At 48.1% G+C, this 94763-nt stretch carries 93 protein-coding genes and 1 other RNA gene; 50 read left to right on the top strand and 44 right to left on the bottom strand.

Annotated features, from left to right (window positions below):
- Positions 1 to 245: 245 nt before the first annotated feature.
- From HAL07_RS03875 to HAL07_RS03810, 14 genes are read right to left on the bottom strand one after another with little or no spacing between them, the layout of a single operon-like run.
- A complete protein-coding gene (locus HAL07_RS03875; protein WP_053945177.1) occupies positions 246 to 2594 on the bottom strand; it encodes a tetratricopeptide repeat protein in 2349 nt (782 codons plus the stop codon).
- Positions 2594 to 4048, bottom strand: a complete 1455-nt coding sequence (locus tag HAL07_RS03870; protein ID WP_053945176.1) for an NADH-quinone oxidoreductase subunit N — start codon at positions 4046 to 4048, stop codon at positions 2594 to 2596. Before HAL07_RS03870 ends, HAL07_RS03875 begins: the two co-directional genes overlap by 1 nt.
- A gap of 9 nt (positions 4049 to 4057) precedes the next feature.
- The gene (locus tag HAL07_RS03865) at positions 4058 to 5560 is read right to left on the bottom strand and encodes a complex I subunit 4 family protein (protein WP_053945175.1); all 1503 of its coding nucleotides are present in this window, start codon (positions 5558 to 5560) and stop codon (positions 4058 to 4060) included.
- Between the two features lie 10 nt (positions 5561 to 5570).
- Positions 5571 to 7415: an NADH-quinone oxidoreductase subunit L gene (nuoL, locus tag HAL07_RS03860; protein WP_053945292.1), complete on the bottom strand. Its 1845-nt coding sequence runs from the start codon at positions 7413 to 7415 to the stop codon at positions 5571 to 5573.
- A 13-nt stretch (positions 7416 to 7428) separates the two neighbouring features.
- On the bottom strand, positions 7429 to 7731 hold the full coding sequence (nuoK, locus tag HAL07_RS03855) for an NADH-quinone oxidoreductase subunit NuoK (protein WP_053945174.1): 303 nt from the start codon (positions 7729 to 7731) through the stop codon (positions 7429 to 7431).
- On the bottom strand, positions 7731 to 8255 hold the full coding sequence (locus HAL07_RS03850; RefSeq protein WP_053940621.1) for an NADH-quinone oxidoreductase subunit J: 525 nt from the start codon (positions 8253 to 8255) through the stop codon (positions 7731 to 7733). The genes nuoK and HAL07_RS03850 overlap by 1 nt, the downstream gene beginning before the upstream one ends.
- Positions 8248 to 8889 carry an NADH-quinone oxidoreductase subunit NuoI gene (gene nuoI / locus HAL07_RS03845; RefSeq protein WP_053940620.1) on the bottom strand — a complete coding sequence of 214 codons (642 nt, stop codon included), beginning with the start codon at positions 8887 to 8889 and terminating at the stop codon, positions 8248 to 8250. The genes HAL07_RS03850 and nuoI overlap by 8 nt, the downstream gene beginning before the upstream one ends.
- A gap of 8 nt (positions 8890 to 8897) precedes the next feature.
- Positions 8898 to 9887, bottom strand: a complete 990-nt coding sequence (nuoH, locus tag HAL07_RS03840) for an NADH-quinone oxidoreductase subunit NuoH (RefSeq protein WP_053945173.1) — start codon at positions 9885 to 9887, stop codon at positions 8898 to 8900.
- Entirely contained in the window at positions 9884 to 12310 is a 2427-nt protein-coding gene (locus tag HAL07_RS03835) for an NADH-quinone oxidoreductase subunit G (RefSeq protein ID WP_053945172.1), read from the bottom strand. Before HAL07_RS03835 ends, nuoH begins: the two co-directional genes overlap by 4 nt.
- Positions 12298 to 12552 (bottom strand): NADH-ubiquinone oxidoreductase subunit E family protein, encoded by a 255-nt coding sequence (locus HAL07_RS03830; protein ID WP_053940618.1) that lies wholly within the window; start codon positions 12550 to 12552, stop codon positions 12298 to 12300. The genes HAL07_RS03835 and HAL07_RS03830 overlap by 13 nt, the downstream gene beginning before the upstream one ends.
- A complete protein-coding gene (nuoD, locus tag HAL07_RS03825) occupies positions 12549 to 13778 on the bottom strand; it encodes an NADH dehydrogenase (quinone) subunit D (RefSeq protein WP_053945171.1) in 1230 nt (409 codons plus the stop codon). The genes HAL07_RS03830 and nuoD overlap by 4 nt, the downstream gene beginning before the upstream one ends.
- Positions 13778 to 14575, bottom strand: a complete 798-nt coding sequence (locus HAL07_RS03820) for an NADH-quinone oxidoreductase subunit C (protein ID WP_053945170.1) — start codon at positions 14573 to 14575, stop codon at positions 13778 to 13780. Before HAL07_RS03820 ends, nuoD begins: the two co-directional genes overlap by 1 nt.
- Positions 14576 to 14584: 9 nt before the next feature.
- The gene (locus HAL07_RS03815; RefSeq protein ID WP_053940615.1) at positions 14585 to 15094 is read right to left on the bottom strand and encodes a NuoB/complex I 20 kDa subunit family protein; all 510 of its coding nucleotides are present in this window, start codon (positions 15092 to 15094) and stop codon (positions 14585 to 14587) included.
- Positions 15076 to 15480, bottom strand: a complete 405-nt coding sequence (locus HAL07_RS03810) for an NAD(P)H-quinone oxidoreductase subunit 3 (RefSeq protein ID WP_053940636.1) — start codon at positions 15478 to 15480, stop codon at positions 15076 to 15078. The genes HAL07_RS03815 and HAL07_RS03810 overlap by 19 nt, the downstream gene beginning before the upstream one ends.
- A gap of 147 nt (positions 15481 to 15627) precedes the next feature.
- Between HAL07_RS03810 and HAL07_RS03805 the strand changes: the two genes are divergently transcribed.
- From HAL07_RS03805 to HAL07_RS03780, 6 genes are all read left to right on the top strand, one after another.
- A complete protein-coding gene (locus HAL07_RS03805) occupies positions 15628 to 16395 on the top strand; it encodes a PP-loop family protein (RefSeq protein ID WP_053940614.1) in 768 nt (255 codons plus the stop codon).
- On the top strand, positions 16396 to 17526 hold the full coding sequence (locus HAL07_RS03800; protein ID WP_053945169.1) for a TerC/Alx family metal homeostasis membrane protein: 1131 nt from the start codon (positions 16396 to 16398) through the stop codon (positions 17524 to 17526).
- Positions 17527 to 17628: 102 nt separating this feature from the next.
- Positions 17629 to 18372, top strand: coding sequence for an outer membrane protein (locus HAL07_RS03795; protein ID WP_053945168.1), 744 nt, complete (start codon positions 17629 to 17631; stop codon positions 18370 to 18372).
- Between the two features lie 11 nt (positions 18373 to 18383).
- A complete protein-coding gene (locus HAL07_RS03790; protein WP_053945167.1) occupies positions 18384 to 19343 on the top strand; it encodes a catalase in 960 nt (319 codons plus the stop codon).
- Entirely contained in the window at positions 19343 to 19735 is a 393-nt protein-coding gene (locus HAL07_RS03785; protein WP_238374482.1) for a hypothetical protein, read from the top strand. Before HAL07_RS03790 ends, HAL07_RS03785 begins: the two co-directional genes overlap by 1 nt.
- Complete coding sequence (locus HAL07_RS03780; protein ID WP_053945290.1) at positions 19735 to 20409, top strand: 16S rRNA (uracil(1498)-N(3))-methyltransferase; 675 nt, start codon at positions 19735 to 19737, stop codon at positions 20407 to 20409. Before HAL07_RS03785 ends, HAL07_RS03780 begins: the two co-directional genes overlap by 1 nt.
- Here the strand turns inward: HAL07_RS03780 and HAL07_RS03775 are convergent.
- The 3 genes from HAL07_RS03775 to HAL07_RS03765 form a co-directional block, all read right to left on the bottom strand.
- On the bottom strand, positions 20406 to 21797 hold the full coding sequence (locus HAL07_RS03775) for a COG3014 family protein (RefSeq protein WP_082355822.1): 1392 nt from the start codon (positions 21795 to 21797) through the stop codon (positions 20406 to 20408). The two genes, HAL07_RS03780 and HAL07_RS03775, sit on opposite strands and share 4 nt — an antisense overlap.
- A gap of 114 nt (positions 21798 to 21911) precedes the next feature.
- Positions 21912 to 23273 carry an MFS transporter gene (locus HAL07_RS03770; protein WP_053945166.1) on the bottom strand — a complete coding sequence of 454 codons (1362 nt, stop codon included), beginning with the start codon at positions 23271 to 23273 and terminating at the stop codon, positions 21912 to 21914.
- A 3-nt stretch (positions 23274 to 23276) separates the two neighbouring features.
- On the bottom strand, positions 23277 to 23504 hold the full coding sequence (locus HAL07_RS03765) for a hypothetical protein (protein WP_053940608.1): 228 nt from the start codon (positions 23502 to 23504) through the stop codon (positions 23277 to 23279).
- A 72-nt stretch (positions 23505 to 23576) separates the two neighbouring features.
- Between HAL07_RS03765 and sppA the strand changes: the two genes are divergently transcribed.
- From sppA to HAL07_RS03740, 5 genes are all read left to right on the top strand, one after another.
- Entirely contained in the window at positions 23577 to 24449 is an 873-nt protein-coding gene (gene sppA / locus HAL07_RS03760) for a signal peptide peptidase SppA (protein WP_104741858.1), read from the top strand.
- Between the two features lie 49 nt (positions 24450 to 24498).
- Positions 24499 to 24936, top strand: coding sequence for a CopD family copper resistance protein (locus HAL07_RS03755; RefSeq protein ID WP_053945165.1), 438 nt, complete (start codon positions 24499 to 24501; stop codon positions 24934 to 24936).
- Positions 24937 to 25056: 120 nt separating this feature from the next.
- On the top strand, positions 25057 to 26469 hold the full coding sequence (locus HAL07_RS03750) for an amino acid permease (protein WP_053945164.1): 1413 nt from the start codon (positions 25057 to 25059) through the stop codon (positions 26467 to 26469).
- 49 nt (positions 26470 to 26518) lie between these two features.
- Complete coding sequence (locus HAL07_RS03745; RefSeq protein WP_053945163.1) at positions 26519 to 27946, top strand: Do family serine endopeptidase; 1428 nt, start codon at positions 26519 to 26521, stop codon at positions 27944 to 27946.
- Positions 27947 to 27978: 32 nt separating this feature from the next.
- Positions 27979 to 29823, top strand: a complete 1845-nt coding sequence (locus HAL07_RS03740) for a motility associated factor glycosyltransferase family protein (RefSeq protein ID WP_082355821.1) — start codon at positions 27979 to 27981, stop codon at positions 29821 to 29823.
- A 17-nt stretch (positions 29824 to 29840) separates the two neighbouring features.
- Here HAL07_RS03740 and HAL07_RS03735 read toward each other — a convergent pair whose 3' ends face one another.
- From HAL07_RS03735 to rnpB, 3 genes are all read right to left on the bottom strand, one after another.
- Positions 29841 to 30164: a hypothetical protein gene (locus HAL07_RS03735; protein WP_053940603.1), complete on the bottom strand. Its 324-nt coding sequence runs from the start codon at positions 30162 to 30164 to the stop codon at positions 29841 to 29843.
- Positions 30143 to 31015, bottom strand: coding sequence for a 16S rRNA (cytosine(1402)-N(4))-methyltransferase RsmH (rsmH, locus tag HAL07_RS03730; RefSeq protein WP_053945161.1), 873 nt, complete (start codon positions 31013 to 31015; stop codon positions 30143 to 30145). Before rsmH ends, HAL07_RS03735 begins: the two co-directional genes overlap by 22 nt.
- A 15-nt stretch (positions 31016 to 31030) precedes the next feature.
- Positions 31031 to 31350, bottom strand: an RNA gene (gene rnpB, locus HAL07_RS03725) — RNase P RNA component class A.
- Positions 31351 to 31687: 337 nt separating this feature from the next.
- Here rnpB and HAL07_RS03720 point away from each other — a divergent pair.
- From HAL07_RS03720 to HAL07_RS03710, 3 genes are read left to right on the top strand one after another with little or no spacing between them, the layout of a single operon-like run.
- Complete coding sequence (locus tag HAL07_RS03720; RefSeq protein ID WP_053940601.1) at positions 31688 to 32794, top strand: DUF262 domain-containing protein; 1107 nt, start codon at positions 31688 to 31690, stop codon at positions 32792 to 32794.
- Entirely contained in the window at positions 32787 to 33776 is a 990-nt protein-coding gene (locus HAL07_RS03715) for an AAA family ATPase (RefSeq protein ID WP_082355820.1), read from the top strand. Before HAL07_RS03720 ends, HAL07_RS03715 begins: the two co-directional genes overlap by 8 nt.
- An 11-nt stretch (positions 33777 to 33787) precedes the next feature.
- Positions 33788 to 34501: a hypothetical protein gene (locus HAL07_RS03710; protein ID WP_156295935.1), complete on the top strand. Its 714-nt coding sequence runs from the start codon at positions 33788 to 33790 to the stop codon at positions 34499 to 34501.
- 1267 nt (positions 34502 to 35768) lie between these two features.
- Here the strand turns inward: HAL07_RS03710 and HAL07_RS03695 are convergent.
- From HAL07_RS03695 to ndk, 5 genes are read right to left on the bottom strand one after another with little or no spacing between them, the layout of a single operon-like run.
- Complete coding sequence (locus tag HAL07_RS03695; RefSeq protein ID WP_199767022.1) at positions 35769 to 36764, bottom strand: beta-ketoacyl-ACP synthase III; 996 nt, start codon at positions 36762 to 36764, stop codon at positions 35769 to 35771.
- Positions 36765 to 36773: 9 nt separating this feature from the next.
- A complete protein-coding gene (gene plsX / locus HAL07_RS03690) occupies positions 36774 to 37808 on the bottom strand; it encodes a phosphate acyltransferase PlsX (protein ID WP_053940596.1) in 1035 nt (344 codons plus the stop codon).
- 6 nt (positions 37809 to 37814) lie between these two features.
- Positions 37815 to 37964 (bottom strand): 50S ribosomal protein L32, encoded by a 150-nt coding sequence (rpmF, locus tag HAL07_RS03685; RefSeq protein WP_015106300.1) that lies wholly within the window; start codon positions 37962 to 37964, stop codon positions 37815 to 37817.
- 13 nt (positions 37965 to 37977) lie between these two features.
- Entirely contained in the window at positions 37978 to 38343 is a 366-nt protein-coding gene (locus HAL07_RS03680; RefSeq protein ID WP_053940595.1) for a DUF177 domain-containing protein, read from the bottom strand.
- Positions 38343 to 38741 (bottom strand): nucleoside-diphosphate kinase, encoded by a 399-nt coding sequence (gene ndk, locus HAL07_RS03675; RefSeq protein ID WP_053945158.1) that lies wholly within the window; start codon positions 38739 to 38741, stop codon positions 38343 to 38345. The genes HAL07_RS03680 and ndk overlap by 1 nt, the downstream gene beginning before the upstream one ends.
- Positions 38742 to 38867: 126 nt before the next feature.
- On the opposite strand from ndk, the gene HAL07_RS03670 reads away from it, so the two are divergent.
- From HAL07_RS03670 to HAL07_RS03630, 9 genes are read left to right on the top strand one after another with little or no spacing between them, the layout of a single operon-like run.
- Complete coding sequence (locus HAL07_RS03670) at positions 38868 to 39899, top strand: type II asparaginase (RefSeq protein WP_053945157.1); 1032 nt, start codon at positions 38868 to 38870, stop codon at positions 39897 to 39899.
- A gap of 36 nt (positions 39900 to 39935) precedes the next feature.
- Positions 39936 to 40991 (top strand): GMP reductase, encoded by a 1056-nt coding sequence (locus tag HAL07_RS03665; RefSeq protein ID WP_053940853.1) that lies wholly within the window; start codon positions 39936 to 39938, stop codon positions 40989 to 40991.
- Complete coding sequence (locus HAL07_RS03660) at positions 40981 to 41583, top strand: molecular chaperone TorD family protein (protein ID WP_053940854.1); 603 nt, start codon at positions 40981 to 40983, stop codon at positions 41581 to 41583. The genes HAL07_RS03665 and HAL07_RS03660 overlap by 11 nt, the downstream gene beginning before the upstream one ends.
- A gap of 8 nt (positions 41584 to 41591) precedes the next feature.
- Positions 41592 to 41819: a hypothetical protein gene (locus HAL07_RS03655; protein ID WP_053945156.1), complete on the top strand. Its 228-nt coding sequence runs from the start codon at positions 41592 to 41594 to the stop codon at positions 41817 to 41819.
- 9 nt (positions 41820 to 41828) lie between these two features.
- The gene (locus HAL07_RS03650; protein WP_082355819.1) at positions 41829 to 44636 is read left to right on the top strand and encodes a formate dehydrogenase subunit alpha; all 2808 of its coding nucleotides are present in this window, start codon (positions 41829 to 41831) and stop codon (positions 44634 to 44636) included.
- 1 nt (position 44637) lies between these two features.
- Positions 44638 to 45276, top strand: a complete 639-nt coding sequence (gene fdh3B, locus HAL07_RS03645) for a formate dehydrogenase FDH3 subunit beta (protein WP_053945154.1) — start codon at positions 44638 to 44640, stop codon at positions 45274 to 45276.
- A gap of 10 nt (positions 45277 to 45286) precedes the next feature.
- Positions 45287 to 46156, top strand: coding sequence for a formate dehydrogenase subunit gamma (locus tag HAL07_RS03640; RefSeq protein WP_053945153.1), 870 nt, complete (start codon positions 45287 to 45289; stop codon positions 46154 to 46156).
- Between the two features lie 52 nt (positions 46157 to 46208).
- Positions 46209 to 46487: a glycosyltransferase gene (locus tag HAL07_RS03635; RefSeq protein ID WP_053945152.1), complete on the top strand. Its 279-nt coding sequence runs from the start codon at positions 46209 to 46211 to the stop codon at positions 46485 to 46487.
- Position 46488: 1 nt separating this feature from the next.
- The gene (locus HAL07_RS03630) at positions 46489 to 47346 is read left to right on the top strand and encodes a glycosyltransferase family 8 protein (protein ID WP_082355818.1); all 858 of its coding nucleotides are present in this window, start codon (positions 46489 to 46491) and stop codon (positions 47344 to 47346) included.
- On the opposite strand, the gene pdxA is transcribed toward HAL07_RS03630, so the two are convergent.
- Genes pdxA through HAL07_RS03615 form a run of 3 tightly spaced genes read right to left on the bottom strand, consistent with a single transcriptional unit; the run spans position 47343 to position 50000 of the window.
- Positions 47343 to 48266, bottom strand: coding sequence for a 4-hydroxythreonine-4-phosphate dehydrogenase (gene pdxA / locus HAL07_RS03625; RefSeq protein WP_053945150.1), 924 nt, complete (start codon positions 48264 to 48266; stop codon positions 47343 to 47345). The two genes, HAL07_RS03630 and pdxA, sit on opposite strands and share 4 nt — an antisense overlap.
- Positions 48256 to 49032 carry a pyridoxine 5'-phosphate synthase gene (locus HAL07_RS03620; RefSeq protein ID WP_053945149.1) on the bottom strand — a complete coding sequence of 259 codons (777 nt, stop codon included), beginning with the start codon at positions 49030 to 49032 and terminating at the stop codon, positions 48256 to 48258. The genes pdxA and HAL07_RS03620 overlap by 11 nt, the downstream gene beginning before the upstream one ends.
- Positions 49023 to 50000 carry a glycosyltransferase family 4 protein gene (locus tag HAL07_RS03615; protein WP_082355817.1) on the bottom strand — a complete coding sequence of 326 codons (978 nt, stop codon included), beginning with the start codon at positions 49998 to 50000 and terminating at the stop codon, positions 49023 to 49025. The genes HAL07_RS03620 and HAL07_RS03615 overlap by 10 nt, the downstream gene beginning before the upstream one ends.
- A gap of 32 nt (positions 50001 to 50032) precedes the next feature.
- On the opposite strand from HAL07_RS03615, the gene HAL07_RS03610 reads away from it, so the two are divergent.
- Positions 50033 to 50626, top strand: coding sequence for a phosphatase PAP2 family protein (locus tag HAL07_RS03610; RefSeq protein WP_197271562.1), 594 nt, complete (start codon positions 50033 to 50035; stop codon positions 50624 to 50626).
- Between the two features lie 125 nt (positions 50627 to 50751).
- The gene (locus tag HAL07_RS03605) at positions 50752 to 52431 is read left to right on the top strand and encodes a methyl-accepting chemotaxis protein (protein WP_053945148.1); all 1680 of its coding nucleotides are present in this window, start codon (positions 50752 to 50754) and stop codon (positions 52429 to 52431) included.
- Here HAL07_RS03605 and selA read toward each other — a convergent pair.
- Positions 52428 to 53711, bottom strand: a complete 1284-nt coding sequence (gene selA / locus HAL07_RS03600; RefSeq protein WP_082355816.1) for an L-seryl-tRNA(Sec) selenium transferase — start codon at positions 53709 to 53711, stop codon at positions 52428 to 52430. The two genes, HAL07_RS03605 and selA, sit on opposite strands and share 4 nt — an antisense overlap.
- Positions 53712 to 53780: 69 nt before the next feature.
- On the opposite strand from selA, the gene speA reads away from it, so the two are divergent.
- The 5 genes from speA to HAL07_RS03575 are packed head-to-tail and all read left to right on the top strand — an operon-like array spanning position 53781 to position 59654.
- Positions 53781 to 55643 carry an arginine decarboxylase gene (speA, locus tag HAL07_RS03595; RefSeq protein ID WP_053945147.1) on the top strand — a complete coding sequence of 621 codons (1863 nt, stop codon included), beginning with the start codon at positions 53781 to 53783 and terminating at the stop codon, positions 55641 to 55643.
- A 39-nt stretch (positions 55644 to 55682) separates the two neighbouring features.
- Positions 55683 to 56597 carry a carbon-nitrogen hydrolase gene (locus HAL07_RS03590; RefSeq protein WP_053945146.1) on the top strand — a complete coding sequence of 305 codons (915 nt, stop codon included), beginning with the start codon at positions 55683 to 55685 and terminating at the stop codon, positions 56595 to 56597.
- A gap of 1 nt (position 56598) precedes the next feature.
- Positions 56599 to 56988, top strand: coding sequence for a hypothetical protein (locus HAL07_RS03585; RefSeq protein ID WP_053940867.1), 390 nt, complete (start codon positions 56599 to 56601; stop codon positions 56986 to 56988).
- A 39-nt stretch (positions 56989 to 57027) separates the two neighbouring features.
- Complete coding sequence (locus tag HAL07_RS03580) at positions 57028 to 58323, top strand: Na+/H+ antiporter family protein (RefSeq protein ID WP_053945145.1); 1296 nt, start codon at positions 57028 to 57030, stop codon at positions 58321 to 58323.
- 56 nt (positions 58324 to 58379) lie between these two features.
- The gene (locus HAL07_RS03575; RefSeq protein WP_238374481.1) at positions 58380 to 59654 is read left to right on the top strand and encodes an MATE family efflux transporter; all 1275 of its coding nucleotides are present in this window, start codon (positions 58380 to 58382) and stop codon (positions 59652 to 59654) included.
- Here HAL07_RS03575 and gmd read toward each other — a convergent pair.
- Both gmd and HAL07_RS03565 read right to left on the bottom strand, forming a co-directional pair.
- On the bottom strand, positions 59647 to 60750 hold the full coding sequence (gene gmd, locus HAL07_RS03570) for a GDP-mannose 4,6-dehydratase (protein ID WP_053945143.1): 1104 nt from the start codon (positions 60748 to 60750) through the stop codon (positions 59647 to 59649). The two genes, HAL07_RS03575 and gmd, sit on opposite strands and share 8 nt — an antisense overlap.
- A 9-nt stretch (positions 60751 to 60759) precedes the next feature.
- Positions 60760 to 62148, bottom strand: a complete 1389-nt coding sequence (locus HAL07_RS03565) for a mannose-1-phosphate guanylyltransferase/mannose-6-phosphate isomerase (protein ID WP_053945142.1) — start codon at positions 62146 to 62148, stop codon at positions 60760 to 60762.
- A 221-nt stretch (positions 62149 to 62369) separates the two neighbouring features.
- Between HAL07_RS03565 and HAL07_RS03560 the strand changes: the two genes are divergently transcribed.
- Positions 62370 to 63689, top strand: a complete 1320-nt coding sequence (locus tag HAL07_RS03560) for a hypothetical protein (RefSeq protein WP_053945141.1) — start codon at positions 62370 to 62372, stop codon at positions 63687 to 63689.
- Here HAL07_RS03560 and gltX (HAL07_RS03555) read toward each other — a convergent pair.
- Positions 63651 to 65066 carry a glutamate--tRNA ligase gene (gene gltX, locus HAL07_RS03555; RefSeq protein ID WP_053945140.1) on the bottom strand — a complete coding sequence of 472 codons (1416 nt, stop codon included), beginning with the start codon at positions 65064 to 65066 and terminating at the stop codon, positions 63651 to 63653. The genes HAL07_RS03560 and gltX (HAL07_RS03555) overlap by 39 nt on opposite strands.
- Before the next feature lie 15 nt (positions 65067 to 65081).
- Positions 65082 to 65864, bottom strand: a complete 783-nt coding sequence (gene dapF / locus HAL07_RS03550) for a diaminopimelate epimerase (protein WP_053945139.1) — start codon at positions 65862 to 65864, stop codon at positions 65082 to 65084.
- Between the two features lie 43 nt (positions 65865 to 65907).
- Here dapF and HAL07_RS03545 point away from each other — a divergent pair, with 43 nt between their 5' ends.
- Complete coding sequence (locus tag HAL07_RS03545; RefSeq protein ID WP_053945138.1) at positions 65908 to 66963, top strand: AI-2E family transporter; 1056 nt, start codon at positions 65908 to 65910, stop codon at positions 66961 to 66963.
- Here HAL07_RS03545 and HAL07_RS03540 read toward each other — a convergent pair.
- From HAL07_RS03540 to HAL07_RS03520, 5 genes are all read right to left on the bottom strand, one after another.
- A complete protein-coding gene (locus HAL07_RS03540; protein ID WP_053940876.1) occupies positions 66960 to 68615 on the bottom strand; it encodes an L-lactate permease in 1656 nt (551 codons plus the stop codon). The genes HAL07_RS03545 and HAL07_RS03540 overlap by 4 nt on opposite strands.
- An 84-nt stretch (positions 68616 to 68699) precedes the next feature.
- On the bottom strand, positions 68700 to 69056 hold the full coding sequence (locus HAL07_RS08395; RefSeq protein ID WP_370695957.1) for an outer membrane beta-barrel protein: 357 nt from the start codon (positions 69054 to 69056) through the stop codon (positions 68700 to 68702).
- Entirely contained in the window at positions 68960 to 70186 is a 1227-nt protein-coding gene (locus tag HAL07_RS08390) for an outer membrane beta-barrel protein (protein ID WP_082355814.1), read from the bottom strand. The genes HAL07_RS08395 and HAL07_RS08390 overlap by 97 nt, the downstream gene beginning before the upstream one ends.
- An 18-nt stretch (positions 70187 to 70204) precedes the next feature.
- Positions 70205 to 70438, bottom strand: a complete 234-nt coding sequence (locus HAL07_RS03525) for a hypothetical protein (protein ID WP_053945137.1) — start codon at positions 70436 to 70438, stop codon at positions 70205 to 70207.
- 98 nt (positions 70439 to 70536) lie between these two features.
- A complete protein-coding gene (locus HAL07_RS03520; protein WP_082355842.1) occupies positions 70537 to 71112 on the bottom strand; it encodes a thiamine phosphate synthase in 576 nt (191 codons plus the stop codon).
- Positions 71113 to 71307: 195 nt separating this feature from the next.
- Between HAL07_RS03520 and HAL07_RS03515 the strand changes: the two genes are divergently transcribed.
- Both HAL07_RS03515 and yedE read left to right on the top strand, forming a co-directional pair.
- Entirely contained in the window at positions 71308 to 71856 is a 549-nt protein-coding gene (locus tag HAL07_RS03515) for a YtfJ family protein (protein WP_082346322.1), read from the top strand.
- A gap of 151 nt (positions 71857 to 72007) precedes the next feature.
- On the top strand, positions 72008 to 73147 hold the full coding sequence (gene yedE / locus HAL07_RS03510) for a selenium metabolism membrane protein YedE/FdhT (protein WP_306315102.1): 1140 nt from the start codon (positions 72008 to 72010) through the stop codon (positions 73145 to 73147).
- Here the strand turns inward: yedE and HAL07_RS03505 are convergent.
- Positions 73134 to 73754 carry a DUF2470 domain-containing protein gene (locus HAL07_RS03505; RefSeq protein WP_053945134.1) on the bottom strand — a complete coding sequence of 207 codons (621 nt, stop codon included), beginning with the start codon at positions 73752 to 73754 and terminating at the stop codon, positions 73134 to 73136. The two genes, yedE and HAL07_RS03505, sit on opposite strands and share 14 nt — an antisense overlap.
- A gap of 264 nt (positions 73755 to 74018) precedes the next feature.
- Here HAL07_RS03505 and gltX (HAL07_RS03500) point away from each other — a divergent pair, with 264 nt between their 5' ends.
- Genes gltX (HAL07_RS03500) through murA form a run of 6 tightly spaced genes read left to right on the top strand, consistent with a single transcriptional unit; the run spans position 74019 to position 79794 of the window.
- Positions 74019 to 75356 carry a glutamate--tRNA ligase gene (gene gltX / locus HAL07_RS03500; RefSeq protein ID WP_053945133.1) on the top strand — a complete coding sequence of 446 codons (1338 nt, stop codon included), beginning with the start codon at positions 74019 to 74021 and terminating at the stop codon, positions 75354 to 75356.
- The gene (locus tag HAL07_RS03495; RefSeq protein WP_053945132.1) at positions 75346 to 75639 is read left to right on the top strand and encodes a YggT family protein; all 294 of its coding nucleotides are present in this window, start codon (positions 75346 to 75348) and stop codon (positions 75637 to 75639) included. The genes gltX (HAL07_RS03500) and HAL07_RS03495 overlap by 11 nt, the downstream gene beginning before the upstream one ends.
- 17 nt (positions 75640 to 75656) lie before the next feature.
- The gene (locus HAL07_RS03490; protein WP_233702724.1) at positions 75657 to 77294 is read left to right on the top strand and encodes a lytic transglycosylase domain-containing protein; all 1638 of its coding nucleotides are present in this window, start codon (positions 75657 to 75659) and stop codon (positions 77292 to 77294) included.
- Positions 77284 to 78105: a UTP--glucose-1-phosphate uridylyltransferase GalU gene (gene galU, locus HAL07_RS03485; protein WP_053941941.1), complete on the top strand. Its 822-nt coding sequence runs from the start codon at positions 77284 to 77286 to the stop codon at positions 78103 to 78105. The genes HAL07_RS03490 and galU overlap by 11 nt, the downstream gene beginning before the upstream one ends.
- A gap of 2 nt (positions 78106 to 78107) precedes the next feature.
- Complete coding sequence (locus tag HAL07_RS03480) at positions 78108 to 78506, top strand: hypothetical protein (protein ID WP_053945130.1); 399 nt, start codon at positions 78108 to 78110, stop codon at positions 78504 to 78506.
- Position 78507: 1 nt separating this feature from the next.
- Positions 78508 to 79794, top strand: coding sequence for a UDP-N-acetylglucosamine 1-carboxyvinyltransferase (gene murA, locus HAL07_RS03475; RefSeq protein ID WP_053945129.1), 1287 nt, complete (start codon positions 78508 to 78510; stop codon positions 79792 to 79794).
- Here murA and rny read toward each other — a convergent pair.
- Complete coding sequence (gene rny, locus HAL07_RS03470; protein ID WP_053945128.1) at positions 79791 to 81356, bottom strand: ribonuclease Y; 1566 nt, start codon at positions 81354 to 81356, stop codon at positions 79791 to 79793. The two genes, murA and rny, sit on opposite strands and share 4 nt — an antisense overlap.
- The gene (locus HAL07_RS03465; RefSeq protein ID WP_053945127.1) at positions 81289 to 81831 is read right to left on the bottom strand and encodes a 5-formyltetrahydrofolate cyclo-ligase; all 543 of its coding nucleotides are present in this window, start codon (positions 81829 to 81831) and stop codon (positions 81289 to 81291) included. Before HAL07_RS03465 ends, rny begins: the two co-directional genes overlap by 68 nt.
- A 285-nt stretch (positions 81832 to 82116) precedes the next feature.
- On the opposite strand from HAL07_RS03465, the gene greA reads away from it, so the two are divergent.
- From greA to gmhA, 10 genes are read left to right on the top strand one after another with little or no spacing between them, the layout of a single operon-like run.
- Positions 82117 to 82608 (top strand): transcription elongation factor GreA, encoded by a 492-nt coding sequence (gene greA, locus HAL07_RS03460; RefSeq protein ID WP_053940746.1) that lies wholly within the window; start codon positions 82117 to 82119, stop codon positions 82606 to 82608.
- Positions 82595 to 83026 (top strand): dUTP diphosphatase, encoded by a 432-nt coding sequence (gene dut, locus HAL07_RS03455; RefSeq protein WP_053945126.1) that lies wholly within the window; start codon positions 82595 to 82597, stop codon positions 83024 to 83026. Before greA ends, dut begins: the two co-directional genes overlap by 14 nt.
- A complete protein-coding gene (locus HAL07_RS03450) occupies positions 83026 to 83637 on the top strand; it encodes a hypothetical protein (protein ID WP_053940748.1) in 612 nt (203 codons plus the stop codon). Before dut ends, HAL07_RS03450 begins: the two co-directional genes overlap by 1 nt.
- Complete coding sequence (locus tag HAL07_RS03445; protein WP_053945125.1) at positions 83634 to 84839, top strand: PQQ-binding-like beta-propeller repeat protein; 1206 nt, start codon at positions 83634 to 83636, stop codon at positions 84837 to 84839. The genes HAL07_RS03450 and HAL07_RS03445 overlap by 4 nt, the downstream gene beginning before the upstream one ends.
- Positions 84836 to 85450, top strand: a complete 615-nt coding sequence (locus tag HAL07_RS03440) for a type III pantothenate kinase (RefSeq protein WP_053945124.1) — start codon at positions 84836 to 84838, stop codon at positions 85448 to 85450. The genes HAL07_RS03445 and HAL07_RS03440 overlap by 4 nt, the downstream gene beginning before the upstream one ends.
- Complete coding sequence (locus tag HAL07_RS03435) at positions 85450 to 86136, top strand: sulfite exporter TauE/SafE family protein (protein ID WP_053945123.1); 687 nt, start codon at positions 85450 to 85452, stop codon at positions 86134 to 86136. Before HAL07_RS03440 ends, HAL07_RS03435 begins: the two co-directional genes overlap by 1 nt.
- A complete protein-coding gene (locus HAL07_RS03430) occupies positions 86133 to 86699 on the top strand; it encodes a D-glycero-alpha-D-manno-heptose-1,7-bisphosphate 7-phosphatase (protein WP_053945122.1) in 567 nt (188 codons plus the stop codon). Before HAL07_RS03435 ends, HAL07_RS03430 begins: the two co-directional genes overlap by 4 nt.
- On the top strand, positions 86671 to 87642 hold the full coding sequence (rfaD, locus tag HAL07_RS03425; RefSeq protein WP_053940753.1) for an ADP-glyceromanno-heptose 6-epimerase: 972 nt from the start codon (positions 86671 to 86673) through the stop codon (positions 87640 to 87642). The genes HAL07_RS03430 and rfaD overlap by 29 nt, the downstream gene beginning before the upstream one ends.
- Positions 87636 to 89069 carry a D-glycero-beta-D-manno-heptose-7-phosphate kinase gene (rfaE1, locus tag HAL07_RS03420; RefSeq protein ID WP_053945121.1) on the top strand — a complete coding sequence of 478 codons (1434 nt, stop codon included), beginning with the start codon at positions 87636 to 87638 and terminating at the stop codon, positions 89067 to 89069. The genes rfaD and rfaE1 overlap by 7 nt, the downstream gene beginning before the upstream one ends.
- Before the next feature lie 11 nt (positions 89070 to 89080).
- Positions 89081 to 89647, top strand: a complete 567-nt coding sequence (gmhA, locus tag HAL07_RS03415; RefSeq protein ID WP_053940801.1) for a D-sedoheptulose 7-phosphate isomerase — start codon at positions 89081 to 89083, stop codon at positions 89645 to 89647.
- On the opposite strand, the gene HAL07_RS03410 is transcribed toward gmhA, so the two are convergent.
- The 3 genes from HAL07_RS03410 to HAL07_RS08185 all read right to left on the bottom strand — a co-directional run bounded on the left by HAL07_RS03410 (position 89644) and on the right by HAL07_RS08185 (position 94716).
- Positions 89644 to 89865 carry a hypothetical protein gene (locus HAL07_RS03410; protein WP_053940800.1) on the bottom strand — a complete coding sequence of 74 codons (222 nt, stop codon included), beginning with the start codon at positions 89863 to 89865 and terminating at the stop codon, positions 89644 to 89646. The genes gmhA and HAL07_RS03410 overlap by 4 nt on opposite strands.
- Before the next feature lie 5 nt (positions 89866 to 89870).
- Entirely contained in the window at positions 89871 to 90551 is a 681-nt protein-coding gene (locus tag HAL07_RS03405; RefSeq protein ID WP_053945120.1) for a F0F1 ATP synthase subunit A, read from the bottom strand.
- 193 nt (positions 90552 to 90744) lie between these two features.
- Complete coding sequence (locus HAL07_RS08185; RefSeq protein WP_238374480.1) at positions 90745 to 94716, bottom strand: outer membrane protein; 3972 nt, start codon at positions 94714 to 94716, stop codon at positions 90745 to 90747.
- Positions 94717 to 94763 lie beyond the last annotated feature (47 nt).

Below are 94763 nucleotides of genomic sequence, written 5' to 3'. Positions count from 1 at the left end.
AGCGATGTTGGTCCCAAAGAAGAGATCGGGGGCGTTATTCAGGGTGTGATCACTCAGACCCACGAGCACACCGGAGAAAGCCTCAGAGAGTTGCGCCATCGCGCTTAAGCGCACGGCTAAAGAAGCGGTTGATCCCCACTTTAGCCACCACTAAGGGCGGGTGATCTAAGCCAATTTGTCTAGAATCTAAGGAAAATTGCACGTGTGGCTCTCTGTTTTAATAAAAACCCGCAGATTGTAGCGTACTAGGGTTTAAATAAATCTAGAGCCTGTTGGCATAAATCTCTCCAAGCTGAGGGGTGTTTGATGGCTATACAAGCTTGAAAAGCCTTTTTAGCTCCCTCTTTATCATCCCTTTGGCGCAACAAAGTTGCCTTGTTGTAAAGGGCATGTTGGCGCTCTTTGGGCTCAAGTTTTAGGGCCAGCAGCGCATTGCTTTGTTTTAAGGCTTCCTCAATTTTACCCTCCCGACTTAGGGCACTGATGAGCTGGTTTTGGGCGTAGGGGGTGTAGCTGTCGTTTTCATAGCGTTTTTGCAAGGCCATGAGGCTTTTGGCATAGACTTCTAAGGTTGTGGGGTTGTTCTTGCCCCGCTGTTCGCTCTGTAAAAGCAAGGCATAGACCTCGATCATGCGCTCATCGTCTTTAAACTTTTCTTGCAACTTTTGGTAAATTTTAAAGGCTTCCTCGGGGTTGTTGGTTTTCATATAATCTAAAAACACGGTGAAAGCGATGTCGTCATATTTGGGTTGTTTGGCAAGATTTGCTAAGGCCATCGCGTCTTTAGATGCGAGCAAAGAGTTAGAAAAATCGTTTAAAGCGTAGAGGTTGCGCCCCTGTCTGTAAAGCCATGCGAGTCTATCGATAGGCTTGCCCTTTAAAGCACTGCTAGAAAAAATGCCCGCCTTGTCATAGAGGGCACTTTCATACAAACAATCAAAGGCTTGGATTTGCTCCTCATTGTCAAAGGCATGGGGATCGACTTTTTGCATGCGCACTAAGTAGGTGTTAAAGCTTTTGCAGTCGGCTTCTCTTAAGGCTTTGCGGCCTTGTTGGACTAGGGCTTCTTGCATGGCAGGCGAGTCTTTAGGAAGATCTAGATCGAGCACCTGCGAATAATAGCGGCGCTCTACAAACAATTCGGCTTTATATTCTAGGGCTTTTTGGTACTCTTTGGAGGTTTTAGGATAGTCTTTTAAAATTTGGTTGTAGCGGTTTAGCTTTTCTTGATAATCCCCGTGCATGGCAAACAAGACTTGTTCGTCTCTGGCCTTGACTAAGGTGATATGAACCATGTTTGTGTAGTTGTCTAGGTATTCTAAATTTGCAAAGTGGGCTTCGTTGGGCTGGTTGTTCTTAGCATAAAGCAACCCCAGCTCAAAAGCGGATTTTTCTTGGATATTGGTGTCGCTATTTTGATGGGAAAGCAAAGTGGCGATTTTAATGGCCGTGTCGAATATGGCGTGGGTTTTTAAGGCGATGAGCAAATCATAGGATTTGATGGGGTTTTTCATCAAATACTCGGGGTTGCCATAGATGATTTTATTTAAAATCAAAGCGGCGTTTTTGCCCCCATTGGCTAAATCAAAAACCCCCCAGTTAAAGGCGATTTGGCTCGCACTTTCCATGTCTTTGGCTGTGCTGTAAGCCTTTTGAAAGAGGGTGAGCGCGCCGGAGCGATCCCCGCCATTGGCGGCTTGCTCGGCTAGGTGCATGCGGGCTAGGGGAGCGTAGCGGTTGTCGGGGTATTCGTTGATGATGCGATCATAGACCTCTGTGGCTTGGGCGGTGTAGTCGATTTGGCTATAAGTGTCGCCCAGCATGTAGAGCACATAGGGGACTTGGGAGTCTGAGGGGTAGAGCTTGAGCCATTGTGTGGCGACTTGGATTGTTAATTCTTGCTTTTTTTTGAGCTTGTTTAAGGCGACAATCTCATAAAAGTATAAATCTTTATTAAAAATGCTCTTGGGGTGGAGTCTAAAAATACGGCTGATCGCATCTAGGGCTTCTATGTAGTTGCCGCTTTTCATGAGCTGTTTTAAGGCCAAATACTCTTCTAGGTCTTGGCCTTTAGAATAGGTCAGGGGCTTGTTATCCACACCCAGCTCTTGGATATAGGGGGTTTGCGCTCCCTTGATGAGAATGGGAAAGTTTAAGCCTATGTTGCTAGGGGCGGCGGGGTCTTTGGGTGTTAGAAAGGGGATTTTGTCGCGAAAGCCCACCACCTGCCACACTTTAGAGGCTTTAAGTTGGAGTTTTTGAATCGGGATGCTCTGCTTGTAATCAAAGGGGAGTGCAAACAACGCTTCTTGGAATTTGGGTTTGATGTGTAAATAGAAAATAAAATTTTTCATTGTATAGGACACTTCAAAAAACTCTGTCTTAAAGGGCATGAAGCCGACTTTGGGGGTGGAGTTGATGGTGCAGATGACCTCTTCTTGGGGGTATTTCATGAAATCACAAGCAAAGGGTTTGTCATTGGTGAGCGTCAGGGTTGCAAAATTGGTGTTTTTTTCCCTCCCATTAGTCACGCTCAAATCTAGGGCGCTTAAAAAGGGAAAAAAGGCCAACAGCAGACTAAAAAGGCGCAGCATCAAGCTTGGTTAGAGTTTAAATAAAACTGCAACACAAAGACAGAAAAGGCGCATAAAAACGCCATCGCTGTACTGACAGCATAGAGGGCTGGAGTGGCATTGGCAGCTATGGGGGGGTTGGCACTTGGGGCTTTAAAGAACATCGCCACAAGCAAGCGCAAGTAATAAACCGCGCTCACCGCGCTGTTTAAGACCATCACAATGGGTAAAAACACTTGATGCTGGCCAATCACTTGCTCTAAGACCAAAACCTTGCCCCAAAACATCGAAAAAGGGGGGATGCCCGCCAGCGAGCAAAGAAAAATGGCGCTCAAGATGGCTAAAAGGGGTTTGGTTTGGATCAGCCCATTGAATCGTTCATAAGGGTAGGCGTAGCCATCTTGGCGGGCATCTTCTTGATTGGTGATGATCCACAAAATCGCAAACGCCCCAATGTTGGTGATTAAAAATAAAAGCCAGTAGCTAAACAACGCCCCGGCCCCTTGAAGTACACACGCCAAAGCAAAGCCCGTGTGCGAGATCGAGCTGTAAGCCATCATGCGCTTGACATCTTTTTGCAAGAGTGCCATGGCATTGGGGATCGTAATGGTGAGCGCAATTAAAGCGGTGTAAAGGTTTTCAATGGCAAAAGACTCGGTGTTCATAAAGGCATAAAGCACCCTTAAGATCACCACCAACCCCGCCATTTTAGGCACAATGGAGATAAAACCTGCAAAAACGGGGCTGTTGCCCTCGTAAATGTCTGGCATCCAAGTGTGGAAGGGCACTAAAGACACTTTAAAGCCCAAAGCCCCCAGCATACACGCCAGGGCGATAAAAAAGAGAGGTAAAACCTTGGGCTCGTGGTGGAAAAACACACTTCTTAAGCCATCGCCCACCGCGCTTAAGTCCAAATGCCCCGTGAGCAAATAGAGCAAAGCCACCCCCAGCACAAAAAACACCCCCGCTAAAACGCTCATGGTGAAGTATTTGATCGCCGCCTCTATCCCCGTGCTTTTATGGTTGATTGCCATGAGAACACACATGGCCAAAGACGCGCTCTCTAGCCCTAGTAAAATCAATAGCAGATGGTCGGTAGAAACCATGAGGAGGAAACCTGCCATCATAAAGAGGTAAAGAGGGTAGAACTCGGGGGTCTCAAACTCGCTAAACTTCTCTTTGCTTAAAGCTAGGAGCAATAAGAGTAAGCTTGCTAAAGCGATGAAAAGTTGCCCGCTTAAGGATGCTCCGTCTGTGAGAAAGTCGCCTATGCTGTCTGTGGGGGGGTTGTAAAAGGCAATCCACAGAACACTAAAGGCAAGGATTAACCCGGCGATCGCCACGCTTAAAGACTTAGAAAAGCCCCGCCCCACATTTAAAAGCAATAAGAAAATCCCGCCCCCCACGCTCATAAATAGGGGCATTAAAGTTTGTAAGTCCAGCTCGGGCATAAGAGAAGAGATCAGCGGATTCATTTTTGTTCCTTAGGCATTGATGCGCCCTTGTAGGTTTTCTAATAGGATTTGCACGCTTTGCTCAATGGGCGATAAAAGCGGTTTGGGGTAAATCCCCAAAAACAACACCGCCGCGACCAAAAGGGCCAAAACACTTTTTTCACTACAAGTTAAAGGGCTTAGGGCTTTGGCTTTTTTAAGCGTAAGCGCGCCTTGTGGTTGCGCCCCAAAGAAGACTTTCTTGTACATGACTAACATGTAAATGGCGGATAAAATGATGGTCGTGCCGGCTAAAAATGCCATGGTTGGGGAGCTTTGAAAAAAGCCTAATAAACTTAAAAACTCGCCCACAAAGCCGCTTGTTAAGGGCATGCCCACATTGGCTAGCAGCAGCACCATGAAAAACGCCGCATAAGTGGGCATCGAGTGCGCCACACCCCTAAAGGCGACAATCTTGCTAGAATTGCACCGATCAAAGAGCATCCCTACGAGCATAAACAGCCCCGCGCTCACCAGCCCGTGCGAAAACATGGTAAAGATGGCCCCTCCCACCCCCTCGACATTGAAGGCATACAACCCCAACACCGCCACGCCCATGTGTGACATCGAGCTATAAGCGATGAGGCGTTTCATCTCTTTTTGTGCGCAGGCTAGAAGCGCACCATAAAGCACCATTAAAAGGGCCAGCACGCTTAAGGGCAAGAAGTAGTGCAAGATGACATTAGGAAAAAGGGGGAGCAAGAAGCGCACCATCGCGTAAGTCCCCATTTTTAAAAGCAGGGCGGAGAGCACCGCCGAGCCGATGATGGGAGCATTGCCATAGGCGTGGGGCAACCAGTTGTGAAAAGGAAAAATGGGGATTTTAACGGCGATGCCGACAAAGAAGGCAATGAACACCCAAAGGCGTTCTTTAGGGAGCAACACTACACTGTTAAAGGTTTCTAAATCGAAGTTAAAGGGTGTGTTTAGGGCTAGGCTGCACGCATGGGCATAATAAAGGATCGCTAGGAGCATAAAAAGCGAAGCCAAGAAAGTGTAAAGGAAAAATTTTAGCCCGGAGTAGATCCTAGGACCCACGCCATAACGCCCAATCATATAGAGCACGGGCAAGAGCGAGGCCTCCCAAAAAACATAAAAGAAAATGAGATTTAAGGAAGTGAAAACCCCCATTAAAATCCCCTCCAAGAGCAAAATACAAATCAACATGTCCTTGATGTGCTTGCTGACATATAAAGCGAGTAAAAAGAGGATAAAAGCAGTCAGCACCAATAAAATAAGAGAGATCCCATCTACACCCACATGGTAGTTGATGCCCGCTTGTTTGACAATGTCGGCAAACTCTTCAAATTGCATCAACCCCGTGTCCTTGTCAAAGAACACCCAAAGCCCAACCACAAGGGCGAGCTCAAGGGCCGTTACCAAGACCCCATAGGGCTTTGCGTGCTTTTCGCTTAAGCCAAAAAGGGGCAAGCATGCCAAAATAGGCAAGAAGATCAACACACTTAAAAAGTGGTGCGGCAAAAGTGCATCCATATTAACTCCATCAACTCCAAAAACTTAACATTGTTACAAGAATAACCGCCACCACCCCAAAAGCCATCCATCTTAGCGCGCTGCTCAAATTCCCACTTTGCATGGGGGTTAGCATCTGCCCGAGTAGAGCGGGGATTTTCGCGATGGCATCTATGAAGGCATCGAGTGTACGCACCTCAATTTTACGCCATATCCAAAAGGCAAGGCATAAGAAAACCCGACTGATTTTGGCATAAAGAGCGGGGATGTAATATTGATTTAAAAGCAGGCGGTAGAAAAACCCGCCCTCTGTGTTGCCAAAGCCCTTTTTGTATTTTTGCACGCCGTAAGCAATAGAGAACAAAACCCCGATCGTGGTGAGGGCTAACAAGAGCATTTTAGGCACGGGGTAATCGGCAAAAGAGGGCACACTGATCGCCTTTGAGACAAAATGAAAAAAGCTGTGCTCAAAGAACCCGGCAACCACGGCTAAAATCGCTAGGGGCAACATCGCCCAAAGCATGAAACTTGGGGCTTCGTGGGGGTGCTCGATGTTGTGCGCTTTGGGGGCAAAGAACACCAACATTAAGAGCCTAAAGCTATAAAACGCCGTAAAGAGCGCGCCAATGAGTAGAGCCAAAAATAACCCATGGTGCCCGGTAGCAAAGGCGACTTCTAGGATTTTGTCCTTAGAGAAAAAGCCGGCAAAGGGATAGAGCCCGCAGAGGGCAAGCGAGGCTAGCCCCATTAAAATCGCCGTGGTTTTCATAGGTTTATACAAGTTACCCATTTTGGTGATGTTGAGCTCATCGTGCATGGCGTGCATGACATTGCCCGCGCCCAAGAACAACAGGGCTTTAAAAAAGGCGTGGGTGAAAAGGTGGAAAAGCGCGATCCAGTAAGCCCCAAGCCCCGCGCCCACAAACATATAGCCCAGTTGTGAGAGGGTGGAGTAAGCCACGATGCGTTTTAAATCTTGATTGACCAATGCCATGCTTGCCCCAAACAACGCCACAAACGCCCCCAAGCAGGCGATGGCATAACCTAACTCAGGCAGTGCGCTGTATAAGGGGTGCGCTCTAATCACTAGATACACCCCAGCGGTAACCATAGTCGCGGCGTGGATGAGCGCGGATACAGGTGTGGGACCCTCCATCGCGTTGGCTAGCCAAGTGTGCAAAGGGAATTGCGCACTCTTGCCCACCGCCCCCACAAAGAGCAAGAGCCCGATGTAAAATAAAACATGTGGATTTGTGGTGGCAATGTTGGCAAAGACGACCGAGTATTGCACCGAGCCAAAGGTCCAATACACCAGCAAAATCCCCATGAGCATCCCCAAATCGGCGATGCGATTCATCACAAAGGCTTCAATGGAGGCGTTATTCGCACTCTCCTTTTGATACCAAAACCCAATGAGTAAATAGGAGCACAGCCCCACACCCTCCCAGCCCACAAACAGCCCCAAGAAATTATCACTCAGCACCAAGACAAGCATAGAAAAGACAAAGCCAGAGAGGTAGCTAAAATAGCGGTTATAGCCCTTATCCTCGTGCATGTAACCGATCGAATAAACATGCACCAAGAAAGACACGAGCGTAACGACCACAATCATCACCGCGCTGATGGGATCGACCCCAAAAGAAAAGCCCACACTAAAGCCCCCCAAGACCATCCAATCAAAGAGGGTGGCTTGCACGCTTTGGTGGTGTAGGCTCAAATTTAAGAGATACAAGGCGCAAAGAAAAGCAAGCCCTAAGAGACTCGAATTGAGCACGCCTACATGCAAACTCTTTGAGCTTGCTCCCCAAAAGCCCGCATAGATAGCCCCAATTAAGGGCAAAAACAAGACCGCTTCTAGCGCCAAAGGCGCACACATGCCTGCTTGCATATTAACCTCTCATGCGCGCTAGGGTGTCGATGTCTAGGCTTTTGTGTTTGCGTTGCCACAAGATCACAAGCCCTAAGCCCACCGCCACTTCAGAGGCCGCCACCCCGATCATAAAGAGCGCAAAAATCTGCCCATCAATGTTTTTTAAAGAGTGGGCGATCGCCACAAAGGCGACATTAATGGCGTTGAGCATGATCTCTGTGGAGAAAAAGAGCATTAAAATATTCTTGCGCCTGAGCATGCCAAACAAACCGATGCTAAAGAGCAAGCAAGCAAAGACCAAATAATGCGCGAGGCTAACCATCAACTCTCCTTTGTGGGGGTTTTTTTAAGCGCGCTGGCAATCGCCCCCACTAAAGCGACTAAAAGCATGAACGCCCCCACCTCAAAGGCAAAAAGGTATTTAGTGAAAAGCACATACCCAATCAACTTGGTGTTAGAGGTGTTGAAATCGGGGTTTAAGCTCTCTTGCAAATTATGGGCGTAATGAGAGATAAAGGGCGCGCCTAAAAACACCACTAAAGCCACCGCCAAAAGAAGGGCTAAAGCCACCGCTATTTGGGGGGTGTGGGCGCGCTCGATCACCTCTGCTGAGGCGTTAAAAAACATCATCCCAAAGGCATACATCACCACCACCGCGCCTACATAGACCAAAATTTGCACCACGCCCAGAAACTGCGCGTCCAAGAGAAAGAAAAAGGCGGACACAAAGACCATCGTCGCGGCTAGAGAAGTCATGGCGTATAAAACATTGGTGGTCGTAACCACCACCAACGCCATGCCAAGAGTGAGCACGGCAAAGAAATAAAAGGCAATGGTTTCAAACATTGTCTTTCTCCTTTTGTGCTTCCTTAACTTCTTCTTGCTTCTCGTCTTGGAGTGCGTAATCTAGGGGCGTTTGTTGCAGGCGATCGCTGGCGTTGTCGCTGGGCGCGCCAAAGCCGGCAAACTCGACATGGCTATGATCCTTTGCGCTTTGTATGTCGGTTAGAAACTCGGCCTTGCCTCCAAATTGGGAGCGTTGCACGCTGCTATTTTCAAAGCGTTGCCCCATCACGATGGCAAGCTCGGGGCACACCTCCGCGCACAGCCCGCAATAAATGCAACGCCCTAAATTGATGGTGTAGCTGTCTATGTATTTGCGCTCATCCTCGCCCTTATGCGTGATGATTCGAATACAATTACTCGTGCAAATCTTTTCGCACAGCCCGCACCCAATGCAACGCTCCGATCCGGATTCTAAAAGTCTTTGGAGGTGATGCACGGCGCGATAGCGCGGGCTTAGAGGCAAGACCTCCATAGGGTAGTGGATGGTAACCTCTTTGCTAAAAAACTCTTTAATGGTGAGCCCCAAACCCTTAAACAACTCTAATCCAAAGCTGGTTTTGAGCGTGTCTAAGAATTTGCTAGCCCCACTGCTAGGCTCGCTTGGGTCTAACCATTTGTAATTTTGTTTTCCCATTGTGCCTCCTAAAGTAAAATGATAAGCCCAGTAACTAGGATATTAAGCAGGGCTAAGGGCAGCATGATCTTCCAGCACATGCGCATGAGCTGATCGGGGCGCACATGGGGGAAGGTCGCGCGCGCCCACATGGACAAGAACACAAAGAAACAGACCTTAATTAAAATGGCAATCCCTCCCGGGATAAAGCCCCACGCATTGTAACCCCCAAAGAAAATTAAAGAGATCACAAAACAGAAGGCAAACAAGTGGGCGTATTCGGCTAAGAAAAACATCCCCCATCTAAGCCCGCTATACTCCGTGCAAAACCCGGCGACAATCTCGGCTTCATGCTCTAAGAGGTCAAAGGGCGTGCGGTTAAGCTCGGCATAACTAGAGATCAAGAATAAAAAGAAAGCTAGGGGCTGTTTAAACACGAGCCAGTGCAACATCCCGCCCTCTTGGTAGTGGTTGATCTCCACTAAGGACAGAGAGCCTACAACCATGATCGGGGCTAAGATCGTTAAGGTGCTCACCACTTCAAAGCTTAAAAGCTGTATAGTCGCGCGCGCCGCCCCAATGAGTGAATACTTGCTATTAGAGGCTAACCCGGCTAAAAGGGGGGCGTAAATGCTAGCTGAGCCCACCGCCAAAAAGAACAATAACCCGACATTGATGTCTGAGATGATGGGTTTGATCGTGTGCCCAAAGATTTGAAAATCGCCAAAGAAAGGAATGGGTGCCATGCTCACAAACGCGCTCACCATAGCGATCACCGGGGCGATGGAGAAAATCAAGCGGTTGGCGTGCTGTGGGATGATGTCTTCTTTAGTGAAAAGCTTGATCGCATCGGCGATCACTTGCAAGAGCCCAAAAGGACCAACATAGGTCGGACCTAATCGGCGCTGGAAGTAGGCTAATACCTTGCGCTCTAAATAAGTCCCAAACGCCCCCAAACCAGCAAAAACTAAAACCACCACTAAGATTTTAATTAAGGTTTCTATGATCTCAGCACTCATGCGCGCTCCCACTCTAAGCTTTCAAAGGGGCTGGTAAAGACTTGCGCTTGATCGAGGCTAGGGCTTACCATAAACACGCCCTTTTTTAGGCTGTGATCGATGTAAATTCTGCCCGTGAGCGTGCGCCCCTCTTTACTTAGGCTAATTGTCGCCCCCTCTTCTAGCCCCAAACTCTCTAAATGTTCTTTAGAGGTGTAAATGCCCTCTTTGAGTTGCAGGTTTTGGCTCTTGAGCGTGTGGGTGTTAAATTGCGTTTCGGCAAATTGCAAATAGGCGTTAAACTCGCTGACACTCTCTAGGGGGCTGATGGGTTGGCTAGCCTCGGTGCTTTGGCTTGGGGTGCTTTTGAGTTTATAACCCCTGTGGTTGCTCTTGTCATTGGCATAAAAATTTGTCAAATCATCATAAGCCACGCCCAAAAAGCCCTTTTCTTGGGGCAGTAGATGGGTGTATTCAATGAGGCTCTCCCCATACAATCCAAAGTGTTGAGCGACATCGGCTAAGTCCAACCCCTCATAAGCAAGGGCGGGGCGCAAAGGCAAGAGCCGCCCCTCTAGGTTTGTCATAGTCGCCTCTACTTGATTAAAGCTGGGTAAAATAAAATCCACCGCATTTTGCGCCTGCCCGCTCTCATCCACACAATCGCTATCTAGCACAAAATCCCCTTTAGCGCGCACGCCCACACTAGGGCTAGCCTTGTTGTCTTTTTCTAGCTGACAAATGGAGACAATGCCTAAAGCATTCGCACTTGGGGGGATTAAAAAGATTTTTAATTTCTCTAGACTGCTTGCCTCTTGCAACATTAAAGCGATATTTTTAGCTTTGGGGTGGGTGTAAATCTCTGGACCGATTAGAAGAGCCACACTCGGGGCTTTTTCTATTAAACCCTTGATTTTCTCGTAAGTGGGGCTGTCTAATTTGGCGTTTTCAAGCATTGCATACACGGGGGGTTTTGATTCGGGCTTGGTTTCAGCCTCCTCTATGCCACAGGCATGCTCTTGATCTTCGTTGACGGGGGCTGGTTTTGTGCTTGTTTGGGGGGCTTCTTGGGTAGGCTTAGGCTCGGGCTCTTGAGTGATTTGGCTATCTTTTAAACTCTGCAAACTCGGGCTATCAACCCCCAAAGCCATTAAAAATGCCCCTAAGATGATCTCCTCCGCTCCTACTGCGTGGCACACAGGCACTACGCTACGGCAGATTTTCTCCAGCGCGCTATCTTCTAGCGGGTGGGCGTAAATCAAACTTGTGCCCTTATTCACTTTGAGCGCATTGGCTAGAGCGTATTTGAGTAAGGGGTTTTCATTTTTAAGACGCGATCCTAGACTTAGCACACAGCTAGATTTTTTTAAATCAGCTAAATCGTGCCATTTAGGGTTAAAGACACCTAAAAACTCTTGGAAGGCGTGGAGTTTGCTGTTATGGAGTTTGAAGCCGCAAATGCTACGCATTTGTTCTAACAAATAAGCCTCTTCATTGGTTAAATCCCCCCCGACATACACCGCCTTTGCCTCTTTGAGCTTTTGCACCGCTTGCTCTATATTTGTGCTCCCCCTCCTAGAGGCGTGCAGATCAAAGGCAAAACGCCCCGCTCCACAGATGGGGTTGTGGTAAAAGTCATTGCCGACTCTAAAAATGCGTTGCTCTTCGCCCAAAGTGTCAAAGTGGCGCACCTGATAATCTAATAAGCACCCCGCCGCACAATGCGTGCAAGTCGAGTCAATGTGTTTGAGCTCCCATGCGTTTGCCTTGTAGCTAAAGTCCTTATAGACAATCGCGCCCACAGGGCAAACAGCGATGCACTCCCCGCAATCAAAACAAGGCGTTTCGCCCACAAAGGCGATCATGCCCTTTTGTTTGCGACTCCACACGCTAAAGGGGTCTTTAGGCATGCTCTCTTTGAATTTGTCAGGGGCGTGTAAAGCCGCCTTGCTTGCCTTTAAATTGCTATCCCCGATGTTGTCGCTGCAAGTCGTGACACAGCGCTCGCACATGATGCATAAATTCGGATCATAGGAGGCCTGGGCCCAAAAGGCAAAGGGCTTTAAATTGTCGCGCACGCTAAAGGGTTGGCGATCGACTAAGGTCCTATGGGTCATGTCCTGCAATTCACACTCCCCGCTTTTATCGCACACCCCACACTCTAAGGGGTGATTGACATCGTAGGTTTGCATGATCATCTGCCGTTCTGCAATGAGCGCAGGGGTCATTGTGGCGACTTTGGTATTGGCTTTGGGTTTGGTGTTGCAGGCATAAACCCTTTTGCCCTCCACCTCAACCATACACATTTTACAAGCCACCGTGGGCGCACACCCGCTCAAATAGCAAATGGCAGGGATATATACGCCAGCGCTACGCGCTGCTTCTAAAATGGTCTGCCCCTCGCTAAACTCCACTTGTTGCCCGTCAATTTCTATGCTTGGCATGCATTAGCCCTTTTCACCACTAAAGTCCAATCCACCCGATTAAAACGCAAAGAGTTCATCAAAACATCCCCCCTCTCTTTGATCGCCTCTGCGCTCTGTTCCACAATGTCAAAATCCACCACCTCAAACATGAAGATCACCACCTCCCCGGGGCGCACACTCTCATCTAAAATCGCCCCCATGCGCTCTAACACTACACTATTTGGCTCGTCTCTTAAATGCCGCAAATCAAAACGCTTCATCGATCCACCTCCCCAAAAACCGCGTTGCTCGAACCGATGATGGTTACAGCGTCTGCCAAATACTGCCCCACTAAAATATCCTGCATAGAACCTATATGAAAAAAGCTAGGGGCACGGATTTTTAAGCGATAAGGGTAGGGCTCGCCCTCTGAGTGGATAAAAAAGCCCAGCTCGCCCTTAGGCGACTCGGTGGGAGCATAAACCTCGCCTTGTGGGGGGCGCATGCCTTGAGTCACCAACACAAAATGTTGCATTAAAGCGTAGTTTTGGGTCATAATATCTTCTTTGGGCGCGCTAAAATACTGCGGAGCGTGTGCCATAATGCTAGGGTCTGTGGGAGCGTGCATGGGCATTAACTGCTCTAAAATACGTAAAGACTCTAAGATTTCTAGCATATAGAGCTGGTAGCGATCGTAGCTATCCCCGTGATTGCCCACAGGAATATCAAAATCTAGCTCAGGGTAAAGCTCATAAGGCTCTTCTTTGCGCACATCATAGGCGATGCCCGTGCCCCTTAGCATGATCCCACTTGCCCCCCACGATTTGGCCTGCTCCTTTGTGATCGTGCCCACATTCTCTAAGCGGGCTTTCCAAATGCGATTGCTATCAAGCAACCCGCTGATGAGTTTATGCATCTCTCTTACTTCTTTAATGAAGGCTTTTAGCCCCTCTAGCCAATTAGGGGGCAAATCTAAAGGCACGCCCCCGATTCTAATGGCGTTGTGGGTGAGCCGCGCCCCGCAATAATCCTCCATCAAGTCCAGCCCATACTCGCGGGTTTTAAAGCAATACAAAAACACCGACATCGCGCCCACATCCAGCGCATGCACGCTCAAGAAAAAGACATGGGAGATCACGCGGTTTAATTCCAACAAAAGCGTGCGGATCACCTGCGCGCGTCTAGGGATTGTAACACCTAGCAAGGTCTCCACCGCGTGGGCGAAAGCGTAATTATTGCTCGTGGAGGAGGTGTAATCCAGCCTATCAGTGGTGGGCATGTATTCATTATAGGTCATGTTCTCGCCCAGCTTTTCACAACCCCGATGCAAGTAGCCAATCTCTGGCGTGGCTTTGGTGATCTTCTCCCCCTCTAGCTCTAAAATCAGACGCAGTTGCCCGTGTGAAGAGGGGTGTTGGGGGCCAAAGTTAATCACCATTTGTTTATCATCGCGCTCAAAGAGGACATTTTCAAATTGCGGTTTGAGTTTGGTAAAAATCTGTGCCATTAGGGGCGATCCTTTAGCTCTGTGGGCTCTTGGCTGTGTAAATCCTTGACAAAGAGGGATTTTTCAAAGCTGTATTTGCCCGCCTTGTCCTCTAAGGGCAAGCCCTTAGCCTGCTCATGCCCGACCTTAGAGAAGTTAAAGGTGTCTTTGTCATCCACCCTTGCGCTATCCCTTTGCTCTGGCCCTATGATTTCTCGATACTCTTTGCCAAAAATCTTATCCACTTCATACCACGCGGCATGCTCATCGCCTTTGAGCGGATAGGATTTTAATAGCGGGTGGCCTACCCAGTCATCGGGCATTAAAATGCGTTTTAAGTGGGTGTGCCCCTCAAAGACGATCCCAAACATGTCGTAAGCCTCTCTCTCACTCCACAGAGCCGAGCGGTATAAATGGCTTAAGGTGGGGGGGTTTTCTGCTTGTTTAAGCACGGCTTTTAAGCGCACGCGCCGTTTATTGGCATACCCGGGCAAGTAGGATAAAAATTGATAAAACAGCTCAAACTCCCCTCTTTTTTCTAAAAAGTCGATCGCGCTCATTTCGCTCAAAGTTTCATAGCCCAAATTCTTTAGCCTTTCGGCCACTTGTGCCACCTCGCTAACCTCAATGACAAACACCGCGCTGCCTAGCTCAATGAAGCTTTCTAACACCTTGTGGTAATAGCTGATGTGGTTGAAAATCACCTCATAGGGCGAGCCCACAATGGGGGCTTTGGGCGTGGCGGGCACGACATAAAAGCGATCGGAGTAATGGACTTGCTTTTGGACATTGGCATTAGGGCGTTGTTTTCTAACCATGTTAAGCCTTTAGATCAAGCGTTTTTGGTTGTTTTCGGGCAGGGCTTTTTGGCGGCGGATTTTATCTTGTAACACCATTAAGGCGTATTGCAAGGTTTCAGGGCGGGGCGCGCACCCGGGCAAGTAAATATCCACAGGGATCACCCGATCGACCCCCTGCACAGTGGCGTAAGTGTTAAACATCCCCCCCGTGTTTGCACAAGAGCCCATCGAGATCACCCATTTAGGTTCGGGCATTTGATCGTAAAGGCGGCGCGTGAATTCGGCGTGCTTTTTGGTAAGAGTGCCCGCGATGATCATCACATCTGATTGTCTAGGCGATGCCCTAAAAATCGTGCCAAACCTGTCAAAGTCAAAGCGCGAGCCCCCCGTTGCCATCATTTCAATCGCACAGCACGCCAGCCCATAAGTGAGAGGCCAAAGCGAATTGCTACGCCCCCAATTTAGCAAGCGATCTAAAGTTGTTAAGGCAATGGGTAACCCCCCATTTTTTAAATAACTCACTGCATGCTGTGCCATTCTAACGCTCCTTTCTTTAGGGCATACACAAAGCCCACCACAAGCAAGCCAATAAAACTTAGCATTTCAAAAAAGCCAAAAAAGCCCAATTCTTTAAAATCCAAAGCCCAGGGGAACATAAAAACAATCTCCACATCAAAGAGAATAAAAAGCACTGCCATGACATAGAATTGGTGGCTCACGCGGTTTTGTTGCTTTAGGGCGAGTGGTCCGCACTCATAGGCGGCAAGTTTGAGTTTTTCATTTTGCTTGCGCGCGAGCTTTCGGCTAATGAATCGCTGTATCCGCAAGGTCCAATTAAACACCAAAAAGCTAAAAACCAATAAAACAAACACCCCAAAGTAAGGATGTTCAGCGACACTCTCTACGCCCACTGCTAGCTCCATTACAAAGATAAACAAAGTATTAAAGCATAATTTCATTAATCTTAACTTTTGGCAAGGCTGTAAAGATGGGTAAGTGTGTCGTTTTGTGCTATAATGCCCCTTTCTTGCCCCATATTTTTGCGGTGCAAACCATTGCTAGGGACAAACATGTATGAAATCAGTAAAAAAATCTTAAATGTCGTGGGGCGTACAAACGCCGCTTATAACCTCATTGGTGAGGGCGATAAAGTTCTAGTCGGGCTTAGTGGGGGCAAGGATTCGATCCTGCTCTCGTGCATTTTGGCGCGCATGCAAGCGCACGCCCCTTTTAAATTTAGCTTCAAGGCCGCCACCGTGCATTATGGGCTAAACGAAGATTTGGCGTGGCTCACTAAGCTGTGCGCAGAGCAAAACATCCCCTATGAGATTTTACACACCAACATTGCCAAAACCATCAGGGAAAAGAGACGGGAGCAAAGCTCATATTGCAGTTTCTGCTCGCGCATGCGCCGTGGCGTGCTTTACAACCACGCTTTAGAAAATGGCTTTAATAAGCTCGCCATCGCCCACCACTTAGACGATGCCGTAGAAAGCTTTTTTATGAACTTCACTTATAATGGGAGCCTACGCAGCATGCCCCCCATTTACAAGGCAGAAAATGGGCTGTTTGTGATCCGCCCGCTCATCCATATCAGAGAGCGCCAAACCATCGACTTTGTCAAATCCCAAAACATCCCCACCGCCCCTGATTGTAACTGCCCGGCTAAACAGCCCGACTCGGACAAGCCCCCCATCGCCAGGCTAGCCACCAAGAATTTTTTAAAGGAAATGGAGCGCACGAATCCCACACTATTTACTTCGCTCAAAAACGCCTTTTGCAATTTGCACGCCAACAGCTTTAGCGACCACGCCTTTTTGGATGCGCAGGGGGCGTAAATGGGCTTGGATTTAATCGTCTTTTTGCTCTTTATGGCCCTAGCTCTTTTCATCGACTTTAAGGCGCACAGCCACGATTCTGTGATGGGGCTAAAAAGTGCCATAGGTTGGTCGCTCTTTTGGGTGGGTACGGCTTTGCTCTTTGCGGGCTACCTCTACTGGCATGACGGCGCAACGAGCATGTCGCTTTTTTTAACGGGCTATGTGCTCGAAAAAGCTTTGTCTGTGGATAATCTCTTTGTGATGATGGCGATTTTTGCGTGGTTTAAAGTGCCTGAGATTTACCGCCATCGGGTGCTCTATTATGGCATCATCGGGGCGATTGTCTTTAGGCTCATCTTTGTGCTGGTGGGCAGTGGCCTTTTGCACTTGTCGGGTTATGTGGAAATCGTCTTTGGCTTGTTGGTGGGTTATAGCTGTGTGGTGATGGTGAAAAACCAAGAAAAAGAAGAAGGCGAGGATGAAGAGGACTACTCCAAACATTTAGCCTACCGCTTGGTGTATAAGTTTTTCCCCGTCTACCCTAAATTAGTCGGGCATGATTTTTTTATCAAAAAAGAGCAACTAAGCGGTTTGGAGCGCAATTTAAAGGGGCAAGAGGCGAGCGAGTTGCACCACCAAAGCGCCTTTGCTAAGGCAAGGCTGGTTGCCACGCCTTTATTTTTGTGTTTGGCGGTGATTGAGTTAAGCGATGTCATGTTTGCCTTTGATAGCGTGCCGGCCGTGATTGCGGTGAGTAAAGAGCCCTTGATCATTTACAGCGCGATGATGTTTGCCATTTTAGGGCTTAGGAGTTTGTATTTTGTGCTTGAGGTGCTAAAGGGGCATTTGGTTTATCTAGAAAAAAGCGTGATTGTGGTGTTGGCGTTCATCAGCTTAAAGCTCATTTTGGGCGCGACCAAGCACCTTTTTGGTTTTGGACTAGACATAGGCCCGACTTTGAGCCTTTATATTGTGCTAGGCGTGTTGGGTGGGGGCGTGTGCTTGAGTTTATTTAAGGGCAAAGAAGACACGCCAAGCGCGCCTAAAGAGCCTGTTACAACCCCCGCAGACGCAAGACTAGAGGCGTGCGAGCATAAACTCCAAGATTTGGAAAAGAGAATTGTTAAGCTTGAGGGAGATTGTAAATAGGTTGCGCCTTTAAGGGCAGAGCGCTTTAAGTTGGGCAAACCTAGAGCCGATAGGGCTAAATTTTGCTAAAATGCCCTTTTATCTTACAAGAAAGGGGTTTGCTTGCTTAAGAGAGTAGTTTGTCAAATAGTGGGTTTGGGGGCTTTGGTGGGTTGCTTACCCTTAGAGGCGGCTAAGGATGGTTGGTATGTGCAAGCGGGGGTGGATTACGCCCACGCAGCGGGGTCTCGGGCGACTCGCACCCCTAATTGGACTTCGACAAGTCCCTTTTCTGCCAACATGGGCGGGGTGGATTTTGTGGGGGGCTATAAACAATTCTTTGGCAAAAAAAGACACTGGGGCGTGCGCTACTATGGGCTCATCAGTTTGCAGGGTGGGGGCTTTTCTCAAAAAACAGGGTACAGATACCCCACACAAGGGCCCGTGGGTAACTTTTTTTATGGTGTGGGCATCGATGCGCTCTGGACCTTCTTTTACAACAAGGGAGTCGAGATCGGGGCCTTTATGGGCATGGCCGTAGGGGGGGCTAGCTGGGCTTTGGGGGCGGGCAAGGCCAATGGCGTGTGCCAAACAATGGTGAAAGACGGCGATTGTGTGAGTCTTAATCATTTTTATTTAAAAGATTCGATTGGCATGTCTAACATCAATTACTCCCCCACTTTTGTGCAGTGGATGTTTAACTTTGGGGTGCGGGCAAATTTCGGGGCGCATAATGGCGTAGAAGTGGGCTTTAGAGTCCCTGCCATCAACACGCCTTTTTATACAAACAGCTCAACGAGCCAAACTGACACCTACTCTTTTAGGCGGGTGATCGATTTATATGCCAACTATGTCTATAATTTTTAGGAAGGGGTGTGATGCCTAAATTTGCCTGCTCGTTGTTGTTGCCTTTGGTTTTGCTCTCTTTGACCCACGCTAAAGAGGTCTATGATGCGCAAAAGATCGCCGACTTGTTTTATCAGCTAAATGGCGATGCAAAAGACCCGCATAAGAAAATCAACCACGCTAAGGGCTTTTGTGCGGCGGGGGTGTTTGTGCCCGATGCGAAAGTTACAGCACAGCTAGACATCCCGCTTTTAGATAAACAAAGCATCCCCGCAGAGGTGCGCTATTCACTAGGCGGGGGCAACTTGCATGCCAGTGACAAATCTAAATCAAGGGGCATGGCACTAAGGTTTGGCAGGGACGCTTGGGTGATGGTGATGACAAACGCCCCCATTAACTTTGCCAAAAACGCAGAAGAGTTTGGGCGGTTTTTAGAGATTCGAATCCCTAAAAACGGGCATGTGGATCGAGAAAAAATTAAGAGGGTCACGCAAGAAGTACAGAGTTTTAGAAACTTCGCCCACTACATGCAAAGTGTCGGTGTTACCAAAAGCGTGGCCAACACCCGCTACTACTCCACGCACACTTTTTATTTCAAAGACAAAAAGACTCAACGCTTTTTGCCCGCCCGCTTTAGCTTCATCCCTGTGGAAGGGGTGCATAACCTCACCAATGCCCAGCTCAAGCGCATGGGCGATGAGTTTTTGGAAAAAGACTTTCAAGAAAAGGTCGCTAAAGCCCCCATTGTCTATGACATGGTCTTAGAGTTGGCACATAAAAACGACCCCATAAACGACACGACCAAGTTATGGCATGGCAAACACGAGGAGATCAAGGTCGGGCAACTTAAAGTAGAAAGTTACAGCGGGCATGGGTGCGATGGCGAAGTCTTTATGCCTGCCATGTTGCCTAGCGGGGTAGAAGCGCCCAAAGACCCGCTCTTTAAGTTGCGAAACGAGGTGTATTCCATCACCTTTGCTAAACGGCAATGATGGAGTTGGCGTGGCAGAGTGCGCTTAAGTTTCATGTTTTTTTAATGGCTCTGGGTCCCGTGCTCTTTTGTGTGAATTTAGCTTTTTTGTGGCTGGTAAAAAACCACGCCTCTTTAAATAAAAAACTCTATTTGATGATGCCCATGGTGTTCATGTGGGGGGCGATGGCCTTTTTTAGCGGGGTGTTTTTGTGGGCGATGCAACACTTTAACTTCTCTTGGAAAGTGGGGTTGATGGGGCTTGTGCTGGGTATGGTGTGTGGGGGCGAAGTGTGGCGGGTGCGTAAGCTCAAAATTGCTCGCACCAAAGAGTCTTTGATGCTTGCCTACATTACATGGTGTAAGGGCTTGTATGGACTAAACTTGCTCTTGTGCCTTGCTTTGTTTCTTTAATGCGTTTTGTTTATCACCCCCAAGCCGGCGCACCCATTTTAAGCCTAGAGGATAAGACCTACACACACGTTTATTTAAGCCGCCGCACAAAGGCCACAGAGCAACTCGCCTTACGCAATTTAAAAGACAGCAATTTATATTTTTACAAACCTCTAAGCGTGCAAAAACACAGCGCAAAATTAGAGCTGGTGCGCGTGCAGGCAAAGCCTGTCAGCCCCACACAAACCACGCACTTAATTTGGGCGGTGATCCACACCAAGAATATAGAAAAAGTCCTGCCCTATTTAAACCAAATGGGGGTGGCAAAAATTAGCTTTTTTATGGCGCAGTTTAGCCAAAGAAACGAGCAGTTGGACACAAGCAAACTAGAAAGATTAGAGCGGATCATCATCGCCTCTTGCGAGCAGAGCGGGCGCAGCGATTTAATGCACTTAGAGGTGCTTAAAGATTTAACAAGCGCGCTAGAGCTTTACCCCCAAGCTGGGGTTTTAGACTTGGGCGGGCACGCGCAGGGCCTAGAGCCTCAAAAGGGGGTCATCATCGGGCCTGAAGGGGGCTTTAGCCAAAGCGAAAGAAAGCTTTTTAAAGACAGAGAGGTTTTTAGCCCCTCTAATTTAGTCTTAACAAGCGAGGGGGCGGCGTTGTTTGCCGCTGCCTTAAACTTTAAGGCCTAGAGAGAAAGGGGTTTCACATTCAAATCAGAGGGGAAACTGCGGACAAAGATAATGTTGTTTGTGTCGCTGCAAACTTGCCCGGAGGCGGGGGCTTTGCCATTACAGGGCACAAAGCTAAAGTCTCTATGCAAGTTGTCAATCTGGATACTGAATTTGTGGCTTTTGTTATCCACGCGCCCTAAATAGACCATGCTAGGGAAGATGTTAGAGCTTCGAGTGTCGGCGGCAGTGCTGGCTTTATTTGCTGCATGCATAAACCAACTACCCACTTGCATCGCCGCTCCTGTAGCCCCGCCCACAGCAGCCCCGCCTTGATTAAGAGCCACTTCTGTGCCTGTTTTTAAGATCGCCGAAGCGATGGCTCTGTTTTTAATGGCGGGGAGGGTGGCTTGGTATTCCTTTTGGAAGATGATGGCAAAGTTAGACAACACGCCCATGTTTTCACTCTTGCCATTTTCTACGATTTTAAAGCTGTTGTGGAAAGATCGCCCGTCTTGGATGGTGGGGAGGGCAAAGTTGAGTGAGGGGATTTTATATTCTTTTAAAGTGGGTTGCATGCCATCTTCCACAATCACCCATGTGTATTTTTCACGGCTGTGGTGCATGAGGTTTTTCAAATCCTCGCCCACGATTTTGTTATGGCTCACCCCATAGACCTCTTTTAATTCGTCAATGGCCTTGCTATTGTCCCCATTGTTGGCAAAGAACAGACCACCCACATAATTGACAAGCGGATTGATAAAACCGTTATAAGCACTAAAGCGCTCTAAATTCGAAAAACGGCTTTTAAGCTCTCCATCCAAACTTGACATGCCAGCAACCATTTTGTCTGCCATAGAGGCGTTTTTTTGTTTGGCTTTTTGAAACTCTGCCTCGGCTTTCGCCAACTCTTTATTGTAGGCATCCTTAATGCGGCGCTCTCTGTCGATGGTGCGGTTAAACTCCACCCTTGCGTCTTGTTTATTGCCTAAGAACGCATAATCCAGAGCCATGTAGTAGTTGGTTAAGGTCCATTCATACATGTGGCCTTCATAGGGGACATTCATCGCCGAACCATAAGTGGCTGCCCCGACTTTATCAATGCCCTTTTCCATAGCTTTAAAGTTCGTGTCAAAGGTCTTGTTCGCCTTGTCTAGAGTGTCTAGAGACGCTCTATACTGATCCATCATGAAAGCATTTACCCCACTTTCTAAATTCCACAAGGGCGTGTCTTTTTGTTTCTTGTCTTCAGCCAAAGCACTCTTAGACACTTGGTCGGCTTGCTGGTGGTTTTTGGCGTAATAGGCTTGTTGGAACTGGCTTAACTCCCCACGGCTCGCCGTGTGCGCACACCCCACTAAGATCAAACCTGCCACAGCCACACTGCAATAACTCAACAATCTAAACATACATTCCCTTTTCTCAAAAATAAAAGTCGATTTTACTTTAGGGAAACTTGATAAAACTTAAATATTCCCCCCCCCCCCCCCCCACAAAAAAAAAATCCCCCCCCCCCCCCCCAGTCAATAAATGCCGCTCTGCGCGCCTTTTCTAAACGCTACAGAAAGCTCTATGATCTGCTCTTGGCTGATGTGCAAAACATCGTACTTAACGATGATGGTGTTTTGGCTCTCGTTGATGTACCACTCAATGATGCCCGCTTGCTCTTCAATGGCTTTAAATTTCTCTCGATCGAAGGCATCTAGGGGGAAATAGACATTTTTTTGCTGGCCAGGATTACTCAGCAGGCTTACAAGCCCCAACCACAGCACACACACCACGACCACAAGGATCGCCACCTTCTCCACGCCTAAATAAGTGTAACCCATCCCACCCAACATTCCCCCCACAAACGACCCTACATAGCCATACGAAACAAACATGCCAAGCACTAGCCCTCTTTGGTGTGCCTTAGCAAATTTACTCGCCAAAGATTGCATGATGGGCTCAAGCGTGCCAAAGCCCGCAAAAAAGCACATGATCCCAAAGATAAAAAGCCAAGTCGTGGGCGAGCCTAAATGCCGATCGGCGTAGGCTAAACAAGCATAAGCGATCAAGAATAAAAACACGCCCCCAAGCAGCACTCCCTTAGCCTTGTGGAATTTCTCGGCAATGATGGCCGCAGGGGCCATGCTCACCATGCCAAGCAAAGCCCCGGCTGTGTAGATTTTCCAAAGCACCCCCTTATCCATTTTAAACTCATGCACAAGGGCTAGGGGGATCAAAACAAAAATCAAGGTCATCAAGCACTTTTCAAAAAAAGAGCAACTATTGATGATAAAAATATCCTTGTCTTTTAAGGCATCCAGCAAGCGGGGTTTTTCTTTGAGGGTATAGACAATCTTAGGCGGTTCGGGGACTTTTAGGGCCATTAAAAGCATGGACGATAGGCTTAAAAGGGTGGTGAGCATGAAGAGCCATTGCACCCCAAAGTGCATCCCAATGCTAGGGCCAATCACCATCGCCACTGTGAAGCTAAAGAAAATCCCCGCCCCCATCATCGCCATGGCGTGCGTGCGTTTCTCTTCTTCCACAAGGTCGGCGATCATCGCGCTTAAAACCCCCCCCATCGCCCCCATGCCCTGAATCAAGCGCCCCAAAACAAGGGTTTGGATATTGTGGGCAAGAAAGCAAAGCAAAGAGCCCACACTAAACACCCCCAAGCACCACAACACGACCTTTTTACGGCTGTACTGGTCGCTTAAAATGCCTATGGGGGTTTGGCATAAAATTTGCGTGAGATACGCCCCGCCCACAGCCAAGCCCATCATCATCGCCGAAGCTTTAAAGCCCACAGCGTATAAAGAGATCACGGGCAAGACAATAAACAACCCCAAAAAGCGCAAGGAAGACACAAACACAAGCGGGAGAATTTTTTGCAACATGAACTACCTTTGCGGTGCGCTAGAGCCCGGCCTAAAAACTTCTTGACATGCCTTTTTGTCGTGGTTGAGCACGCAAGACTCTTGCAATTTCTTAAAATCTTGCGCCCGCTTTTCTTGCGCCTGTTGGACCTGACGCATTTGATAGCTATAAACCCCATAAAAAGCTACCCCCGCCACGACAATAAACAACAAATCACCCCGCCTAATTTTAGGGCAAAACTTGCACGCCATCGCATTTCTTTTTTGTCAAGTTTATAACACACTTTCATTTAAGGTAGTATAATAAGGGGATTTATCCCCTTTATGGAGTTTGTCATGCTCGCCAAGTTGGCAAAGGTTTTCACCACCCCCCTAGACTTCATCACCCGTTATTTTAAAGCGGTTGTATTGATTTTAATTGTGCTGTTTGTGTTTGTGAGCAAAGAGAGCACACAAACCCCCTCGCCCAATCTGGCTAAAATTTACCTCTATGGGCCCATTTTTGAAAGCGAGAGTTTAAGGGCACAGGTGCAACAAGTTTTAGCAAACCCCAGCGTTAAGGGCGTGCTTTTACTCATCGACTCGCCGGGAGGGAGCATTAGTGCCAGTGTGGAGTTAAACGACTTGCTCACGGAACTTAGAAAAAAAATACCCATCGTGGCTTACGCCCAGGGCGTGATGGCAAGCGGGAGCTATTACGCAGGGATGGCGGCCAACACGATTTACGCCAATAGGGGCGCGCTTGTGGGCTCTATTGGTGTGATCTTTAGCGGGGTGAATATACAAGCTCTCATGGACAAAGTCGGCATCAAATCACAGGGGCTGGCTAAGGGGGCCTATAAAGAAGTGGGCACTTTTACGCGGGCTTGGACGGATAAAGAAAAGCAATACTTGGATCGCCTGCTCGATCAAGAGTATCAAATGTTTGTGGGCGATGTGGCTAAGGCGCGTAAGCTAGATGTCAAAAACGCCCCTGATTTTGCTGAGGGCAAGATTTTTAACGCCAAAGAAGCCCTAGATTTGCACCTCATCGACCATGTAGGCACTTACAACCAGGCCATTAAAGCCTTGCAGTCTTTAAGCCATGTCAAAACCCCCATTTGGCTGCAAAAAGATCGCTTTGAGCGACTCATGGACAAATTCTTGCAATCCAGCACGCAAGTTTTGGGGCGGTATTTGGGGGTTGGACTTCATTAGCCAAGTTAGGCTACAATGGGGGGTTTGATTTAATCTTAAAAGGTCGCCTATGGCTGCAATTTATCCTTATGTCTTGGTGATTCATTTATCCTGTGCCGTGATCTTTATTGGCTATCTTTTCTTTGATGTGCTGATTTTGCCTAATGTCAAAAAGCTTTACGGGGATGAGATCGCCAGCAAGGCGGCGCAGGGGATCGGCCAGCGGGCGGTGAAAATCATGCCCATTTGCGTGCTCTTGCTATTGATCACGGGGGGGATGATGGTGAGCCAATATATCGGGGGCGATAAGGGCTACTTTGAAACCCCCTTTCAAAAGGTTTTGATGTTAAAAATTTGCTTTGCATGTGGGATTTTTGTGATGGTGGGGATCGCTTTAACTTGCAAATTCTTAAACAAAAAGAACCCCCTTGAGAAAATCATACACCCGAGCGTCCTCATTTTAGGGGGGCTCATCATCGTGTGCGCCAAGCTGATGTGGTACGCCTAATGTGCTCCCTTTACACTTCTTTACCCCCCCATTATTTAGACTTGAGCGTGTGGCACTCCTTTTTGAGGCGGCTTTAAAACGGCGCGGGCGGCGTTTTAAAGAGGGGATGAAAGGAAGTCTGTGGAAAACGAACATTTAGGTCGGGGCATTAAAGTACGCCAATTGTTGATGATCGCGCTTGGCGGGACGATTGGCACGGGGTTATTTGTGGGCACGGGGGGCAACATCGCCAACGCCGGGCCTTTAGGGACATTGATTGCCTACATGGTGGGTGGGGTGATTGTGTATGCGATCATTTTGTCTTTGGGAGAGCTGGCAAGTGTGTATCCCACCACGGGCAGCTTTGGCGATTATGCGGGCCGTTTTATCGGGCCGGCGACAGGCTATATGGTCTTTTGGATGTATTGGGTGGGCTGGGTCATCACGGTGGCGGTGGAGTACATCGCTGTGGGCTTGCTCATGCAAAGATGGTTTCCTCATGTGCCCGTGTATTACTTTGTCATGGGCTGTATTGTGTTGATCTTTTTACTCAACGCCTTTTCGGTGAAAATCTTTGCTGAGGGGGAGTTTTTTTTAGCGTCCATTAAGGTTTTGGCGGTCTTTATTTTCATCGTCTTGGGCGTTGTGGGGATTGTTTATCAAATCCACTTGCACGGCTTTAGCTCGGTGTGGGCAAATTTTTACATGGCGCAGGCTAACCCAAAATTAGGGCTAGAGGCAGGGTTTTTCCCCAAGGGGGCAATGGGGGTCTTTGGGGTGATTTTGGCCGTGATCTTTGCCTACACAGGTACCGAGATTGTAGGCGTGGCAGCAGGGGAGGCAAAAAACCCGAGCGTGGCGATGCCTAAGGCCATTAAGGCGACTTTGTGGCGGATTGTGTTTTTCTTTTTAGGGTCGGTGGTGGTGATCTCTGTCTTTTTGCCCATGACAGACTCGAGCATCGCTAAAAGCCCCTTTGTGAGCACCTTAGAGCGTATCCCCCTGCCCTTGATTGGTACAGGGGTTCCTTATGCTGCCGATGTGATGAATTTTGTCATCATCACAGCGATTTTATCCACGGCAAACTCTGGGGTTTATGCCTCTAGCCGTATGGTCTATGGCTTGGCGCAAAAAAAGATGTTTCCCCCCATTTTTGCCAAACTCAACAAACAGGGCACGCCCATTTATGCGATGTATTTATCCATGGGTTTTACCTTGCTTGGCATGTTCACCCAAGCCTACGCGCCTGAAAAGATCATCGAATCGCTCATCAACATCATCAGTTTTAGCGTGATCATCGTGTGGATCAGCGTGAGCGTGGCGCAGTATAACTTTCGAAAACAATTTGTGGCTTCGGGCAAATCCTTAGACGACTTGCCTTATCGCGCGCCTTTTTTACCCTTAATCCAGCTGGTGGGCATCAGCGGATCGATTGTGGGGATTGTAGGGGCGTATATGGACCCAGAGCAACGCATCGGGGCGTATTTAACGATTGGCTACACCCTTTTATGCTATTTGGGCTACTACCTCACTAAGGACAAATGGGGGGCTTAAACAAAGTTTGGCTATACTGGGCAAAAATACTTAAATTTAAAGGACAGCGATGAGGTTTATAGCGTTAAGCGTGGCTTTGGCCATGGGACTAGGGGCAGGGTCGATCAATATCCAAACCATGCCCGAGGTGAAAAACCGCGTGGGAGCGGATCACAACGGGAACAACACGATTTATTCTTACCACAACTCCGTAAAAGAGGCGAAAAAGGCCGTGGTGAATATCTCCACACAAAAGAAGATTAAAAGCAATTTTATGAGCGGGGGGATCTTTAATGACCCCTTTTTTCAACAATTCTTTGGCGATTTGTATAACTCTGTGCCAAAAGACCGGGTCGAAAGGGCACTGGGCAGTGGTGTCATCATCTCCAAAGATGGCTACATCGTCACCAATAACCATGTCATCGATGGGGCGGATAAAATTTCTGTCACGATTCCAGGGAGCAGTAAAGAGTATGTAGCCACCTTAGTGGGTAAGGACGCGGACAGCGATCTGGCGGTGATCAAAATCAATAAAGACGACTTACCAACCATACAATTTGCTGACAGCAATGACTTATTGGTGGGAGATTTGGTTTTTGCGATCGGCAACCCCTTTGGCGTGGGCGAAACCGTAACACAGGGCATCGTCTCAGCACTCAATAAAACGAGCATTGGGATCAACAATTACGAAAATTTTATCCAAACCGATGCCGCCATTAACCCGGGCAACTCGGGGGGGGCGCTCATTGACAGTCGTGGCGGCCTTGTGGGGATCAACACGGCGATTTTATCGCGCACGGGGGGCAACCACGGCGTGGGCTTTGCGATTCCCTCAAACACAGTTAAACACATCGCCATCCAGCTGATTAAAACGGGCACGATCCATAGGGGTTATTTGGGCGTGGGCATCCAAGATGTCAGCTCCGAGTTGCAATCTAGCTACAATGGGCAAGAGGGTGCAATTGTCATTAATATTGAAAAAGATTCCCCTGCCAAAAAAGCGGGCCTGATGATTTGGGACTTGATCATGCAAGTTAATGGCAAAAAGGTGAAAAACTCCGCCGAGTTGCGTAATTTGATCGGCTCTATGGCACCCAACCAACGCGTCACGATCAAATACATGCGCAACAAGAAGGAATACACCACAAGCCTAGTCCTCACCGAGCGCAAAAACCCCAATAAGAAAGAAACCAGCACCGCCCACGAGGGCGCGCACGGGCAACTTAGCGGGCTAAAAGTCGAGACTCTAACGCCTAGACTGCGCAAAGAAGCCCGTATCCCTGAAAACATCCACGGCGTGTTGGTGCAAGAGGTCAAAGAAAATTCTAAGGCTCAAGATTTAGGCTTTAGACAGGGCGATGTCATCATGCAAATTGAAAATGTCAGCATCACGAGCATTGAGGACTTTAACCGCGCTTTGAGTCGCTATAAAAATGTCCCTAAACGCTTTTTAGTCTTTGACATCAACCGGGGCTATAAACAAATCGTGGCGAAATAACCCAAGTGGAGGGGTTGATTGCAGAGGGGAGGATGCAGGCTTGCTTTGAAAACAATTTAAAGTTTTTTCAAGCTCGCTTGCCTAAGCTTTATGCCAAACTTCTAACCCCTCCCACGCTTTATAATTTGCTCAGCAACGAAGGCGGGGTCAATGTTTTAAACCTAACCGATCACAGTTTGCTTTTCCCCTGCATTGAGGGGCAACACCAAATGCTCAATTTGGCTAAAGAGTGGGCGCAAAGCCCGCTAAATAACCCCAAATGGCGGCTTGATGACAACGACATCACCCCTTTAAACCCGCTTGAATCTTTGCCCTTAACCAACGAAGGCTGCCAAGCCCTGTTAAATTTAAGCCCCACTGAAAGCGGCACTATATGCCGCTTGGGGGCAAACTTCTACCCGCCCACGATTTTTTATGGTTTAGCGGGGGGGCTGTGCTTGGCACTGCTCTTAGAGCAAGGGGCGTTTTTCCACGCTCTTTATTTGTGCGAGGAGCACCCCGACTTGTGGCGCATCAGCTGTTATTTTGTTGATTACGCCCGCTTGTTTGAGGCAACGCCCCCGAGTGCGTGTGTACTGATTCTGGGGCAAATTCCCCCCGCCTTGTTGCAAAACATCTTTGTCACTAAAAAGATCACGCATAGTTTTTTGCACCTAGAATTTGACCCCTACAAAAACGAAAATACACAAGAGCAAGCCCAAAGCTTCCATCAAGCCAAGAAAAGCGCGCTCAGAGGGTGGGGCAGCTTTGAAGATGAAATGCTGGGCTTAAACAACACCCTAGAAAATCTTAAAACAAACCCTCCCATTTTTCAACCTAAACACCTCAAATCCATAGACCTTCCCATTTGCGTGGTTGGCAATGGCCCTAGCTTAGATTCTCTCTTGCCCTTTTTAAAAGAAAACGCGCCTAAAATGGTGGTTTTTAGCTGCGGAACGGCTTTAAAGGTGCTAAAGAGGGCTGGCATAGCCATAGATTTTCAAATTGAAATCGAGCGCATCGGGTATTTAAAAGAAGTTTTGTTGGACGCACCCTTAGGCGACACGCCTTTAATCTGTGGCAATATGCTAAACCCAGAGGCTTTAAGTTGCGCTAAAGAAGCGTATGTGTTCATGCGAGGGGGGAGTGGCAGTGGATATTTGGCCCCGAATTTAAGTGTAGAGTTTAGCGCACCCTTTGTGGGCAATGCGGGGGTGGCAATCGCAAGCTTGTTGAGCCACACTTTAATTTTGTGCGGACTGGATTGTGGCTACATTGAGGGGCAGACAAAGCACGCTAAAGGCTCTTACTATGGCCAAGAGGACTTACAAATCCCCCCAAACACCCTAGAAGTACGCGCGAATTTTGGTAAAACAAGAGTCTTTAGCGATGGCTTATTTTTGCTCTCGGCTAAACAAATGGGACAACTATTTGCGCACAGACAAAACAAGGTCTATAACCTTTCTAGCGGGGCGTTTATTGAAAACACCACACCCATAAGGGCGCAAGATTTAAAGCTTGCAGAGAGAAACAAAGCCAAAGCCATTAGGCGCATTAAAAACGCCTTTAAGCCCCTTAAATTGAGGCCACCCAAAGAGGATTTTAGCGCCTTTCAAACGGCTTTAACAAAGCTCTTAAACACCCCCATTAACACTAAGAAAGACCTTTACGCTTTAGTAGATGACATCAACGCCTCGAGCATCGACACCACTAGAAAGCAACCTTTAGTGGGGCTTTTGTTTGAGGGCTCGCTCTCTCATCTGTGTTTGCATTTGCTCGCGGCTTGTTTGCCTTTAAAACAAGCTGAGTTGCCCGAATTTTACACCAAAGCCAAAGACATTATCTTAAGCACCCTAGATAAAATGCACGCCACCTATCAAGCAAGTTTAAAAGAATAGCTCGATGCGAATCTGATTTATGGCATGTCCTCAATGTTGTATTTGTAGCGTTGTTTTTCTAGCTCTAATTGCAGACGGTGTTTTTCCTCTTGCAGCAATTCGGCTTGGCTTTGGAGTTTTTGGATGGCGCGGCTCATGTAGTAAATGTTGTTGCTAAGATAGATTTTAGGCATAAAAAGGAGCAAAACCACAAAAAAGATGGAAAAAATAGCGACTAAAGAAAGCAAGGAGAATCCTTGCTGCTCTTGTGTGCTGTTGGCAAATAGGGCTTCGCGCTCTTTGTCTGTGGCGCGCAACCGCCTTTCTTGCCCTTCAGGTTCTAGGGGTTTGGAGGACACCATAAAGCCTTAAAGTGAAAAGCCCGCATTTTAGCGCTACGCGCACGCGGATTATGGCGCACTTCCTGCGGACTTGGGGTAATGGGCTTTTTAGTGAGCATTTCGCCATAGGTTTTGGCGTATTCTCTAAAGGCGTGCTTAACCTGTCTGTCTTCTAAAGAGTGGAAGGCAATGACACATAAAAGCGTGTCTTGCAAGGTTTTAGAATACTCTAACAAAGTTTGTAGGTTTTGCATTTCAGCATTCACCTCCATGCGAATCGCTTGAAAGACTAAGGTTGCGGGGTGCAACTTGCCCCTATGGGTGTGCTTGGCTAAAAAGTTGGCCAAATCTTGCGCCGTGTTAAAGGGCTGTTTGTGGCGTTGCCGCACGATGAGAGAAGCGATTTTTTTATATTCACGCACTTCGCCCGCCTGCAACACCCGCTCCAATTCATAAAGACTGTAATGATTCACTACTTTAAAAGCATCCAAAGATTGCTCCATATCCATACGCATGTCCAGATTCAAAGAGTGAAACCCAAAGCCCCGATGGGGGCTATCTAGCTGTAAAGAACTCACGCCCAAATCGGCTAAAATACCATCAATGGGTGCGGGTAAAGTCGGCAAAATTGTGGCAAAATTGCCCGCACAATAGTTAAAGCGGTCCGTATAGGCGGCTAATCTTTCTGAGGCTAGAGTGCTGGCTTGGCGATCCCGATCGATGCCTATGACACGCAGGCGCGGGTAAGCTTCTAGCAAGGCTAGAGCGTGTCCGCCAAGCCCCAAAGTGCAATCCACTAAAACAGGTTGTGGCTTTTGGGATAGAGGCTCAAAAAAAGCGACAACCTCTTCTAACAAAACGCTCTGGTGCAGGTGTAATCCTTTGGCAAGTTAGCATGGGCATAAGCCGAGTTCTGTCGAGGGTGGTTATTTATCTTGGATGGGTTTTACAACCCACCTCTTGCGAAGTGCCTCATCAAAGACTTTACCATACACTTCTTGCTACAGATTGGGTTTACCTAGCCAACCCCAATTGCTTGGGGCGCGGTGGGCTCTTACCCCACCTTTTCACCCTTACTCTAAAAGAGCGGTTATTTTCTGTGGCACTTTCCCTTAGCTTGCGCTAGCCATCCGTTAAATGGAATCTTGTCTTTCGTAGCTCGGACTTTCCTCTTTGGTTTGACCCAAAGCAACCACCGCCCATGCAAGCCTTGATTCTAGCTAAATTTAGCTTAATCTTTATGGAATGCAACTCTTGTTGTTTGGTTAGGAGAATCAGCAATGCATCGCAAAAGGGGTGATTTTCATTGTTGCCACTCGTTAAGAAAATGGCGGATTTTGTGCTTTCCACTCTTAGATATTGGCCAATTTATAGCCAAGTTTGAAGTGGTTATCATTTCTCATAGCACAAAAAATAGCAACGATTTTCTGGACCCCATGCTGTAAATCATTTTATTGCAACTCAAGACATCTATTCTATGTTGTATAATTTTCTAGCTTTGAGTTGGTTATTTATAATGATATAGAATTTAGAGGACGGCTTAGATGTCTCAAAAATTAGAAGGCGAAGAAACATTAGAGATTAGAACAAGCAAGGATAACTACCCTATCAAAGAACTCAGGCTAGCTAAAGATAGAGTTAGTGTCTTTGACATGAAAAGAAGACTAGATGATCCCAAACGATGGAGGATCAATCTCCAACCAGATTTTCAGAGAAACCCAAGAGTTTGGAAAACTAAGCAGAGATCAGAGCTCATCGAATCGATTCTCATAGGGATTCCTCTGCCCGTCATTTACATGATTGAATCTGAAAAGCTGGGTTCTCAAGAACCCACTCGTCAAGTGATCGATGGTCTGCAAAGGCTAACCTGTATCCAAGATTTTCTTAATGAAAAGTTTGCCCTGCGTTCTTTGAAGATCTTGCCAAACATTAATGAGAAGAAATTCTTAGCCTTAGAGCCATTTATGCAAAATAGGATTGAGGATTACCAACTGGAGGTATATACGATCCTGCCTCCCGTGCCCGATCGGGTCAAGTTTGATGTCTTTGATCGACTCAACAGAGGGGGAACACAGCTAAATAATCAGGAAATGCGCAATGCGATTTATTGCGGCCGCTCTACAACTTTCATTAATTCCATGTGCCAATTGGAGAGCTTTAAGCAACTGATGGGAGAGAAACTTAGCTCGAGAATGAAAGATCGCTACCTTGTCTTGCGCTTTGTAGCGTTTTATTTGCTAAGAACAGAGCGTTTAGGCGATCTTAAATACACAAACATGGATGATTTTTTGGCGGAAGTGATGAAGCGGATCAATCAATCTAAGGAAGAGACTTATGAAGATGTGCTTGGAGACTTTGATCAAGCCATGAAAGATATATTAGCGCAAAGCGATGATTCTATTTTTAGATTTAAGAGCAAGGAAAGAAAGAGTCAAAAAAGACCGATTAATATAGCCCTTTTTGAGTGTTTTGTATATCTATTTGTGCGTGCCCACCAAGAACGCAAGAAAATTGCGATCGAGGCACTTGAACAATTAAAAGACGAATTTGAGGATTCAGGCACATTTGCCTCTGGCGTTGAAAGTCCAAGCAACATTGAATTTAGATTCGCGCAAGTAGAAGAGATGTTAAGGAGGGCTTCACATGATTAACTTTATTCAGATTGAAAACTTTAAGAGTATCCAAAAAGAAGTCTTTGAGTTAAGGCCCCTAACTTGTTTTACGGGCACAAACTCGGTAGGCAAGTCTAGTGTGTTGCAGACCATTCTATTAGCCTCTTATTACAACCATAACAATATATGGCTTAGGGGTGCTATTGACTTTATCATGGACTATGCTAGTATTAAAAATAACGAAATCAAAGCCAAAGAAAGTCGGCTTCTGTTGCGTAAAGACCAACAACAAGCAGAATTGGTGTGTAGTCGCGATCAGCTTTGGCATTTTGAGGGAACGCCTTTAGATTTAGTGTTTGAAGAAAATCTTTTCTATCTTTGGTCAAACAGAATAGGGCAACAATCCCAAGCAAAATCCCAAAAAGATGTGAAGTTTGGCATAGATGGAGAATACGCTTTTGCCTATTACCATGACAATAGGCAGACTCTCGATCAAGACCTGTATCACGATATGCAGGAAATTTTAGAAACTAATCTAGAATTGTTTACAGAAAAGATTGGGGATTATGTCCGTGTTGCTTTTAGAAAGTCCGGGACAGCAAGTCCTTTTTCACCTTTTAATGTGGGAGCGGGGGTGAGCTATGTTGCTAAGATTTTAATCATGGCTCTTTCGCTCAAAGAAAACGATATTTTTCTCATTGAAAATCCAGAAATCCATTTGCACCCTAAAGCCATTGCCAATTTGGCAAGCTTTTTTGCTAAACTCGTTGCGCGTAAAAAAATCCAATTGATTATTGAGACACATTCGGCTTATTTTTTACACAAACTCCGCCATGAGGTCTATAAGAAAAATCTATCCAGCGATGCTGTGCGCTTTTTTTATAAAGATCAGCCCAATAAAAGTTTTGAGGTCATTGATATTGGTGCAGGGGGACGATTGGTCGATCCAAACAAGGAGCCCATTAACTTCCCCACGGGTTTTTTAGATGTCGGCTTGGACGAACTATTGGAGATCATGTGATGGGCTTTTCCATGTGCTGCGAAGACGATTTATACGAAGCGTTTTTAAAATTCAAGAAGGGAAAGCCCATAGAAATAGAAGATAAATCTCTTGTGGAGCGCATGTTGCATTACTATAAACCTGAGATTTTGCCCACTAAAGAACAACTAAAAATCTTAGAAATTTGGGACCCAGAGTTGCGTGCCAACATCATAAAAAGCGGGCATGTTTATCCCCAAAAGGAAGCTCTAGCCCACACGAAATACAAGATCGTTTTATCTAGCCATAAAAATGATTTCCCCTTCGTTAATGTAAATAGCGATGTGATTGAAAACAATTTCAGCGCTACTTTTTTTCATAGAGAAAAAAGAGATAAAGCCAAACAACACATTAAGGCCCTGCTGGAACATTGCAAATATTGTGTCATCCACGATAACTATATACTAGATCACCAAAGTACCTTTAAGGCATTTGCTAGAGAATTGCTCCCAAAGAGAAGATTGAAGATAATCTTAAGTTGTGATAAAAACTCCAGGGGGCAATCTCTAATTACAGACCTAAAACAGATTTGTGGAGATTGGACCATCACAAAGAACACCACCCAATACCAAAGAACCCATGATCGTTACATTTTAGTTGAAGACACAATAGAAATCATTCTGACAAGTGGCATTGACTATTTGTATGATGAAAGTAAAGATTTTAGCTACTTAGTGAGAGAAAAGCCCAAAGATTTACGACTTTAAACGAACCTTTTTTGCTGTGATTGTTGCTATGCTCACGAAATGCGCTGCACTCTAATCAAATAAAGCGGCCCATTTCTTAAAATGAAAAAATCAACAACATAAGGGATTGCAAAGACAATCCCCACAATCCCGAGCAATAAAGACACTGAGAAAACATTTGTCCCATGCCTCCTTTAGAATCCAAATAAAAATGTTTTACTGGGTTATTCACGCAACACTATACGCAACCTCACTTCCTTTGAGCTTTTAGCGTTTTAAAAATCAGTTGTAAATGTGCTTTCTTTAGGGTGCGCAAACGCTCATTAAAATGTTTTTAAAGAGTTTCATACAATCCCCATTTAGATTTTAAATGGTAATTTGAGCGCAACATGTGTTGATCTCACCAAGTGCAAACCCATATTCAAAAACTCTAAGTTCTAGTTGCTTGGCTAACGCGTCTAGACTCTCTTTCAAGGCGGCGTATCAAGTTTTATAATGCTCGTCTTTGGCTTTAGTAAGTGGGTTTAACTTGCCCTTGCCATCTCTAGCGCTAACAAACTCTTTAATGTCATAAAAACTGGCGTTGGGATGAAAAAGCATAAACACCAAACAATCGCCTAAAAGCTCTCTATCCTCTTGCCAAGAGTCGCTATAGGGTTGGTAAAATTGGTCGCGGTTATTGATTCAAGCGGGCTTTACGCTGTGGCGGATGGAGAAATGTACCGTCCCAATTAAAAGACTTTGGGCGTTTAATACAAAAAATTGCTGTGTAGCTTCTTTTGTTCGTTGGTCACACAAATAAGATTGTTATTTTGCATATCTAGCGGGGTTTGGATATAGCCCCAAATTTCTTGGGCTTTGTTATTATCATACCAATACACCCAAGCGTTTAAGTTTTCTACATCATCTAACGCCTAAATTCTTTCATGTCCAAAACTCTCCATTAGAGTCGTGGATGTCTAGTTTAACTGGGGTAGTCTTTGACGCGCGCTTAAAACCCACACAAAAAGCCAATTAGGAAAGCTGCCCCTGACATTGTCAAAAGTGTTCTCCCGGACACATAAAGCCACCCAAAAAGCGCGCATTAAAGTGCGTGCGGAAAGTTTTAAAATTGCTAGAATTGAGGCATTTAAGTTTAGAGAAACTTGCCAAAATAGGGCCATTAGGCTTTAAGAAGAGGTTTAGACCACACAAAACCCTTTTGTGGGGGTAGGCCATGCTTAAAGGAAAGCTTTTCAAAGGCAAGCTATGCTTAGGGAGCTTAGGGAAAAGCTACACTAAGAAAAAGCTACGCTTTTTCTCCACCAAAATACACCAAAGCCGAGCCCCAAGTTAAGCCCCCGCCAAAGGCATCTAAAAGCATTAAATCACCCGTTTTGAGTTTGCCCTGTTCGTAAATGTCGTTCATCGCCATAGGGATGCTGGCCGCCGAGGTGTTGCCGTATTTTTGCACGGTTAAAACCACTTGTTCCTCCTTAAAGGCGAGTTGGTTTTGCACCGCTTGGATGATGCGTAAATTCGCTTGGTGGGGGATAAAGTAGGTGATTTGCTCGGGGGTGATGGCGTTGGCTTGAAGGATTTCCTCCACATCTTTTAGCAAGGTTTTAATGGCGAGTTTAAAAACCTCATTGCCTTTCATGTGCAGGGCTTGGCTGTCCTCATACCCGGGGCAAAAAGCACTGCCTTTGATGTTTCTTGGGGTGTAAAGGTAGTCGCCAAAATTCCCATTGGCGGCGATTTTCACATCTAAAATGCTTTTTTTAATGTCCTTGGTGGGCGAGATCACACACGCGCCCGCTCCATCTCCAAAGAGAACACAAGTGGAGCGATCGCTAAAATCCAACACGCTGCTGCACTTCTCTGCCCCCACAATCAACACATTTTGATACGCCCCGCTTTCCACAAACGCCTTAGCAGTGGCGAGCAAGTAGATAAACCCACTACAAGCGGCAATGAGATCCATGCTGGGCGTGTTTTCTAAGCCCAATTTGGCACTTAAACCACAGGCCGTAGAGGGCATGGCAACATAATCCGGGCTTAAAGTCCCCACTAAAACCAAATCGATGTCTTCTTTGCGCAAGCCGGCACGCTCAATGGCAAGCTTGGCCGCCTGCACGCCCAAATCACTGCTCTTTTCCTCGGGGCTGGCAAAATAGCGGGTCTTGATCCCCGTGCGCTTTTGTATCCACTCATCGCTGGTGTCTAAAAGCGTCTCAAAGGCACTGTTAGGGACACAATTTGTAGGTACATACGAAGCCACTGAGCGCAACATTGCATAGGGCATAAAAATCCTTTAATTCGAAGCCGTAGGCTCTGTGGGGGTTTTGTGGCTAAAGGCTCGCGCCATTTTTTCTGCTACGCCACTTTCCTTAGTCTTAATCGCCTGATAAATGGCGCACTCAATCGCCCGCGCGTTGCTTTTGCCATGGCTGATGATGACAGCTTTATTCACCCCTAAAAGAGGAGCCCCGCCATACTCGGCGTAATCCGTTTTTTGCTTAAGCATGCCAAAGGCTTCTTTTAAAAGAAACGCCCCAATTTTGGCACTAAAATGCTCTTTAATCGTGGTTTTAAAAATGTTGCCAATCGCGCTGGCAACCCCCTCGGTGGTTTTAAGCACAATATTGCCCACAAAACCATCGCACACCACGACATCCACACTATTGACAAAAATGTCATTGCCCTCCACATTGCCTTTAAAAATAGGCGTGCCCTCTTTAGGGGGAGCAAAAAGGGGGTATTGGTTGATGAGTTTAAACGCCTCTTTGGTCAAGCTATCGCCCTTGCTGTCCTCCTCACCATTGGCTAAAAGCCCCACAGTGGGGCTGTCATAGCCCAAAACGCTTTTGGCATACTCATAACCCAAAATGGCAAAATCGAGCAAATACTCCGCCTTGCAATCGGTGTTCGCGCCCACATCTAAACACAAACTCGCCCTCTTACCCACAGAGGGCATCAAAGTGCATAGAGCGGGGCGACTCACCCCCCTAATGCGCCCGAGTTTGAGCGTGGCAAGCCCCATTGTCGCCCCGCTGTGCCCGGCAGACACTAAGGCATCTGCCCCGTTTTTTAAAATATCCATCCCCACAAAAATCGAAGACTCTTTGCGCTTAAGCGCGTCCGTGGCCTGCTCATCCATGCGGATAAAATCGGGGCAGTCGATGACCTCCACCTTAGAAGCCAAATCCTTAGAGATAAAGGCCTTAGCTTGTTTGGCATCGCCCACCAAAACGGGCTCAAACGCCTTGTTTGCTAAAGCCTTAGAAACACCCTCAATAATGGGTAAGACCCCAAGGTCAGCCCCCATCATATCGACAACGATTTTCATCGCTGGCTATTTGTAATTGCCTGTGAATCGATTGACAAAATGGGGCAACTTCCAGCTTCCATCCTTGCCTTTAACGGGCATGGCTAATTTAGCTGTGTAGTGGGTGCGGCGTTTTCTCGCCCTTGTTTTACTCACGCGTCTATCAGGTACGGCCATTGTTCATCCTTTATTATGGTTGGTCTAAATAGTGGTAATCGGCTTGGATACTCTGCACTTCAGAGCGCAAAACATCTGCTAAATCAATGATGCCATTAAAACACTCGATGGCATCTAAGGCATCCACGCCCAAGCCCTCTAGACTCTGTTTGGGATCAAACACCCCATCAGAGAGTAGAAGTTTTAAATCTTGAGACAAGGTTTTGTTAAAGACTTCGGCGCTGCGCGCGCACACAACCTGCACCTCTCCGCGCAAATGCCCCTCAAATATAAACAGCTTAGGGGCGACTCGGCGCACCTGCCCGTCCAAGCGCACGCCCTCAAAGGCGCACGCCACAGACTTAGCCAAATGCCCGATTTTTTGCATTTCTAGGCGCACTATTTGCTAAAGAAAAAAGCGATTTCTCTTTGGGCGTTTTCTTCGCTATCGCTGCCATGCACGACATTGGCATCGATGTTTTCGGCAAAATCCGCCCGAATTGTGCCGGGTTTGGCGGCTTTAGGATCAGTCGCGCCCATCAGCTCGCGGTTTTTCTCCACAGCATTCGCCCCCTCTAGCACCATCACCACCACCTCGCCGCTGGTCATAAACGCGATCAAATCGTTGAAAAAAGGGCGGTCTTGGTGGATGGCGTAAAACTCCTCAGCCTGCGCTTGGTTTAGATGCAGGCGTTTGATTTTCACCACCTCCAGCCCCGCCTCTTCAAAACGGGTGATGATTTTGCCGATGATGCGCTTTTTCACACCATCGGGTTTGATGATAGACAAGGTTTGCATACGCGTCCTTACTTGAAATCTAAACCGCCCATTCTAGCAAACGAAGCTAGGGTTTTAGCTTAAGCTATTTGCCAAGCGTGTAGAAAAATGCGCTAGAGTCCTTGTATCTAGTTGCAAGGGGATTTCATGCGGGCTTTTTTGTCTTTGTTGTTGGTGGGGGTGTGTTGGGCCAAGCCCTTGGTCTATGTGCTGGCCACTGGCGGGACCATTGCGGGCAGCTCTGCTAGCCAGTTAAGCAGCGCTTACAAGGCGGGAACTGTTGGCGTGGGGACGCTATTAAGGGCAGTGCCACAGCTTAAAAACCTTGCTGCCATCCAAACAGAGCAAATCAGCAACATCGGTTCGCAAGAGATGGACAACGCCACTTTGTTAAAACTTGCCAGACGCACGCAGGCCTTGCTCGATCGGCCCGAAGTGCATGGCGTGGTGATCACGCACGGGACAGACACGATGGAGGAGAGCGCGTATTTTTTAGACCTTGTGGTGCATAGCAAAAAGCCCATTGTGTTTGTGGGGGCAATGCGCAACGCCAGCTCTCTTAGCGCCGATGGACCTTTAAACCTCTACAACGCCATAGCCGTAGCAGCGGACAAACAAGCGCAGGGCAAGGGGGTTTTGGTGGTGATGGATGGGTGCATCCACGCGGCCAGAGAAGTGAGCAAGACCAACACCACACACACGGACGCTTTTAAGTCCTTAAACACCGGTCCGCTAGGCTCTGTGCTCTATGGCCAAGTGCATTTTTACATGCAACCCACCCGCAAACACACCTTTAACAGCGTGTTTAACATCGCCAGCATTAAAAGCCTGCCACGCGTGGATATTCTCTATGCGCACGAAAACGACAACCCCGACTTTATACAAGCGGCTTTGGCTAAGGGGGCTCTTGGCATCATCAGCGCCGGGATGGGCAATGGCAACCTTTACCCCTCAGTGCTTCAAAGCCTAGCGGGTGCAGTGGCGAGGGGAGTTGTGGTGGTGCGCTCTAGCCGCGTGGGTAGTGGGGAGATCACCCAGCCGGGCGAGATCAACGATGCCAAATACAACTTTTTAACCAGCGACAACTTAAACCCATCCAAAGCGCGGATTTTGCTCATGGTGGCGCTCACAAAGACCCAAGATTTAAAAACCCTACAGCAGTACTTTTTGGAGTATTAGGTTAAAATTGGGGTTTATTCCACATAAAGGCTTGCCATGCACATGGATGCACATGAATATTTGGATTTTGAAGATGTCTTGATCAAACCTAGACGCAGCCCCATTAATTCCCGCCAAGAGGTCGATTTAACCCGCTCATTTAAAACCAAAAGCGGGTTTGTGTTAAACGGGGTGGGGGTGATGGCGGCAAATATGGACAGCGTGGGCACTTTTAGCATGGCTAAGGCCCTCGCACAAGAAAAAATGTTCACAGCTCTACACAAGTTTTACACTTTGGAGCAGTGGGTGGCGTTTGCCAAAGAAAACCCGCAAGTCCTGCCCTATGTCTTTGCCACGATTGGCTCAAGCCAAGCAGAATTAGAAAAATTGGAGCGTATTTTAGAGGCCATCCCCGTTTTGACGAATATTTGTATCGACATCGCCAATGGTTACAGCGCGCATTTTTTGCCCCACATCGCTAAAGTGCGCGAGAAGTTTCCTAATAAAGTCCTGATGGCGGGCAATGTCGTGGGGGCAGAGATGAGCGAGGCACTCGTGCAAGCGGGGGCGGACATTGTCAAGGTGGGCATTGGCCCGGGCAGTGTTTGCACCACGCGCAAAATGACGGGAGTGGGCGTGCCGCAATTTTCGGCCATTGTGGAGTGCGCGCAGGCAGCGCACGCTTTGGGCGGGCTGGTGTGTGGGGATGGGGGCTGTGCTTGTGTGGGCGACATCGCTAAAGCCCTAGCGGGGGGGGCAGATTTTGTGATGCTGGGCGGGATGCTGGCCGGACACGCTGAATCCGAGGCTAAAATCGTAGAAAAAGAAGGTAAAGCTTACGCTCTTTTTTATGGCATGAGCTCTTTTACTGCCATGCAAGAGCACCACGGGGGGGTGCGCTCTTATCGGGCCAGCGAGGGCAAGGAAGTGTATTTGCCCTTTAGGGGAGCGGTTGCGTCCAGTTTGCAAGAGATTTTAGGCGGACTGCGCTCCACTTGCGCCTATGTGGGGGCTATCAACTTAGAGGAATTGCCTAAGCGGGCCATTTTTATTCGGGTGCGCCGGCAAATCAACCCCATTTACAACCATTTAGAAGCCCCGCATGGAAGCTGACTTGATCCACGCCCGGGCGTTGTTTTACCGCCTGTGGCACTATATGGTGATTTTTGTGCAAAGAGAGTCTATTTTTGAGGAGCTAAAGGCCTTAGTGGGGCATTTAAAAAACCACCCCTTTGATTCAAAAACGGCGCAGGCGTGGAAAGAGTTTGACGGCTTTTTAGCGCAGGGCTTAGAGGTTTTTAGGGCAGAGCAAGACGCGCTCTTGTTCGCGCCCGGGGAGCAATTTGTCCCCTTAAGCGCGTCTTATTATTTGGAGGGGCAAGACAATGGCAAGAAACGCCTAGAGGCGATCGACATTTTAAAGCAATCGGGTTTGCAACTCGCAAGCTACACGATCACAAGCCCCGTGGCTGAGGACGATCTGGCGTTTTTAACCTTGATGATGAACGCCTTTTTAAAAGAAATGCTGGGCGATCCGAAATTTTTTGCGTTGCATGAAAAACTTTTTAAGGATTTCTTCCATCTGTTTGGCGATGCTTTTATAGAGGCGATCGCCACACACCAAAAAAGCGTGTGTTACAAAAGTTGTGCTATAATTTTGGGCGCATTTATCCAACACGAAAGGTTATTCTTTAACCTAGCTTAGGAGGTTTGATGGACGAGAACGACAAAGCCCAAACAAGACGCGGGGCTTTAAAGAAACTGGGCGTTTTGGGGGTGGGGGCCCTCTCTAGCCAAAGTTTGCTAGCGACCATGCCTGAAAGGCGTTTTCCCGACACGGATGCGGGCAGCAGCGGCGTGGTGGTGGGCAAGAGCAATAAAAAAGAGATACTTTATCACAAGACCCCCGCTTGGGAGATTTTTTATAAAAGTGTATGGTAAGGAGAACATATGGGTAATTTAAGCCGGCGCTCTTTTTTAAAGATGGGCGCGCTGGGGGCTGGGGCTGGGGCAAGTCTTGCCTTTGCTAACACCAAAGCCACCAAGAAGGAAAGCACGATCGATCCTAACGAAGGGGTCAAACGGGTTAAAACGATTTGCAGCATTTGTTCAGCCGGCTGTGGAATCATCGCCGAGGTCAAGGACGGGGTGTGGATTCGCCAAGATGTTGCTCAAGATCACCCCATCAGCGCGGGTAGCCACTGCTGTAAGGGCGTGGATCAAATCGACCTCGTTAAGTCTAAAATGCGCCTCAAATACCCGCTCAAACGCGAGGGCGGACAGTGGAAGCGCATCAGCTACGAGCAGGCCATTGATGAGATCAGCAAGAAGATGATCGCCATGCGCGAAAAGTATGGCCCTGATAGCATGATGTTTCTAGGCAGTGCGAAAATGAATTCGCAACAAGCCTACTACTGGCGTAAGTTTGCCGCCTTTTATGGGACAAACAACATAGACCACGTCGCCCGCATTTGACACAGCACCACAGTCGCCGGTGTGGCGAATACATGGGGGTATGGTGCGATGACAAACCACTTTGGGGACATTGTCGGGCATTCTAAAGCGATTTTAATGATCGGACTAAACACGGCTGTGAGCAATCCGATCGGCTTTAAGCACTTTTTACAAGCAAAAGATCGCAACAACGCAAAGCTCATTGTGATCGATCCGGTCTTTACCAAGAGTGCGGCTAAGGCGGACATTTATGTGCGGATTCGCTCGGGCACGGACATTGCCTTTGTTTATGGCATGTTGCACTTGATCTTTAAGCACGGTTGGGAGGATAAAGAGGTCATTAAAAACCAAGCCTATGGGATCGATGCGATCAAAAAAGAGGCACTCAAATACACGCCCGAAGTGGTCGAGGACATCACGGGCGTGCCTAAAGACCTACTCATCCAAACCACTAGGGTGTTTGCCACTGCCAAGCCTGCCACGCTGGCGTGGGCTTTAGGGATCACACAGCACACAGTGGGCAGTGGCAACACGCGCATTCTGTCTATTTTGCAATTAGTGCTCGGCAACATGGGCAAAAAAGGCGGGGGCTGTAACATTGTGCGCGGGCATGACAATGTGCAAGGCTCTACGGACATGTGCTGTGTGGCCGACAACTTGCCCGGCTATTATGGCCTCAGTGAGGCCAGCTGGAAGCACTATGCTAAGTGCTGGGGTGTGAGCTTTGAGAGCTTGCAAAAACGCTTTTTTGCCCCCGAGTGGATGCATAAAAAGGGCTTTAGCTTGTCACTTTGGTACGAGGGCGTACTGCAAGAGTCTAAAACCCACTCAAGCGCGCCCATTAAAGGCTTGTGGGTGCAGGGCAATGGGGTGAGCTCTTTAGCGCACAACACCAAAATGGCGCGGGCGATTGAGAAATTAGACCTCATGGTGATTGCCGAACCTTTCTTAAACGAGGCGGCGATTTTGACGGATAGACCCGATGGGGTGTATGTTTTGCCCGTGGCAACCCAATTTGAATGTGAGGGGATCGTGGTCGCCACCAACCGCGCCGCCCAGTGGCGCAGCCAAGTGGTTAAGCCCCTCTATGAAGCCAAGCAAGATCACGAGCTGATGTTTGAAATGGCAAAGAAATTTGGCTTTTATGAAGAATACACCAAAGCCCTGCTCTGTGATTTTGATAAAAACGGGGAATTGGTGCAGGTGCGCCAAACCTTCCAGTGGCCAGAAGACGCGACTAGAGAAATGGCGCGCTCTATCAAAGTGATTGGTCTTGGGGGCTGGACACCCGAGCGGCTCAAAGCCCAACAAGAAAATTGGCACATGTTTGATTACATCAGCCAAGAGGGCTATGGCCCGATGAAGGGGCAATATTACGGCTTGCCTTGGCCAGCTTGGACACCACAACACCCCGGCACGCCTATACTTTATGACATCAGCACCCCCACCAAAGAGGGGGGCATGGGCTTTCGGGCGCGCTTTGGCGAGGAGCACAACGGGCAAAGCCTCTTGGCTGACAAGAGCGTGACCATCAAGGGCTCGGCGATCAAGGGCGGTTACCCTGAAATCACTAAAGCCAACATTGAAAAGGTGCTGGGAATCAAACTCACAGATCACGAAAAGGCGATCATGGGGGATAATTGGAAAGTCGATACCAGCGGGCTCATCCAAAAGAAATGCGATGAAAAGGGCGTTTGTGTCTATGGGAATGCGCGCGCACGCGCCATTGTGTGGAACTTCATCGATCAAATCCCCTTGCACCGCGAACCCTTGCACTCCCCGCGTCCGGATTTAGTGCAAAAATACCCCGCCATTAAAGACCAAGCGAATAACTTTAGGGTGGATGTGCGCTACGCCAGCGAACAAAACAAACAAGAGTGGGCTAAAGAATTTCCCATTGTGATCGCTTCTATGCGCTTGGTGAATTTGAGCGGAGCGGGCATGCTAGAGCGCACCAGCAAGTATCTATCCCACATCACGCCCGAGATGTTTTGCCACATCCACCCCGATTTGGCGCTCAATCACGGGATTAAAGACGGCGAGATGATGTGGGTGCATTCGCCCGAGGGGACTAAGATTAAAGTTAAGGCGATCTTTAGCCACTCCGTAACCCCCGATCGCATTTGCATGCCCTATAGCTTTGCGGGGGTGTTGCAGGGCGTGGATTTGAGTCATCGCTACCCCGAGGGCACCAAGCCCTACACCACCGGCGAGAGCTCGAACACAATCACCAATTACGGCTTTGATCCGGTCACCCAAATCCCTGAGTTTAACGCCGGCTTGTGCCGCATTGAAAAGGCTTAACATGGCAAACTTAGAACCTGCTAAACAAATCCCCAATGCCAATCGCATGAAGTTTTATTGCGATGACAACCGCTGCATCAGCTGTTTCGCTTGCTCTGTGGCGTGTTCGCACTCTAATGAGCTAGAAGTGGGGCTTAATCGGCGCAAGGTCATTACCCTTTATGAGGGTGTGGAGGGCAAGGAAAAGTCTATCTCGATCGCCTGTCAACATTGCACAGACGCGCCCTGCGCGCAGGTTTGCCCCGTGGATTGCTTTTACATCCGTGAGGATGGGATCGTGCTCCACAACAAAGAAACCTGCATTGGGTGCGGTTACTGCCTTTACGCCTGCCCCTTTGGCGCGCCCCAATTTCCCAGAGATGGGGCTTTTGGCGTGCGCGGCGTGATGGATAAATGCACCATGTGCGCGGGTGGGCCTGCGCCCACCCACTCTAAAAAAGAAATGGAGCTTTATGGGGTCAATCGCATCGCCAGCGGGCAAGTGCCCATGTGTGCAGCGACTTGCTCAACTAACGCGCTCTTAGTGGGCGATGCCCTGAGTATTGCTGACATTTACAGAAGAAGGGTCATGGCAAAATACGCCAACGCCCAAGATTTTAAGACCAAAGCTGCGCACCAACTAGAGGGTGCCACACCTTAAGGGAGAGCCCATGAAAAAATTGCTGCTTTTTATGGGGCTTTTGGCGGGCTTAAGGGCGCAAACAACCCCCCTAGATCAAGAGCGCATTTTAGGCATTCTGCCCTACGGGCAGGCCCACACGGGCAAGCTCGGCCAGATTTGGACACTTTGGCAGGGGCATTATTTTTTATGGCTCTTTTTAGCCGTGGTGCTAGGAGTCGCCTTTGCTTTTCTCTTGCACTATCTTGTCATTGGCCCTAAGCAGTTCGCGCATAGCGGCCAGAAAATCCCCTTTTTTAGCCTGTTTAACCGCATCATCCACTGGATAGCAGGGGTCAGCTTTATTTTGCTTGTGCCCACCGGACTGATCATGGTCTTTGGGGATTTCTTTGGGGGAGGGGCGTTTGTGCGCTTTTGTCGAATCACGCACAGCGTGGGCTGTGTGATCTTTATGGTGGCGGTTTTGCCCATGCTCTTTATGTGGTTTAAAGACATGATTTTAAGTCTAGCGGATTTTAAATGGCTCATCATCATGGGGGGCTATCTTTCCAAAGAGAAAAAGCCTGTGCCCGCCTATAAATTCAACGCGGGGCAAAAAACTTGGTTTTGGATCGCCACTTTAGGCGGGTTTGTGATGATCGCCAGCGGAGGGATTTTATACTTCAACACCGCCGATTTGAGCCAAATTGCTAACTTTTTTGGGCTCTATCAAATCTCACTTTTGCGTTTAAGCGCGCTGGTGCATAACTTCTTTGGGCTGGTGCTCGTGGGTTTTTTTATCGTGCATTTGTACATGTCCTTGTTTGCCATTAAAGGCTCTTTGCACTCCATGATCGATGGCAATAAGGAGCTGGAGGAGGTCAAAGTTTTGCACAGCTTGTATTTAAAAGAGGGGCATTAAAAGCTTTCATTAAGCTAAGGGGGGTTAGCATGGAAGCTTTTAAAGGCTTTGTATGTCCGACCCCCTAACTATTCCCGTTGTTGTGGCATTTAATCAGAGCTATTGCCTACCCGCTGGTGTGGCCTTGCATTCCATGCTTACCCACGCTGCCCACACATACGAAAATATCCCCCTGTTTTATAAAATTCATTGTCTAGTGCAGGGCGTGGATGCCACCCATAAGCTTAAGTTAGAGCAGAGTCTAGCCTCTTTTAGAGATTTTTCTAGTGTGGAATTCATAGATATAGAATTAGCCACAAGCCACAAGCCACAGCGTAGCCGAAAAATTTAATATTCTCTTTAAATCTTTAAGCCCTTTCGCCCAAAAACGCTTTTCGCCCTTGATTCTCACCCGCTTTATCTTGCCCTCTTTATTTCCCCAATACGACAAACTCATCATGTGCGATGTGGATGTGGTTTTTACACAAGACATGAGCGCGAGCTACTTTGCCCTAGATGCCGAAAGTCCCTATTACCTAGCTGCGGCCAAAGAGTTTAGACGTGATGCCAGTGTAGCAGACTTGATCGAAACACGTCAAATATGGGCAATCACCGCAGGGATGCCCATCTCTAGGCATTTTTTATCTCAAGAACAATGGCAAATCATCTATAAAAACCCCTTCAATACGGGGTTTGTTGTCTTCAACCTAAAAGCTTGGCGCGCACACAATCTAGAGGAACAATGTGTGGCGTTTTTCTCTCAAAAAGGGCATGGACTCTTTTGCCCAGAACAAGACACCTTGACGCTTTTGTGCCATCAAAATATCCTAGAATTGCCATCCACCTACAACACCAACCCCTGCGATTTTGGTGTAAAAGAGCACTCCAGGCATCAAGGCATTAAGGACCCTAAAGAAGTCATCATGTGGCATTTTTATAGTGCCGATTCAGACAAGCCATGGAAGCCAGAAAACTTCCATACAGCCCAAATTTGGATCAACGCTTTATTGCACACCCCCTTTGCCCCCATTTACTTTGAAAATTATTACAACTGGCTCAAGGATAATGACTTGCGGGCTCATTTTGTGCGCTTTGAATCCCTACTGACGAAACGATTTCTGATAGGCTATATCCTGTATAAAATCCAAAGGATTGCCAAACGCTCATGGATTAAATTTTGCCTTTGGCGGAAATTAAAAAGGCTTTCTTAAAGCCCCACCAGCCACCTAATGGCATTTTCATAGCTTTTGGGGCTTGCCTTGTTTTGGTAGGCGATGTCAAAGGCGCAGCCGTGATCGACTGAGGCCCTTTTGATGGGTAAATTTAAAGACACATTGATGCTCTCTTCAAAATAAAGAGCCTTAAGGGGGGCTAACCCTATATCGTGATAAAGGGCCACAAAATGGCGGTGTTTTGCCCTAAAGTGGGGACTAAAGGCGCTATCAGCCGGCACGGGCCCTAAGAATTTGGACGTGTTTAAAAGGGCGTTGGCTTGCTCGATCGCCTCTTGTACCTCTTTATCTTGTACGCCAATCGCCCCATTGTCTCCACAATGCGGATCGATTCCCAAAACCACAATGGGCTCTGGGGTGTCTAAGACTTGTGCCAAAGTGTGTAAAAACTCTTTTAAAGGCTCTAGGCACACCTTTGTGCTCACCGCGCTTAAGGGGATGTGCTCGCTAAAGAGCGCGACCCACAGCTTAGGGCAACCAAGCATCATGATCGCCTCTTGTCGGTAGCGTTGCCTTAAAAAGGCGGTGTGCCCGGGGGTGGCAATGCCCGCCAGCTGCCAAGCGTGCTTGTGGATGGGCAAAGTGCAAACCCCGCTCACCACCCCGTCATCGGCCAAATCCAAAGCGCGTAAAAAGCTCGCATGGCTGTAAAACCCGCTCTCTTTGTCTATGCTAGCGGGCTTGATGGTGGGTTGTGCGGCTTTAGGGGCGGCACACTGCATGTTTTCTAGGGCTTTGGTGTAGGCGTGGCTTAAGCGGGCGTTGGCTTGCGCTAAAAGCTCACTATGCACGCAATAGATGGGCTGGCAACTTTGGCTGATGCTAAAGTGTGCCTTTAGGGCAATCTCTGGCCCCACGCCTTGAATGTCCCCAATAGAAATGGCGATTTTAGCGCGCATGCATCGCCTCTTGCATGGATTTAATCGCCTGCTCTAGCCCAACGATCACCGCCCGCGCGATGATGGCATGCCCGATGTTGAGCTCACTAAGGCCCTCAAGGCGCGCGACTAACCCAACGCTGGCATAATTCAAGCCATGCCCGGCGCACACTTCAAGCCCCATTTTTTGCCCCGCTAGCGTGCTTTGCACTAGCTCCTCTAAACTCTCCTCGAGCATATTTTTTAAAGTGGCGCTGTCCTTTGGTAAATCTAGGCGGTTTTTATGGTGTTTAAAGCCCGTGTAAAGGGTGTTAAACACATTGCTAAACTTGCCCGTGTGTAGTTCCACAACCTTAACGCCTAGCGCGCACGCCAATTCTAAATTTTGCACACTCGGGTCAATGAAAAGGGCAACTTCGATCCCACAATCGGCGTAAGCCTTGATCGTGTCTTTTAATTGGGGATGTTTTAAATTTAGTCCCCCCTCTGTGGTGATCTCCGCCCGCCTTTCAGGCACTAAAGTTGCTTTAAAGGGGCGCAAATGGCATAAAATTTTGGTGATTTCAGGGTCAATGGCACACTCGGCGTTGATGGGCAGGGGGGCGTGCTTGAGGATGCTTTTCACATCGTCCTCGTGGATGTGGCGGCGGTCTTCTCTTAAATGTAAAGTGATTAAATCCACGCCCGCATTTTTGGCGATAAAGATCGCTTCTAAGGGGTCTGGCTCGTGGATTTTTCTTGCCTCTCTTAGCGTGGCGATGTGATCGATGTTTAGCCCTAAGCGCATGTTGTCCCTTTTTTGAGTTTAGAATACAGCTTGAGATACACCCACACAAAAAGAGCGATGAGAATCAAGAGGCCGTAGGGATGGTGGCGGCATAAAAAACTGCCCCACATAAAGGGGAGATTGGCAAGCACCACCAGCAAGCCCGTTAAGGCGTTGGGGTTTAAAAAACAAGGCTTCTTTTGCAAGGCTTTAAACAGCAAGGTGTGTAGGTGCAGGGCATCTGGCATGGTCGCCTTTTGTTTTTGCAACTTACGCCGCGTGATGGAAAACAACACTTCTGTTACAGGATAGATCATTAAGGCCAGCCCAAACCACGCGCTTGCCGCCCCCTTTAAGGCTAAATCCATAAGCGCCGCTCCCAAAATAAAACCCAAAAGATAAGCCCCCCCATCGCCTAAAAAAACGAGCCCTTTAGGGAAGTTCAACACTAAAAAGCCCAACAAGGCGCAGAGCATGGCTAAAATGAAGGGGTTTGGGGCGGCTAGATACATAAAGCCTAAAGCCAACACCCCAAAGCCCCCGGCTAGCCCGTTAAAGCCATCGATGATGTTCATGGCATTGACCACGCCCACGAGCATAAAGACACTCAAGGGCAAGGCCAAAAGCAAGGGGAGGCTAAAAATCGGAGCAAAGTCTTTTAAAATCAAGGGGGCAAAGAGCACCACCACAAACACGCCCAGACTCTGTAAAATGAGGCGCATTTTGGGGCTTAAAGAGAAGTTTAAATCCTCTAAAAAGCCGCTGATAAAAATGAGCACTCCCCCTAAAAACCCCCACATGCCCAAAAACCCCCCACTAAAGACAAACACGACAAACACACCCAAACCCCCCGCTCTAGGGGTTTTTTTGGTGTGAAAGCCTTGGGGTTTGTCGGCATTGTCGGTGAAAATCTCAGATTTTTTAGCGTAAAAAACCACGCCCAAGACACAAGCAAAACTTAGCAAAAAATAGCCAAACATAAAGGGCATTATACCCTAAACAAAATGCTATAATGGAGGTTATGCTGAAAAAATTAGGTCGTTTGTGCTTGGTGTTTTTATTGTTGAGTGGTTTAGGGCGCGCGGAGATTTCAAGGGATGCCGTGATCTTAGAAGACATCGGGGATGTCTTGCGGCTGATGCCTGTATTTGTAGGCATTGTGAGCCTTGGCATGCGCGATTATCGGGGGCTGGGCGAGCTTACAATCGGCTCTTTAGTCACGCAAGGGGTGATCTATGAAGTGAAAAATATTTTTTCGGATGCCCATAAAAGAGGCGCGCATGTGCCCTTTGCCAAAAGGCCTTGTTGTGATAGCTGGCGGGGGATGCCAAGCGGGCATGCGGGGGGGGCGTGGAGCGCGGCTGGCTTTGTCTATTACCGCTATGGCTGGAAGCCCGCCCTGCCCGTGATCGCCCTAGCGATTTTAACCGATGCGAGCCGTGTAGTCGCGCGCGAGCATTCGATCTTGCAAGTGGTGGTTGGGTCTTTAATTGGCTGGGGCTTTGCGTATTTATTCACGAGCAAATACCGCAAAAACTGGGAATTGTACCCAGAGATTGGCTGGGACAGCAAGGGCTACGCCCGCTATGGGATGCGGTTTCATTATAGATTTTAAGTGGTTTAAAGTGGGATTTTGTTATAAGGGGTGGTTCGTACCTAGTTGTTATTGCTTGAGTCCATCTTGCGATATTGTGCGTCCGTCAGATTAGGTAAGTTAGATCAAGGCTGGGGGATGAGGCGATGCGTGTTGGAATCAAAATCTTACTGAATATTTTCTTCTCTTTGGTTGTGTTGGGTATCTTAGTGATCTTGCTGACAGATTATAAGCAACATGTCCTCGTGCAGGAATTGATCCATGTTACAGAACAAGATATTATCAAAAAGAAAGAAGAAGCCTTGCGAGACATGTTTAGCTTAATCGAGCATGGAATACACCGCTTCTACCGCATACAGTCTTCAAAAGAGCTGGCTCTCAAATTCACTCTAGACTATTTTAAAGTCATCAACAATGACCGAAGTTCGGTTTATATGGTGGCGGTGGATAAAGAGGGTAAGGTGCTCTTTGATCCAGTCAATCCAGACACTGTGGGTAAAAGTGGGCTCAACTTGCAGAGTCCAGATGGAGTTTATTATGTGCGTGGCTATTTAGAGGAGGCGCAAAAAGGCGGGGGTTACACCCGCTACAAAATGCCCAAATCTGCCGGGGGCACACCTGAGCCTAAAGTGGCTTACAGCAAATACGACCCGGTGAGCGATATGGTCATTGTAACGACCACCTACTACAGCGATATTTTAAAAGACTTTGATAGTGTCGAGGAAGATGCAAAAAAAAGAATGCTAAAAAATTCGCACATTTTGGCTGTGTGGATCAGTGGCACGGTGTTGCTGATGATTTTGATTTCTAGCATCGCCATTTATTTTGCGATCATCCGGCGTCTCAAAGCAACTGTGAAACAGGTTTATAACTTTGGACAAGGGGATAAGGACTTAACTAAACGCTTAGTGGTGAAAAGGGGGAGTGATGATGTGAATAAAGTCGCCGCAAGCATCAACACCTTTGTGGAAAAAATCCACAAGTGCGTGCAGAACATGAAAGACAATAGCGTACATAACAAGTCTTTAGCGCACAAATTAAAAACCATCATTGATGCCACCTATAAACGGGCTAAGGGCAATGCAGCCGTGATCCACGACATTTACCAAGAGTCTAGTGCGCTGACCGCTTCTGTGGCGCGCTCGGTTCAGACCGCCCAAGATGTGGGTAGTAAGTTAGGACAAATGCAAGTTTCCATTGAAGAGTCTAATGCTTCTTTAGCCACAATGTTGGTCCAAATATTAGAAGGGGCTAAAACCGAGGAAGAATTGGCTAATAAGATTGAGCAACTCAGCAAAAACGCCGACAGCGTGAAAAGCATTTTACACATCATCAACGACATCGCCGATCAGACAAACTTATTAGCTTTAAACGCCGCCATTGAGGCCGCTAGAGCGGGCGAGCATGGGCGTGGCTTTGCGGTGGTGGCCGATGAAGTGCGTAACCTAGCCGCACGCACACAAAAAAGCCTAGCCGAGATCAACAGCACAATCGGGGTGATCGTGCAAGAGATCAACGATGTCAGCAGCCAAATGAATCTCAATTCTAAGAAAATTGAAGAGCTCAGCGCGGGCAGTATGGAGGTGCAAGAGCGCTTTAAAACCATGAGTGCAGAGGTGGGGGCGGTGGTGGAAAACACCCACGCTTTCATCAAGGATTACAACAAAACCGGGGAGAGCGTCCATGCCATGGCGGGGCGTTTAACTCAAGTAGAAAACGCCACCAACGAATCCCTAGAGGATGCCAAAGAGATCGCTAACCTAGCCAATTCGCTCAACACCTCCACCGCCGCGCTAGACATAGAAATCAACCAGTTTAAAACTTAGAGCGCGCTCTTAACGATGCGGGCAATGCCCACCAAGTCCTTTTCAAAAAGGGCGAAGGTGTCCAAAAGCACCCCATCAGAGCGCAACACGCAGGCAAGCCCCTGTTGGTGAAGGACGTTATGAAACTCTTTAAAATCTCTTTTAGACGTTAAAAGTAGCCCAAAACTTCTCAACCCGTTGTCAGCCACACCCCCGCCTATGCGGGCGGTTGTTTCTAAAAGCATGGCTTTAATGGGCGTTGCGCTTAAAAGCTGTAAAAGTTTTAACGCCTTGTTTAAAAGGGTGTCTCTGTCTTGGGCTAAGAGTCTTTGTGTGGGGTTTGTTTGCCCTTGTATATGCGCTTGCAAACTTCTAGCGAGCATGTAAAGCTGGATTTTATCCGCTCTAAACGCCCGATAAAGGGGGTGTTTGGCTAAAGCTTGGACGCACTCTTTAGCCCCTAGCACAATCCCCCCTTGCACACTGCCTAAGAGTTTATCCGCGCTAAAGCTCACCAAGTGGGCGTGTTTTAAGGATTTTTGCACTTCTTCAATGCCTTGCATGCTCCCCAAGTCTTCATAAAATAAGATTTTATGCGCCGTGGCGAGTTTATACAATTCTTTTGCCCTAACAGAGGCGACAAAGCCTTGTTGGGAGAAGTTGCTTAAGTGGATGGTTGTGATGAGTGTTGTTTGTGGGCTTAGGGCGTGTTGGTAGTCTTGTAGGTAGGTTTTGTTTGTGCTGCCGACAAATTTAAGGTTTGTCACACAATCTAAAAGCTCGTGCGCCCTAAAATGCCCCCCGATCTCCACTAATTGCCCGTAGGAAAGTAAAGTTTCTTTGTTTTGGGCTTTGGGCGCAAAGACACTCGCGACTAAGACTAAGGCACTGGCATTGTTATTTAAGATGAGGGCATCTTCTGCCCCAAAGAGCATTTTTAAAAGCTCTTGCACTAAGTGGCAGCGGTTAGCCCTTTTGCCCGTGTCATCCACTTCTAAATTGACATACCCGCTTAAAAGCTCTAATTCTTTCAAATGGCTAGGCTCTAAACACGCACGCCCCAAATTTGTAGAAAGCACAACCCCCGTAGCGTTGTAAAGGGGCTTTAAGGGGGGCGACATTACAGCGTGGTAGCGTTCCTTGACAAGTCCGACCCACTCGTCCAAATTAGCGCAAGTAAAGGGGGTTTCTTGGTGCGCTTTAAAAAGGGCGGTGGCTAGGGATTTTAGGCTGTCTTTGGGGTAGTTTTTTAAGGCTGGGGCATTTAGCAGGGCGTGCATGGCGGGGGGGTTGGTTTTCATAGGGGGAATTGTAACACAAAAGGGGGTTTTTTAGTTATACTGAAAGCTTATTAATGCATAGGGATTGGCATGCAAAATTATGGCTTGAATTACTGGGGCAAGGAGGATTTTATCATCGAGGGGGGGCTTGTAAAAGTCAATGCCGGCAACAAGCCAAGCCTATTAGACATGGTTTTAGACATGCGCGAGCAGGGCTTTAAAGGCCCTTTGTTGCTTCGCTTCCCCCACTTGATCGCCAAACAAGTACACAAGCTCTTTTCCATGTTCTCCCACGCCATCGCACAATACAATTACGGCGGGGCGTTTAAGGCGGTCTTTCCTTTAAAGGTCAATCACATGCCAAACTTCGTGCACGCTTTGGTGGAGATTTCAGAGCAATTCAAGGGGGCGTATGGACTGGAAGCGGGCTCTAAAGCGGAGCTGATTTTAGCGATGGCGTATGTCCACGAAAACGCCCCCATCACCGTCAATGGCTTTAAAGACAAGGAGATGATCGAGCTAGGCTTCATCGCCGCGAGCATGGGGGCGGACATCACACTCACCATTGAGGGCCTCAGTGAATTAAAGAGCATCATTGAAGTGGCGCTCGAAAATAACACGATTGGCGAAAATGTTAAGTTTTGTCCTAAAATTGGCATCCGTGTGCGCTTACACAGCTCGGGGGTGGGGGTGTGGGCTAAAAGCACGGGCATCCACGCCAAATTTGGGCTTGCCAGCACTGAATTACTAGAAGCCATGCACCTACTGGAAACGCACGGACTCCTCGGACAACTTTCCATGATCCACTTCCATATCGGCAGCCAAATTAGCGACATCACGCCCTTAAAAAAGGCCCTTAAAGAGGCGGGCAACATTTACGCCGAGTTGCGTAAAATGGGGGCGTTTAATCTAAATAGCATCAACATCGGGGGGGGGCTTGCCATTGAGTATTCGCAGCACAAACACCAATGCGAGCGCAACTACACCCTAGAAGAGTTTGCCGGCGATGTGGTGTTTTTATTAAAAGAGATTGTGAAGAATAAAAAAGAGTTAGAGCCTAACATTTTTATCGAGTCGGGGCGGTTTATCAGTGCCACACATGCTGTGTTGGTTGCGCCTGTATTAGAACTATTTTCTCAAGATTATGACGAAAGCACCTTGCGGCTTAAAAAATCCAACCCCCCCTTAGTGGCAGAGATGGAGGATTTATACCACAACATCAACAGCAAAAACGCCATTGAGTATTTGCACGACAGCTTAGATCATATGGAGTCGCTGTTTACGCTCTTTGATTTGGGCTATATAGACTTGCAAGATCGCAGCAATGCTGAGGTGTTGGGGCATTTGATCATCAAAAAGGCGATCGGGTTTCTACGCCACAAAGATCATAACGACATCATCCGTATCCAAGAGCAGGTGCAAGAGCGGTATTTACTCAACTGCTCGTTTTTCCAAAGCTTGCCCGATTATTGGGGCTTAAGACAGGGCTTTCCTGTGATGCCCCTACACAAACTCGATGAAGAGCCCACAAGGAGTGCGAGTTTGTGGGACATCACATGCGATAGCGATGGGGAGATCAGCTTTGATAAAGACAAGCCCCTATTCTTGCACGATGTGGATGTGCGCCAAGAGGATTACTTTTTGGGCTTCTTTTTAGTGGGGGCTTATCAAGAGGTGCTGGGCATGCACCATAATTTATTCACACACCCCACAGAGTGCAGCGTGCAAATCGCAGAAAGTGGTTATGAACTTACCGACATTGCCCAAGCCCAAACCATCCTAGACGCTTTGGAGGATTTGGATTACGACACCAAAGAGATCGAGCGGATTTTAAAACAAAAAATCGAAGACAGCGAGCTTTTAGAGGACAACGAGGATAAAAAGGAGATGCTCGGGCGGTTGTATGTGATGCTGAGTGAAAATGGGTATTTGAAGACTCTCGCCCAAGAGTAGGTTTTTTGTTATAATTTGTCTTTTTTAAAGGAGCGAAAAATGCAGGATTTTAAGACAGGCACAAGACCCCCCATTTGTGTAGCCATTTTGCAACACGGCTATCAGGGCAGCGCGCAAGCCACTTTAGAGCACACGACTAAGCTTCTAGCGCAAGCCAAAGAGAGACACCCGCAATTAAATTTAGTGGTCTTGCCCGAGTTACACCCCTACCCCTATTTTTGCCAGCACGAAGACCCTAAGTATTTTGCGTGGGCGAAGGACTTTAAGGCGCAGTGCAATTTTTTAAGCGCTCTGGCTAAGGCGCACGAAGTGGTGTTGGTGGGCTCACTCTTTGAGGAGCGCATGGTGGGGGTGTACCACAATAGTGCGGTGGTGTTTGAAAAGGACGGCAAATTGCTTGGGGTGCAAAGAAAAATGCACATCCCCGATGATCCTAGATTTTACGAAAAGTTTTACTTTACCCCGGGGGATAAATACGCCCCCATCGCTAGCAGTGTGGGCAATTTAGGGGTTTTGGTGTGTTGGGATCAGTGGTATCCAGAGGCCGCACGGCTTATGGCGTTGCAAAAGGCGGACATTTTGATTTATCCTAGTGCCATCGGGTGGTTTTGCGATGAAGAGAGCGAGGATTTAGAAGAAAAGGCCCTGCAAAGGCAGGCGTGGATGGGGGTGCAAAGGGGGCATAGCATCGCCAACACGATCCCCGTCATCGCGTCTAATCGGGTAGGCTTTGAGTCTGACCCCTCGGGCAAGACCAGTGGCTTGGAGTTTTTTGGCTCCAGCTTTGTTTTTGGGGCTTTTGGCAAAGAATTAGCTCAAGCGGGCTTTGAGGAAGAAATTTTGTATGCGTGCATCGATTTGGATGAAAGTGCAAGGGTGCGCCAAATGTGGCCATTTTTTAGGGATCGGCGCATAGACACCTACAAGCCTTTGATAAGAAGAGTGGTGGATTAACATGCGTTTAAAAATCTTAAAAATGGTGTTGTTGGCGTTTGTGGGGTTAAACTCGTCTTTATTAAGTGCTTATTCTGCACTAAGAAGCGATGGGTTTCTTAGCCAAGTTTTAGCCACGCATTTTATGCGCTCTGCCATCACGAGCCATAATTTGGCCTTGCAAGGCGATCGCTCCACTCTTTTTACGGGCGCTATCTGCGATACAATGGGTGAGCCCTACAAATGCTATCTGCTTAGAGCTCTCGTTTTATCTCGTTTTGAAAAGGCGGCTAGCACCTACCAAGCAAAGAGGATTGAGTTAGAGGATGGGCGCATGCCTGAGCCCTTTATCTTAGCCACCAAAAAAGCGTTACAAGATTTTGCGCATGCTCTCGTTAGGGAGCAAAAGTGATGGGGGTGGTTTTAAAGAGTGGGTTAAACAGGTAGCGTTATGGCTTTATGGAGCAATCCAGCGGTCGTTGCCGTGCTTGTCATGGTGGGTTTGAGCCTTGCTCGCTTGAATATCTTGCTTGCGATCATCAGCGCCGCGCTTGTGGGGGGGCTTATGGGCGGGCTGGGGCTTGTAGACACGACTAAAATTATGATCAATGGCATGCAGGGCAATTTAGAAACCGCTTTAAGCTATGTTTTGCTCGGGGCTTTGGCGGTCACGATTTCTAGCGGCAACTTAATGAAAGTGCTTTTGCATAAACTCATCAACATCATGGATCAAAAGCGCACGGTTTTTTGCTTTTTAATCGCCTTCATCGCCTGCTTTTCGCAAAATTTAATCCCCGTACATATCGCCTTTATCCCTATTTTAATCCCCCCCTTGTTGCATTTAATGAATCGCTTACAAATTGACAGGCGGGCGGTGGCTTGCGCGCTCACCTTTGGCTTGCAAGCCCCCTACATGACCATTCCGGCGGGCTTTGGACTCATCTTTTTAAACCTCATCGTGGATAATCTGCGCAAAAATGGCATACAGACAAACCTTAACGAAGTGGTGGCGGTCATGTCCATTTCTGGTTTAGCCATGCTCTGTGGCCTTGTGGTGGCGGTGTTGATCCTTTATAGAAAACCCCGCTTCTATGAAGACCGCCTGGAAAGCACCACCCATGAAGAATTAAATTTGCAAACAAAAGACTATCTCGCTTTAGTCGGCATTGTTTTAGCCTTTGTGGTGCAGATCGCTACGGGTTCTTTACCGCTTGGGGCGTTCATCGGTCTTATGGTGATGCTTGTGGGCGGGGTGATTAAGTGGGGGCAAATGGATAGTGTGATCGATGAAGGCGTGAAAATGATGGCGTTTGTCGCCTTTGTCATGCTCGTGGCTTCTGGCTTTGGCGAAGTCTTGCAAAAGACACACGCCATCACGGATTTAGTCCATATTGCCAGTGGGGCGATCTCGGGCAAGTTTGCAGGGGCTGTGATTATGCTAGTGATTGGGCTATTCATCACGCTAGGCATAGGGACTTCCTTTGGCACGCTCCCCATCATCGCGACTTTTTATTGCCCGCTGTGTTTGGCTCTAGGCTTTGATGCAAAGGCGGCCATCTTGCTAATAGGCATCGCGGCGGGCCTGGGCGATGCGGGCTCACCGGCTTCAGATAGCACCATAGGGCCGACCACGGGGCTTAACGCCGATGGACAACACAACCACATTTATGACACATGCCTACCCACCTTCTTGGTCTATAATGTCCCTTTAATGGTCTTTGGGGTGGCGGGAGCGTTGCTATTATAAAAGCGCAAAAATGGTGGCGTTTAAGGCGGGTACTCAAACTTGCCATCCCCTCAGGGGTGAATAATTTTTTAGAGATCTTTGTGGTGGCCGTGTCTGTGGTCTTTATGGGGAAACTCTCAGACAACCACATTGTGGCAATGGGGGTGGGGTTGCAATACATCATGCTTTTTTATGCCCTAAACTCTATTTTTTATATAGGCACAAACGCCACACTTAGCCGCCTAGTGGGGGCGAAAGACACCGAATTGGTCGCGATCGGATATTCAAGCATTTTAATCGGAGCGTGTGGCCTGTGCGCGGTGGCTGGGGTGGTGGGTTTTTTAGGCATTGACTCTTTCGTGGCATGGATGGGGATAGAGGGCACCGCTAGCGATCTGGCTAAAAAGTATTTGCAAATCCTCATTTGGGCAATGCCAGCCGTTTTCATTAAAAACACCATGGCAAGCGCGCTGGCAAGCTTGTCTGACACTCTAACCCCCTTTGTGCTAAAAATCCTGATGAGTGGGCTTTGTCTGTTCTTAAACGATGCCTTGATTTTCGGGCATTTTGGCTTTGCGCGCCTTGGTATTAAAGGGGCGGCACTGGCTGGCGTGGCGGTGGCGTTTTTAGAGCTGATGTTGCTCTTTTTAGCCATCACCCTTAAAAAAAACCCCCTAAAGTTCCGCTTGGTTTTTGATGGTAATTTATTTAAAAAAGCTTGGCAAGTGGGCTGGCCCTCGGGCTTTGAAAGGCTTTTGACGCTCTTTTCTATGGCGCTAGTGTCTAAGTTTGTGGCAAGTTATGGCAATGAAGTTTTAGCGGGCATGCAAGTGGGTTTAAGGATTGAAACCTTTAGCTACATGCCCGGCCTTGGCTTTACCATTGCGTGTATGGTGCTCGTGGGGCAACACTTAGGGGCCAATCAAGTGAATAGAGCGCAAGAGTACATCCGCACGATTTTAAAGGTCGCGGGAGTCTTGTTGGGGGTTTTGGGGGTGTGTATGCTGATCTTTGCCAAACCCTTAGCTACAATCTTTAGCTCCAATGCAAGGGTTGTGCAAGTGGCTTCGTGGTATTTAATGGCGGTGGGCTTAAGCCAAATGCCCCTCATATGTTTATTTGTGCTGGATGGGGCTTTTAGGGGGGCGGGGATGGCCAAGTTTTCGCTGTTCATCAACACCTGTAGCCTGTGGAGTTTGCGGATTTTGCCCATGTTTGTTTTATGGCGGTTGGGGGCTTCTGTGCGCTGGTTCTTTGTGTTGATTTGCTTTGAAACCTTTGCGCGGGCGGGCTTTTTCTACATTGCCTACAAAAAGGGCATTTGGAAAAAGCCCGGGCGTTTTGCTACTTAGTTAAAGACTCTTTGCGGGCCAACTCCAAATCGCTTTGCAGCATGTCTAGCACTAAATCTTGCACGCTAAACTCTCTTTGCCAGCCTAACTCTCTTTCAATTTTAGACGGATCGCCTAAGAGCAAATCCACTTCAGTGGGGCGGAAATAGCGAGCATCTACGCGCACCAAAACCTGCCCTTTTTGTAGGGCAACGGGCTTTAGCCCGTTTAAAAGAGGGCTGGGTGTGAAGTCTACCAAAACCCCCTTTTCCTCTAGCCCACTGCCTTGAAACTCCAGCTTGAGCCCCAGCTTTTCACACGCCATTAAAACAAACTCTCTAATGGGCATGGTCTGTCCGCTTGCCACGACATAATCCACGGGCTTGTCATGCTGTAAAATCAAATGCATGGCCTTAACATAGTCTTTAGCGTGTCCATAGTCGCGTTTTGCGTCTAAATTGCCTAAATACAAGCACTCTTGCAAGCCCAAAACAATGCGGCTTAAAGCCATCGTGATTTTGCGCGTTACAAAGGTTTCGCCGCGCATGGGGCTTTCGTGGTTGAATAAAATCCCATTGACCGCAAACATGTTGTAGGCTTCGCGGTAGTTTTTTGTGATGTAATAGGCGTAAAGTTTAGCCACAGCGTAGGGGCTTCTTGGGTTAAAGGGAGTGTTCTCGTTTTGCGGCGTTTGCAAGACTTCTCCGAACAGCTCAGAGGTGCTGGCCTGGTAAAAGCGGGTGTCTTTTAGGTCTAAAAAGCGCATGGCTTCTAAGATACGCAACGCTCCCAACGCATCCACATTCGCCGTGTATTCGGGCATCTCAAAGGACACTTGCACATGGCTTTGGGCGGCGAGGTTGTAAATCTCTGTGGGCTGGACTTTGGCAATTAAGCTGGTCATGTTGCTCGAGTCGGTCAGATCGCCATAGTGCAAAAAGAAGCGGTTCTTATGGGCGTGTATGTCCTCATAAATCGCGTCTATACGGGCAGTGTTAAAAGACGAGCTGCGCCTCTTAATGCCATGCACCTCATAGCCCAAATCCAATAAATAGCGGGCTAAATAACTTCCATCCTGTCCTGTAATGCCCGTGATGAGGGCTCTTTTTGTTGTCATTAATGTCCTTTAAGGTCGTTGGTAATCATCGTGCAAGCGTTCAATGTCGCTTTCATCTAAAATCTCCCCGCATTGCACTTCTAGGATTTTTAGAGGTTGGTTAGTGTCGTTGCCTAGTCTGTGGATTTGCCCTTGCTTGATAAACACACTCTCATTAGTCGGCACGCTTAAAGACTTTTTGCCCACCACCACGCTAGCCACCCCCTCGACCACGACCCAATGTTCGCTTCTGTGCTGGTGTCTTTGTAGGCTGAGGCGTTTATGTGGCGCAATCTCTAAGAGTTTCACTTTAAAAAAGGGTCTTTCTAGCAAAACTTCAAAGCTCCCCCACGGGCGGTATTCTAGGGGGTAGGTTTTAAGCAGTTGGGGTGCGCTGTGCTCGACCTGTGCCACAAACTCTTTTAAATCGTCTAAATGCGCCTTTGTGGCGACTAACAAAGCGTCCTTGCTATCGACCACCACGCACTCCTCCAGCCCGAGCAAACACACTAATTTATCGGGCGCGCTACAGGTGTAGTTGTTCTTAGCATGTAGGCTTAAAAGGGGGTTGTTGTGCGCCACATTGCCCTCGCTATCAGGGGTCAAACTCGCCTGCAAACTCGTAAAATGCCCCACATCTTGCCAATGGGCATCTAAGGGCACTAATTTTAAGCCCTTGCATTTTTGCCACAAGCATACATCCACGCTTCCATCTTCTAACCCATCCATGTTTTCACATTTTAAAATGGTAGGTAGTTTTTTGGCGTTGTAATACACCTTTTTGCACGCTTCGAGCATGTGGGGGGCGTGTTGCAAGCAGGCTTGTAAAAACACCCCGGCTTTAAAGACAAACATCCCGCTGTTGATGTAAAAATCCCCGCCCTCTTGCTGTAATTTGGCGATCTCTTCGGGGTTTGGTTTTTCTATAAAGTCTAAGACTTCACAAACCCCATTTTGCACGCGCGCACAGCGCACAAAGCCGTATTGGTTGCTCGGCTTCTTGGCGATTCCAAAGAGCACCATTTGATCGTCCTTAGCGCACTCTAGGGCGGTTTTTAAGGCAGCATTAAAGGCTTTTTGATCCATCAAATGGTCTGTGGGGCTGATGACTAGAGTTTCATTAGGATCGCAAGAGAGGGCGGCAAGCATTAAGGCGTTCATGGTGTTCTTGCCCGCACTCTCTAGCAAAAATTGCGTGCGTTTTTCTAGCTGGGCTTTTGTGATCTCTTCTAGAGCATGGAAGTAATGCGCTTCATTGCACACCACTAAAAATTTTGCCTCGGGGGAATTTAGCCTCTCTAAGGCGAGTCCAAAAAGACTTCGTTCTCCATAGAGTTTTAAAAATTGTTTGGGGAAATGCTCCCGACTTAGGGGCCACAACCTCTTGCCACTCCCCCCGCTTAAAACCACATGCACCACAGACAACCCCCATTAAAAGTAGATTTCAACAACCCCTAGAGGGTCTATTATAGCCAAAGCCAAGCCCTAATACAAACCCCTAGTAAAAAAGGCTTAACGCTCCATTTAATACATAAAAGTCTTATTTTTTGTCCTCTTAAGACCATATAAAAAATTTTTTAAGGTTTATTTTATTTACTTTGTGTTAAAACGATTCGTTTCCCATTTTTACAAGGATTATAATGAAATACATCAAGTCATTGAAGTTAGGTCTGTGTGGTGCGCTTGTGTCTGCGTTCTTACCGACACAAGCAGAGGCGGTGGCTTTTGCTTACGATTTAAAGTTCATGAGTTTTACTTATAACTTAGCGGGTAAGAGCAACCCCTATTGGAATAGCTTGGTGAATATGAAAAATAGGATCATGCCCGAGATCGGGATTCAATTTGACAAGCACCAATCCATGATGTTTGGGGCGTGGTTCATTCAAAACCTGCACACCCACTACAGCTACTTCCCCTACTCTTGGGGTGTGACCATGTATTACAGCGCAGTGGGCAAGGATTTTCGCGCCTACATCGGCATCATCCCTAGGACTTATTCGATCGCTTCCTACCCGCTTGCCGCCTTTAAAAAGCTCTTTTGGTTTAAAGACCCCACCGCGCGGGGAGCGATGTTTCAGTATAAACCCGCTTACAATCCAAACCGCTGGTGGAATGGCTGGGCGGAGTTTATCATCGACTGGTATGGCGGACGCAACTGGAACAATGTCTATGGCAAGAAATACGCCGCCAACCACTACAACATGAATCAGATGCTCTATTTTGGGGCGAGTGAGTGGTCGTTTTTAAAGGGGTATCTAGGCTTTGGGGGGCGCGTGGTCGCTTTCCACAACACCAGCTCTTATAGCATGGGCGATCCTTATCCCTTTGGGGGCAATTCCGACCCGGCGATGCGTGGAGACACCCCACTATGGCCCGGGGGCTACCCCTATGCCAGCGGTGAGCCTCTCGGGGGCGTGCCGGGCAAATACGCCAACCCCACGGTCTTAGATCGCATCTACTACTATGGCTACATTAAAACCAACCTCAAACGGCTTGTGCCCTTCATGGACAAATTCACCGTCGCTTTTGGCACGATGAGCGAGCAAGAGCACTACTGTGTGCGTGCGGGCAATCGTTGCGGACCTAGCCAGTGGTACAACAGCTTTGGGGGGCAATTTGACTTCGATGTGCAGTACAAGGGCTTTGGCTTTTACAACAAATACTACTTCTCCGACAAGCCCCAAATGAAGTTTTACGCCACTTATGGGCGCGCGCTCTATACTGGCTTGCCATGGTACCACGCGCCTAACTTTGAGCGCATCGCGCTTTACTATGTTTATAAAAACAAGTACTTAAGTGTGCGCGCAGATGCTTTCTTTAACTTCATGGGTGGGGGCAATGGACACAGCCTAAATGGGCATGGCGGTCATTGGTTCACCACTTTCCAGCAATTTGTTACGATCGGCATCGACACCCGCCAGCTAGTGGATTTCGTCAGAAGCCACAGCCACAAAATCTAAAAATGCCTTAAATCTGTCTAGGCTTTGCTGAAAGCCTAGCACAAACAAGGCTTCTTTAACCCCAATCCCCCCAGCCTCCCCAAGCAAGGCGATCCTTAAGGGCAGCAGCACCGCCCCGGCTTTAAGCCCCCTATCTTGTATCAGGGCGTGTAGGGTTTTGTCTAAAGTTTCTACACTAATAAAATCCTGCTCTGTGAAACGATCTAATAGGGTTTTTAGCACTTCTAGGGCTTGGGTTTTGTTTTTGAGCTTGTCTAGGGCGTAACTTGTGGGCGCGCTTAAAACCTTGGCCACCCCGCTAGCCATTTCTTTTAAACTTGTTGCCCGACTTTTTAACGCTTCTAGCAAAGTGTCTTGTTGCATTTGGCCTAGGGCGTTAAAGCTTGCAGGCAAATTAAAATCCGCCAACAAGGCTTTTAGTAAATCTGGGGGGCTTTCTTTGATGTAGTGGGTATTGAGCCAATCAAGCTTGTGGGGGCTAAAGCAACTGGGCGCGCTGTTTAAGTCCTTGGGGTTAAAAAATGCCTTCATCTCTTGCAAGCTAAAAATCTCTTGATCTTCGTGGCTCCAACCTAAGCGCACCAAGAAGTTTAACAAAGCCTCTTTGAGATAGCCCAAAGCCTTATAATCCATCACCCCCATCGCCCCATCTCTCTTGCTGAGTTTGTGCCCCTGTTCGTTTAAAATCATGGGCACATGGTAAAAATTAGGGATTTTAAAGCCTAGGGCTTGGTATAAAATGATCTGCTTGGGCGTGTTGCTTAAGTGGTCATCCCCTCTGATCACATCGCTAATCCCCATCAAAGCGTCATCAACCGTCACCACAAAATTATAAGTCGGCACACCACTAGAGCGGGCGATCACAAAGTCGTCTAGCTCCTCGGCTCGCACGCACACCTCCCCCTTGACCCCATCTTTGAAGCGCACTTCCCCATTTAAGGGGGCTTTGATGCGCACCACAGGCTCCACGCCACTAGGAGGCGTGCCTTTAAAGTCCCTATAACGGCGGTCGTAGCGGGGGGTTAGCCCCTGCGCCCTTTGCGTTTCTCTAAGTGTTTCTAGCTCTTCCTTAGACATATAACAATAATACGCCTTGCCCTCATCTAAGAGTTGCTGGACGTGGCGTTTGTAAATGTCTAGCCTCTTAGATTGGTAGAGAATTTGCCCATCCACTTCTAGCCCGACCCACTCAAAGGCTTTTAAAATCGCCTCTGTGGCCTCTTTGACATTGCGATCGAGGTCTGTGTCCTCAATGCGTAAATAAAACCTTCCCCCACACGAGCGGGCGTAAAGGTAGTTAAAAAGGGCGGTTCTAAGCCCGCCGATGTGTAAATGCCCCGTAGGTGAAGGGGCAAAACGCGTAGTCACCATGTGCATCCTTTGTTAAAAAATCTAAATCATAGCAAAGGGAGGGGTGTTAGTCAAACACCGCCCCACTTTTTTCACCGCTCCACTAAAGAGCACTTCATCTTTTTCTAAGCCCAAAGTTAAAACCTCTTTGCTAGGCGGGATACAGCGCGCCTTAGCCTCTACCCCCCTTTTTAGCCCGGCCACAAACACCGCTGCCATGCCCGTCCCACAAGCTAAAGTGATGTCCTCCACGCCCCGCTCATAAGTGGCTAGGTGAATCGTTGTGGGGTTTTTGATGTAAGCGTGATTGACATTGGCGTTAAACCGCTGGCGCAAAGCTTGCATGGTGGGGGTCTTGGCTTTAGGGATGTCTTCTAGGCTAGCCACGAAATGCACTAAGTGAGGCACGCCCGTATCGATCAACGCCCACTCTTGCCCTTGGATGTCCAAAGTGTCTAACCACTTGGGCGCACCTAAATTGCTTTGCACCACACCCCCACTCTGTGTCACTTCCAGCACTTCCACGCTAATCACGCCCGCCCCGCTTAAAAAGCGGTGCTTTTTGGGGGCTAGGGTTTGCTCGTAGGCGTAAAGCCCCACGCAACGGCTCGCATTCCCGCACATATCCGCCAAACTCCCATCGGCGTTGTAAAACTCCCATGTGTAGGCGTGTTGATCGTGGGGCAGTAAGACCACCAGCCCATCCGCTCCAAAGCCATAATGGCGGTTGCAAAGCTCTTTAGCGAGGGCTTGGCGGTTACTTGGCTTAAAATGGTGGGTGATTAAAAAATCATTCCCGCTGGCACAATATTTGTATAGGTGCATCGTTTGCCTTTTTAGGTATTATAAAGCAAAAAAGCGAGTTGGCATGCGTCCGGTGTATTTCTTTTGGCTCTTGTTTGCCATTGCCTTTTATTGGATGCTCTATCTTTACGAAGATTTTTTAATGGATTTACTCATTGCTGGCTTGCTCTGCGTCACGATTTTTTGGCTCAAAGGGTTTTTTGACCACTACATGCGCAACCTCTTTAGCTCCCTTTTGTGCGTCGTGGTGCTCTTAAGCTTTTTGGTCGTGCCCATGTATTTTCTCATCTACAAAAGCACGGATTTCATTGCCCACTTAAACCTAGAAAAATTCGCCTTCTACTTCAACAAGTCTAAAAGCGATCTCTTGCTTTACTTGGAGCGCTTCCCCACTTTGAGTGCCTATGCGCATAAAATCCTGTCTAACCTCTCGGCACAAAATTTCATGTCTTATGTCTTGCACCTCAGCAGCGGCCTGGGCAAATACAGCCTAAAATTTGCCAGCGACACGGCGATGGTCTTGGTTTTTCTCTTTTTGTGTTTCTTTTATGGGCAGCGCTTTTACGACTATATCTTAGACATTCTGCCCTTTGAGAAAATCCAAAGCAAGGAGATTTTTAGAGAGGTGGCGGGGATTTTACGGGTGGTCTTGCTAACTTCTATCATCAATGTCGTTTTACAGGGCTTGGCCTTTGGTTCCTTGGTCGTATTTTTTGGGCTAGATTGGCTCTCTCTTGGGATTTTATACGGGCTTGCCTCGCTCATCCCCATTGTGGGCGGGGCTTTGGTGTGGGTGCCGGTCTCACTGTATGAGCTTTATCGCCACAACCCAAGCACAGCCATCGTCATTGCCCTTTATTCAGTGATTTTTATCGGGGGAGCGATCGACAGCCTCATAAAACCATGGCTCATTGGCTTCATTAAACACCGGGTGTTGAAGATTTCCCTAAAAATCAATGAGATTTTGATCTTCTTTTCGATCTTGGCGGGCATTAGCAAGTTTGGTTTTTGGGGGATTGCCGTAGGCCCTACAATCACCGCTTTTTTTATTGTGCTTTTGCGCCTTTATGAAAAAGAGTTCGCCCGCCGCAAGCGCACAAACGCCCCCCTGCCCCGCTAAGGATTCGTGCTTGGCACGATTTGGGGAAAACCATAGGCGATCACGCTCACCACGATCCCGATCACAATCACAAAGGCGATCGAGTATTTGACCGTGAATTTAAACAGATCGGACTCTTTGCCCGCCAGCCCCACCGCCGCGCAGGCAATGGCGATGCTCTGCGGGCTGATCATCTTGCCCAAAGTCCCGCCCACGGTGTTGGCGGTGAGCGTTAAGATTTCGGGGATTTTTAGATTATCGGCGGTGAGTTGTTGCAAAGAGCCAAAGAGCAAATTAGAGCTGGTGTCGCTGCCGGTTAAGAACACCCCGACCCAGCCAATGATGGGCGAGAAGAAAGTGAAGGCCTTGCCCGTGTGGGTTAAGGCCAGTGCCATAGTGGCGGAAATGCCGCTGTAATTAGACACAAAGGCAAAGCTTAAGACGAGCCCGATGGTTAAGATAGGGTAGCGCATTTCTTTTAAGGTGTCCCCAAAAACTTCGATCGCCTCACTGGCTTTCACGCGGAGCACAAAGATGCTGATGAGCGCGGCCACTAAGATCGAAGTGCCCACGGTGTTAATCAAGGGCAGTTTAAAGACCACAGGACTAGCCGCACTCTTGCCTTCAAACACAAAGGGTGCGCTTTTTAAAATCTTCTGGCTGATGCTGCTAAACTCAAAGTAGAAGTTAGAAAACGCCAACGCCCCGCCCTTAGCAAAGAGCGCCTTAAACCACGGCTGGGTCCAAATGACGATCGTGGCGATCAAGATGATAAAAGGTGCCCACGCCACCAAAACTTTACAGATGTGGTGTTGCTGGCGATCGTGTGTAACTTCTTTGCCATCGCTTCTAAAAATGTGCTTGGGCTGCCAAAAGCGCAAAAAGAGGGCAGTCGCTATGAGCGAAACGATGGCCGATAAAATCCCGGGCAGCTCTGGACCTAGGTAGTTGGAGCTTAAATACTGCGCCAAAGCAAAACTAAAGGCCGCCACAAACACCGCCGGGAAAGTTTCTTTAATCCCCCGCACCCCGTCCATCAAAAACACGATAAAAAAGGGCACCAATAGGCTAATAAAAAATAAAATCTTGCCCGCCATTGCGCTGATAGAAAGCGCGCTCACCCCCACAGCCCCTGCCATCGCTGTGATGGGGATGCCCACCGCCCCAAAAGCCACGGGAGCGGTGTTGGCGATCAAGCACAACCCCGCCGCATACAGCGGGTTTAGCCCAAGCCCCACTAAAATTGCCGCCGTGATCGCCACGGGCCCACCAAAACCAATCGCCCCTTCTAAAAACGACCCAAAGCAAAACCCAATCAAAATCACTAAAATGCGGTGATCGGGGGTGATGGCTTGCACGCTCTCCTTAAGGATTTCAAAGTAACCCGACTTCACACTGAGTTTATACAAGAAGATTGCGGCGATGATGATCCACGAAATGGGCCAGAGTCCATAAAGAAAGCCATAAATGAAGCTGGAAGCCACCATAACCGCCGGCATTTTATAGACGACAAGCGCGATCACCACAGACAGGGCCACGCTCAAAAACGCGGCGGTGTGCCCCTTAAGCTTAAAAACAATTAACGAGGCAAAGAAAAGCACAATGGGTAAAGCCGCCACGAGCGCGCTTAACCCAACACTCCCTCCTAATGGGGCGTAAATCTGATGCCACATAAAAAACTCCTGCGTAGACTAAAACTCTAAGTATAACACATGCTTTAGCAGGGAGCACTGGCCCCCAAATGATGCCTCCCCCCTTTAGAAGTTATAGACATAATTTACAAAGACAGAAACATTGCGCTTGTAACTGATGTTAAAGGACTCGTCTCCACTTGTGGCCTCAAAATAGCTGCTTAAAGCTAAGGGGATGCGCAGGCCCACTTCAAACCCGTGATGCTTGCTCACATTGCTTCTAAAGCCTATGTTTAAGGGGATCTGAAAGTAGGTTGCGTGGATGCTTGCTTGCCTGCCCCGCCTTTTAAGGGCGTGGGCTAGGGCTTTGTAGGCCTTGGCATTTTTCAAAAGCCAAGTGCTACCCGCCAGCATGAAGCCTGCAAAAAACCCCGTGGTGTAATGCCCATTTGCGCTTTCATAGAAGTTGTAGAGCGCATCCACGCCTGCCCCATAGACAAATTGCTTAAGGCTGTGGCGTATTTGTCTGTGAGTGTACCATACTGGTAGCTAAAGCTCCCGTAGTAGCGCAGGCCAAAGCGTTTTTTCTTGCCAAAGAACTGCTTATAGCCCAGTTGGGCATTCACGCCGTATAAATCCCCATTCACATGCCCGCTTTGCGTAGCCACGATAGAAGAGGGCGTGGCGGCTAACAAGCTGGGGTGATCTTTGGCATAAGCTTTGAGTTTGCTTTGTGTGGCTTGTAGATAGGCCAAGAGCGTGCCCAAGTCTTGAATGGCTTTTCCCTTGCCCTGCCGGCTTTGTGGGTCTAGCTGGTTTCTGTGGTTTACAGCAAACAAGCCACCCTCCGTTTGGGTTCTCATAATAGAAGTGTTTAAAAGACTGGTGAGCAAAGCCTGTTGCAACTGCTCCACTTGGGAGATGAGCTGGCTTAAACTGGATTGCAAGCCGACCAAATCATGGCTTGTGTTGGAAGCCAAGTGATAAAAGCCACTGAATGTGTCTTTAAGGTTTTGGGAGATGCTGGCGTTGCTAGACACTTGGTTAAAAAACTGGTTTGTCCCAGCCACTAGAGAGCTGACAGCCTCTGTTGTGTTGTTTGTGCTGGTTTCAACAAGACCAATGAGCGCGTCTGTGTTGGCTTTGATCGTGGTTTTTTCCTCGGCTTTGTAGCTGGCAATGGTTGCAAGTGCCCCATCTCCATCCACTAAGGTTTGCAAGTAGGTTTTAGGCTTAGAAGAGGGCATGGGCACATTAGGGGGCGTGTTTTGCACGCTCATTGGGGGTTGTTTAGGGGATGTGGGTGGGCTTATAGAAATGGGGGGCGGGTCGGTATTTATATTTTTGGGGGGCGTTTGGGTGCTTGGGGCTTTTGTGTGGGTGGGGGGTTGTTGGTTTGCTGTGTTGCCCGGCGCAGGGGTTTGCTTGTTTGGTGTGGGATCAAAGTCGGGGAGTGCCCACGAGGGGGGGTTTGAAAACGATTTGCCATCGGCATCGCAACACCAAATCACACTGGTCCTTTGAAAGCCATCTTTGTCTGTGTCGGCCTCTAAAAAGGGCGAGCAAAGGGCTATGGCTAGACTGGCAGAAGTGTTTTTAAAAGTGTTGTCCATAAAATCTCCTAAAAAGGGTTATCCCCCCACCTTATTTTGGGGCACTTGGGGAGAGGGTAGGGTTGTGGGTTTGGCATTTTGCACATTAAAAAGCGGGGTTTGATTAGCCAAACTGGGGGCCTTGTTTTGCGTGCTTTGCGTGATGTTAGAATACTGAAAGCCCACGGCCCCATAAGCTCCATTGTTTTCAGCGCATAAGGGGCAGTTGGAGGCAAGAGTTCCCAAGATTAAAGCGGTTTTGTATAGATGCACACGACTCCTTTTGCTAGGGATACTAAGCAAAGCTTGTCGCCGCATTTTACTATAAGTAATATTAAGCGCAAAACCCATGGCGTGTTTCAAGCAGTTTTCTAATCATTTAGAAAATAACGGATGCTCGCAAAGCCTTTGATGTGTAGATTTTTCACAAGCTCTATTTGCTCATGGGTTGTGATCCCGCCTAGAGCAAAAACATGGGCTTTTAGCTCGGGGCTTAAAGCCTGCAAGTAGTCTAAACCCAAAGGGGGGGGTTTGTCTGGCGTGGCAAAAATCGGGCTTAAAGTGCAAAAATGCACGCCCAAATCTAGGGCTTGTTGCACCTCTTTAACACTGTGTGCGCTGTAAAAGCTCTGTAAATTTTGGGGGATTTTAAGCACAAAGTCTAGAGCGTGGCTCTTTAAATGCACGCCCCTAAAGCCATATTCTAGGGCGCAATCTAGGCTTTGTTGTGGGGTTTGTAGGTTAAGATAGGCCGTGATTTTAAAAGCATGGCAAAGGCGCGCAAAGGCGGAGTAAAAAGCAGGGCTAAAGGGCGGGCTCGTGTCGGCTTGTCTTAAACACGCCCGATTAGGGGCGTGGGTTTTAAAAACCCGGGTTAAACATGCCTCAAACTCTTTTGCATTGAGGGTTTGTAAAACCTCCGGGGTGATGAAATAAGATTCAAACATGAAAGCCCCCAAAATGCTAAGGTTTAAAAGCCCACAAGATTGAAACTTGGGCCAAATCCTAGCGCATTTTACCAAACAAAAGTGCCTTTGATGCTAAAGCCCAGGCTTGATCCACAGGATTTTTAACAAACACTTGGGGTTTTAGCTTGACATGGTGTATAGTACAGCGCGTAAATTTTATTGAAGGTGAGTGCTTTGAAAAGGATTTTTGGAAGTCTATTTTTGGCATTGGGTGTTGCGTGGGGGACTAACATTACCCTAAACCAGCCTTTAAAAGAGGTGGTGGTTACAGACAAGGGCGAGCTCATTTTGGATGGGGGCTCCATAGAATACAAGTCGTGGGATAGCAAAACCCTGCCCGGAAAAGTTCGGATTTTACAGCACATAGCTGGGCGTAAAAGCGTGAAAGCCGAAAACCAACCCTTGATGGACAAGATCGTGGCGGAGCATTTTGACGACACTAAATACCAAACGACCAATATCATCAATGTGGATGATGCCATCATGGGGACGGGTCTTTTTGTGCGAGGAGAGACTAAAAAAGCTAAAAAAGAGCACCCCAAAAGCCAAGTGGTCATGGACAACGATGGTGTGGTGCAAAAGGCTTGGGATTTAAAAAAGCAAGAAAGCCTCATTGTCGTGCTGGATAAAGAGGGCAAAGTGCGCTTTGTCCATGAGGGCAAATTAAGCGATGCCCAAATGCAACAAGTGCTTGACTTAGCCAAGAAGTTACAACAGGAATAAAAAAGCATTTCTTGCGCCACGCAGAGCCCGTGGATCGTTTTTAAAATTTAGTTATGCCTCGTCTTGGCAAGGGCATTTAGCTGGGTGGGGGTATGGGATGCTTTGTTTTCTTAAAGATTTTTTAGGTCTTAGTTAAGACACACATTCTTTTTTGCAGAATGGACTCTGTTTTTGGGGCTGTTTCTTGCGTACTTTTTTCACACAGAAATGGGCGTTTATGCCCTGTGTCCTCGCTCTCTCTGTGGCTTCTGTCTTTTATTTTGGCTTGGTGGGCACTTATTGGGCGGTTACAGGCGAATTTACCCGTTGGGGAGCGAGCATTTTGCGCTTGCTGGGTGTACATATAGACAACTTGGGTTATTTAAAAATCATAGGTTTAACAGGCAATGTCTTAAGCCGCATCGATGGGGTGATGGTGGTGGGGATGTTTTTAGGCATGCTCTGTGCGGCGGGCTTATCAGGGCGCATAGGCCTAAATCTGCCCACAAAAGCGCAAATGTGGCGGGCGTTTTTGGGCGGTCTGTTGGCAGGTCTTGGAGCACGCTTGGGGCTGGGGTGCAATTTGGCTAGCTTTCTAACGGGCATCCCGCAATTTAGCCTGCATGCTTGGCTTTTCACGGCAGCGACCTTATCGGGCATGGGGCTTGCCTTTAAATGGTGGCCAACCAGTTGTGCCAAAACGATCCACCAAAAAGCCCCCCAAAGCTTAAATACACTCTTAGCTTTTTTAGGATTTGTGGGCTTGATGGGCTTGGCTTGGCACCTGCGCCATAAACTTTTTGATGCCCTCTGTTTTGGGGCGTTCTTTGGTTTTGTCATCTCTAAGGGGCAAATTTGTTTCACCACCGCCTTTAGGCACTTGTTCGTGCATAAGCAAAGCGCACAGGCACAGGCTTTGGTGTGGGCAATGGCGGTGGGGAGCGTAGGGATTTTTGTGTATTTACAACTGGGCATGCCCGCTAAGATCATGTGGGCAAGCCCGGGCATTGTTTTAGGGGGGTGGCTCTTTGGCGTGGGGATCGTTGTAGCGGGGGGGTGTGAGTGTGGCTGGATGTATCGGGCGATTCAGGGGGATTTGGGGGCGGTGCTGGTGGGCGTGGGCAATGTCTTGGGGGCGGCTCTGGTGGCCCTTAGTTGGGATTTTTACGCCCCCCTTTGGACCAGCTTTCCTAAAATTAATCTCTTAGACCTGAAAGCGGGAGGGCTGTTGCAGGCGAGCCTGCTTTTATGCCTTTGGTGGATGGTGTGGGCGTGGGGCAAACACGCCCCCTTAAAGGCTAGTCTTGCTTAGTCTGTGCTGGCTGTGGTTGCGCGGGTTGTGTGCCATCTTGTGGGCTCTGGCTCTGCGGGCCAAAGGCTTGGGGGTGAAAACCTTGCTGTGGGTTTTGCCCTTGTGGGTTAAACCCCCACTGCAAAAAGCCCATAGGTCCAAAGCCCCAAAATGGCATGAAGCCAAACATGAACATGCCATGCGGACCAAAACCCTGAAAACCTTGCACTTGCGGACCAAAGCCCCATTGCGGATGTTGCGCGCCAAAAGGGGCATAAGCTCCAAAGGGGTGTTGGCCTTGCGGACCAAAACCATTTTGTAGGTTAGAGCCCTCTTGTGGGTTTTGTTGGGCGTTTTGGTGTCCCTGCGCTGCGCTGGGGGCATCTTCACCTAAAAGGGCGATGAGCGCATCGCGGATGCCCTCAAAGTTTTCAAGGGTGTGGGGGAAAGCAAGGCTAAAGACCTCTTCTTGCCCCTCTTTGGCGTAGGCGATTTGAAGCCCTTGAAAATCAAGGTCTTTGACGCAAATATTTGTAGCCCCCGGCACTTGTGCGTATTTTTCAAATAACCTCACCACATTGTGCAGCTGTTTGCTGTTCAACACATTTAAGGCGTGTTGCTTATCCATGCAAGCTCCTTTTTATCATTTTCAAAAAAGCTTGATTGTAATTCTTTAAAACTTAATGATAGCTTAAATAGTAGTTAAGTTGATAGTCTAAATAGTATATATAATTCGTATTAATATAGTTTATAGTATCACAATCAACTTTATTGCGTGTTGTAGTGATTTTTGCAGATTTTAGTGATTTGAGCTCCATTGTGGGCTTTGCTTTGTGAGTGCTTGATAATCTCGTCCATTGTGCTATAATTTGGCAAAAAGGCTTGGTATCCTATGTTACGCTTTGCCCCTTCCCCGACAGGAAGCATGCACATTGGGAATTTGCGTGTGGCTTTGTTGAATTTTATTGTGGCGCAACGCCTAAAACTTCCCTTGATGTTACGCATTGAAGACACCGACACACAGCGCAACATTGCCGGCAAAGATGAGGAGATTTTTAAGATTTTAAAGCAAATGGGCGTGAGCTGGGATCAATTGGTCTATCAAAGCGCCAATTTTGCTACGCATTTAGACTATGCTAAAAAGCTCTTAGACGAGGGCGAGGCGTTTTATTGCCACTGCACCCCCGAATTTTTAGAAGCCAGAAAGCAAGAGGCCATACAAGCCAAAAAGCCCTTCCGCTATGAGGATGGATGGGCTTTAGCAGAGAAAGAAAGCAACCCTAACCCTGTGGTGCGTTTAAAAGGGAGCGCGCAAGACATGGAATTTAACGACCTTGTGAAAGGCACGATTCGCTTTAAAGCCGCCGAGCTAGACAGCTTTGTGATTGTGCGGGCTAATCAGGTCCCCACTTATAATTTTGCCTGTGCCGCGGACGACTTCACTTACCAAATCAGCCACATCATTAGAGGCGAGGATCACATCAGCAACACGCCTAAACAAATCCTCATCAAACAAGCCCTAAGCCGTGTGCTAAACACCCCCCAAACCCCCACGATTTACGCCCATTTACCCATCATCTTAAATGAAGACGATGGCAAGAAGATGAGTAAAAGACACGAGGCCTCTAGCGTGCAATGGCTCTTAAAAGAGGGCTTTTTACCCGCTAGCATCGCCAATTACTTAGCCACAATGGGCTACAAAGCCCCCAAAGAGATTTTTAGCCTAAGCGAGGCTTTGGAGTGGTTTGAGCTTGAAAAAGTGAGCCCCTCTAGCGCACATTTTAGCTTGGCATATTTGCGCCACTTAAACCATGAACACTTAAAAAACCTAGAGCCAGCGAGCCTAGCCAAACTTTTAGGCATAGAGCCAGCCAAAGCCCCTTTAGCTAGACTTTTTTTAGAAGAGTGCAGCACCTTAGCAGAATTGCAAGAAAAGTTAAACGCCATGTTTGCGCCTAAAGACATTGCCAAGGACTACGAAGGGCAAAACTTCTACGACAAATGCACCGCGCTTTATCACGCCCTAAAAGCCATGCCCGCTGTGGCAGACTTCAACGCTTTTAAACAAGAGGCCATGCAAAGAAGCCAGCTTAAAGGCAAAGACTTTTTTAAACCCTTAAGAATTTTACTCACGGGGCAGGCGCACGGCGTGGAGTTAGCTTTGCTCTACCCGCACATTGTCCCCTTTTTAGAGCAAATTTTAACCCTAGAGTCCGCGCATGGTTGCTAACACCATTTTAAGCGCGCTCGCCACGATCTTGCATAGCCTCATCACGCTCTACATTTGGATCATCATCATCGCGGCCCTTTTAAGCTTTGTGCGCCCCGACCCCAATAACGCCATCGTGCAGATGCTTTACCGCCTCACTGAACCCACTTTAAACAAGGCCAAGCAACTTGCCCCCTTTTTGGTGTTTAACGGCATTGACCTTTCGCCCTTAGCGGTGGTGCTTGTGTTGAAATTCTTTGATATGACCGCTGTGCAACTCATGTTTCATTACGCTCAGGGTTAAATTTGCTTAAGGCTGTCTTGGCTTTTATCGTTTGCACTTGTTTAAATGCCCAAGACATCACTTTATCCTATTTGAAAAGCAAGCCCAAAGGCATACCCAGAGATTTTTTTATTTGGCTTTTTTTACAAAAACCTAGCACCACGCCCAAGCAGGCCAAAGTTGCCTACGATCTCGCGGCGCACAAAACCCCCAAATTGCAAGAGTTGGCCCAAGCAAAGGGGGCTTTGAACCTAAGCTTGCACCCTTGTCAAGGTTTGTCTTTAGAGGCACTAGACTCTAAAGATGGCGTGTGTGTCGCGGTTGCCTTGCCCCCTGCTAAGATTTTTAAGCAGGCGCAAGAACCCGCAAACGCCCCGCTTTTGCGCGCCCTGCAACCCAAGCTTAAAAACTACCCCAAACTCTACTATGCCTTGCAAATTGCGCTCAATCCCACAGACCAAAGCATCTTGATCAAAGCTGGGGCAAGCACGCTCGCCTCTCTTTACAACGGCCTAAGCTACGAGCAAAAGCAGCAATTATTAGACAAGCCCTTAGACCCTGAGATTCTAGCCCACCTAGCCAATGAAAACAGCCCCGCCTTCAACGACATTTTAAGACGGATCATTTTAGACAGCCGCTTTGCTGAATTTAAAAAAGCTCTAAACCACGCCTCGATCACAAATTCCGATTCTAAGACCTTTTTTCTCTTAGGCATCAATGCTTTGCTGTATGGCCAAGAAATCATCGCTTTTACTTACTTTGACCGCGCAGAGAAGCAGGCGGATAAAGCCTTTATGCACGACAAGGCGGTTTTTTGGAAATACCTTTTGAGCCAAAACAGCGCCTATTTAGACATTTTAAGCCAAAGCACAAACCCAAATCTCTTTAGCCTTTATGCCAATCTGGCCCGCAAGAGTACACCCAAGTACAACATCATCACTTCGCTAGGGCTTTTAAGCCACAGGCCGGCTAATTTTGACATCAAAGACCCCTTTGTGTGGCAAACCCTCAAAGCAAAAATCTTGTCCATCACCGACAAGCGCGCCTTTTTAAGAGCTCTAAAGCCCCTAAAAACCGAGCAAAGCATGGCGCATTTGGCGTATTTCTTAGAGCGCTATTACAACGATGGGCGGCATTACTTTTTAACCCCTTATGCTAAAAAAGCCCACTTTAAAAGCCTAGAAGAAAAGGCGATGGCCTATGCGATCGCTAGGCAAGAGAGCTTGTTGCTCCCCGCCTTAGTGTCGCGCTCTTACGCTTTGGGGCTGATGCAAATCATGCCCTTTAATGTCGCCCCCTTTGCGAAACATTTAGGCTTAAACAAAGTGCAATTTACGGACATGTTTGACCCGCATTTGTCCCTAATCTTTGGCAATTACTATTTAAACACCCTTAAAGAGGAGTTTAAAAACCCCCTTTTTGTGGCTTACTGCTACAATGGGGGGCCAAATTTTTTTAGAAAATTACTCAAAGAACGCCACTTTTTCACGAAGGGCAAGTTTGAGCCGTGGCTGAGTATGGAGCGCATCCCCTATGAAGAAACCCGCCTTTATGGGCAAAAAGTCTTAGCCAATTACATCATCTACCAAAGCATTTTTAAACACCACACCCACAAAATCCACTTCGACATACAAGGCTTTTTCAACACGATTTTAAAGGACAACCATGATCAATAAATGCCTATTTCCGGCCGCAGGCTATGGCACGCGCTTTTTGCCCGCCACAAAGGCGATGCCAAAGGAGATGCTCCCCATTGTCAATAAACCGCTCATCCAATACGGCGTGGAGGAGGCGATGGAGGCGGGTTGCAGAGGGATGGCGATTGTTACGGGGCGGGGCAAGCGCGCCATTGAAGACCACTTTGACATCAGCTACGAGTTAGAACACCAAATCAATGGCACCAATAAAGAACAGCAATTAGAGGGCATCCGCGCCTTGATGCAAAATTGCAGCTTCTCTTACACGAGGCAACACGAAATGAAGGGGCTAGGCCACGCCATTTACACCGCGCAAACCTTGATCGGCAACGAGCCTTTTTGCGTGCTCTTGGCCGATGATTTGTGCATCAATCGGCAGGGCAGGGGGGTTTTAGCCCAAATGGTCGAGCTTTACGCCAAGTACCAATGTTGCATTGTGGCGATTGAAGAGGTGGCGATGGAAGAGGTGCATAAGTACGGCGTGATTTTAGGCCAAGAGATGGCTAAGGGGGTCTATCAGGTGCAAAACATGGTAGAAAAGCCCAAAGCGGAGGAAGCCCCGAGCAATTTAGCCGTCATCGGGCGTTATATTTTAACCCCCGACATTTTTGAAGTCTTAAAGCACACCCCCCCGGGTAAAAACAACGAGATTCAAATCACAGACGCGCTCTTGCAACAAGCCCAAGATAAGTTAGTCCTTGCTTATAAATTTGAGGGCAAACGCTATGATTGTGGGAGTGTGGAGGGCTTTATCCAAGCCACAAACGATTTTTATCAGCTCCAACGCTAGCCATGTATGATTTGTGGTTTTATGGCATTTATTGGGTGGCAGGCTTTCTCTTTGCCTTTCCCATGCTCTTGGTGGGCTTTGCCTACACCTATTTGAAGCCCCCGCCCCCGCCCCCAAATATCCCCCCTTTAAAAGACTTGGTGTTTCAGCTAGACAAAGCAAAAGATCAAGAAGAGTACAACGCTTTATTGCAAGATTTTAACACCCACTACACAAGTTTGCCCAAGCACATTAAAGAGGGCGACTGGCTAAATGCCATTAAAAATTTTGCCCAGTCCGAGTTTTTAGACATCGATTCGACCGTAAATTTCGGGCAGCATTTAGAGGACATAAATCCCAAACTCAGCAAGGCGATCGCTAACACGGTGGGGCTTGCGCTCAAACACAAAAAGAAGGATTGATTTGGATTATTTAGAAATCAAAGGCGGGCAGACTTTAAACGGGCAAGTGGCGATCTCTGGCGCAAAAAACGCCGCTCTGCCCCTTTTGGCGAGTACACTTTTAGCAAAGGAGCAGGTGCGCCTAAATAATCTACCCCATGTCGCCGATGTGCGCGCCCTCGTGGAGCTTTTAGAGCACTTGGGTGCACAGGCTAAATGGCACACACCAAATGCCCTCGAGATCAACACAAGCCAAACAACGCAGTGCATCGCTCCTTATGAAATTGTGCGTAAAATGCGCGCTTCTATTTTGGTCTTGGGTCCGCTTTTGGGGCGTTTTGGCAAGTGTCAAGTGAGTTTGCCCGGGGGGTGCGCCATCGGGGCTAGGCCTGTGGATTTGCACTTAAGCGCGCTGGAGAAAATGGGGGCTGAAATCGCCATTGACAAGGGCTACATTGTGGCTAAAGCCAAAAAGGGCCTAAAGGGCTGCGACCTCATCTTTGACAAAATCACAGTGACGGGCACAGAGAACATTTTAATGGCAGCAAGCCTTGCTAAGGGGCAAACAAGAATCATCAACGCCGCCAAGGAGCCTGAGGTGGCGCAGTTGTGCGCGTTTTTGCAAGCCGGCGGGGTGCAAATTAGCGGGGTGGGCAGTGGGGAGATCTTGGTGCAGGGCACGGATAGACAAGCTTTAGACCTCAAAGAAATTAACATCATTCCCGATCGCATTGAGTGCGGGACCTATTTATGCGCGGCTGCAATCACAAATTCCTCTTTGACGCTCACCAACACCAACGCCCATCACCTAGAGGCCGTTTTGACAAAACTAGGCGAAATCGGCTTTCGCACCGACATTGTAGAGGAAACCCCCACGAACCACACGCTTAAAATCCACAGCACACAGCAAAGAAAAGCCTTTAGCCTCACAACCACAGAATACCCGGGCTTTCCCACCGACTTACAAGCGCAATTTATGGCACTAGCCACGCAGTGCGAGGGCTCTAGCCTCATTGAAGAGAGGTTGTTTGAAAACCGCTTCATGCATGTGGGCGAATTGCAACGCATGGGGGCGCAAATCAGTCTAAAAGGGGCGATGGCGCAGATTCAAGGCGCAAGTGATCTGACCGGCGCGGATGTGATGGCTACGGACTTGCGGGCCTCTTCGGCGCTGGTGTTGGCCGCTTTAGTGGCTAAGGGCAAAACCCGCTTGCACCGCATTTACCACTTAGATCGGGGCTATGAAGCCCTAGAAAATAAAATGAACGCCCTAGGGGCGCACATTAAAAGGCTACACGAAAAAGCTTAGTGGGCTACGGCTTTGGCGTGGTTTTCACGGATCACATGCACCACGACCTCTCCCGGGTATTGCAAATGGGTTTGAATCTCCTTAGCGATGTCGCGCGCCAGTAGGGGGACTTTGGCATCGCTCACTTGATCGGGGCAGACGATCACGCGCACCTCCCGCCCTGCATCCATCGCAAAGACCTTTTCCACGCCACTTTGCTGGCTGGCGATGCGCTCTAGATCGTGCATGCGGGCCAAGAAATTTTCGTTTTCCTTGCGGCGTGCCCCGGGCCTTGCAGCAGACAGGGCATCGGCAGCGCACACGGCAGCGCACTCTATGCTCTTGATCTCTTGGCGGTCGTGGTGGGCGTAAATGGCGTTGATCACCACGGGGTGCTCGTGGTAGCGCACACACACCTCAGCCCCCAATTCTACATGATCTCCCCCGTGCTCTTGGGTCAAAGCTTTGCCGATGTCGTGCAAAATCCCCGCCCTTCTAGCTAATTTTGCGTCTCCGCCCAGTTGCTCGGCAATCATGCCGGCTAAGATCGCCACTTCGATGGAGTGGGTGAGTGCGTTTTGCCCATAGCTAGTGCGGTACTTCATGCGCCCCAAGAGCCTTTTCAACTCTTCGTCCATGGAATCTAATTGCAAGTCTAAAATGACTTCTTCTGCCTCTTTTAAGATGTTTTCCTCCATGTTTGCCTCCACCCGCTGGTACACGGTTTCAATGCGCGAGGGTTGGATGCGCCCATCTTGGATCAAAAGCTCTAAGGTTTGCGTGGCGATTTGCCGCCGGTAGAGATTAAAGCAACTCAAAGTGATGGTCTTTGTTTCCTCATCGATCATCAGCTCCACCCCGCTGATGCGCTTAAAGGTGTCGATGTTCTTGCCCTCTTTGCCGATGATGCGCCCGATGAACTCGGCATTGGGCAAAGCGACCACGCTGGTTAAATTCTCCATCGCAAAAGAGCTGGCAAATCTTGAAGTCGCCTCTGCCAAGATAAAATGCGCCCGCTCTTTGGCTTCCTTTTTGGCTTGTTTTTCATAGCGGCGCACCAAAGCGGCTTTTTGTAAAATCAACTCTTCCTCCAGCAAGCGCAAAAGCAAGGTTTGGGCTTCCTCTTTGGTGTAGCCCGAGCGCTCCATTAGGGTTTGCAACGCTTGATCTTTGAGCTCTTGGTACTCTTGGCACAGCTTGTCTTGGGCGCGTTTGCCATGCTCTAATTCTTGCTTAAGACTCTCTAGCTCGGCTTTGCTTTGCTCTAATTGCCTATGTTTGTGATGCCAGTGCTGTTGTTGTTGCTTTTCATGGCTTTTGAGTTCGTCTAGTTTGTATTGGTAGGCAGCATCTTGGGTTTTTTGGCGTTCTTGGTGGTCTTGTTGCAATTGCAAGGCTAGGGTTTTGGATTCTTCTTCTTTGGTTTTGTAAAGCACTTGGGCTTGGTAGATGAGCATGTCCGCTTTAGCTTTGGCTTGGGCGATGAGGGTTTGGCTGGAGGCGTGGCAACTCCTTTTAGTGAAGTAAAAAACGCCTATGCCTGTAAGCAGGCAAGGGATCAAAATGCTTAAAGCTTCTTCCATTGATGGTCCTTTTATGTGTGAAATAGTGGCTTGGCTCAAGACAAGCGTCCGCTGTGATGTCGTGGGGCTCGCCCAGAGCGTGGGGGGATTTTAAGATTTGGCGGGCGATGAAAATCGTAAAAGGCTTTTTGGCTAGGTTAGCAAAGAGTCTATCGTAAGCTCCAAGCCCAAAGCCCACCCGCCTAAAATTACAATCCATCCCCAAAATGGGAACTAGAGCTAGGTCTAGGGGTGTTTTTAAAAAGCTTGGTCTGGGTTGTTTGGTTTGTTGGTGTGTGCTTAAGGGCAAGCGATAAGGCGCATAGGTGCAACAAGGCGGGTGCATTAAGGGAGCAAAAAGGCGGATTTTTCTTTGCCTTGCCCACTTGATGAAGGGGGTGATGTCCACTTCGTGCTTTAAGGGGCAGTAAATTAAAACCGACAGCCCAGGGCGCACCCATTTTCGCAAAAGAGCATTGATTTTGTGATCTTTCATGTCTTTGCCTCGTTTGGCGCATAAAATGCGCTTGCAAGCGGCGCGGAAAGCGCCCTTTGTGTCCTTGTCTAGCGTTTTGATATTTTGCCTTTAGAGAGTACCAACAGCCAATGGGTCAAACCCAAATAACAAACTTTGGCGTATTATTCAAACATTTAACTTAGGGCTCAATTAATAGGGGGGGGGGGGGGGGNNGGGGAGGGGGGGGGGGGGGGGTGATTTGGCAAATTTAGGGGGTTTTAACCATGCGTTTTATATAATTCTAGCTTTATTTTAGGAGTTAAAATGAAGGAACCGATGAGTGCCTACGGTTACGAAAAGATTTGTGCTGAGTTAAAACGGCTGAAAGAAATTGAAAGGCCACAGATCGTTAAAGAGATCGATCGGGCAAGAGAGCATGGGGATTTGAAAGAAAACGCCGAATACCACGCCGCCAAAGAAAAGCAAGCGTTTATAGAGGCAAGAATCAACGACTTGAGTCGGATTTTAGCCAACGCTCAGGTGATAGACCCGGCCACTTTGAGCCACCAAAAAGTGAGTTTTGGCAGCACCGTGAAAATCCTAAACCTAGACAACGATAAAGAGTTTTCTTACACCATTGTGGGGAGTGTGGAGAGCGACCCTGCCCGTGGCTTGATCTCTTTTGGCTCGCCCATTGCCAAAAGCCTTATGGGCAAAAGCAAGGGTGATGAGGTTACGGTGATCTTGCCCTCGGGCGAAAATGAGTTTGAGATTTTAGACATTTATTACAAAGACATCGATTATGCTAAAAGTTAAGTTGCAAAGACTCCACCCCAATGCGCTGATCCCCGCTTACCAGAGTGCTGGGGCGAGTGGATTTGATTTATGCGCTTTAGAGAGCCTAGAGATCGCCCCTAAGAGCGTGGGTTTGGTGCGCACGGGGTTAGCCCTTGAGCTAGAAAAGGGCTATGAAGTGCAGGTACGCTCTAGATCAGGGCTGGCGTTAAAGCACCAAATTGTGGTCTTAAACTCTCCGGGCACGATTGATAGCGATTATCGGGGGGAGTTGCAGGTGATTTTAATGAATTTAGGCGATGTGCCCTTTGACATTAAGGCGGGCGATCGCATCGCGCAGGGGGTGCTGTGCCGCATCTTTCAAGCGGATTTTGCGCTATCTACTGAGTTAGAAGCCACGCAAAGGGGCACAAAGGGCTTTGGGAGCAGTGGGGTTTAATGGAAATCAAGCAGAATTTAAAACAAGTGACAGAGGAGTTTAAGAGCGATGAAAAGCTCTTAGAGAGCGCGTTTAGGCTTGAAAAGCTGTATAACAAATACAAATATGTTTTGTGGGCTTTGGTGGCTTTGGCTTTGGCGTGGTTAGGCTACACGAAATTTTTAGAGATGCAAAAGGACAAGAGGGCGCAAAAAATCACCACCCTTTATAACGAAGTCTTGGCTAACCCCAACAACGCCGCCCCTCTTGAGCGCTTACAGGAGCAGGCCCCTCAGCTTGCCGAGCTTTACAGCTATTCTCAAGCCTTGAAAAACAAGGACATTAAAACCCTAGACGCTCTAAGCCATGCCAAAAACCCCTTAGTCAAGGCGTTAGCCAGCTACCACAGCGCATCCTACAACCGCGACTTAAAAGCGTTGCAAGCCCTAAACCTCCCCGCTTTGCAAGATTTTATCAACTTGCAAAAAGCCTATTTACTCCAAGATGACCCCAAGGCTGGCAAAGAGATCAAAGCCTTGATCGACACAATCTCACCCACCTCAGAGCTTTACCAGATGGCAACTCTACTCAAGCACTACCCCGCCACGGGCACACAAAAGGCCACAAAGTGAAAAATACTTGGCTTGTGGGGCTGGTCTTGTTGGTTCTCTTTGGGCTTGGTTGCGATGGACGCAAGAACTTCACACCGCCTAAATCTAAGATCGTGCGCACGATCACCTTTAACCACACCCTCAAAGACCCCATCATTTTCACAAACCGCTATGGGGCGATTTTAGGCGATGGGGGGGTGTTGGATAGGCAGGGCTTGACACACCTTAAAATCGAAAAGAAAGAGGATAAGGAAACCTCCTTTTTGAACGAAAGCCAAGATTACTACATTTTAGCGCACGATTGTTGGCGTGCCCACAAGCGCAATGGCCCTAAAGTCAAGCGCAAAAAACACACTACACTCACAGACAAACAGGCGCAAGAGGCGATCATCGACAACATCGAAGAAACCGATGAAGATGTCCGCTTGCACGATCATTGCCACAAACTCGAACTCATCGGCGCAGGGCTAGATGCCAAACCCTCCATCACAATCCCCCTAGACACCTACCCTTTAAGCGCAAGCATTAAAGGAGAGCGCTTGGCGGTGGTGATGGCGGACAACTCGGCCAACATCTACGACATCAAAACGAAAAAATTGATCTTCAATGAAAAAGGCGCGGCAAGCCCGGCGATCAATTCTTTGGTCGCCGCGCCCGTGTTTTTAGACACGGTCGTGGTCTTTCCCATGCTCGATGGGCGTTTATTGGTGGTGGATGTACGCTCAGATGAGCCTAAGGTGGTGCGCAACATTGTGCTCAACAGCGAAAAGTTTTTCAACAATGTCATCTACTTAAAAGTTGATGAGGAAAACATGTTTGCGGCCACAGGTAAAAGGCTTGTGTCGGTGATCTCAGGCCAAGAATTTAACTTCGATGCGGAAATTGTGGATGTGCTTTACAAGCACCACCGCCTATATGTGCTGACTTTAGATGGGCGGATTTTAGAGATGGATCAAACGCTCAACGATCAGAGCATGGGCGTGGTGAAACTCCCTTTTGCGATGTTAAACACGATCGTGGTTACGGATAAAAAACTTTACACCTTAGAAAAACGGGGCTATCTCGTGGAAGTGGATTTGGAACATTTTGACGACTACCGGGTCTATCCGCTTAAAAACGCCTCTAAAAGCTTTTTGGGGCACTTGGATAGAATGAGTTTTTACACCGATGACAAGATTTATTACGACCGCTATTACTTAGATTTGAGCCACAACCACCCATGACCCTTTGCGACATCGGCAACACGCATTTGCATTTTTATCAGGAGGGGAGAGTGTGGGCGTGCGCGCCTCAAAGCTTGCAAGTCTTAGAGGATGAAGTTTTTTATATTAGTGTCAATGCACAGCACACAACAGCCCTTTTAGAGATTTGCCCTAATGCCAAAGACTTGAGTCCTCAGATGCACTTGGCGAGCAAATACGAGGGGTTGGGCGTGGATCGCATGGCGGCTTGTTTGGGGCTTAGGGGCAAAAGCGGGGTGGTGGTGGATGCAGGGAGTGCCATCACCCTTGATGTGATGGAAAATGGGGAGCACTTAGGGGGAGTGATTTTGCCCGGGTTAGCAGGCTATTGCCAAGCCTATAAAAGCATTTCGCCCGCCCTAGATTTGCCCCCTAATTTGCGGGTTAATTTAGATCGCTTGCCTAATGGCACTGCCGATGCACTGGGTTATGGAATCTTACAAAGCGTGTTGCTCACACTCAAACACTTAGTGGGCGGGCGCAAGGTGTATTTTACGGGCGGAGATGGCAAGTTTTTAGCCAACTTTTTTCCTCAGGGGCTTTATAATGGGCTGTTGGTCTTTGAGGGCATGTTGGCCACGCTTGGGGTTTAATGGAGCTTACCTTTCTCTTTTTAAACGCCTCTTTAATGGCTTTGAGCCATTGCGTGGGGATGTGTGGGGGAGTGGTGCTGGCGTATTGCCAAAGTAAGTTTGCCCCCCAAACCCCTTTAAGAATCCAGCTTTGCGCCCACACCCTTTATAACCTCGGGCGGGTGAGCATGTATGTGCTTGTGGGGTTTTTAGCCTTTTTGGGCTTTCATGGGCTCTTAGAAGTGCTGGCTAAAGCCCTAGACTTGCCCCGTATGCGTTTGCAGGGGGGGGTTTTAGTGAGCGTGGGGGTTTTAATGGCCCTCTTTGCTTTGGGGTTTTTTTTGCACCTTAAAAGCCCTTTGGGTTTGAGCGGAGGGTTTTTTGCCAAAGGCTTTAAAAGCCTTTTTAGCACGCCAAGCCTGCCTAGCTTTTATGCTTTGGGCTTACTCAATGGGCTTTTGCCCTGTGGTATGGTCTATTGGTTTGTATTAAACGCCCTAGCCCGCCCCAATTTAGCAAGCGCGCTAGAGGTGATGCTTGTTTTGGGGTTGGCGACCTTTGCGCCCATGTTTGTCTTTGGCGCGCTCTTTGGCAATTTCTTAAGCTCTAAATGGCGGGCGTGGTTTCAAAAAGCCGCCTTTGTGTTGTTGTTAGGCTTTGCGGGGCACACCATTTATATGGGCGCAAAAATGCTAGGGCACGCATGAAAGCTCTCTTTTTAGATCGAGATGGCGTGGTGAATGTGGATAAGGGCTATGTGTGCGCACCTAAAGATTTTGAATTTGTGCCCGGCATTTTCACCCTGCTAAGGGGGGCTAAGGATTTGGGCTATTTGCTCTTGTTGGTGACCAACCAATCGGGCATTGGACGCGGGTTCTATGGCTTGAAGGACTTTGAAAACTTAAACGCTTATATGCAGGCTAAATTGCAAGAAAATTTGGGTTTTGGGCTAGATAAAATTTATTTTTGTCCGCACGTCCCCCAAGAAAATTGCGCGTGCAGAAAGCCTAAAACGGGCATGTTAGAGCAAGCCTTGCAAGATTACCCCATTAATTTAACCAAGAGCGTGCTTGTGGGCGATAAACTTAGCGATGTGGCCTTTGGGTTAAAGGGGGGCATAGGCACAAATTTACTTTTTACGCAGACCATGCCTAAAGAAGCGCTAGAAACCCCCCCCATCGCAAGCATTTCTTGTTTAAAGCAAGCGCTGGACTTTTTAACCCCACACATAAAGGATTGTCATGTACACCCCAAACACCCTAGAGAATAAAACGATCGTCATCACCGGCGGGGCGGGCTTTATTGGCGCGAATTTGGCCATGTATTTTCAAAACCACCACCCAAAAGCACGGGTGATTGTGCTGGATAAATTTAGAGAGCAAACCCCTCCAACCACGAGCTTAGGGCATTTTAAAAACTTGCTAGACTTCAATGGCGAGATCATCACCGCCGACATCACTAAAGATTTAGGCGTTTTAAAGAAACTCGATTTTGATTATTTGTTCCACCAAGCCGCCATCTCCGACACCACGAACTTAAACCAAGAGTTGGTGATGAAAACCAACCACCAAGCTTTTATCAAAATCTTAAAAATCGCCATGAAAAAAGAAGCACGAGTCATTTACGCCTCTTCAGCCGGGGTTTATGGCAACACCCCCGCGCCCAATAAGGTCGGTTTCGGGCAAAAACCCGCCAATGTCTATGGTTTTTCTAAACTTTGTATGGACAAAAGCGCGCTGGATTTCGCCCATGAAAGCTTTATGCCCATTGTGGGGCTGCGCTATTTTAATGTCTATGGCCCGGGGGAGTTTTACAAACACAAAACCGCGTCTATGATCTTGCAACTAGGTTTACAAGCCCTGCAACATAAAGAAGTCAAGCTCTTTGAATTTGGGGAGCAAAAACGCGACTTTGTTTATATCGAAGATGTCATCCAAGCCAATGTCAAAGCGATGAGCGCGAGGACGAGCGGGGTTTATAATGTGGGCTATGGCAAGAGTCACAGCTATAACGACATCGTGCGCCTGTTGCAAGAACACTTGGGCGATTTTAAAGTAACCTACATGAAAAACCCTTACGACTTTTTCCAAGAACACACCTGCGCAGACATCACCCCCACACACGCCGATTTAGACTACGCCCCCGCCTTTGACTTAGAAAGGGGGATCAAAGCTTATATCCCCACAATCAAAGAGCTTAACAAACAATGCTAGAAGCCTTTTTAACCCCGCCTAAAAAACCCCCCCATGTGTTGGTGGTGGGCGACATCATTATCGATCACTACATTTGGGGAGAGAGCGAAAGGCTCTCGCCCGAGGCTCCCGTGCAAGTCGTGGATGTCAAACAAGAAAGCCGCCGTCTAGGGGGGGCGGGCAATGTGGCGGATAATTTAATCGCTTTGGGGGCGGGCGTGGATTTGTGCGGGGTGGTGGGGGCAGATGGGGGGCAGGCTTGGTTGTTTGAAACCTTGCAGAGCTTGGGCGTGGGGGCTAGCGGGATTTTAGTCGATGCTAAACGCCCCACGAGCCAAAAATCGCGGGTGATGATTTCTAAGCAACAAGTCTTGCGTATAGATCGGGAACACACAGACCCCATTGACAAGGATTTATGTGCCGCCTTGCTAGAAAAAGCCACAGCCCTATTAGAAGAAGCCGATGTGCTGGTTTTATCCGACTATTTAAAGGGGGTGCTAGACCCTAAGCTGTGCCAAGCATTGATCGCCCGCGCCAGAGCACAACATAAAACCATTCTTTGCGACCCCAAGGGCAAAGATTATTCTAAATACGCGAGCGCAAACCTACTCACCCCCAATAAAAAAGAAGCCCAAATCGCTACCGGCGTGCAGATTACAGACGATGAGAGCCTGCTAAAGGCCTTGTCTTTTTTTAAAGAAAACTTGCAAATTGCCACCCCGCTCATCACTTTAAGCGAGCAGGGCATGGCGTTTTTAGACCACGAGTTGCATAAAATCCCCACAATCGCCAAAGAAGTTTATGATGTGAGCGGGGCGGGCGATACAGTGATCGCCGCTTTGGCCTTTTGTTTGGGACTGGGTTATCCCATCAAGCAGGCGTGCCACTTTGCTAATGCGGCTGCGGCGGTGGTGGTGGCCAAGGTGGGCAGCGCGCAGGCCAGTTATGCCGAAGTGTTAGACTTCTTGCAAAAGCACCACCACCAAGGCCAAAAAGTCCTAGACAAAGCCACGCTTTGCGCTTTGCTAAAAGCCATGCGCCCGCCTAGGATCATTTTTACCAATGGGTGTTTTGATTTGTTACACAGAGGGCATGTAGAGTATTTGCAAAAGGCAAAGGCTTTGGGCGGCTTGTTGGTCGTGGGGTTAAATAGCGACTCTTCTGTGCGCCGCTTAAAGGGCAAGAGCCGCCCCATTTGTAACCAAGAGGCTAGGGCGTTTGTGCTGGCGGGGTTGGAGTGCGTGGATTTTATCGTGATCTTTGAAGAAGACACCCCCCTAGAGCTGATTAAAGCCCTAAAGCCACATATTTTAGTCAAGGGGGCAGATTATGCGGGCAAAGAAGTCGTGGGAAGTAGCCTTGTGCAAAAAGTCGTTTTGATCGACTTTGTTAAGGGTTATTCGACCACAAGCACTTTAGAAAGAATCCAAAGCTTAACCCATAACTAAAGGAGCAGTGTATGCACGATTTGATCCAAACCGAGTTTTTAGAGCACATCCAAACCACGCAAGAAACTTTGGCGCACCTGGCCCCCACGCTCGCTTTTAGCGGGGATTTATTGCTAGACACTTTAAAAAAGGGCAATAAAATTTTAATCTGTGGCAATGGAGGGAGTGCTGCCGATTCACAGCACTTTGCGGCTGAATTGACAGGCCGTTATAAACGAGAAAGACAGGGCTTGCCCGCGGTTGCCCTTAGCACCGACACTTCAGCCCTAACTGCCATTGCAAACGACTATGGCTACGATCGAGTCTTTGCCCGCCAAGTGGAAGCGTTAGGCAGGGCGGGGGATTGCTTGGTGGGGATCAGCACAAGTGGCAATTCGGCCAATGTGCTTTTGGCCTTAAAAAAGGCGCAAGAGATGGATTTGAGCACGCTAGGGCTTAGTGGGCGTGGCGGGGGGGCGATGCGCGCTCTATGCACGCATAATTTGATCGTGCCTAGTGCCAACACCCCTAGAATCCAAGAGATGCACATTTTAATGATCCACTTGCTCTGTGATTTTGTCGAAAAAGGGTTTTGCTAGATACGGCTTTGCCTGCTCTCTTTGAGCAAAGCCGCCATGGATTTAGCCAAAAGGGCAAAAAAGCTAAACAGCCCAAAGACAAAGAGAGAGAAAAAGAGGGCCACCACCAGCCCTAAATCGCTAAAAATAAAAAAACACAGCCCCCCGCAAGCCAAGGCGATGCCCACAAACAGCCCGGCAAAAAAATCTAATAGGGAAGTTAGGGTGTCCTTTTTCATGGGGGCTAGTGGCCCTCATCCACCAAGACCGCCCCAGCCAAATAAACATAGGTCAAAATCATGAACACAAAGGCTTGCAAAATCCCCATGAAAAACAGCACCATAAAGGGCGCAACGGGGATCGCCCATGGCACGAGCAAGAGCATGATGAGTAAAAACATGTCGTCGCCTTTGATGTTGCCAAAGAGACGGAAAGAGAGCGAGATGATGCGGGATAAATGCGAAATGATTTCTACGGGAAACATGATGGGCATGAGCCACTTGACCGGGCCCAAGAAATGCTTAAAGTAGGTGATGAATCCTTGTGTGCGGATGCCCTCGAAGTGATAATAGACAAAGACGATCAAGGCCAAAACAAGGGTGAAACTCCAATTAGCCGTGGGGGCCTCAAAGCCGGGGATAATGCCTATCATGTTGCAATAAAAAACAAAGAACGCGATTGTGCCGGTTAGGGGGAAGTATTTACGGGCCAATTCCTCCCCGATGACATCTTTAGCCACATGCAAAATCCCCTCCACGACCGCTTCATAGACATTTTGTAGCCCAAAAGGCACGATTTGCAGTTTTTTGACCGCCATTTTACTGATGATCAAGGTAAATAGTGCGCAAAAAACAGTGTAAAACCCAATGATAAAGTCGTGGTTATGGCTGATTAGCCCCGCAAAAGTAAAGACCCGATGCTCCATGTCCTCTCCAAAAAATCTCTATTATACTATAAACTCCGTTAAAATGGCAAAATTTTACAGACGCAAGGGCACACAAGGGGGTTAGTGTCTCCAAAAACTTTAGCAAACTTAAGGCCCCAAGTCTCAAATCCTAAAACAAAACACGCACCAAGGGGTGCAAAAAAATGAGGTCTTTAAAGCCTGCCTTTCTTGTTTAAAAATTATACACATAGTTAAAATACACCGCCACATTGCGTTTATAAGTGGTTTCTAAGTGTGCGCCGTTTAAAGAGCCCTTGAAGTAATAATTGGCCGCAAGGGGGATTCTCAAGCCCACTTCAAAGCCGTGGTGCTTGGTAACATTGGTTCTAAATCCAATGTTTAAGGGGATTTGGAAATAGGAAGTGTGCATCACAGAGTGCCCGCCCATCGCGTCGATGGCTTGCATAGCCGCGTGTAGGTTGTGATACCCGGGCACAACCCAGCTGCTGCCAGCCAGCATGAAGCCCAAGAATACCCCTGTGGTGTATTTGCTGTCTTTGCTCTCATAGAAGTTATACAACGCATCCACCCCAGCTCCATAGACAAAGTCATTGAGGCTGGAGATGTTGCGGTTGTAAAACACTCCTCTTTGGTAACTAAAGCTGCCATAGTAACGCAACCCCCATCTTCTCTTTTTGCCAAAAAATTGTTTATAGCCCACTTGGACATCTATGCCATACATATTGGCATTGGAGTTGGTGGTTTGGTTAGGGATGCCAATCCCGCCTGCTCTGCTTAAAAACTCTTCAGGGCTTTCTTTGGCATAAGCGGTCATTTTGTTTTTAGCGGCATTGAGATAAATTAAAAGATTGTTTAAGCCTTGCACTGCTTGTTGGGTGTTTTGGGCTTGGGTAGAGTCTTGCAGTTGCGCTGGCTCTAGTTGTGTGAAAGAAGCGGGCAAGGCCACAAAGCTGGCAAAAGAGCTCAGATTTTGCGCATTAACGGAGCTTGCCAAATTGTCTAACAACTCTACCCGCATTTGGCTGGCTTGAGAAATCAAGCTGTCAAGGTTTAATTGCATCAACTCTAAATTGATGTCTTGTGCTTGCATGTTTTGGATGAAGTTGGCCACTTCTGTTTTAAAGCCTTGGGGAATCTCGGGGTTCTCCACTAAATTGTTCTCTGGGTCGCTGGCGTAATTTTCTAAGCCCGCTACAATGTTTTGCACCGCTTGGGCTGCACTCACATTGTCTAAGCTGTTGATGATCGCGCTAGTGGTTTGGGTGATGGTTTGCTCCACTTGGTTGAAGTAAGAGTTCATGGCATTTTGGAGTTGCTGGATGTTTTGCAGCTCATCTCCCACAATGGAGTTGATGAGATTTTGCAGGGAGTTACTGGCGCTTTGTGTCCCCTGATTGTTGTTTTGGTTTTGTCCTTGTTGTCCTTGTGAGTTATCTTGTGGGTTGTTGTTTGGGGTTTGTCCTTGTTGTCCCCCACTGCCCCCTGTGCCTGAGTTGATTTGTCCGCCTTCTCCTTGTTGTCCTTGTTGTCCTTGATTTTGGGCGGTTGGGGTTTTAGCGCCCGGAGTTAGGGGGGCGTTTTTGGTGGCTGTGGGGATTGTGCCTTGTGCTGGGGCGTTGGTTTTAAGGGCTGTAGCGGCTTCTTTGGCTAATTTTGTGAGATAGATGTATCTTTGGAGTTGTTGGTAGCCCTGTGGAAACCAGCTAGACACCCCGTTAGAAACATCTTGTATCCCAATCGCCTGTGGCGTTTCCCCCTGCTCTTGATTTTCTTGTTGGTAAGCTTGGAGCACTTTTAGTGTGTTTAACCCCGTCAAAGATTGAAAGAGGGGCAAACTTTGGGCGTAAGCGAGTATATCACCATCAATCGTGGCGGTGTTGTCTTTCCCCACAAGTGTGGTGAGTAGGGCGTTGTTATGCTCATAGGTGTTTAGTCCTTCAATGAAAGTGATGGTGTCTTGGGCTGTTTGATCGTCTGTGTTTAGATTTTGCATGAGCGCGTGCAAAGCATTAGCGGCTTGCTGTGTAGATGTTTGTTGGGCTTGGTGCTGTGTTTGTGGCTGTGCGGCTTTAGGGTCTGTGGCTAACACCACGCTTTGCCCCGCTTGGGGTTGGTAATCCTTGATCAACGCTTCTATGTAGCTTGTGGCGTTGGCGTTGGTGATCCCATCAGGGCTTAGTGAGGAAGTGCTGGTGATGAGTTTGCCATTATTAAAGCTTTTGTCTGTAGCTAAAGCCTGCACCGCGCTATTAAAGGTGCTTAACTCAGTTGTCATGGTGCTTAAGTCTTTTGTGCTAAGGGTGCTAAAGTTGTTAAGCAAATTTGCCATTTGGCCGTCTTGTTCTTGTCCTTGTGGGGTTAGAGTGGGGCTAAAGTCTTGGGCGAGGCTATTTATGGCTGCATAGGCAAAGTTCGCATAGGGCGTATTGCTTGATAATGTATTGTCGTTTGCCAACATGGAGGCTAAAGAGCCTTCTTGGGTGGCTGTATAGCCTTGGTATAGGGTATTCACGGCTTGGTTGGCTTGGATGATTTGCCCCACTTCAGCAGTGATTTTAGAGGGGTCTTGTAAAAACTCTTGGTAGGTGCTGGGGCTTAAAATGGTTTGTATGCTCTCTTTGGTTTGGGCGATGAGACCATTAGAGCCTGTGAGGGCTTGGTTAAACTCGTAGAGGGCGAGCTTTTCTGTGGGGGTTAGGTTTGTGTTGGGGTTGTCGCCTAAACCGATCGAGTTTAGGTAGTTGCCATACAAGTTGTAAGAGTATTGCAGAGCGCGTAGATCATTGAGGATCAAGGCTGGGTTGTTTGTGGTGCTACCAGAATCACCACTCATCATATCCCCTATACTATAGCTATTTTTAAAAAACGCATTTGCTGCCATTTGGGCCAAAGTGGGCTTGATGATGTCGGTTAGGGTGGTGTTGTTGGAGAGCAAACTAGCTAGCTGGTTGCTGTTGGTGCTGTAGCTCATGGCATTGCCTAAGAGACTGGCTAGATTTGCGTTATTAGAAAGCGTGTTTTTGTTTTGGTTGCTAAGGCTTGTGGTGATCCACGAGCTTAAAGCTTTGCCATTGGGGATGGTGGTGGTGTCGCTGGTGGGGCTTTGTACACCTTGATTGGCGTATTGGGCTAAATTTTCTATCATGTCAAAGACATTGGATTTTGTGGGGTTCATTAGCAGCGCGGCTAGGCCGTTGGCGTTGAGAGTGCCTTTTTGTAACTCTGTTAAAATGGTTTTGTCTCCACCGTAGCTATTGTAGCCATTTTGCATAAAACCATTTTGCAAATACCCTAGTTGGTCGGATAAATCCAAAGCTTGGTTGATAGCCTGCCCCGCGCTATTAGCCCCCAGCTCTTTTTGCAAAGTGTTTAGTTCGCTCTTGATGGCTGTGTAGGCTTGTTGCACTTCTTTAAGGTTGTTGGGGTTAATGAGGGTAGTTAGGGTGTTTGTGTCGTTTTGAGACAGAGCCGTTAAAACCGCATTTAACGCGTCTATACTAGAAGTGTCGCTCATGCTCTTAATGTTGGTGTTTAACACATTGTTGGCAATGGTGTTTAAGTTTTGCATAAAGGTGTTGGGGGTAGTGTTGCCCTTGCTATTTGTGGTAGGGGTAAGCATTTGCACCACTTTGGCAACATTAGGGATGACCCCTGCGGGGCCCAAAATCCCCCCGTTAAAGTCGGTGTTGATGTTTTTTAAGATTTGCAGGGTGTTTAAAGCATCTTGGCTTATATAATAGCTGACACTATTTGTGCCACCGCCACCTTGAGTGATGAGGTCTTGCCCTAAAAGGGTGTTGATGTCTTGCAGATTGCCCGCTAGCCCTGTTGTGGGGTTACCACTTTGCGTGCTTTGGTAGACTTGCACTAAATTTTGCCCTGCCGTGGTGAGCGTTCCCTTAACCCCTAAAAGGTCTTGCCACTCTTTGGCGTAAGTGGCGTAAGAGGTGTAGGCGTTGGTAAAAGGAGTAGCACCACTAATAAAACCGGCTAGGTCGCTTAAAGTGGCATTTAAAAGGGCGTTGGCTTGGCTGACACTGGCACTTGGGGCTAACTCGCTGGGGTTTAAATTAGCGGTGATTGTGGGGGGGTTGCCCTGTTCTTGGTTCTCTTCAGTTTGGCTTTGGCTGAAATAAGTGGTTTGTGGGCTAGTGAAAGTGGCGGGTTTATTGCCAAAGATCACACCTTTTTCAAGCGTGATGGGGTTTCCCCCCCCCCCCCATCAAAGTT

The sequence above is a fragment of the Helicobacter ailurogastricus genome (assembly GCF_001282945.1).
GTDB classification, from domain to species: Bacteria; Campylobacterota; Campylobacteria; order Campylobacterales; family Helicobacteraceae; genus Helicobacter; species Helicobacter ailurogastricus.
Note: the sequence above shows the minus strand (reverse complement) of the source record. Positions and strands in the feature narration are given on the sequence as shown.

Bases quoted from the DNA above. Each gene is read 5' to 3' on its own strand.
- HAL07_RS03875 (WP_053945177.1), bottom strand. From the start codon at position 2,594: ATGCTGCGCCTTTTTAGTCTGCTGTTGGCCTTTTTTCCCTTTTTAAGC.
- HAL07_RS03870 (WP_053945176.1), bottom strand. From the start codon at position 4,048: ATGAATCCGCTGATCTCTTCTCTTATGCCCGAGCTGGACTTACAAACT.
- HAL07_RS03865 (WP_053945175.1), bottom strand. From the start codon at position 5,560: ATGGATGCACTTTTGCCGCACCACTTTTTAAGTGTGTTGATCTTCTTG.
- nuoL (WP_053945292.1), bottom strand. From the start codon at position 7,415: ATGTGTGCGCCTTTGGCGCTAGAAGCGGTCTTGTTTTTGCCCTTAATT.
- nuoK (WP_053945174.1), bottom strand. From the start codon at position 7,731: ATGGTTAGCCTCGCGCATTATTTGGTCTTTGCTTGCTTGCTCTTTAGC.
- HAL07_RS03850 (WP_053940621.1), bottom strand. From the start codon at position 8,255: ATGTTTGAAACCATTGCCTTTTATTTCTTTGCCGTGCTCACTCTTGGC.
- nuoI (WP_053940620.1), bottom strand. From the start codon at position 8,889: ATGGGAAAACAAAATTACAAATGGTTAGACCCAAGCGAGCCTAGCAGT.
- nuoH (WP_053945173.1), bottom strand. From the start codon at position 9,887: ATGAGTGCTGAGATCATAGAAACCTTAATTAAAATCTTAGTGGTGGTT.
- HAL07_RS03835 (WP_053945172.1), bottom strand. From the start codon at position 12,310: ATGCCAAGCATAGAAATTGACGGGCAACAAGTGGAGTTTAGCGAGGGG.
- HAL07_RS03830 (WP_053940618.1), bottom strand. From the start codon at position 12,552: ATGAAGCGTTTTGATTTGCGGCATTTAAGAGACGAGCCAAATAGTGTA.
- nuoD (WP_053945171.1), bottom strand. From the start codon at position 13,778: ATGGCACAGATTTTTACCAAACTCAAACCGCAATTTGAAAATGTCCTC.
- HAL07_RS03820 (WP_053945170.1), bottom strand. From the start codon at position 14,575: ATGGTTAGAAAACAACGCCCTAATGCCAATGTCCAAAAGCAAGTCCAT.
- HAL07_RS03815 (WP_053940615.1), bottom strand. From the start codon at position 15,094: ATGGCACAGCATGCAGTGAGTTATTTAAAAAATGGGGGGTTACCCATT.
- HAL07_RS03810 (WP_053940636.1), bottom strand. From the start codon at position 15,480: ATGGAGCTAGCAGTGGGCGTAGAGAGTGTCGCTGAACATCCTTACTTT.
- HAL07_RS03805 (WP_053940614.1), top strand. From the start codon at position 15,628: ATGTATGAAATCAGTAAAAAAATCTTAAATGTCGTGGGGCGTACAAAC.
- HAL07_RS03800 (WP_053945169.1), top strand. From the start codon at position 16,396: ATGGGCTTGGATTTAATCGTCTTTTTGCTCTTTATGGCCCTAGCTCTT.
- HAL07_RS03790 (WP_053945167.1), top strand. From the start codon at position 18,384: ATGCCTAAATTTGCCTGCTCGTTGTTGTTGCCTTTGGTTTTGCTCTCT.
- HAL07_RS03785 (WP_238374482.1), top strand. From the start codon at position 19,343: ATGGAGTTGGCGTGGCAGAGTGCGCTTAAGTTTCATGTTTTTTTAATG.
- HAL07_RS03780 (WP_053945290.1), top strand. From the start codon at position 19,735: ATGCGTTTTGTTTATCACCCCCAAGCCGGCGCACCCATTTTAAGCCTA.
- HAL07_RS03775 (WP_082355822.1), bottom strand. From the start codon at position 21,797: ATGTTTAGATTGTTGAGTTATTGCAGTGTGGCTGTGGCAGGTTTGATC.
- HAL07_RS03770 (WP_053945166.1), bottom strand. From the start codon at position 23,273: ATGTTGCAAAAAATTCTCCCGCTTGTGTTTGTGTCTTCCTTGCGCTTT.
- HAL07_RS03765 (WP_053940608.1), bottom strand. From the start codon at position 23,504: ATGGCGTGCAAGTTTTGCCCTAAAATTAGGCGGGGTGATTTGTTGTTT.
- sppA (WP_104741858.1), top strand. From the start codon at position 23,577: ATGGAGTTTGTCATGCTCGCCAAGTTGGCAAAGGTTTTCACCACCCCC.
- HAL07_RS03755 (WP_053945165.1), top strand. From the start codon at position 24,499: ATGGCTGCAATTTATCCTTATGTCTTGGTGATTCATTTATCCTGTGCC.
- HAL07_RS03745 (WP_053945163.1), top strand. From the start codon at position 26,519: ATGAGGTTTATAGCGTTAAGCGTGGCTTTGGCCATGGGACTAGGGGCA.
- HAL07_RS03740 (WP_082355821.1), top strand. From the start codon at position 27,979: ATGCAGGCTTGCTTTGAAAACAATTTAAAGTTTTTTCAAGCTCGCTTG.
- HAL07_RS03735 (WP_053940603.1), bottom strand. From the start codon at position 30,164: ATGGTGTCCTCCAAACCCCTAGAACCTGAAGGGCAAGAAAGGCGGTTG.
- HAL07_RS03720 (WP_053940601.1), top strand. From the start codon at position 31,688: ATGTCTCAAAAATTAGAAGGCGAAGAAACATTAGAGATTAGAACAAGC.
- HAL07_RS03715 (WP_082355820.1), top strand. From the start codon at position 32,787: ATGATTAACTTTATTCAGATTGAAAACTTTAAGAGTATCCAAAAAGAA.
- HAL07_RS03710 (WP_156295935.1), top strand. From the start codon at position 33,788: ATGTGCTGCGAAGACGATTTATACGAAGCGTTTTTAAAATTCAAGAAG.
- HAL07_RS03695 (WP_199767022.1), bottom strand. From the start codon at position 36,764: ATGCCCTATGCAATGTTGCGCTCAGTGGCTTCGTATGTACCTACAAAT.
- plsX (WP_053940596.1), bottom strand. From the start codon at position 37,808: ATGAAAATCGTTGTCGATATGATGGGGGCTGACCTTGGGGTCTTACCC.
- rpmF (WP_015106300.1), bottom strand. From the start codon at position 37,964: ATGGCCGTACCTGATAGACGCGTGAGTAAAACAAGGGCGAGAAAACGC.
- ndk (WP_053945158.1), bottom strand. From the start codon at position 38,741: ATGCAAACCTTGTCTATCATCAAACCCGATGGTGTGAAAAAGCGCATC.
- HAL07_RS03670 (WP_053945157.1), top strand. From the start codon at position 38,868: ATGCGGGCTTTTTTGTCTTTGTTGTTGGTGGGGGTGTGTTGGGCCAAG.
- HAL07_RS03665 (WP_053940853.1), top strand. From the start codon at position 39,936: ATGCACATGGATGCACATGAATATTTGGATTTTGAAGATGTCTTGATC.
- HAL07_RS03660 (WP_053940854.1), top strand. From the start codon at position 40,981: ATGGAAGCTGACTTGATCCACGCCCGGGCGTTGTTTTACCGCCTGTGG.
- HAL07_RS03655 (WP_053945156.1), top strand. From the start codon at position 41,592: ATGGACGAGAACGACAAAGCCCAAACAAGACGCGGGGCTTTAAAGAAA.
- fdh3B (WP_053945154.1), top strand. From the start codon at position 44,638: ATGGCAAACTTAGAACCTGCTAAACAAATCCCCAATGCCAATCGCATG.
- HAL07_RS03640 (WP_053945153.1), top strand. From the start codon at position 45,287: ATGAAAAAATTGCTGCTTTTTATGGGGCTTTTGGCGGGCTTAAGGGCG.
- HAL07_RS03635 (WP_053945152.1), top strand. From the start codon at position 46,209: ATGTCCGACCCCCTAACTATTCCCGTTGTTGTGGCATTTAATCAGAGC.
- pdxA (WP_053945150.1), bottom strand. From the start codon at position 48,266: ATGCGCGCTAAAATCGCCATTTCTATTGGGGACATTCAAGGCGTGGGG.
- HAL07_RS03620 (WP_053945149.1), bottom strand. From the start codon at position 49,032: ATGCGCTTAGGGCTAAACATCGATCACATCGCCACGCTAAGAGAGGCA.
- HAL07_RS03615 (WP_082355817.1), bottom strand. From the start codon at position 50,000: ATGCCCTTTATGTTTGGCTATTTTTTGCTAAGTTTTGCTTGTGTCTTG.
- HAL07_RS03610 (WP_197271562.1), top strand. From the start codon at position 50,033: ATGCTGAAAAAATTAGGTCGTTTGTGCTTGGTGTTTTTATTGTTGAGT.
- HAL07_RS03605 (WP_053945148.1), top strand. From the start codon at position 50,752: ATGCGTGTTGGAATCAAAATCTTACTGAATATTTTCTTCTCTTTGGTT.
- selA (WP_082355816.1), bottom strand. From the start codon at position 53,711: ATGAAAACCAACCCCCCCGCCATGCACGCCCTGCTAAATGCCCCAGCC.
- speA (WP_053945147.1), top strand. From the start codon at position 53,781: ATGCAAAATTATGGCTTGAATTACTGGGGCAAGGAGGATTTTATCATC.
- HAL07_RS03590 (WP_053945146.1), top strand. From the start codon at position 55,683: ATGCAGGATTTTAAGACAGGCACAAGACCCCCCATTTGTGTAGCCATT.
- HAL07_RS03585 (WP_053940867.1), top strand. From the start codon at position 56,599: ATGCGTTTAAAAATCTTAAAAATGGTGTTGTTGGCGTTTGTGGGGTTA.
- HAL07_RS03580 (WP_053945145.1), top strand. From the start codon at position 57,028: ATGGCTTTATGGAGCAATCCAGCGGTCGTTGCCGTGCTTGTCATGGTG.
- gmd (WP_053945143.1), bottom strand. From the start codon at position 60,750: ATGACAACAAAAAGAGCCCTCATCACGGGCATTACAGGACAGGATGGA.
- HAL07_RS03560 (WP_053945141.1), top strand. From the start codon at position 62,370: ATGAAATACATCAAGTCATTGAAGTTAGGTCTGTGTGGTGCGCTTGTG.
- gltX (WP_053945140.1), bottom strand. From the start codon at position 65,066: ATGCACATGGTGACTACGCGTTTTGCCCCTTCACCTACGGGGCATTTA.
- dapF (WP_053945139.1), bottom strand. From the start codon at position 65,864: ATGCACCTATACAAATATTGTGCCAGCGGGAATGATTTTTTAATCACC.
- HAL07_RS03545 (WP_053945138.1), top strand. From the start codon at position 65,908: ATGCGTCCGGTGTATTTCTTTTGGCTCTTGTTTGCCATTGCCTTTTAT.
- HAL07_RS03540 (WP_053940876.1), bottom strand. From the start codon at position 68,615: ATGTGGCATCAGATTTACGCCCCATTAGGAGGGAGTGTTGGGTTAAGC.
- HAL07_RS08390 (WP_082355814.1), bottom strand. From the start codon at position 70,186: ATGGACAACACTTTTAAAAACACTTCTGCCAGTCTAGCCATAGCCCTT.
- HAL07_RS03520 (WP_082355842.1), bottom strand. From the start codon at position 71,112: ATGTTTGAATCTTATTTCATCACCCCGGAGGTTTTACAAACCCTCAAT.
- HAL07_RS03505 (WP_053945134.1), bottom strand. From the start codon at position 73,754: ATGGATAAGCAACACGCCTTAAATGTGTTGAACAGCAAACAGCTGCAC.
- gltX (WP_053945133.1), top strand. From the start codon at position 74,019: ATGTTACGCTTTGCCCCTTCCCCGACAGGAAGCATGCACATTGGGAAT.
- HAL07_RS03495 (WP_053945132.1), top strand. From the start codon at position 75,346: ATGGTTGCTAACACCATTTTAAGCGCGCTCGCCACGATCTTGCATAGC.
- galU (WP_053941941.1), top strand. From the start codon at position 77,284: ATGATCAATAAATGCCTATTTCCGGCCGCAGGCTATGGCACGCGCTTT.
- HAL07_RS03480 (WP_053945130.1), top strand. From the start codon at position 78,108: ATGTATGATTTGTGGTTTTATGGCATTTATTGGGTGGCAGGCTTTCTC.
- rny (WP_053945128.1), bottom strand. From the start codon at position 81,356: ATGGAAGAAGCTTTAAGCATTTTGATCCCTTGCCTGCTTACAGGCATA.
- HAL07_RS03465 (WP_053945127.1), bottom strand. From the start codon at position 81,831: ATGAAAGATCACAAAATCAATGCTCTTTTGCGAAAATGGGTGCGCCCT.
- greA (WP_053940746.1), top strand. From the start codon at position 82,117: ATGAAGGAACCGATGAGTGCCTACGGTTACGAAAAGATTTGTGCTGAG.
- dut (WP_053945126.1), top strand. From the start codon at position 82,595: ATGCTAAAAGTTAAGTTGCAAAGACTCCACCCCAATGCGCTGATCCCC.
- HAL07_RS03450 (WP_053940748.1), top strand. From the start codon at position 83,026: ATGGAAATCAAGCAGAATTTAAAACAAGTGACAGAGGAGTTTAAGAGC.
- HAL07_RS03440 (WP_053945124.1), top strand. From the start codon at position 84,836: ATGACCCTTTGCGACATCGGCAACACGCATTTGCATTTTTATCAGGAG.
- HAL07_RS03435 (WP_053945123.1), top strand. From the start codon at position 85,450: ATGGAGCTTACCTTTCTCTTTTTAAACGCCTCTTTAATGGCTTTGAGC.
- HAL07_RS03430 (WP_053945122.1), top strand. From the start codon at position 86,133: ATGAAAGCTCTCTTTTTAGATCGAGATGGCGTGGTGAATGTGGATAAG.
- rfaD (WP_053940753.1), top strand. From the start codon at position 86,671: ATGTACACCCCAAACACCCTAGAGAATAAAACGATCGTCATCACCGGC.
- rfaE1 (WP_053945121.1), top strand. From the start codon at position 87,636: ATGCTAGAAGCCTTTTTAACCCCGCCTAAAAAACCCCCCCATGTGTTG.
- gmhA (WP_053940801.1), top strand. From the start codon at position 89,081: ATGCACGATTTGATCCAAACCGAGTTTTTAGAGCACATCCAAACCACG.
- HAL07_RS03410 (WP_053940800.1), bottom strand. From the start codon at position 89,865: ATGAAAAAGGACACCCTAACTTCCCTATTAGATTTTTTTGCCGGGCTG.
- HAL07_RS03405 (WP_053945120.1), bottom strand. From the start codon at position 90,551: ATGGAGCATCGGGTCTTTACTTTTGCGGGGCTAATCAGCCATAACCAC.